General features: G+C 57.7%; 108 protein-coding genes, 1 tRNA gene and 2 pseudogenes (2 of these 111 cut by a window edge). 48 read left to right on the top strand and 63 right to left on the bottom strand.

The window, feature by feature from the left end:
- A protein-coding gene (locus HALTADL_RS08230) for a transposase (protein WP_015911568.1) crosses the window boundary here: on the bottom strand, positions 1-872 show its 5' portion. The gene continues 67 nt to the left of window position 1, outside the view; the window shows 872 of its 939 coding nt (coding positions 1-872); its start codon is at positions 870-872; the stop codon falls past the left edge of the window.
- A gap of 339 nt (positions 873-1,211) precedes the next feature.
- Between HALTADL_RS08230 and HALTADL_RS08225 the strand changes: the two genes are divergently transcribed.
- A complete protein-coding gene (locus HALTADL_RS08225) occupies positions 1,212-1,727 on the top strand; it encodes a hypothetical protein (RefSeq protein ID WP_089672671.1) in 516 nt (171 codons plus the stop codon).
- A 56-nt stretch (positions 1,728-1,783) separates the two neighbouring features.
- On the opposite strand, the gene HALTADL_RS08220 is transcribed toward HALTADL_RS08225, so the two are convergent.
- Positions 1,784-3,832, bottom strand: a complete 2,049-nt coding sequence (locus tag HALTADL_RS08220) for a glycoside hydrolase family 15 protein (protein ID WP_089672672.1) — start codon at positions 3,830-3,832, stop codon at positions 1,784-1,786.
- Between the two features lie 103 nt (positions 3,833-3,935).
- On the opposite strand from HALTADL_RS08220, the gene HALTADL_RS08215 reads away from it, so the two are divergent.
- Positions 3,936-6,122 (top strand): alpha-amylase family glycosyl hydrolase, encoded by a 2,187-nt coding sequence (locus HALTADL_RS08215; protein WP_089672673.1) that lies wholly within the window; start codon positions 3,936-3,938, stop codon positions 6,120-6,122.
- A gap of 63 nt (positions 6,123-6,185) precedes the next feature.
- A complete protein-coding gene (locus HALTADL_RS08210; protein WP_089672674.1) occupies positions 6,186-7,232 on the top strand; it encodes a TrmB family transcriptional regulator in 1,047 nt (348 codons plus the stop codon).
- Between the two features lie 3 nt (positions 7,233-7,235).
- Here HALTADL_RS08210 and HALTADL_RS08205 read toward each other — a convergent pair whose 3' ends face one another.
- Together HALTADL_RS08205 and HALTADL_RS17335 are read right to left on the bottom strand one after the other, a co-directional pair.
- Entirely contained in the window at positions 7,236-8,075 is an 840-nt protein-coding gene (locus HALTADL_RS08205) for an HpcH/HpaI aldolase/citrate lyase family protein (RefSeq protein ID WP_089672675.1), read from the bottom strand.
- 72 nt (positions 8,076-8,147) lie between these two features.
- Positions 8,148-8,309 (bottom strand): hypothetical protein, encoded by a 162-nt coding sequence (locus HALTADL_RS17335; RefSeq protein ID WP_162551700.1) that lies wholly within the window; start codon positions 8,307-8,309, stop codon positions 8,148-8,150.
- 190 nt (positions 8,310-8,499) lie between these two features.
- Here HALTADL_RS17335 and HALTADL_RS08200 point away from each other — a divergent pair, with 190 nt between their 5' ends.
- On the top strand, positions 8,500-9,597 hold the full coding sequence (locus HALTADL_RS08200; RefSeq protein WP_089672676.1) for a sulfite exporter TauE/SafE family protein: 1,098 nt from the start codon (positions 8,500-8,502) through the stop codon (positions 9,595-9,597).
- 22 nt (positions 9,598-9,619) lie between these two features.
- Here HALTADL_RS08200 and HALTADL_RS08195 read toward each other — a convergent pair whose 3' ends face one another.
- The 4 genes from HALTADL_RS08195 to HALTADL_RS08180 form a co-directional block, all read right to left on the bottom strand.
- On the bottom strand, positions 9,620-9,904 hold the full coding sequence (locus HALTADL_RS08195) for a hypothetical protein (RefSeq protein WP_089672677.1): 285 nt from the start codon (positions 9,902-9,904) through the stop codon (positions 9,620-9,622).
- A 67-nt stretch (positions 9,905-9,971) separates the two neighbouring features.
- Complete coding sequence (locus HALTADL_RS08190) at positions 9,972-11,000, bottom strand: LLM class flavin-dependent oxidoreductase (protein WP_089672678.1); 1,029 nt, start codon at positions 10,998-11,000, stop codon at positions 9,972-9,974.
- 251 nt (positions 11,001-11,251) lie between these two features.
- Complete coding sequence (locus tag HALTADL_RS08185; protein ID WP_089672679.1) at positions 11,252-11,785, bottom strand: type 1 glutamine amidotransferase domain-containing protein; 534 nt, start codon at positions 11,783-11,785, stop codon at positions 11,252-11,254.
- A gap of 360 nt (positions 11,786-12,145) precedes the next feature.
- Complete coding sequence (locus tag HALTADL_RS08180) at positions 12,146-13,876, bottom strand: transposase (protein WP_089672680.1); 1,731 nt, start codon at positions 13,874-13,876, stop codon at positions 12,146-12,148.
- Between the two features lie 343 nt (positions 13,877-14,219).
- Between HALTADL_RS08180 and HALTADL_RS17330 the strand changes: the two genes are divergently transcribed.
- Positions 14,220-14,765 carry a hypothetical protein gene (locus HALTADL_RS17330; RefSeq protein WP_143054144.1) on the top strand — a complete coding sequence of 182 codons (546 nt, stop codon included), beginning with the start codon at positions 14,220-14,222 and terminating at the stop codon, positions 14,763-14,765.
- Positions 14,766-14,800: 35 nt separating this feature from the next.
- Here the strand turns inward: HALTADL_RS17330 and HALTADL_RS08170 are convergent, their stop codons facing one another.
- Positions 14,801-15,448 (bottom strand): 3'-5' exonuclease family protein, encoded by a 648-nt coding sequence (locus tag HALTADL_RS08170; protein ID WP_089672682.1) that lies wholly within the window; start codon positions 15,446-15,448, stop codon positions 14,801-14,803.
- Between the two features lie 199 nt (positions 15,449-15,647).
- On the opposite strand from HALTADL_RS08170, the gene HALTADL_RS08165 reads away from it, so the two are divergent.
- A complete protein-coding gene (locus HALTADL_RS08165; protein WP_089672683.1) occupies positions 15,648-16,136 on the top strand; it encodes a Fic family protein in 489 nt (162 codons plus the stop codon).
- A 116-nt stretch (positions 16,137-16,252) separates the two neighbouring features.
- Here the strand turns inward: HALTADL_RS08165 and HALTADL_RS08160 are convergent, their stop codons facing one another.
- The 6 genes from HALTADL_RS08160 to HALTADL_RS08140 all read right to left on the bottom strand — a co-directional run bounded on the left by HALTADL_RS08160 (position 16,253) and on the right by HALTADL_RS08140 (position 24,466).
- Positions 16,253-16,945: a DUF6338 family protein gene (locus HALTADL_RS08160; protein ID WP_089672684.1), complete on the bottom strand. Its 693-nt coding sequence runs from the start codon at positions 16,943-16,945 to the stop codon at positions 16,253-16,255.
- A gap of 9 nt (positions 16,946-16,954) precedes the next feature.
- Positions 16,955-17,242: a hypothetical protein gene (locus HALTADL_RS17325; RefSeq protein ID WP_143054145.1), complete on the bottom strand. Its 288-nt coding sequence runs from the start codon at positions 17,240-17,242 to the stop codon at positions 16,955-16,957.
- Positions 17,243-17,425: 183 nt separating this feature from the next.
- Positions 17,426-18,430, bottom strand: coding sequence for a Cdc6/Cdc18 family protein (locus tag HALTADL_RS08155; protein WP_089672685.1), 1,005 nt, complete (start codon positions 18,428-18,430; stop codon positions 17,426-17,428).
- Positions 18,431-18,592: 162 nt separating this feature from the next.
- Positions 18,593-22,486 carry an Eco57I restriction-modification methylase domain-containing protein gene (locus tag HALTADL_RS08150; RefSeq protein ID WP_089672686.1) on the bottom strand — a complete coding sequence of 1,298 codons (3,894 nt, stop codon included), beginning with the start codon at positions 22,484-22,486 and terminating at the stop codon, positions 18,593-18,595.
- Between the two features lie 186 nt (positions 22,487-22,672).
- Entirely contained in the window at positions 22,673-23,407 is a 735-nt protein-coding gene (locus tag HALTADL_RS08145; RefSeq protein ID WP_089672687.1) for a hypothetical protein, read from the bottom strand.
- A 144-nt stretch (positions 23,408-23,551) separates the two neighbouring features.
- Positions 23,552-24,466: a serine/threonine-protein kinase RIO2 gene (locus tag HALTADL_RS08140; protein ID WP_089672688.1), complete on the bottom strand. Its 915-nt coding sequence runs from the start codon at positions 24,464-24,466 to the stop codon at positions 23,552-23,554.
- Between the two features lie 157 nt (positions 24,467-24,623).
- Between HALTADL_RS08140 and HALTADL_RS17730 the strand changes: the two genes are divergently transcribed.
- Together HALTADL_RS17730 and corA are read left to right on the top strand one after the other, a co-directional pair.
- Positions 24,624-24,785, top strand: coding sequence for a hypothetical protein (locus HALTADL_RS17730; RefSeq protein ID WP_177171924.1), 162 nt, complete (start codon positions 24,624-24,626; stop codon positions 24,783-24,785).
- On the top strand, positions 24,782-25,768 hold the full coding sequence (gene corA, locus HALTADL_RS08135; RefSeq protein WP_177171925.1) for a magnesium/cobalt transporter CorA: 987 nt from the start codon (positions 24,782-24,784) through the stop codon (positions 25,766-25,768). Before HALTADL_RS17730 ends, corA begins: the two co-directional genes overlap by 4 nt.
- Here corA and HALTADL_RS08130 read toward each other — a convergent pair.
- On the bottom strand, positions 25,765-27,222 hold the full coding sequence (locus HALTADL_RS08130; protein ID WP_089672689.1) for an HPP family protein: 1,458 nt from the start codon (positions 27,220-27,222) through the stop codon (positions 25,765-25,767). The genes corA and HALTADL_RS08130 overlap by 4 nt on opposite strands.
- Before the next feature lie 121 nt (positions 27,223-27,343).
- Between HALTADL_RS08130 and HALTADL_RS08125 the strand changes: the two genes are divergently transcribed.
- Positions 27,344-28,147: an endonuclease III domain-containing protein gene (locus HALTADL_RS08125; protein WP_089672690.1), complete on the top strand. Its 804-nt coding sequence runs from the start codon at positions 27,344-27,346 to the stop codon at positions 28,145-28,147.
- Here the strand turns inward: HALTADL_RS08125 and HALTADL_RS08120 are convergent.
- The 6 genes from HALTADL_RS08120 to HALTADL_RS08095 all read right to left on the bottom strand — a co-directional run bounded on the left by HALTADL_RS08120 (position 28,144) and on the right by HALTADL_RS08095 (position 32,901).
- Positions 28,144-28,623 (bottom strand): DUF7332 family protein, encoded by a 480-nt coding sequence (locus tag HALTADL_RS08120; protein ID WP_089672691.1) that lies wholly within the window; start codon positions 28,621-28,623, stop codon positions 28,144-28,146. The two genes, HALTADL_RS08125 and HALTADL_RS08120, sit on opposite strands and share 4 nt — an antisense overlap.
- 52 nt (positions 28,624-28,675) lie before the next feature.
- A complete protein-coding gene (locus tag HALTADL_RS08115) occupies positions 28,676-29,041 on the bottom strand; it encodes a methylglyoxal synthase (RefSeq protein ID WP_089672692.1) in 366 nt (121 codons plus the stop codon).
- 62 nt (positions 29,042-29,103) lie between these two features.
- On the bottom strand, positions 29,104-30,192 hold the full coding sequence (locus tag HALTADL_RS08110; protein WP_089672693.1) for an aldo/keto reductase: 1,089 nt from the start codon (positions 30,190-30,192) through the stop codon (positions 29,104-29,106).
- A 42-nt stretch (positions 30,193-30,234) separates the two neighbouring features.
- Complete coding sequence (locus HALTADL_RS08105; protein WP_089672694.1) at positions 30,235-31,416, bottom strand: DHH family phosphoesterase; 1,182 nt, start codon at positions 31,414-31,416, stop codon at positions 30,235-30,237.
- Positions 31,417-31,566: 150 nt separating this feature from the next.
- Complete coding sequence (locus HALTADL_RS08100) at positions 31,567-32,472, bottom strand: NAD-dependent epimerase/dehydratase family protein (RefSeq protein ID WP_089672695.1); 906 nt, start codon at positions 32,470-32,472, stop codon at positions 31,567-31,569.
- Positions 32,473-32,901, bottom strand: coding sequence for a DUF5791 family protein (locus HALTADL_RS08095; RefSeq protein WP_089672696.1), 429 nt, complete (start codon positions 32,899-32,901; stop codon positions 32,473-32,475).
- A gap of 103 nt (positions 32,902-33,004) precedes the next feature.
- Between HALTADL_RS08095 and HALTADL_RS08090 the strand changes: the two genes are divergently transcribed.
- Positions 33,005-34,096 (top strand): tubulin/FtsZ family protein, encoded by a 1,092-nt coding sequence (locus tag HALTADL_RS08090; RefSeq protein WP_089672697.1) that lies wholly within the window; start codon positions 33,005-33,007, stop codon positions 34,094-34,096.
- Positions 34,097-34,107: 11 nt separating this feature from the next.
- Here the strand turns inward: HALTADL_RS08090 and HALTADL_RS08085 are convergent, their stop codons facing one another.
- Positions 34,108-35,454: an alkaline phosphatase family protein gene (locus HALTADL_RS08085; protein WP_089672698.1), complete on the bottom strand. Its 1,347-nt coding sequence runs from the start codon at positions 35,452-35,454 to the stop codon at positions 34,108-34,110.
- Between the two features lie 236 nt (positions 35,455-35,690).
- Between HALTADL_RS08085 and HALTADL_RS08080 the strand changes: the two genes are divergently transcribed.
- On the top strand, positions 35,691-36,128 hold the full coding sequence (locus HALTADL_RS08080) for a DUF5788 family protein (protein WP_089672699.1): 438 nt from the start codon (positions 35,691-35,693) through the stop codon (positions 36,126-36,128).
- Positions 36,129-36,139: 11 nt separating this feature from the next.
- Here HALTADL_RS08080 and HALTADL_RS08075 read toward each other — a convergent pair whose 3' ends face one another.
- Positions 36,140-37,147: a zinc ribbon domain-containing protein gene (locus HALTADL_RS08075; RefSeq protein WP_162551699.1), complete on the bottom strand. Its 1,008-nt coding sequence runs from the start codon at positions 37,145-37,147 to the stop codon at positions 36,140-36,142.
- Positions 37,148-37,303: 156 nt separating this feature from the next.
- Positions 37,304-38,293 (bottom strand): zinc ribbon domain-containing protein, encoded by a 990-nt coding sequence (locus HALTADL_RS08070; RefSeq protein ID WP_089672701.1) that lies wholly within the window; start codon positions 38,291-38,293, stop codon positions 37,304-37,306.
- A 98-nt stretch (positions 38,294-38,391) separates the two neighbouring features.
- Here HALTADL_RS08070 and polX point away from each other — a divergent pair, with 98 nt between their 5' ends.
- The gene (gene polX, locus HALTADL_RS08065; protein WP_089672702.1) at positions 38,392-40,161 is read left to right on the top strand and encodes a DNA polymerase/3'-5' exonuclease PolX; all 1,770 of its coding nucleotides are present in this window, start codon (positions 38,392-38,394) and stop codon (positions 40,159-40,161) included.
- Positions 40,162-40,253: 92 nt separating this feature from the next.
- Here the strand turns inward: polX and HALTADL_RS08060 are convergent, their stop codons facing one another.
- Positions 40,254-41,177 carry a DUF7139 domain-containing protein gene (locus HALTADL_RS08060; protein WP_089672703.1) on the bottom strand — a complete coding sequence of 308 codons (924 nt, stop codon included), beginning with the start codon at positions 41,175-41,177 and terminating at the stop codon, positions 40,254-40,256.
- A gap of 170 nt (positions 41,178-41,347) precedes the next feature.
- Between HALTADL_RS08060 and HALTADL_RS08055 the strand changes: the two genes are divergently transcribed.
- The 5 genes from HALTADL_RS08055 (at position 41,348) to HALTADL_RS08035 (ending at position 43,784) form a co-directional block, all read left to right on the top strand.
- Positions 41,348-41,632 carry a DUF5789 family protein gene (locus HALTADL_RS08055; protein ID WP_089672704.1) on the top strand — a complete coding sequence of 95 codons (285 nt, stop codon included), beginning with the start codon at positions 41,348-41,350 and terminating at the stop codon, positions 41,630-41,632.
- Between the two features lie 40 nt (positions 41,633-41,672).
- A complete protein-coding gene (locus HALTADL_RS08050) occupies positions 41,673-42,128 on the top strand; it encodes a DUF302 domain-containing protein (protein ID WP_089672705.1) in 456 nt (151 codons plus the stop codon).
- A 258-nt stretch (positions 42,129-42,386) separates the two neighbouring features.
- Complete coding sequence (locus HALTADL_RS08045) at positions 42,387-43,109, top strand: DUF4397 domain-containing protein (RefSeq protein WP_089672706.1); 723 nt, start codon at positions 42,387-42,389, stop codon at positions 43,107-43,109.
- Positions 43,110-43,168: 59 nt separating this feature from the next.
- Positions 43,169-43,447: a winged helix-turn-helix domain-containing protein gene (locus HALTADL_RS08040; protein WP_089672707.1), complete on the top strand. Its 279-nt coding sequence runs from the start codon at positions 43,169-43,171 to the stop codon at positions 43,445-43,447.
- 31 nt (positions 43,448-43,478) lie between these two features.
- Positions 43,479-43,784: a hypothetical protein gene (locus HALTADL_RS08035; protein ID WP_089672708.1), complete on the top strand. Its 306-nt coding sequence runs from the start codon at positions 43,479-43,481 to the stop codon at positions 43,782-43,784.
- Between the two features lie 2 nt (positions 43,785-43,786).
- Here the strand turns inward: HALTADL_RS08035 and nreA are convergent, their stop codons facing one another.
- Both nreA and HALTADL_RS08025 read right to left on the bottom strand, forming a co-directional pair.
- Complete coding sequence (gene nreA / locus HALTADL_RS08030; RefSeq protein ID WP_089672709.1) at positions 43,787-45,046, bottom strand: DNA repair protein NreA; 1,260 nt, start codon at positions 45,044-45,046, stop codon at positions 43,787-43,789.
- Between the two features lie 42 nt (positions 45,047-45,088).
- The gene (locus tag HALTADL_RS08025; RefSeq protein ID WP_089672710.1) at positions 45,089-46,045 is read right to left on the bottom strand and encodes a transcription initiation factor IIB; all 957 of its coding nucleotides are present in this window, start codon (positions 46,043-46,045) and stop codon (positions 45,089-45,091) included.
- Between the two features lie 103 nt (positions 46,046-46,148).
- Here HALTADL_RS08025 and rnhA point away from each other — a divergent pair, with 103 nt between their 5' ends.
- Both rnhA and HALTADL_RS08015 read left to right on the top strand, forming a co-directional pair.
- The gene (gene rnhA, locus HALTADL_RS08020) at positions 46,149-46,739 is read left to right on the top strand and encodes a ribonuclease HI (RefSeq protein ID WP_089672711.1); all 591 of its coding nucleotides are present in this window, start codon (positions 46,149-46,151) and stop codon (positions 46,737-46,739) included.
- Entirely contained in the window at positions 46,732-47,289 is a 558-nt protein-coding gene (locus HALTADL_RS08015; RefSeq protein ID WP_089672712.1) for a DUF7108 family protein, read from the top strand. The genes rnhA and HALTADL_RS08015 overlap by 8 nt, the downstream gene beginning before the upstream one ends.
- A 4-nt stretch (positions 47,290-47,293) precedes the next feature.
- Here the strand turns inward: HALTADL_RS08015 and HALTADL_RS08010 are convergent, their stop codons facing one another.
- Positions 47,294-47,653, bottom strand: coding sequence for a PadR family transcriptional regulator (locus HALTADL_RS08010; RefSeq protein ID WP_089672713.1), 360 nt, complete (start codon positions 47,651-47,653; stop codon positions 47,294-47,296).
- A 326-nt stretch (positions 47,654-47,979) separates the two neighbouring features.
- Between HALTADL_RS08010 and HALTADL_RS08005 the strand changes: the two genes are divergently transcribed.
- From HALTADL_RS08005 to HALTADL_RS07990, 4 genes are all read left to right on the top strand, one after another.
- On the top strand, positions 47,980-48,510 hold the full coding sequence (locus HALTADL_RS08005) for an inorganic diphosphatase (protein WP_089672714.1): 531 nt from the start codon (positions 47,980-47,982) through the stop codon (positions 48,508-48,510).
- Between the two features lie 305 nt (positions 48,511-48,815).
- Entirely contained in the window at positions 48,816-49,715 is a 900-nt protein-coding gene (locus HALTADL_RS08000) for a rhomboid family intramembrane serine protease (protein WP_089672715.1), read from the top strand.
- 3 nt (positions 49,716-49,718) lie between these two features.
- Entirely contained in the window at positions 49,719-50,540 is an 822-nt protein-coding gene (locus tag HALTADL_RS07995) for an endonuclease V (protein ID WP_089672716.1), read from the top strand.
- Positions 50,541-50,604: 64 nt separating this feature from the next.
- Positions 50,605-51,429, top strand: a complete 825-nt coding sequence (locus HALTADL_RS07990; protein WP_089672717.1) for an SDR family oxidoreductase — start codon at positions 50,605-50,607, stop codon at positions 51,427-51,429.
- A gap of 11 nt (positions 51,430-51,440) precedes the next feature.
- Here HALTADL_RS07990 and HALTADL_RS07985 read toward each other — a convergent pair whose 3' ends face one another.
- Both HALTADL_RS07985 and HALTADL_RS07980 read right to left on the bottom strand, forming a co-directional pair.
- Complete coding sequence (locus HALTADL_RS07985; RefSeq protein WP_089672718.1) at positions 51,441-52,610, bottom strand: ArsA family ATPase; 1,170 nt, start codon at positions 52,608-52,610, stop codon at positions 51,441-51,443.
- A 64-nt stretch (positions 52,611-52,674) separates the two neighbouring features.
- Positions 52,675-53,778, bottom strand: a complete 1,104-nt coding sequence (locus HALTADL_RS07980) for a pyridoxal phosphate-dependent aminotransferase (RefSeq protein WP_089672719.1) — start codon at positions 53,776-53,778, stop codon at positions 52,675-52,677.
- 110 nt (positions 53,779-53,888) lie between these two features.
- Here HALTADL_RS07980 and HALTADL_RS07975 point away from each other — a divergent pair, with 110 nt between their 5' ends.
- Positions 53,889-54,380, top strand: coding sequence for a metal-dependent hydrolase (locus HALTADL_RS07975; protein WP_089672720.1), 492 nt, complete (start codon positions 53,889-53,891; stop codon positions 54,378-54,380).
- Positions 54,381-54,416: 36 nt separating this feature from the next.
- Here the strand turns inward: HALTADL_RS07975 and meaB are convergent, their stop codons facing one another.
- From meaB to HALTADL_RS07935, 8 genes are all read right to left on the bottom strand, one after another.
- Positions 54,417-55,502 (bottom strand): methylmalonyl Co-A mutase-associated GTPase MeaB, encoded by a 1,086-nt coding sequence (meaB, locus tag HALTADL_RS07970; RefSeq protein ID WP_089672721.1) that lies wholly within the window; start codon positions 55,500-55,502, stop codon positions 54,417-54,419.
- Between the two features lie 2 nt (positions 55,503-55,504).
- The gene (locus tag HALTADL_RS07965; protein ID WP_089672722.1) at positions 55,505-55,924 is read right to left on the bottom strand and encodes a cobalamin B12-binding domain-containing protein; all 420 of its coding nucleotides are present in this window, start codon (positions 55,922-55,924) and stop codon (positions 55,505-55,507) included.
- A gap of 46 nt (positions 55,925-55,970) precedes the next feature.
- Positions 55,971-56,663, bottom strand: a complete 693-nt coding sequence (locus HALTADL_RS07960; RefSeq protein WP_089672723.1) for a CAP domain-containing protein — start codon at positions 56,661-56,663, stop codon at positions 55,971-55,973.
- A 328-nt stretch (positions 56,664-56,991) separates the two neighbouring features.
- Positions 56,992-57,186 (bottom strand): cold-shock protein, encoded by a 195-nt coding sequence (locus HALTADL_RS07955; protein ID WP_089672724.1) that lies wholly within the window; start codon positions 57,184-57,186, stop codon positions 56,992-56,994.
- A gap of 123 nt (positions 57,187-57,309) precedes the next feature.
- The gene (locus HALTADL_RS07950) at positions 57,310-57,552 is read right to left on the bottom strand and encodes an amphi-Trp domain-containing protein (protein ID WP_089672725.1); all 243 of its coding nucleotides are present in this window, start codon (positions 57,550-57,552) and stop codon (positions 57,310-57,312) included.
- An 89-nt stretch (positions 57,553-57,641) separates the two neighbouring features.
- On the bottom strand, positions 57,642-58,655 hold the full coding sequence (locus tag HALTADL_RS07945) for an amidohydrolase family protein (protein ID WP_089672744.1): 1,014 nt from the start codon (positions 58,653-58,655) through the stop codon (positions 57,642-57,644).
- Between the two features lie 51 nt (positions 58,656-58,706).
- A complete protein-coding gene (locus tag HALTADL_RS07940) occupies positions 58,707-59,930 on the bottom strand; it encodes an HD domain-containing protein (RefSeq protein ID WP_089672726.1) in 1,224 nt (407 codons plus the stop codon).
- A gap of 52 nt (positions 59,931-59,982) precedes the next feature.
- Complete coding sequence (locus HALTADL_RS07935) at positions 59,983-61,785, bottom strand: acetyl-CoA carboxylase biotin carboxylase subunit (protein WP_089672727.1); 1,803 nt, start codon at positions 61,783-61,785, stop codon at positions 59,983-59,985.
- A 156-nt stretch (positions 61,786-61,941) separates the two neighbouring features.
- On the opposite strand from HALTADL_RS07935, the gene HALTADL_RS07930 reads away from it, so the two are divergent.
- Entirely contained in the window at positions 61,942-62,154 is a 213-nt protein-coding gene (locus tag HALTADL_RS07930; protein ID WP_089672728.1) for a hypothetical protein, read from the top strand.
- Between the two features lie 2 nt (positions 62,155-62,156).
- On the opposite strand, the gene HALTADL_RS07925 is transcribed toward HALTADL_RS07930, so the two are convergent.
- Entirely contained in the window at positions 62,157-63,014 is an 858-nt protein-coding gene (locus HALTADL_RS07925) for a methyl-accepting chemotaxis protein (protein ID WP_089672729.1), read from the bottom strand.
- A 178-nt stretch (positions 63,015-63,192) separates the two neighbouring features.
- Here HALTADL_RS07925 and HALTADL_RS07920 point away from each other — a divergent pair, with 178 nt between their 5' ends.
- A complete protein-coding gene (locus tag HALTADL_RS07920) occupies positions 63,193-63,459 on the top strand; it encodes a glutaredoxin family protein (RefSeq protein ID WP_089672730.1) in 267 nt (88 codons plus the stop codon).
- Positions 63,456-63,815 (top strand): DsrE family protein, encoded by a 360-nt coding sequence (locus HALTADL_RS07915; RefSeq protein WP_089672731.1) that lies wholly within the window; start codon positions 63,456-63,458, stop codon positions 63,813-63,815. The genes HALTADL_RS07920 and HALTADL_RS07915 overlap by 4 nt, the downstream gene beginning before the upstream one ends.
- A 7-nt stretch (positions 63,816-63,822) precedes the next feature.
- On the opposite strand, the gene HALTADL_RS07910 is transcribed toward HALTADL_RS07915, so the two are convergent.
- From HALTADL_RS07910 to HALTADL_RS07900, 3 genes are all read right to left on the bottom strand, one after another.
- The gene (locus HALTADL_RS07910) at positions 63,823-64,161 is read right to left on the bottom strand and encodes an acc operon protein (protein WP_245708414.1); all 339 of its coding nucleotides are present in this window, start codon (positions 64,159-64,161) and stop codon (positions 63,823-63,825) included.
- A gap of 2 nt (positions 64,162-64,163) precedes the next feature.
- On the bottom strand, positions 64,164-65,708 hold the full coding sequence (locus HALTADL_RS07905; RefSeq protein WP_089672746.1) for an acyl-CoA carboxylase subunit beta: 1,545 nt from the start codon (positions 65,706-65,708) through the stop codon (positions 64,164-64,166).
- Between the two features lie 147 nt (positions 65,709-65,855).
- Positions 65,856-67,661, bottom strand: coding sequence for a hybrid sensor histidine kinase/response regulator (locus HALTADL_RS07900; RefSeq protein ID WP_089672732.1), 1,806 nt, complete (start codon positions 67,659-67,661; stop codon positions 65,856-65,858).
- 169 nt (positions 67,662-67,830) lie between these two features.
- Here HALTADL_RS07900 and HALTADL_RS07895 point away from each other — a divergent pair, with 169 nt between their 5' ends.
- A complete protein-coding gene (locus HALTADL_RS07895; RefSeq protein WP_089672733.1) occupies positions 67,831-69,156 on the top strand; it encodes a sodium-dependent transporter in 1,326 nt (441 codons plus the stop codon).
- Between the two features lie 22 nt (positions 69,157-69,178).
- Here HALTADL_RS07895 and HALTADL_RS07890 read toward each other — a convergent pair whose 3' ends face one another.
- From HALTADL_RS07890 to HALTADL_RS07865, 6 genes are all read right to left on the bottom strand, one after another.
- Positions 69,179-69,883, bottom strand: coding sequence for an SDR family oxidoreductase (locus HALTADL_RS07890; protein ID WP_089672747.1), 705 nt, complete (start codon positions 69,881-69,883; stop codon positions 69,179-69,181).
- A 60-nt stretch (positions 69,884-69,943) separates the two neighbouring features.
- Entirely contained in the window at positions 69,944-70,924 is a 981-nt protein-coding gene (locus tag HALTADL_RS07885; RefSeq protein WP_089672734.1) for an NADPH:quinone reductase, read from the bottom strand.
- Positions 70,925-70,972: 48 nt separating this feature from the next.
- Entirely contained in the window at positions 70,973-72,004 is a 1,032-nt protein-coding gene (locus HALTADL_RS07880) for a M48 family metalloprotease (RefSeq protein WP_089672735.1), read from the bottom strand.
- Positions 72,005-72,046: 42 nt separating this feature from the next.
- Complete coding sequence (locus tag HALTADL_RS07875; RefSeq protein WP_089672736.1) at positions 72,047-72,493, bottom strand: pyridoxamine 5'-phosphate oxidase family protein; 447 nt, start codon at positions 72,491-72,493, stop codon at positions 72,047-72,049.
- Between the two features lie 71 nt (positions 72,494-72,564).
- The gene (thrS, locus tag HALTADL_RS07870; protein WP_089672737.1) at positions 72,565-74,496 is read right to left on the bottom strand and encodes a threonine--tRNA ligase; all 1,932 of its coding nucleotides are present in this window, start codon (positions 74,494-74,496) and stop codon (positions 72,565-72,567) included.
- 104 nt (positions 74,497-74,600) lie between these two features.
- A complete protein-coding gene (locus HALTADL_RS07865) occupies positions 74,601-75,662 on the bottom strand; it encodes a LolA family protein (protein WP_089672738.1) in 1,062 nt (353 codons plus the stop codon).
- Positions 75,663-75,787: 125 nt separating this feature from the next.
- Between HALTADL_RS07865 and HALTADL_RS07860 the strand changes: the two genes are divergently transcribed.
- The 5 genes from HALTADL_RS07860 to HALTADL_RS07840 all read left to right on the top strand — a co-directional run bounded on the left by HALTADL_RS07860 (position 75,788) and on the right by HALTADL_RS07840 (position 80,743).
- Positions 75,788-76,519 carry an ABC transporter ATP-binding protein gene (locus HALTADL_RS07860; protein ID WP_089672739.1) on the top strand — a complete coding sequence of 244 codons (732 nt, stop codon included), beginning with the start codon at positions 75,788-75,790 and terminating at the stop codon, positions 76,517-76,519.
- Positions 76,519-77,754, top strand: a complete 1,236-nt coding sequence (locus HALTADL_RS07855; RefSeq protein ID WP_089672740.1) for an ABC transporter permease — start codon at positions 76,519-76,521, stop codon at positions 77,752-77,754. Before HALTADL_RS07860 ends, HALTADL_RS07855 begins: the two co-directional genes overlap by 1 nt.
- A 99-nt stretch (positions 77,755-77,853) precedes the next feature.
- The gene (locus HALTADL_RS07850) at positions 77,854-78,069 is read left to right on the top strand and encodes a zinc ribbon domain-containing protein (protein WP_218143669.1); all 216 of its coding nucleotides are present in this window, start codon (positions 77,854-77,856) and stop codon (positions 78,067-78,069) included.
- A gap of 3 nt (positions 78,070-78,072) precedes the next feature.
- Positions 78,073-78,273, top strand: a complete 201-nt coding sequence (locus HALTADL_RS07845) for a hypothetical protein (RefSeq protein ID WP_089672741.1) — start codon at positions 78,073-78,075, stop codon at positions 78,271-78,273.
- A gap of 130 nt (positions 78,274-78,403) precedes the next feature.
- The gene (locus tag HALTADL_RS07840; RefSeq protein WP_089672742.1) at positions 78,404-80,743 is read left to right on the top strand and encodes a DEAD/DEAH box helicase; all 2,340 of its coding nucleotides are present in this window, start codon (positions 78,404-78,406) and stop codon (positions 80,741-80,743) included.
- A 162-nt stretch (positions 80,744-80,905) separates the two neighbouring features.
- On the opposite strand, the gene HALTADL_RS07835 is transcribed toward HALTADL_RS07840, so the two are convergent.
- Entirely contained in the window at positions 80,906-81,844 is a 939-nt protein-coding gene (locus HALTADL_RS07835; RefSeq protein ID WP_015911568.1) for a transposase, read from the bottom strand.
- A 160-nt stretch (positions 81,845-82,004) separates the two neighbouring features.
- Between HALTADL_RS07835 and HALTADL_RS07830 the strand changes: the two genes are divergently transcribed.
- The 5 genes from HALTADL_RS07830 to HALTADL_RS07810 all read left to right on the top strand — a co-directional run bounded on the left by HALTADL_RS07830 (position 82,005) and on the right by HALTADL_RS07810 (position 87,092).
- Positions 82,005-82,799: a DUF429 domain-containing protein gene (locus HALTADL_RS07830; protein WP_089673852.1), complete on the top strand. Its 795-nt coding sequence runs from the start codon at positions 82,005-82,007 to the stop codon at positions 82,797-82,799.
- 552 nt (positions 82,800-83,351) lie between these two features.
- Positions 83,352-83,720 (top strand): UPF0175 family protein, encoded by a 369-nt coding sequence (locus tag HALTADL_RS07825; protein ID WP_089673851.1) that lies wholly within the window; start codon positions 83,352-83,354, stop codon positions 83,718-83,720.
- Entirely contained in the window at positions 83,717-84,223 is a 507-nt protein-coding gene (locus HALTADL_RS07820; protein ID WP_089673850.1) for a twitching motility protein PilT, read from the top strand. Before HALTADL_RS07825 ends, HALTADL_RS07820 begins: the two co-directional genes overlap by 4 nt.
- 232 nt (positions 84,224-84,455) lie before the next feature.
- Positions 84,456-85,700, top strand: a complete 1,245-nt coding sequence (locus tag HALTADL_RS07815; RefSeq protein WP_245708526.1) for a tyrosine-type recombinase/integrase — start codon at positions 84,456-84,458, stop codon at positions 85,698-85,700.
- 246 nt (positions 85,701-85,946) lie between these two features.
- Complete coding sequence (locus tag HALTADL_RS07810; protein WP_089673849.1) at positions 85,947-87,092, top strand: Fic family protein; 1,146 nt, start codon at positions 85,947-85,949, stop codon at positions 87,090-87,092.
- Positions 87,093-87,095: 3 nt separating this feature from the next.
- On the opposite strand, the gene HALTADL_RS07805 is transcribed toward HALTADL_RS07810, so the two are convergent.
- Both HALTADL_RS07805 and HALTADL_RS07800 read right to left on the bottom strand, forming a co-directional pair.
- Positions 87,096-88,064 carry a hypothetical protein gene (locus HALTADL_RS07805; protein WP_089673848.1) on the bottom strand — a complete coding sequence of 323 codons (969 nt, stop codon included), beginning with the start codon at positions 88,062-88,064 and terminating at the stop codon, positions 87,096-87,098.
- Positions 88,065-88,204: 140 nt separating this feature from the next.
- A complete protein-coding gene (locus HALTADL_RS07800; RefSeq protein WP_177171971.1) occupies positions 88,205-88,546 on the bottom strand; it encodes a hypothetical protein in 342 nt (113 codons plus the stop codon).
- Positions 88,547-88,639: 93 nt separating this feature from the next.
- Between HALTADL_RS07800 and HALTADL_RS07795 the strand changes: the two genes are divergently transcribed.
- From HALTADL_RS07795 to HALTADL_RS07780, 4 genes are all read left to right on the top strand, one after another.
- On the top strand, positions 88,640-88,954 hold the full coding sequence (locus HALTADL_RS07795) for a hypothetical protein (protein ID WP_089673847.1): 315 nt from the start codon (positions 88,640-88,642) through the stop codon (positions 88,952-88,954).
- Between the two features lie 257 nt (positions 88,955-89,211).
- A complete protein-coding gene (locus HALTADL_RS07790; protein ID WP_143054200.1) occupies positions 89,212-89,691 on the top strand; it encodes a hypothetical protein in 480 nt (159 codons plus the stop codon).
- A 335-nt stretch (positions 89,692-90,026) separates the two neighbouring features.
- Positions 90,027-90,101: transfer RNA gene (locus HALTADL_RS07785), tRNA-Ile, on the top strand.
- Positions 90,102-90,268: 167 nt separating this feature from the next.
- Positions 90,269-91,153: an IS1595-like element ISHli7 family transposase gene (locus tag HALTADL_RS07780; RefSeq protein WP_076611317.1), complete on the top strand. Its 885-nt coding sequence runs from the start codon at positions 90,269-90,271 to the stop codon at positions 91,151-91,153.
- 583 nt (positions 91,154-91,736) lie between these two features.
- Here HALTADL_RS07780 and HALTADL_RS17320 read toward each other — a convergent pair.
- Positions 91,737-92,477: a hypothetical protein gene (locus HALTADL_RS17320; protein ID WP_162551698.1), complete on the bottom strand. Its 741-nt coding sequence runs from the start codon at positions 92,475-92,477 to the stop codon at positions 91,737-91,739.
- 434 nt (positions 92,478-92,911) lie between these two features.
- A complete protein-coding gene (locus HALTADL_RS07770; RefSeq protein ID WP_143054199.1) occupies positions 92,912-93,166 on the bottom strand; it encodes an FHA domain-containing protein in 255 nt (84 codons plus the stop codon).
- A gap of 171 nt (positions 93,167-93,337) precedes the next feature.
- Between HALTADL_RS07770 and HALTADL_RS07765 the strand changes: the two genes are divergently transcribed.
- Complete coding sequence (locus HALTADL_RS07765) at positions 93,338-93,577, top strand: winged helix-turn-helix domain-containing protein (RefSeq protein WP_089673843.1); 240 nt, start codon at positions 93,338-93,340, stop codon at positions 93,575-93,577.
- Positions 93,578-94,670: 1,093 nt separating this feature from the next.
- On the opposite strand, the gene HALTADL_RS07760 is transcribed toward HALTADL_RS07765, so the two are convergent.
- The 5 genes from HALTADL_RS07760 to HALTADL_RS17310 all read right to left on the bottom strand — a co-directional run bounded on the left by HALTADL_RS07760 (position 94,671) and on the right by HALTADL_RS17310 (position 102,830).
- Complete coding sequence (locus HALTADL_RS07760) at positions 94,671-95,201, bottom strand: hypothetical protein (protein ID WP_089673842.1); 531 nt, start codon at positions 95,199-95,201, stop codon at positions 94,671-94,673.
- Positions 95,202-96,517: 1,316 nt separating this feature from the next.
- Complete coding sequence (locus HALTADL_RS17315) at positions 96,518-96,772, bottom strand: hypothetical protein (protein ID WP_143054197.1); 255 nt, start codon at positions 96,770-96,772, stop codon at positions 96,518-96,520.
- 919 nt (positions 96,773-97,691) lie between these two features.
- Positions 97,692-99,029 carry an ISH6-like element ISHla10 family transposase gene (locus tag HALTADL_RS07755; protein ID WP_100190881.1) on the bottom strand — a complete coding sequence of 446 codons (1,338 nt, stop codon included), beginning with the start codon at positions 99,027-99,029 and terminating at the stop codon, positions 97,692-97,694.
- A 98-nt stretch (positions 99,030-99,127) separates the two neighbouring features.
- A complete protein-coding gene (locus HALTADL_RS07750; protein ID WP_162551697.1) occupies positions 99,128-102,550 on the bottom strand; it encodes a hypothetical protein in 3,423 nt (1,140 codons plus the stop codon).
- Positions 102,450-102,830, bottom strand: coding sequence for a hypothetical protein (locus HALTADL_RS17310; RefSeq protein ID WP_162551696.1), 381 nt, complete (start codon positions 102,828-102,830; stop codon positions 102,450-102,452). The genes HALTADL_RS07750 and HALTADL_RS17310 overlap by 101 nt, the downstream gene beginning before the upstream one ends.
- Positions 102,831-103,608: 778 nt before the next feature.
- Here HALTADL_RS17310 and HALTADL_RS07740 point away from each other — a divergent pair.
- Entirely contained in the window at positions 103,609-104,310 is a 702-nt protein-coding gene (locus HALTADL_RS07740) for a hypothetical protein (protein WP_089673630.1), read from the top strand.
- A gap of 23 nt (positions 104,311-104,333) precedes the next feature.
- Positions 104,334-104,768 carry a dual specificity protein phosphatase family protein gene (locus HALTADL_RS07735; RefSeq protein WP_089673631.1) on the top strand — a complete coding sequence of 145 codons (435 nt, stop codon included), beginning with the start codon at positions 104,334-104,336 and terminating at the stop codon, positions 104,766-104,768.
- A 17-nt stretch (positions 104,769-104,785) separates the two neighbouring features.
- On the opposite strand, the gene HALTADL_RS07730 is transcribed toward HALTADL_RS07735, so the two are convergent.
- Positions 104,786-105,763 (bottom strand): IS1595-like element ISHli6 family transposase, encoded by a 978-nt coding sequence (locus HALTADL_RS07730; protein WP_076612019.1) that lies wholly within the window; start codon positions 105,761-105,763, stop codon positions 104,786-104,788.
- Between the two features lie 491 nt (positions 105,764-106,254).
- Between HALTADL_RS07730 and tnpA the strand changes: the two are divergent.
- Positions 106,255-106,690: pseudogene (gene tnpA, locus HALTADL_RS07725) on the top strand (IS200/IS605 family transposase).
- A complete protein-coding gene (locus HALTADL_RS07720; RefSeq protein ID WP_218143709.1) occupies positions 106,687-107,835 on the top strand; it encodes an RNA-guided endonuclease InsQ/TnpB family protein in 1,149 nt (382 codons plus the stop codon). Before tnpA ends, HALTADL_RS07720 begins: the two are co-directional and overlap by 4 nt.
- A gap of 94 nt (positions 107,836-107,929) precedes the next feature.
- Here HALTADL_RS07720 and HALTADL_RS07715 read toward each other — a convergent pair whose 3' ends face one another.
- Positions 107,930-109,255 carry a Cdc6/Cdc18 family protein gene (locus HALTADL_RS07715; RefSeq protein WP_177171959.1) on the bottom strand — a complete coding sequence of 442 codons (1,326 nt, stop codon included), beginning with the start codon at positions 109,253-109,255 and terminating at the stop codon, positions 107,930-107,932.
- A gap of 1,681 nt (positions 109,256-110,936) precedes the next feature.
- Positions 110,937-111,934 (bottom strand): annotated as a pseudogene (locus HALTADL_RS07710) (hypothetical protein).
- Positions 111,935-112,453: 519 nt separating this feature from the next.
- Between HALTADL_RS07710 and HALTADL_RS07705 the strand changes: the two are divergent.
- Positions 112,454-112,891: a TRAM domain-containing protein gene (locus HALTADL_RS07705; protein ID WP_089673632.1), complete on the top strand. Its 438-nt coding sequence runs from the start codon at positions 112,454-112,456 to the stop codon at positions 112,889-112,891.
- A gap of 914 nt (positions 112,892-113,805) precedes the next feature.
- Here the strand turns inward: HALTADL_RS07705 and HALTADL_RS07700 are convergent.
- Positions 113,806-114,281, bottom strand: partial view of a sensor histidine kinase gene (locus HALTADL_RS07700; RefSeq protein ID WP_089673633.1) — the 3' end only. Its footprint extends 547 nt past the window's final position; only the last 476 of its 1,023 coding nucleotides appear in the window; the start codon falls outside the window, past its right edge; it ends in the stop codon at positions 113,806-113,808.

Genomic DNA, 114,281 nt, shown 5'->3' with positions numbered 1-114,281 from the left:
CGAAGGCACAGCGCGAGGAACACTTGTGCTCGTGCGTGGACGCGGCCTCGGGCGCGAACGTGCCCGAGGCCGCAGTCCTTGACGGCGTCGTTGGTTCGTTCGACTCCACTCCGGCGGTTGTACGTCTCGTCTAGCGTCGATTGCTTCAGCTGAACGTCCTCGCTGTGTTCGTCGATGCGGGCTTCGACCCTGTACTCGATGTCTTTCGGATCGTCGGTGTTTCGTGCGTTGTACGGAGCGACTGGCACGACCCCTGCGGCCAGCAGGTGGTCGTGCCAGCCGAGCGTGTCGTAGGCGCTGTCTCCAAGCATCCAGATCGGTTTCTCGACGGCGAGCGCGTCACACGTGACGCGCATCGCCGTCTCCTCTGGCGCTTGCTTGCTCTCGGTGAACTCCGCGGCAATCGGGATCTTTTGCCCGGTCGAGACGATCGTACAGCCGTAGCCGTGGTAGTACTCTTCGGCGGTTGGATCGTAGCCTTTCGACGCGTCTTGGTCGGCGGGCATCGTCCTCACGTCGGTGGAATCGATGGAGTAGGTCAAGTCGAGCAGGCCGCGGCAGGCGGCCTGCTCGACGAGGCGGTCGAAGACCTCGTCGACGACGTGTTCGAGGTCGGTGAGGAAGCGATCGACCGCGTCTCTCGACGGCGGTCGATCGAAGCCACAGCTGAGCCAGACGACCGTGTTCTGGAGTTCTCGCGTGACTGGACGGATGCCGTAGACGTTCTTGTAGTAGCAGTGCAGGAACGCTCGGAAGAGTGCTGGTGGGTGATGATCTCGTGTTCGCCCCCGGCGAGCGGGGGCGAACACATCGAATTCTTCGAGAAAGTCGAACTCAAGATGCTCGAACAACGCGAGCGTCTCGGTCGCCATTACATTGAAGAACTCGTCGATAGAAGTCTCCTCTTGCAGGATGCTGGCGCTCGTAGACACAGTTCCAACATCCTGCGTCTTCGTGTGTGACGCTTTCTATGACACCCTCTCCCAGCACCGCAGTACTTAATTTGGGCAGCAGAAGCTACGACTCCACCTCCGCAGACCTCCCAAGTATACGTTGCCGAATCGATCAATCTCAGTAACGAATCGGATCGAAATCAGTTCGTCGACCGACACAGTACCGACATTACGCTCGTCGATACGATACTTAAGCCACGGTACCACGAGGATGAGTATCGCTCGCCCAGCACCACTCGTGACGTGCTGAGGTCGGCAATGAAGAACGGCTCTGCCACCGTTCCGGATGACAACGTCCGTGCAGATCTTCAGGAGATCACTGATAAAAACGAGTTCATTCAAAACAGTGCTGCCAGCACAGTGTACTATCGTCTCACTGTCGCGGAGAACGGTTCGACTATCCGTTCGGAGTCCGTATCGCTCGACTCAGTTGCTACCACAATCTCTGAGCAGTCTCCTCACTATGAGAACCTCTCGACCGGCGAACAACGAACTGTCGATGCCGTGCTGGACAACTCCACAGGAGACGCCAGTGGGTATCGTCCACAGGTGAACGACCCATTCGTCAATCAGTTCCAGACCGCAATCTGGAAAGGTGACACGCTCTATAGCATCTATATAGACTCCTATGTCGATGGCTTCGGACCCTCCTTTGGTGGCTTCCTCCTTGGCCTCGGCGTCGCAGCAATCGGTGTTATCCTGATACTGACCGGCGGCAGGCTCTATATTGTCGACCCAAAACGGATTTCATGGGACCCTGATTCCGACGAATAAAGCCGTTCGACGCTGACTGCGGCTGTTTATTACTACGAATACGGAGCTGACCGCCTTCAGTCAGCGGCGATCTTGTGCGCCGCATACAGCACGCCGCGTTCGTCCATCAACGCAACCGTCGCCAGTCGGAGCGCATGCGGCCAGCCAAGTGGCGTCGCGCTGTCGGGCTCGCCGGTGTCGAAGAACTGCTCGGGCAGGTAGCTGGTGTCCTCACACAGCACGCCACCGGGCAGCACAAGCTCAAGCAGTTCACGCGCTCGCGCGGCGGCCTCGACCGCCCGCTCGTCGTCGTGATCGGCCAGCAGCGCGCCCAACTGGGCGGCGGCGTTCGCACCCCAGCCAGTCGACACGGTCCAGATCTTCTCATGATCCTGATGGGCCTGTCGCCAGGCGTCACCCTCGTTGCGGAAGAGGCCTGCAATCTCGCTCTCCTCGGGGTCGTGCCACAGCGCCTTGATGATCGTGTGGGTGTGGGAATCCAGCTGGTCGAGTCGGTAGTCGTCGACCGTTTCGATCTTTTCGTAGGCCCGATGGGCACCGACCAGCGCGAGGGTGGCCGAATCTGCCCGGCGGTCCAGTCCGCCGCCGCCGTGTTCGCGCAGGGCAAAGATGCCACGGTCATCTACCCAGAGGTGGTTGATCGCTTCGTAGACGCGATTGGCCTGCTCGTGGGCGTGGTCGGCGACCGCGAGATCGGTTGCGGCCAGCGCGCTGTAGGCTTCGAGGAAGGTTGCGGTCGTGTGGGTAAACCGCCCGATGGAATCCTCCCACGCGTTCTGACAGACCATCGGTCGACCGTCGTGTTCTAAGGTCCCATCGAGACTCTTGAGCGCGGCTTCGAGGGTGTCGACGACCTGTGCTTCGAGGTCAGCGTCCTCGATACCGGCGGCGTAGAAGTTCGCCAAGAAGGCGATGACGCTGCCGGTCTGGTCGGCCTGATAATCGTTGTCATTTCCGGCTTCGAGTTTGGCGTTAGCCCATCCCGGCGCAAGGGCACCGTTGTGGGGCCACACGCGATGCGGCCAGCTGCCGTCATCCCGCTGGGTCTCGCAGTAGGCCCGCGCACTGCGGGCGTGCCAGTGGCTGAGCCCGAGATCGAAGTGCTGGTCGGATTCGAGCACGAACCGCGAGATTTCTGCGTCGTCGCGGAACCAGGTGTAGCCGTAGCCGCCGGAGTACCGATAGTAGGGGTCGAAGTTCGGCCCGGCGATCCGGAGTCCCGTCTGTCCGGTCAACAGCGACAGCACGCGAACGTCGGCGCTGACCGACTCTCGCAGCGTCTCGGAGTGGTCCTCGCGTGCGGCCGTCGGGAGTGCTGCGTCGGCGGCGGCCTCGACGGCCTCGATACTGTTGAACTCCTCGCGGAGGTCCGCAAGCTGGTCGAGTGCCGCCTCACGCTCGGTTTCGGTTCGATCCGTGAGCAGTGTGACCAGTGTCGTCGACTCCCCGTACAGCGGGAGCGAACAGATCAGATCACCGCTGAGTCGGTCCTCGGAGTAGCGGTGGTCGCTGGCCGGTCGCGGGTACTCCGTCGGCTCCTCGTCGATCAGGTCCTCGAAGGCGACCGGGATCTGGCCCCGAACGTCGGTAAACCCGGTCGTAGAGCTGACGAAATCGTGTTCCCGCTGGTGGTAGACCTCGATCACGTCTTCGTGGTGAAGTTGGCCGACTTGACTGTCTTGGCCCTCTGGCGCCAGCGAGAGGTAAGCGATCATCTCTGTATGGCTCTCTCCCGTCTCGATCTCGTCGACGTCGAACCGGGTGATGTGGGCATCACCCGTGGTGAGATCAAGCTGTGTGACCGGTCCGAACGGTGTCCGGTGTATTGTTTCGACGAGTGTCGTCGCCTCGTGATACGATTGGGTCGTCTCCATCTCGTCGAACCAGAACGGTGTCCCGTCGACACGAAGCCCGAACCGCGACCGCTCGATACCAGTAAGCCCGGAGAGTGGATAGCCGAAGTCCCGCAGACTGCCCCCGTCGACGTGAATGAGTCGACGGCCGTTGCCGGAGAAACGACCAGTAATTGTCCGTCGTTCTCCCGGAAAACGGGTTTTATCCCCCGATGACGCTTTAAAATCATCGAGTGCGTCACGTAGTTGCACACCTATCTACCTGTCCTCCGTTGTCTTAATTCTTGGTGTATTTTTCTTTCACACGTTTTTTCCAACGACAACAGTCAAGACGGTTGGCCTCCGGGTGGGAGGTATGGACGCGCCAGGTCCGCCACGGTTCGTGTCGGTCGGCGACAGTGTCGAACTCGCCCCACGGTCGCCCGACCCCGACGCCGACTACAGGTGGACACTGCTCGATGCCCCCGCCGACAGTAGCATCACGGTCGACGATGGACCTGTAGTCGAGTTCGAACCTAACGCCCCGGGCCACTACCAACTCGAACTCGAAACGCCAGACGAAACCCACCTCCAGACAGTGCGAGCCTACCCGAGCGAACGCCACACCACCCGCCTCGAACTCCCGTTCGGTGACCTCCCGGAGTCAGTCACCGAGGTCGACTCGATGTCGGTGGTCGGTCCCTTCAACAAGCAGGTCGCTGGCCGAACACGACCGACACGCGAAGACGACCGGTTCGTCGTCGACCTCGACCTCCTGCCGGGCACGCACAGCTATGGCTTCTGTGTGAACGATGATTTCACACAACAGGTCCACGGCTCGGTGACAGTGCCGGGACCGGGTCGCCCCCGCTGTCGACTCGATGCTGAGATTCAGGACGAGACGCTTGTCGTCACTGCAACTGCCACCGCAGCCCCCGATACGGAAAACAGCGACGACGACCTCGCTGTCGACTTCGTCGTCGACGACCGCGACTGGCTGCCCGACTCGGTGGTCGAAGTCGACGACCGAACGCTCCGGGTACCGGTCGAATCAGTCCCCGAAACGCTCCGCATACACGCTGTCGCGGTCGGCGAGCGTCGGTCGGTTTCGGATACGCTCACGGTTCACCACACTGATGACGCCCTCTCCATCGAGCGACCAAACGATCCGCCAGCGTGGGCCGAGTCGCCGACCGTCTACGAAATCTTCGTTCGCTCGTTTACTGGCGAGACGCTACCGACCACGTTCGAAGAGATCGAACGCCGAGTCGAGTATCTCAACTCGCTGGCCGTCGACGTGCTGTGGCTCACCCCGGTGCTCGCAAGCCCGACCGACCACGGCTACCACATCACCGACTACTTCGAGACCGCCGACGATCTGGGGAGCCGCGAGGCCTTCGAGTCCCTTGTCGACACATGCCACGAGGCCGGAATCAGGGTCGTCTTCGATCTCGTCATCAACCACACCTCGCGGGACCACTCGGTGTACCAACTCCACGCTGGCGGCGTCGACCGCTACGACGACTATTATAAGCGCGTCCCCAAATCGTGGGACGGGACGGGCGTCGACTGGGCGGGCGACGACGCCCCGGAGTTCTACTTCAACTGGCAGCGGATTCCGAACCTCAACTACGGATCGCTCGCGGTTCGGCGGTGGATGCTCGATGTCGTCGACGAGTGGGCCGACGTGGTCGACGGGTTCCGCTGTGACGTGGCGTGGGGCGTCCCCCACAGTTTCTGGAAGGAGGTCCGCGAGCGCGTGCCCGACGACTTCCTCCTCCTCGATGAGACGATTCCACGGGACCCCCACTACCACGAGGCGGAGTTTCACATGCATTACGACACCGCGCTCTACGGCACGCTCCGCGAGATCGGCCACGGCGAGGCACCGGCGACGAAGATCTTTCAGGCACTGAACGACGCCGTCTGGCAGGGGTTCCCCGAGTCGGCGGTCCATCTCCGCTACATCGAAAACCACGACGAGGAGCGGTATCTCGACGAGTGCAGCCAGCGCGCACTTCGGGCGGCAGTCGCGGCCACATTCACGCTCCCCGGCGCACCGATGATCTACTACGGCCAAGAGCGTGGGATGACCGAGCAGCGTGGCCCGATGAAATGGCACGACGGCGACGCCGAGTTGACCGATTTCCACCGGTCGCTGTCGACGCTCCGCCGCGAGTATCCCGTCCTCAAACACGGCGCTGTCGAACCACTGTCGGTTACTGTCGCCGACAGTCGAGAGGAGGTTACTGACGACGAGACAGTCGACAGCGATCCTGTGGCTGATGACGAGGGCAGTTCCGACAGCGAACCCGACGCCGACGTGGACGCTGCTGAGCAAGTCGTCGCCTTCGCCCGCGATGACGGCACGGATCGATTGCTTGTCGTCTGCAACTTTGCCGACGAACCACAGGCGGTCAGCCTCCCCGAGCCCGTCAGCGAGACTGATCTTCGGACAACTCAGCCGCTTAAAAAACGCTATCCAAAGGCGTCGACCGACACCGAGGGTGAGCGCGATACCTCCCTTCTCGTCGACGATGTCGTGATCTGCCGGGCACGCTAATGGTGGACTGTCGTCGGCCGATTCCGTCCCCCGTTTTAAGTATCTCCCCTGAGCAGTGACAGTATGGACGACGCTACGCTTCGGGCCAATCTGCGTCGGTTCGGCCTCTCCGAAAAGGAGGTCGACACCTACCTCACGCTGTTGGAATACGGCGAAGCAACGGCCAGCACCATCGCCGACGTCGCGGGCGTCTCGAAACGGTACGTCTACAGCGTCAGTGAAACCCTTGCGGATCGCGGCTTTGTCGAGGTTACCGACCACGTCGTTCCGACGACAATCCACGCGTTGCCCCCCGAGACGGTGATCGACGAACTCGTGCGAGATGCCAAGTCGATGCAGCCAGCCCTCGAAGCCCGCTACACCCGTACCGAACCCTCCGCTGACCATTTCGAAATCGTCAAAAGCCGCGTCACGGTCCTGAAACGAATCCGGGCGTTTATCGACGACGCCGACGAGGAACTCACGCTTTCGATTCCGCTTGCTGTTATCGATGAGGTCGACGATGCTCTGCAGGCGGCCAGAGACCGCGGCGTGCTGGTCGTCCTGCTGGTTTCAGGCACTGTCGAACTCCCCCCGGAGTTGACTCACCTCGCCAGTGTCACCCGTGTCTGGAGCGAAACGATGCCCGCGATGTTGACCGTCGACCGGCGGGTCGGCGTTATCGCCCCCATCGAGATGGTAGCGAGTGCCCACAGCGATACCCAGGCGATTGTCTTCGCCCAGGAACATCTCGGGCCGGTCGTCGTCGCCTCCTTTTTCGGCAACTACTGGCCAGTCGGCCGCGAGGCGGCGGTCACCGATCCGGTCGAACTCCCGGTGACCGCCGAGAACTTCTGGCACATCATCTTTCAGGCGACCCTCTGGCTCCGGGCCGACGCCGACCTCCGAGCCACCATCGAGGGCCGCACCACCGCCGACAACGAGCGCGTCGACATCGATTGCCGGATCGTCGACGTCACCCAAGGCCTGATCGAGCCAACCAACAACTCGTTTCCGGTCGAACACAGTCTGACAGTCGAAGCCGACGGCCAGACCTACACCGTCGGCGGCTACGGCGCGTTCCTCGAAGATATTGAGGCCGACCGCGTCACGCTCGAACTCGACACCTGAGGATTACTGGTCGCCAACATCCTCAGCCGCAGCCGCGAGGTCGACGATCCGTTCGGCCTGTCTGCGTTGGGGTGAATCGATCATCTCGCCGTCGACCGAAATGACGCCCTGTCCCTGCTCGTCGACCGCTTCGAGCACACGCCGCGCCCACGCCAGTTCCTCGTCGGTGGGTCGAAACGCCTCGTTGATGATCTCGACCTGCCGGGGATGCATCGCCATTTTGCCGTCGTACCCCAGTCGACGGGCCTGTTCGGTTTCGGCCCGGAGTCCCGCTTCGTCGCTGATCTCCGGATAATGCGTGTCGATGGCGTCGACGCGGTGGGCCCGTGCCGCGAGGACGACCTGCTGGCGGGCGTAGGCTACTTCGCTCCCCTCGTCGGTTCGGGTCGCACCGATGTCTGCGGCCAGATCCTCGGCACCGAAAATCAGCCCGTCACTTCGGTCGACCGCTGCAATCTCGCCTGCTGCGAGCACGCCCGCGGCTGTTTCGATCAGTGCGACAACCGGGCAGTCGATATCGTACTCCGCACAGAGCTGACTTACGGTCGCTATCTCGTCCGGACCCGACACCTTCGGAAGCATGAGGCTGTCCGGGGTGGGTGCGTCCGCAAGCGCGGCGAGATCAGTCGCTCCACCAGCGCCGACTGGATTCACTCGGACACAGATCTCGCTTGTGGTGTCGACACCGAGTGCGTCGACGACCGCTGTTCTGGCCTGCTGTTTCCGATCCGGCGCAACACCGTCCTCCAGATCGAAAACGATCATATCCGCAGCCGAGGCGGCGGCGGTGTCGAGTTTGTCGGGTTGATCGCCCGGTGAAAACAGCACGCTTCGGCGAGCCATACCCCTGCTACGGGTGGTTGTGAGTTAATACCACGGTCGACGGCAGTCGGAGCCGAATAAAAAGAGGCTACCTCAGCGTTGGCGGCCAGTTCGGGCCTCGACTTGCTGTTTGATGTACAGCCGCGACCACGTGTCGAAATACCGCTTCAGACGGCCGCCGAGGCCTGCGTACTCGTCATCGAGCGTCCTCCGCTCGGACTGTGCGTCGCCGAGATTTCTGTTGTCGACGCTCATCGTGGTAGTATATACCATTGCGTATGTAATAAATATTAGGATCAGTTACGACGTTTCTCTCGTCTCCACAGCTGTGTCTGGCCAACTGGACTTGTTTTTTCGGATTCACTATTTCATAATGATTCTTGCCTTTGTTTTTCACAAACGGAAATATTTATTATCGAACTCCGAAAAAGGGGGCTACAATTCAATGAGTTCGCTTTCGTGGTCCGGTCGACTCCAGCGGACGTTCTTGGACTATCAACACGTGTTCGTTTTTCTGGCACCCATTCTGTTCATTGTGGGCGTATACTTCGGCGCGCCGACTCCAGCGGATGCGGACGCTGGCTACTGGCTGAAGTTCTGGTGGCTGTTCCCGTTTTTCCTGCTCGGGGCAACCATCGTCAATACCGTGGGGATCAGTGGTTCGGCGCTGTTCGTCCCGTATCTGATCTTCATCTTCCCGCTGTTGGCCTTCGAGCTTGACCCGGCAACAATCGTCAAGATCGGCCTTATCAGCGAGTCGTTCGGGTTGTCGAGTTCGTCGCTGGCGTTCATCCAGCATGGACTGGTCGACCGTCGACTGGCAGCCACGCTCGTCGGTGGTTCGATCCCGTTCGTCGTGGGTGGGGCACTGCTTTCGTTTGTTATTCCCGAGCCGATCTTCCAGCTCCTGCTCGCCATTGCGCTGCTTGCCTCCGCGGCGCTCCTGTTTAAAATCGATCTCAGCCACGACGAACCGGCCGACAGCGACTCCGAAGCCAGCGGCGGTGTCGCCGTCGAAGCCGATGGCGGTCCCGACCTTCCCGACGACAGCGCCAAACCCGGCGCGGCGGGTGTCTCGACCGACGACGATGGCGTCGTCACGCGTGTCGACCGCACCGGAAACACCTACTCCTACACTCGTGGTGGCTATCTCGAACGATTCGGGAACTACAGCATCGGTGGGGTGTTTCAGGGACTGGCTGGCTTCGGTATCGGTGAGCTGGGGATTATTTCGATGCTCCGGACCTCGGTTCCAGTTCGGATCGCTATCGGAACGAACCATATCGTCGTCGCCACCACCGCGATCCTAGCTTCGTTGGTTCACGTTTTCGGCGGGGGACTTGTCGGCGGCCACACGATGGATCTGGCGTCGACGCCGTGGAACATGGTCGTCTGGACCGTCCCCGCAGCCGCAACTGGCGGTCAGATCGCCCCCTTCGTCGCCAACGCTCTCGACACTGGGACGATCAAACACGCTGTCGGGATTCTGTTCGCAATCATCGCCACCGCGCTGTTCCTGATGGCCGGTAGCGGTCTCATCTGATCGTCGACCCTGCGAGCGTTTTTCAGATTACGTCACTCGATTCGTGAACTTCTCGCATCCGCTGGGCTTCGGTCGCGTACTGCTCCTGTTGGTCGACGTCGTCGACCGTTCCAAGATTTCCGGGGTCGACCGCGACGGCTGCCGTGGTGTCTCGAACATCGCCGAACGAGGTGAGTGCCCGCTCTTTGCGGTAGTACCGGTCGCCTTCGGGCGTCGCGTACGTGAGAATGATTAGGTTCTGCTCGTCGTCGGAGTAGGTTCGCTCGACCAGCCAGACACGAACACTGTCGACGGCATCGTCTCCCATACCACGAGTTACCACGCCATCCGGAAATGATTGCTGGTGGTGCTGAGCGCGGCTGGCGTTGATTCCGTTAGCGGGCTGTGAGTCCGACGCCCTCCGCCAAGAGTTCGTGTGAGCGGAGCGCATCGTCGTGGTCGGCGATGACATGCTGTATCATTACTTCGTCGACACCCACACGGTCTGTGAGTTGTTCGAGCAGGCCAGCGAGCGTTTCCGGACTCCCGGAGATCGCTCGCGGCCACTCGTCAGCATCGAGCGTTGCCGGCGTCGGCTCGGGGACCGAACCGAGTTCGTCGATACTCTCGTCGACCGACGGCACGGTGCCGACGACTCCCCGTTGCATCCGCTTGAACGAGGCCTCGGCCGAGGCGCGAAGCCGCGCCGCCTTCTGATCGGTCTCCGCACAGACTGCATTGACCGCGATCATCCCCTGTGGCTCGTCGATTTTTCCCGGCTGTTGTGACGGCTGGAATTTGTCGTGGTACTCCTCGAAGGCTCGCGTGGCGAACTGAGGTCGAATGAACGCCGCAAAACAGTAGGGCACACCGAGTTCGGCCGCAAGCGCTGCGCTCGATGGACTCGATCCGAGCGTCCACGGCCTCGGTCGCTCCGCGCCCGAGCGTGGAACCGTTACCTCGCTGTAGGGGTGTTCATCCGGATAGCTATCGTAGAGGTGGTTGATGACCGCTGTGATCTTCTCGGCGTGGTCCTTGTCGGGGTTCTCAACGCGTCGGTCGGTGCCAAGCGCACGGTCGACGGCCGGTGAGCCGTTGGCTCGACCCAGTCCGGCGTCGATGCGGCCCGGTGCGAGTCCATCCAACGTCCCGAACTGTTCTGCGACTTTAAATGGGCTGTAGTGATTGAGCAGGACGGCCCCCGATCCGAGCCGGATCGACTCAGTTTCGGCAGCGAGGTGACCGAGCAGCACCTCGGGAGTCGTTCCAGCGAGGGAACGAGCCATCCCATGGTGTTCGGCAACCCAGAACCGCGTGTATCCGAGGCGTTCGGCCTGCTGTGCAGCCGCGACCGTGTTCGAATAGGCGTCGGTCGCAGTTCCTTTGTCGGGAACCGGAGAGAGATCAACAACTGAGAGTTCCATAGCTCATCTCAACGATTGTCAGGGATAACTGTTGGTCCGACGTGAGTACTCAGCGACTTTCCTCAACGAATACCACTGTTCACACTCTTGGGTCTTCGTCTCCTCGCAGACGAGAGTAGCCACAACCCCGGAAGATGGGTTTGTTGTATACTTCTCAGCAATTAAAATCGGGTCGAATAGAATGCAGTAGATGAGAGTTAGCTTCAGCGGGTGTGTTGAATTCTGGGCCCAGAGTCGGCAGCGACGGGTTCCTAGGCGTCGTTCTCGGCCAGCGCATCCACCAGGACGCGGCAGTAATCGGGGATGTCCTTGACGACGCGTCCCCAGACGATGTTGCCGTCGCGGAACGCCGGTTCGTCGACCCAATTCGCCCCGGCGTTGACAAGGTCGTCTTTGATACCGAGCGACCCCGTCGCATCCGAGCCCTCGACGATGCCGGCTGAAATGCCGACCAGCCCGGCGTGACAGATCAGCCCGATGATCTTGTCGTCCTCATAGACGTCCCGGACGAGGTCGAGCACCGACTGGTCGCGGCGAATCTTGTCGGGCGTCCAACCGCCGGGGACCAAGACCGCGTCGACCGCCGCCGGGTCGACCGCCTCGGCTGTGAGTTCGCTCTCGGCGGTGAGCCCGCCGCTCTTGCCCGTATACTCCACGCCGGCTTCGGTGCCGACGACATCGATCTGTGCCCCTTCTTCTTCCATGCGCATGTAGACGGCCCAGAACTCTAAGTCCTCGAATCCCGGTCCGACCAACATGGCGATTCGTTTGTCTTCCAGTTTCATGTTGAATCACCGTTGGGAGATGCCCAGACGTTCCGGACGTGCGTCGTCGACGTCACCGTCCGGCCAATACCCAACCGTACATCGGTAGACAACTTATTTCGGGATAATGTTTTGGTCGTGTTACAAGGTAGTGTTCAGATAAGCTGGAACCAGACAATCGGTAGATGGGGGGTGCTACTAACGACATTGGGTAGATGTTCAGATATAATATATACTTATAGCCATGAAAATAAGTAACCGAAAAAAATACAGCGATCTACTCGGAATTAGGTTAGCTAACCGATAAATGAGACCGAAAAATCGGGTTACTGCACAGTGTTGCGACTACCAGTTATGCGACCCCGAAGAAGCGAATCTACGTTAATCTATCTCTCTGAGGAACTCGCCGATAGCCCTCACGAATGTCTTAACGCCCACTACCGGTGGTGATCGGATCGGTTGCTCCCGTGCTATTTTGATCAGATAGTCCGTCAGCCGCCACAGGTTGTAGAGCAACGCGGCCAACACGAAATTCGTGAATCGAACCCGGTAGTCCATCGAGGACGTTTTCGGCAGGAACTCTTCTATGGACTTGTACTGGTTTTCGATCTCCCACCGTCGACTGTAGTTGTTGCAGATCGGCGCGATTTCTTCTGTTCCTACGTCGTCTCGGTTAGTCGTGAATACAGCGTATTTGCCATCTGCATCATCGCTCGTGCTTGGAACATAGAGATATTCAGCTGTGTGGTGGACCTCACCGTTGTACCCGACCGGGACGTTGTGTTTGACAGCTGCATCGGCGTCCGGATGCTCTTTGATGTCCTTGATCGTATCCAGATCGTCCTGGTACTTCGGGACCGGAGCAGTGTAGATGATATCTCGGTTCTCGATAGCCGCGTAGACTCCCTTACTGTGGAATCCGCGATCTAAGTACACTTCATCGAGATCTACGTACCGTTCGGCCTTGGCTAACAGTCGCTCTACGATATCGGCTTTCGAGTACGAGGGTGCGTCGTCGTCTTCCCACTTCGAGTTCTCTTTTACTGGTTCAACGCCCAGAATGATCGGTGCTAAATCCCCAGCAAGAGTGATGGTGGCGTACTTGTATCCTCGCTTGTAGTCGTTGTCTTTCTTGTACCCGCTGACCATCCGAGGAAAATCAGGCCGAGTGATTCCTTCGTCCTTGTTTTCCCACGGCGAGATGGACACTTCTTCGTGAGTGATGTCGATTGCGGCGGTCTTTTTGCGGTCGTTGAACGGTCCTGCCCCCTGAATTGACGAAATGATATTGTCGACAGCACCATCGAATGATTCCATCAGTTCGTCTCTGATCGCATTAACCTCCGGCATATTGTCGTTTTGCAGGAGGTCATCGATCGTCAGTTGTGCGTCCTCGTCGCTGGGGGTAGCAAACTGCTTAATCACACGCAGGATCGTCGAGCCGTGGGCTGTCTGGTCGTCGTTAGTCAACCAGCCGTACTCTCCTTCAGAATTGGCACTCCCACGGTAAGCGCAGGCACGTGCGAACATTTCAAGGATTTCTTCATCCTCATAGGTTCTGTTGATTGCCCGTCCACTCTCGAACTCTGGAAAAGCGTGATGGCGAGCGAGCTTGATCGTCTTGGTCGTTTTCTGTCTGTGTGCTTCCCCCTCTGTCTGTTCGTCTTCGTCCTCCTTCGAGGGGTCTGTAGCAACGAGAGATTCAGCGATCACGTCGTTCTCGACAGCGACCTGTGCGATCCCCTTTGCAGCGGCCTTGATTATCTCCTGTGTCCCTTCACTGAACTGCCGCCACGCATGGTTGATCGTTCCCTGTTTTGGTGCGTTATCGAGTTTCCGAATATCGAACCCACAGGTTTTGACCAGGGACGGGCGTGAATTGAGACGATCGGCGAGTTCGTTTTGTGATAGTCCTTTCACCCGCTGATAAAGGAACGCCCGAACAAGCGACTCAGTCTCGAATGTGACCTTGTTTTGATTGCGAGTGTCAGTCAAGTCACCGACCGGGATACTGAGCTGACCAATAACATCCCATAGATGGGGCTCACGCTCACAGAGTGTTTCTGCATGTACGACAATGGCCTCCGCAATTGCAGGATCATCTCTTTGCATAAGATTCCTCCGTGAAAATTCCAGCTAATCTCGCTGTACCGCGTAAATATAGCTGAAAGAAATGAACGCGATAGCCTGTGCTACCACAGGCCTGTTCTCCAGTGTGTCTGTCGTCAAATCTCATATAGGTGGTAACTGCAGAATTTTACTTTGGTTTGGAGTGTTATTTTGAGGGTGTTACTTCCGAATTTCCGAATTATCCTACGAGGAGAGGCGACAAAAGCAGGCTAGCGCGCGAAAAATCGGATATTAAGCAAATTGGTGAATCTGTCTGGATTAAAAATTGATTTGATTCAAAAATAGCTCTATACTATATCACCGATTGTCCATCAAGAAGTTACTAATGAGTACTGCAGACATCAACGACTTTTTACAACGAAAAGGGTCTGTAGAAATTATCGTTGAAATTGGATCTGGAAGTTCAACATTCCAGAATATCAAAAAATCGGTACTAGTGAGCTCCTCTACTATTTCTAATCGCTTGAAGGATGGCGTCGAAATAGAATTATTTGATGTAACACACCGACCGACAGAATACGGAACACAAAAACGATACGAACTAACACCTATCGGAAATCGTGTTTTTGAATGGATTCAAGAAATCGACATGGATTCGGCGGTTCGAGAACTCCAACGTGTTCAACGCAAGCGAGACAGCAAACTAGACCGGTTACTTGATTTTGTTAGAAGAGATATGTCGCTTCACGATACAGAGAACATTTGGGGTGATTTTCCTTCTGACGATGGAGTTGAAAATTCGTTTGAAGAACCGATCGATGAAATAGAGCCTGAGCAATTGGAAGAGAAGCGGAGAAAAAAACGGAGAGAGAAGCTGGAAAATGATCTTGTAGGAGAGATGAATCTTGATGAAGACACCGATGAAAAATGAGAGTGACTAATTCGACCACTTTGCAAAAAAAGTGCCTACCGGCCCGGTGGATTGAGGTTCTTCATCTTGAAATCTGACCGTGGGACATACGATTCTGCAAGAACTGCAAGCTCACGGGTCCGTTGGATATCTGCAAGATTGTGCAGTAGCAGTGATTCCCACTCAGCTCCTTCGAATGCGTCGACAGCTGCCTTACTATCGTCGAAGGGATCGCACGACTCATCTTGGACCAGCTCGTCGTAGACGCCGACGAGATCGTTCTTATCGTTCGTATCGAACCGGTCGACGAACTCGAAGACATCTGCGTAGGCCAGATTCGGAAACGGCCAGTCGATGTCGTGTGAGATACACGCAGTTCGGACAAATGGGAGATCGAATCCACCGTTCCACGTCTCACCGTTGTAAGCTGTCAAGTAGTGTTTGTCGTCATCAAGTCGGTTGTGAGATACAGTAGTCAAGATTTCCAGCAGACCTTCCTCTTCTCTTGTGACTATTACCTCAATACTACCAACTGACTCCTCAAGCAGTGTTTGTTCCAGGTGGGAGCTGTTCGCCTCTCGGCCTGCTGTGTTCAAGATGATGACCTCACCGAGTTCGTGAGCGATGCCAGCTACAGTAATGACTGCTTCCTCTCCAAGCCCGCTTGTTTCAATGTCGAAGGCTACTGGGTCAAGATTTCCCATATGGGGCTGTTACGGAGGTTACATATGATGATTGGAGGGTAGTTTCCGAAACTCGAATATTTACCAAATAGACCCAAGCAAGGGTATCCAGTTTACATCACAATGTATCTGTGCAAGACTGTGACCAAGTGTCAATTACGAAAGGATCGACGTATCGGTGCTACCAAACTTCTAATTGGGACGAAGCCGCTGTACGTATATGGTTGATCTACGAGAATATTTCAGAGAATCCAACGCGATCGAGGATGTCCACGAGGAAACAGCCATCGATGCAACCTTCGAAGCTTGGGAAGCGATCAAAGATGAAGATCCGATCACTCACGACGTGATCAAAACGGGTCACGAATACATCCTACAAGATCGACAACCAGATATCGCAGGCCAGTACCGCGATATTCAGGTCTATATCGGTGAGTCGACTCCACCCCCGCCGGTAGTCGTCGAATCTGAGATGGAGAAATTACTCTCGTGGGAACCTCAGAATCCAATAGAGGCCATTGAGTGGCATATAGCTTTTGAGCAGATTCATCCTTTCGCTGATGGCAACGGACGGATTGGAAGACTTCTCTATCTCCGTCATTCGCAGATGTTAGAAATTGAGCCAATTATGTGGCGTGCAGAAGACCGAGCAGGCTATTACGATTTGTTCCAGACAGATGTGAACTTAGATGAGAAATCGAACATATGATAGACCACAACCGCCATTCCATTCGAGTAATTCAGCCCATCTCCCACAACCGAGAAGGATTAACCTGTCTGACCACAGCAGGTCAGTTAGATATCTTTATTTCATATTAAAAATTATTAATTCGGCATTGAATGCGTCTCGTCATGAATTTCCTCTTCGTCATTCTCTTCCTCTAGCTGACGTTCTGAGGGAGTTAACACAGATATTTGTTGAATATCGCCGCCCATTATAAGCTCAACATCTGCATTGGAATCGACCAATTCTCCGGTGTCGCTGAATTCCCACGTAGCATTCTTAATCGCTATTTGTTTTTCTTTTCCATCATCACTGTACTGCCATAGCTCACCAGCGACAAGGTCATTATCAGATGTAAGCACCTGAACGTGTGTGGCATTATCGAGCGTCCCCTCCCAGGGTTCATGGAAATTTCGTCTTCGGTCAGGAGACACGCGATTCCACACCCATTCTCTACAAGTCCGGTGAACATCACGCGCAAGCAGATACGCTCCCACAAGACCGACAATAATTGAAAATAACATCAGAGACAGAACAAGTCCCGGACGGAATTGAGGGGTGAAAAACAAATTACTCACATCTGTTGGTTCTGTGAATGTTTGACCAGTCAATTGGACTATCCAAAGAAAGAGCGTTACAACAAATAGACTTGATGCCAGACTGATGATTATCAGCCTCCATTTTGAGATTTCAGTTCTCAGAACACCAAGCGTGACAGCTACATGGGTGGCGATGAAGCCAGGAACGACAACAATCAGTGCTAATAGTAGATTTTCTAACGAAGTACCGAGCATCGTCGACTGTTATTCGCTTTGGTCAGAATCGGAACGTGAAGATCGAGTAGATGAACGGCGCACGCCAAAAATACCTATGCGCCCGCCGGAGTCGCCGTCTGCGGTTTTCCCCTTTTGATCGACATCCTCAACTGTGTGGCCTTTTTCAACGGTCTGACCATCTGTGACAGTTTTGGAATTTTGGCTAAGTGTCTTGCCGAACTCACCGTCGACGATTTTTGAGTTGGTGCGATTCGTCTTTCCTAGTGTCTCGCTTTCTCGACCGGACTTCTCCGACGAAGTATCATCATTCGACATTTACGGATAGAGGTAATTTCTGCCCCCTATTAAGTCTAGGCCAACCGGAGTGAAAGTGATTGTCTAAAGACTGTCAGACAGGTGTTTATAACACGTCAATCAAGGCTTTACACAACCTCTAAGTCCTGCACTACATGACAGAATTTCGTTGCGTATTGTAATCCTCTGAAATGGGAGTGGGAATCACGAGTATGATGCATAAGTCCGAGCTTTCGTGTTTCCCTTGGCGAATATCAGATTATACTGCTCAAGTTTCGAGAGGTGATTCCGCATCGTCCGACGGGTCTTCGGATCGTCGACAGCCTCACAGTAGGCATCGTAGAGATCTCCTGCCCCGATCTCTCCGGCTTCGGTGATCGTGTCGTAGAGAACCTGCTGATGGTCGGTGAGTTTGTCAGTGGTCTTCTGCCTGATTTCCGATTTCGCTTCCGGAACCACTTGCTCGATCACGTCGAGGGTAATACTATCGTCGCCGTTCTGTTGTGCCACCCGTGCAGCGTTCCGGAAAATGCTGATGGCAACCCGTGCATCGCCTGCTGCATAGTCGGCAATCGTCTCTAGCCGTTGGGTGTCGATAGCATCGGGTTCAAGCCCCCACCGTGCGCGATCTTCCAAGATCGTCACCAGCTCCGAGATATTGTACTGGCCGAATCGAATCCGTGGACACGCCCCCAGACGACTGTTCAGCCTGTCATCGAGTGTGCTGAATACGTCCTCCTCTCGGTTAGCGATCAGAACCATTGTGATGTGTGGTATCCGGTAGAGGTCGTATAGCAGGCTCTTGTCCTGTAGCTGGTCGACTTCATCGAGAATCACGACGTAGGGCGGGCCGTCGTACTCTCTGAGGCGTTCCAAGAGCTCGTCTTTTGGCGTCGACTGCCGGTGAATATCGAACGTGCTGTCGATGCCATCGAGAAGCCTGTAGAGCGTTTTGAATCGCGTGTGATCCTCCCAGCAGTTCACATACTGGTAGTTGAGGCCGACAACGTTCTCTCGCAGCTGTTCGATGGTGAACTGAGCGATACAGGTCTTTCCAGCTCCCGAGGGGCCGTAGAGGAGGGAGTTTGTGGCTCGTTCACCGTCGACGATTGGGCGCAGGGTATCCGACAGGTGGCTCACCTCTGCTGATCTGTGCTTTACGTCGTTGGGGACAAATTCGGGCTGCAACACCCGTGCGTCCGTAATCATGGATTCTGATATGTTCTTCTGACACATAAACGGAAGTGGGTAGTTTCCGAATCTTCCGAAAACAAGTAATTCGGTTATCGTCCATAGAAGCAGTCGACAGGGACAACAGGTTAGAAACAACCTATAACGTGGTGAGTATGTTCGGTGAGCGGGCAGATGTCGCTATTGCGTCGACTCTTGGACTGGTTCGGCCTCTTGGTCGGCCAACTGCTCGTATTTTTCAAGCACCATTTGGAAGTAGTCTTCGTCCATGAGTCGGGGGTTCTGCACCCGGTGGAAATCACTCAATACGAACGCCGTCTGTTCGTGATCTAATCCGTACGCATGAAACGCCGCTGCGTCCATCTCGGCCTGTACTTCTCGACGCTTGCTTACATCAATGACAGGCTCAATCCCATCCAGCCGCTCTCGCATCTCTGCAAATTCGTCATCGTAGCAGTTGAGCTGGGCGGCTCGAGTCCAAATGTACTCAAACCACTCGTCACCCTCGGTAAGCCGGGGGACCTGTGACTCTTTGAACTTATACATGACAATATTACTATCGACCTTCGTTCTCATTAGGAAATCAAATGGTATTGAATTCAACAGACCAACGGCAGCAAACAGTTCTTCATCAGTGAATATGGCATCATAGGCGGAGTGTAGCGGGTAGTCAGTGAGATCGCCTTTTTCGGGATTGACCTCGAATTTTTGAATAGTGTTGATCGCATGATGGCAAACATTATTTGGAGGGATAACTGCTGCAATCATTGTCCGTTCATCAGTAGAACGAGCAATATTCCGTATGACAATACGGTAGTCGGAACAATCTAACAGCACGTCTTCGGGGCATAGCTCTTTACCTCGGTGATCATCCAACAGATCGTTTACGAATGATACCTGTGATCCGGTCCCATCAAACGCATTATACAGACCTCGTTTCAGCTTAGGTAGTGTTTTTTCACGGATTCGACGCTTTGCACTCTTCTTTGGGTCGACATCTTCGTCAACACTCCAAAACTCTGGAGAGTCAATATCGAACAGGCTGCTATTATGTGCGAATTGGTAGATGTTACTACCACCCAATACAGGATAGTCGCCTTCTTGTTCAGATTCTACGAACCTATCAGTATCATTTGCTCGATCAAGTTCTCTATACGGTGTAGTGTACCAACCACCTGCCTGATGATCTGAGAGTGGTGGATGTTGTAGAATAGTGTTCAGTACATCCGCTTCTTGTTGTGATTCAACATATGGAAAAATCCGAGCTTCTGGAGAATAATCAGAAAGTACCTTACGAGGAATCTGTAGAGCAGATTCATTTATATCATTGAGTATGTCAATATCTCTCTGTTTGAATATCCCCGAAAGCTGTTCTGTGCGTCCTTGGTTCTCAAAGACTAACACCCCAAAATTGTACCGGTTGTCTATTGCTGGGAAGATACCGTTGTTCTCGAATGTAACCAACGTCTGAATCGATGCCTCATCAAGTAGTTTCATCCGCAAATCCTTCGTTGATGACCCGTTGAATATCGCTCCAGGTAGCACTTGAGATACCATTGCATCCTCTCGTGCGATGTTGAATACTCGTTCTAAGAACAACGCAGAAAGATCATTGTCGCTGGCCTGCGTTCGGCCCGCTACAGTTGGTCGCTGTAGTTTATAGACTCCAGAATGGTTGAAGTACGCAGCCAGTATTTCGATGTCACGCTGATATTCTTCCCATCCTTCTCTAATTTCTTCATCCTCCAGTAGCTCTTCCTGTCGCTTGTCCTTCTTTTTCGGCATATAGGTCCGGAATCTCTCGTCGTAACGAGTGAAATAGTCGTCCCGAACCGGTGTTATTTGATCCCACGGTGGATTGCCCACGATCACATCGAACCCCCCGTCAGCGTACACTTCGGCGTACTCAAGCACCCAGTGGAATGGATCGAATGATTCGACCTTTTCGGACGTTATATCCTCAACACCAGCAGCTACGAACTCGTCTTTCACGTCGTCGACCAGCTCGTCTCTCGCTTCTTGGAGTAGCTGATTGGCTTCCTTGCGATGTTCTTCGGCCTGATCGCTCGTAATCGCCTCTTCGTAGGCCGAAATCTCGTCAATAATGTTCTCGTAACGGGTTCTGACCGTATCCTCGTTGAAGCTATCGAGCGTGTAGCCGTCGCCGTCCTCGGTCGTCTCGGGGAAGCCGGTGTATCCGATCAGGCTGTTGCCCTGCCGGAGATTGAACGCGATATTCGGCAGTGCCAACTCCTCTTGATCCATCGTCTCCAGGTCGTCTTCCTCCAATTCAGCAATCACTGATAGCCAACATCTGAGCTTGGCGATCTCGACAGCCGGGCCGACAATGTCGACGCCGTAGATGTTGTTCTGGACCGTCTTCTTCTTGAGCTTCTGTTCGTGTGGGTAGGTGTCGTTCTGTGCCCACAACGCCCGTCGAACGCCGACGATCTCCTCTAACACTGAGGTCAAGAAGTGCCCACTCCCACACGCCGGGTCGACTACCCGGAAGTCGTTGACCTCATCGAGTAGCTGGCCGATCAGGTCTAACGATGCCGGAACCGACTCAATCAACTCGTAGACGGTATCGTAGTTCTCTAACTCGGCTTCGGGCCACCCGCGTTCCTCGATTAACACTCGTTTGAGCCGGTCGAATAGAGCTGGCCGAACCGTTCGCTCTGCACTGAACCGAGTAATCTCCTTGGGCGTATAGTATGCTCCGAGTTCCTTGTTTTGGTCGGCGTTGTCGGCCGTAATGTAGTTGATAGTCTTCTCGAAGACGTTGCCCAGCACGCTCGGATCGAGGTCGGTAAGTGAGCCGTCCGTAGAGAAACTGTAGCTCTCAAGCAACTCAAGAATGGATTTGAGAACGCTGTCCCGAACGTCGAAATCCGACTCTTCGAACGCCTCGCGGTCGCCGCTCCCGTCGTGCTGGATCGACGGCCGGAACAGTCCACCATTCAGGTACGGAATATCAGCGAACAGGTCAATATCCTGTATTTGCGGTGAGCGTTTATCCGGACGCTCGTTCAGCACATCGTAGAACAATGACTGGATGAACGACTCGTAGAGCGAATCCGTGTAAAGGCCGTCCTCGTAGGTATCAAGGATGCTCTGTAAGAGGTCCGGGCGAACGATACCCTTGTCTTCCAGGAATTTGATGAAGATAAGCCGGTTCATCATCTCCACTGAGAACAGCCGCGTGTCGTCGGCGGTCGCCCCCTCCGGTGCGATCACGCCGTCGTGGGTGAGTGAGCGGGGTGTCTCCTCGGACTCGTTGACAATCCCGAAGACGTACCGAATGTAGTCGTCGTAAAACTCGTCGGTGATCTCCTCTTGCTTCTGCTTGATTACCTGGCGGGCCTCGCCCGCGATCGACCGGAAGTTGGTAAACTCGAAAGTCCGAACTAGCGTGTCGACTCGTTCAAGATCCGCCTCAAAGACAGCCTCTTCCAGTGGTTCGCGTGGTCCGACTTGATTCTCGAACAGGGCGACAAACACCGGCTGTAGATCCACCTCCTCGATGACGTTGTGGGTGTAGGAATCGGGATCGTAGCGAATGAACGTCCACCGAAGCCCGTCCGTGGCGAAGCCGAAATCGGATTCAAACTCTCGTTGGCTCAACCAGCTGCGAACCTGCCCTTCGCCATGTTCTCGGGATTTGAGATCTTTGTTGATCGGCTCGGCCTCAATCAACAGCCGAGTAGAATCAATATCGTCGTAGTCTCGTAGTGAGATCGTGTAGTCGGCCACTTCCGTCCTACCCCCGGAAAGGCCACCGGCCTCGGTATCGTAGCGATACCCAAGTTCGTCCAACAACGGCTCGATGACGGCGTTCTGAGTAAACGGTTCAGGCTGTAGGCCGTCACGGGTCATGCTACCTTTCAGAACGTAAGAGCCGCCACCACCGCTCCGTAGCATCCGTTCTAGCGTCTCGTCATCTATCTGTTCGCGGAGGTTAGATATCGTCGCGTCGACGGCCTGTAGAAGATCCGCCCGCGATTGGACGTCGACAGTCGTCTCGAATGCCTGCTCGACAAATTCGGTGGCTGAGGTGGCTGATTGAGGGGGCATATATGTGGTGAGTGTTCGGTAACTACTCTACGGAAACCCGCGTTTGCTGATAAGTTCTTGGATAGACCTAACACAGACCGTGAAAAATCATAGTACGTGAGTGGTTACGCTGGTCGACTCGGCTGTCTGTAGGATACGGTGTCGACCCGAAATGCGAGAATTATTCCCTAATTCGGATTAGAACGATTATTTCTGGACCGCTCGAATCTGATCAAACAGCTTCCAAATATATCTACCAAGTTTGGTTGACCAATCTGGATTCAGCGGGGTAGGATTGATTACATCTATTCCTTCATGAGATACCAACCGCTCACCCACGCCCCAGTGATGACCTTCTCCTAATACAATACAAGCGGAGTCCACATCATCGGTATGAGATTGTATTGTACCCGCCATTGCGTCCTCTCGCCGAGAGTTCACAAAATACAGCATTATTATGAACAACACGAGGGTAGTCATGAGGAGTACCAGAGTGGAAATATAGATCGTGCCTAAAAGCGAATAGTATCTTGACGCGAATAGTGGGACTGCAACGAGTGGACCCCAGTTGAGGAATGCCCACCGCAACGGGTTCTCGTAGATAGGGAGTGCAGGATGTACTAGGTCGATCTCTTGAATCTCTGCCCCATGTTCGTTTTTAATCCGTTGCATGATGTCCTTATCACGCCCTTTCGATCCTCCACTGACTATTGAGAGAATTAACCCACCAATAGGGTAAGCTACAAGCACCAGAAACGCGGCTCCAAGTGAGATCAATGGCGCTCGTGGAAACAGGTGAGTGATTACCCGTATTTGTCCAGTTCGTGTTGCTTCGCCAGCTTCACCGAAGACAACATCTGGTGATTCAAGATGTTGGTTGATAGCGTCAACACGCCCGCTAACCTCGTCAATATGCGTTCCAGAGGAGATGAATACCTCCATTTATCGGATAAAATATTGAGCTAAAATAAAATTGTACCGACAGTCCAGATTCTATATCATAAGAAATCTGGTGGTTAGTAGAAATCCATCTCCCGAACTTCTGTGGAACAGTACTAGATGCTGTTTGATATCGCGCTCTGTAGTTTATGGCTCTGCATACGACCGGATCGATTCTAGTTCGTCGTCGACAATATCATCCGCGAGCACGCCCAAATCGACTGATTCGGGGGTTTCCGAGGGATATTTTCGTCGGAAGTAGCCGTAGATGTTTTTCAAGTCTCGGGCCAGCAGCTCGTCACTGTTCTCGTGGTCGGTTGGGACTGCTTGCGGCCAGTCGAAAATCGTAATCCCGTCTTCGTCGACAAAGACGTTGTACTCGCTCATATCGGCATGTACGTAGCCCTCATGGTAGGCTCCAGTCATCTCTTCGAGAACCAAATCCAGCACGCCGACGACCTGTTGGGATTCGAGTCGCGCACGCGAGAGCTCTGCGCCGTCGAGTTTCTCCATCACGATGGCGTGGCGGTTCTGGTCGACTGGCCGGGGGACCGACACATCGGGATACAGGCTTTCGAGGGCTTCATACTCCTTTTCGGCAGCTTTTCGGGCGGTGTAGAGCCATGAGACGTGGTTGCGGTCCGAAGTGTACTCCCGTTCGCGGTCGACCGCCCGGAAGTTCGTATACCCCTCACGGTGATATTTCAGCGCCAGCGGCTGGAATGACATCGCCTCGTAGACGTCGCTTTCCTTACCGACACCCAAGGGTGAGCCGACGCCTTCGATGGTATCGCGCTCCGAAAAACTCCGGAGGGCAAGCACGTCGTACCCCTCAAAGGTGAGCTGGTAGCCCTCGTATTGGATCGTTTTCCGCTGGATCAACTCGTGTTTCATACAGCGGTCGAGCCGGTAGTCGACTTCCTCGCTCGTCAGGCTCGAATACTTCGGCAGTTGCTCACGTTGGACCCACTCCGAAAAGCGCATCCCCTGCTCGATCCCCGACAAGAGATAGAAATCCGCGGGTTCGAGCTCCCGAAAGAACGACGCGACGTTCTGAACCATACCTAGGGGAGGCTATCACGGCCTAAAAGCCCGACGAGTCGACTAACCTCGCGTCAATAAATGAGATAGTGCTATACAGAATCGAATGGTTTGAGATACGATTCCGTCCTCCACTGTCGACCCGTATCTTCTTCTAAATCGCGCTGAACGTACAGGTATGGAGTGGCGTACAGCGACCGGCGTTGGCCTGTTTGTCGTCGGAATTGTGGGGTATACCGCCGGTGTATCTCTTCCGTATCCCGGCCGAGAGTTTTCGCTGACGGCGGTCATGGTCGGTATCGCTATCGCAGCGATTGCACAGTCCGGGGAGACCATATGAACCTCCAAGCGATGGTGTACACGGATAGTGGCGCCGAGCAGTACGACGATCTCGAGGCGGCGCTCTCGGCACCCGGCGAAACGTGGGTCCACGCCGAGGGCACCGAGTCGACCGAACTGGACCTGTTGAGCGAGCGGTTCGACATTCACAAACTGGCTATCGAGGACGTGCTCGTAGACAGCACTCGCCCGAAGACCGAGGAGTACGAAACCCACACGTTCGTCCTCATGAAGACCGTCCGGCTGAGTCAACGCGACGAGGTCGACTTCCACAAGGAGGTCCAGACCCAGTCGGTCGGCTTCTTTATCGGCGAGGACTGGCTGGTGACGATGGCAGCCACCGACATCGATGACGTCGATCCTGCAGCCGATCAGTGGCTCAAAAACGGCCGCCGGATCGCCGACCGCGGGACCGATTTCCTGGCCTACCGAATTCTGGATACCATCGTCGACGACTACTTCGCCATCCTCGATGAGATCGAAGACGACATCGAGGCGGTCGAAGAACGCGTCCTTGATGAACCAGATCCCCAGATTCTCGAAGATTTAAACGACGTCCGACGGGATCTACTGGCATTCCGCAAGGTCGCCTGGCCCGCCCGCGAGTCGATCTCCTATCTCTCTCGTGGGGATATCCCGCAGGTCGCCGACGACAACGAGAAATATTTCCGGGATGTGTACGATCACCTCGTGCAGGTCGTCGACCTCATCGAGACCTACCGGGATCTGTCGGGCGGCTCCCGGGATATCTATCTGAATGCAGTCTCCCAATCGACCAACGACGTGATGAAGACACTGACTGTCGTAGCGACGATCTTCATCCCGCTGACGTTCGTCGTCGGCGTCTACGGCATGAACTTCGCCGGCACGCCGTTGGCGATGCCCGAACTGTCTTGGACCTACAGCTATCCTGCGGTCATGCTCGGAATGGGGATTCTCGCCGTGCTAATGTTGGCTCATTTCCGCGGCCAAGACTGGATCTAACGTCCGCGGTGGACGATAGCGAGATCGCAGTCGACGGTGTGAATTTTCTCGAAGGTGGGCGTCGAAAAGAACCGTGAGGCGACACTCCGCCTGTTGCTTGCGCCGACAATCACCAGATCGTAATGTGAGGCGTTGGCTTGGAGGAACTCTTCGACCGGCCCGTAGCCGATCCGGGTTTCGATGGGTTTGGCAAACGATTCGACGAGGTTGTCGAGCATCGTTTCGGCGTTCCGGCGTTCGGTGGCGTTCGAGATACAGCTACAGGCCGCGATGCGTCCGGTCGACACGAGGCGATGGGCGAAATTCAACATCGTGTTTGCCTGCTCGCCCGGTCCGCGAACCATCACGAGGATGCGGTGCCACGTGGTTCGTCCACTTGCGGGCCGGAAGACGACGGTGTCGGTCGGCCCGTTGAGAAGCGTTCTGACAAACCGGCTGGGTGTTCCCTCGTCGGCCTCGTAGGGGCTGACGATCAGATCACAGTTTTCGGCCGCGGAGGTTTCGAGAATTGTATCCCCAGCCGAGCCGTCTTCGGCGACGACCACGAACTCACAGGGGACGTCGACGGTAGATTCGACCAGTTCTTGGAGCGCTTCGAGTCGCTGGCGAGCTGTCTCGGTGATTTGGACTTCCGCCGTGCGAGTGACGTCCTCCTCGGAGACGGGTTCGGTCGTCGTAGCCTCAACTTCAGCTTCGACCTTCTGTTCGGTTTCGGCAATCGTTTCGGTGCTCACCGTCTGCATCAACACAATCTTGCCGGCCTCGTGGGCCGCGGCGAGTCGCGCGGCGAAAAGCACTAACGACTCGGAGGCGTCGCTCCGTATCGGCACGAGGATCTGGTCGTCGCCGTGGGTCGACTGAAACAGATACTGCGCACGCTCCTCGTAGAACTGTCGACGCCACACGAGGAACACGCCGGCGACGATGAGACTCGAAACGACGATTCCACCGACATAGGCCAGTTGGTTCGAGCCGGTGACGAGGACGAGCAGTGCCGAGGAGTACGCCGAGGGCTCTTCGAGCGAGAACGCCCACGTCACGACCCCGGTCAGAAAGATGCCGAGGGCGGCGGCCCCGGCGTTGACTCGGAGGTCGCCGAGCGGCACGGCAGTCCAGTACTCGCCGGTGAAATTGAGGACGAGCCAGCCGCAGATCGCCCCCGCTGAGATGCCGCCGACGAATCGTCGTGGCGAGGCGTACCGGCCGCCCGGATTCGAAAATAGCGTGTAAGCCCCCGCAGCCAGCGGTGGATACACTAAAAACGACACGACCGGAGAGGCGTTCGCCAGCCACGTCACGCCGCCGACGAGCAGCGGGACGATCACGAGCGCCGAGAGATGAAGGAGGTTTTCGGGGTCCTCTAACCAGTGGCGGAACGCTCGTATCTCTCGCCGCTCAAACCGACGGAGTCGACGCTGTGTCGACTGATACCAGTATACGAGCAGCTCCAACATGAGATGGGTATAGTCGACGCTCAATCATGGCTCTTTGGTCCGACATCCCGCGGGACGATGCAGAATTGATGGCTGGGGATGCCGCACAACCGTTTTAGCTTCTGTCGCCGTGAGCAGAGATATGCCTGAGGAACCGGTCGACAACATCAGCGGCGGCGCCAGTGGCGGCGGCCAGTCGACGCAGTTCGATCCCGCAACTGCTGGGACGCGGGCCGAAGCAGTGGTCGACAGGCTGGGCGAACGCTACTGGCAGAAAGCCTACGGCGGCCAAGCCGCCTTCGAGTGTCTGGTCCGGACGATCTTGAGCCAAAATACCAGCGACACAGCGAGCCAACCCGCCCACGACGAACTGATGGCACGGTATGGGGGCGAGTCGGTGGATCTGGTCGACGCGCTGGCCGACGCCGAGCAGTCGACGCTTGCCGAGACGATCAGTGGAGCCGGACTCTACAACCAGAAATCCGAAGTCATGATCGATGCGGCGATAGAAATCCAAGCCGAGTTCGGGAGCGCGGCCGAGTTCGATTCGTTCGTCAAAGACGAGTCACCGTCGGTCGTCCGGACGCGACTGCTCGATATTCGTGGCGTGGGTCCGAAAACCGCCGACTGCGTGTTGTTGTTCGCTGGGGGTCGTGGGGGTGTGTTTCCGGTCGACACCCACGTCCACCGGATCGCCCGCCGGATGGGGCTGGATCCCCCTAATGCCGACCACGAGGCCGTCCGGGCGGCTCTCGAAGCAAACGTCCCGGCGGAAAAATGCGGCTTCGGCCATACGGCGATGATCCAGTTCGGCCGGGAGTACTGTACGGCCCGCAAGCCCGCCTGTCTCGACGGGCCGGAGGCCTGTCCGCTGGTCGACCAGTGTGATCAAGTAGGTATTGATGAAATCAACGAAACCGCAGTCGACCCTGTCGACACCAGTTAAGCGAACTCACAGGAGGCGTTTCCGACGGGGCCATCGATTGGCGTCTCGGTATCGTCGTAGCTGACGTCACTACCGAACATTGGCAGCTCGAACTGGTAATCGTAGGCTATCGAAAACGGCCCGAAGGGGTCGTTGAGGAACCCGCTGAGGCTCTCGAAGCCGTCGAAGATGACGCCGGTTTTGAGTTCGATGATCGGCGGGCCACCAGTCGACCCCGAGAGTTCGACCCCCAGTGCGCCCGGGCCGCCGAGGTTCGTCAACAGCGAGAGATGAATCACCATCCGAATTTCGGGCCCCTGCGTGCCGATTGTGAACTCGTAGCCATCATCCACGAAACAGCGGTCGACGGTGCCCGAATCGGTCCCAGTGGTCGACGAGCCTGTAGTGGTCTCCTGTGCGCCGACAGCCGCGGTGAGCGGCATCGTCAAGAGGAGAAAACAGCAGACGACCGCAACGACTGCTGACCGCGGGAACATACCCGTATATTCACGCCACACCGCATAAACACCACGGTGAACTGACTGGTCGTTAGTTGAAGATCTGGCTCACGAGTAGCTCCGCCGAGGCCAAATTCGTCGCCAGCGGAATGTCGTGGACGTCACAGAGCCGAAGCAGTGCCGAAATATCCGGCTCGTGTGGCTGTGCGGTCAGCGGGTCCCGAAGAAAAATCACGCCATCGCAGTCGTCTTCGGCGATCTCGCTGCCGATCTGCATATCGCCACCCAGCGGCCCGGACTCCTTGCGCTCGATATCGAGATCGGTTACTTCCATCAGTCGCTTCCCGGTCGTCCCGGTCGCCATCAGATCAGCCTCCGACAGCGCCGATTCGTGGTCGCTCGCAAACGCCATGAGCTCGTCTTTCTTCTTGTCGTGAGCAATCAGTGCAAGTCGCATTCGTCATCCCATCGAGACTGGGGGCGCTTAATTCTCCCGTTGCCGACAGTCTCTACCCTCGACTATTCGAAGACGGCATCGAACGCCGCGGCTCCCAGCGGGTCGAACGTTCCGGCGGCGACGTTTTCGGCGACGTGGTCGACAGAGCGCATGCCGACCAGCGAGGTGGTGACGCCGGGGGCGCTCCGGGCGAAGTTGATCGCTCGCTGGGCGACCGTATCGCCCGACAGTTCGGCCTCAACCGCCGGTGGCAGCGCGACCGACAGATCGCCCTGACCAATGCTCGCGCTGGTGACCACGGAGAGCCCGGCGTCGTGGGCGTATTCGAGCGTACTGACCAGCCCCTCGTCGGTTGGCTGTGCGTCGACCGTGAAAGCGTCGGCCATGTCGACGTTGAACGGCAGTTGGATCGCCTGCAGCCCATGCTCCGCAGCGCCAACGCGGTCGGCGGCGGCTGCAGCGCGGTCGAGTACCTCCGGCAGTGAGAGATACTGCTGGTGGGATTGGGGCACCCGAAACGCCTGCCACGTCGCCAGCCCGTAGACGCCGATATCACCCGCCGCACGGCGGCGTTCCAACAGTTCGAACGCTTCGTCGAGTTGATCGTAGACGGTTTCGGGGTCGACATCCAACAGCTGTGTCTCCGGATTATGGAGGTAATAACAATCAATGGTTTCGACACCCAGATTCGACAGCGACTGGTCGACCATCGCATCGATGAAGTTCGGGTCCAGCGAGTGGCTGCCCCGAACCAGCGTGTCGGAGTCGACGATCCCCGGCTCGACGAACTGCTCGCGGATATACTGGCCGGGATCGCTGGGTCGCTCGCCATCGAACGGGAGGAAGCCACCTTTCGTTGCGACGACAATCGCATCGCGGTCGATATCGGTCGACTCCAGAACCTCGCCAACGACGCGCTCGCTGCGCTGACAGCGGTAGTTGACCGCGGTATCGATATGGTTGATGCCGTTTTCGAGTGCGGTTTCGATGGCCGCACGGTACTGGTCGTCGACGGTGTCGGTCGGCTCTCCCAGATAGGTACCAATGCCGACCGAGGAACAGACGCCGGGCGGAAACCGGCGGAAGAAGGTGCGGCCAAAGCTGTCGCCGAACCGGTCACGGTAGCCCCACGTTCCGTCTGCGGTTGCCATACCAGTGGTAGCCCGTCTGTCGAAATAAACGCAGGGTTCGCCTTAGACGTCGCCGGACATCGAGGAAAACAGTCGCTCGACCAGCGCCTCACGCGGGACGGTCTCGGAGCCGATGGGCTCGCCGCCGTCGGACAACTGCGGTTGGGGAGCGATCTGTCCGCCACCCATGCGTGCGTGGCCGCCCGCACTGGCGTTCGAGATTCCCTCGGTCACGCTTTCGAGCACCCGGCCCATGTGGACCCGGTCGTCCCGCGAGCGACCCGAGAGGTGGATCGTGCCGTCCTTTTCACCGGCAATAACGACCGCGGTTACCCCTTCCAGTCGAATGATCTCGTCGGCGGCCTGCGGGATCGCATCCGCGTTCGAGACCGGGCCGACATCACAGACCGCAAACGAACCCTTGATGCGTCGACCCGCGATGGCGCGGGCTTTGATTTCGAGTACTTCGGCGTCGACCTCCGGATTCGCAATTCGGTCGAGTTGGTTCTGGTCGACGCCCGGATACAGATAGGAGGCGGCCTCGAAATCCACGGCCGCCGCCCCAACGGTCAGGTTCTTGGTATCCGAGAGAATGCCATACAAGAGTCCGGTTGCGGCGGTCGACGGCAGGACGTACTTGCTGCCGGTTTCGCTGGCGTGTTGCTCAGCGGGCACCGGCACAGCACCGATTTCTTCGAAATACTCCGCGACGATGCTCGAACAGGAGCCGTAGTCGGTTCGCACGTCGGTAAACAGTTCACCGGTTCCCTCGCCGGGGTGGTGGTCGACCACTGCCAGCGGCAGGATTCCCTCGGCCCCGCTGAACCCGCGTGGCGTGTTGTGGTCGACCAAGATCACGGCCTCCGCGGCGAGGTCGGTGACGTGATCGATACGCTCTAATTCCAGTTCGAGTACGGTCCGAAACGCCCGATTCTCCTGATGTCTAATCTGTCCGGAGTACTGAATCGTTACCTCGGTGTCGAGCTGGTCGGCGAGAGCGGCGACAGCCGTTGCCGAGGCCATCGCATCGGGGTCGGGGTTCGGATGCATCAACACTGTGACTGCATCCTGATCCGCAAGGAGCTGCTTAAACCGTTCACCGTTCGACTGGCGGAGCCATCGGTAGACGATTGCAGCCAGTCCCACCGCTCCGGCGATGGCAACGATTGCAACGAACAGCTCGGTTTGTGTCCCCACGAGATCCTCGATCACCGTGAAGATCCCGCCGACAGCTACCTGCCCCATATGTCCACTGTCTGCATCATTCAATATGAAGGTTGGCAGCGTTTCCGACCGCTAAGCAAGGACATAATCAACACCTAGTGTTTCGAGTACTGGTAGACAGCGCCTACAGCAGGACTGCATCGACGACCGCCTTCTGTCGGTAAGCTGTTCCTACTCAATGTTCTCGCTTCGGTAGGCGTCGACTGCCGCGCGGTACCCCTCGCGGAACGTCGGGTAACGGAGATCATACCCGAGTTCACGGAGATACCCGTTTGAACAACGCTTGCTTGTGAGAATTCGTCGACGTGCGGCTTCGGAGAGCTCGTCGTCGGTAAGTCGCTGTTGTTTGGTCTCTTTTGGGGGATTGCCGACGCCACACTCGTTCGCCAGCCAGTCGGCAAACGTCCATTTGTCGGCTGGCTCGTCGTCGGTCACCAGCACGACCCCATCTCGCGCGCGGTCGGCAATCAGTAGATAGCCAACCGCCCCGGCAGCATCCTCGCGGTGGACCATATTTAAGTATCCTTCTGTGACTGGACCCTCAAGATAGCGTTCGAGTCGGTAGCGGTTTGGTCCATAGAGTCCGGAAAACCGGGCGACGGTGCCGTCGATCCCGTACTCCGCGCTTCGCTCGCGGGCGATCCGTTCGGCTTCGACGAGCACTCGGGTCTTCTCGGTTGTCGGATCGAGGGGCGTCGACTCGTCGACGAACTCGCCGTCGTGGTCGCCGTAGACGCCGGTGCTCGACGTGTAGACGAGTCGATCCGGCGGTGATTCGCGCTCGCCGTAGCTCTCGATGACGCTGTCGAGTGCCTCAACGTAGATTCGCTGGGCGGCCTCGGCATCCCGGCCACCGGAGGAGGCCGCGAACACGACCCACTCGGCGTCGGGGAGGTTTGAGACAGCCTCTGGATCGGTGAGATCGGCCTGATGGGCCTCGAAACCGGCGTCTTCGATAGCCGCACAGCCCGACTCAGAGCGCCGAACGCCGACGACGTCGTAGCCCGCCGCGGTGAGTTGGCGGCCGAGTTCGATCCCGATGTAGCCACAGCCCAGAATGGCGACGCGGTCGACCATCTAGCGCTCCCAGCCGTCGATCACTGACTGGATCGCGGCCAGCTGTGAAAGCGTCATCTCGGTCCGCCCCTCGATTGCCTGCTGGACCTCTTGGGCGGTGAGATCCACGTCGATGTTCGCCGCAATCGTGTCGACATCCAGTACTGAGGTCGTCATCCCCAGCAGCAAGTGATCCCGGAGTTCGAGGACGATGGCCTCTGCGTCCGGCGTTTCGTCGTCGACCGCGAGAATCGCGGCGGCCTCTGTCGCTGTGAGTGTCGGTGAGCTGCCCTCGGCGAGGGCCGCGATGCGGTCGGTCTCGATCTCGCTTTCGTCGACAACCGTCTCGGTTCCAACTGTCGTGATCACTGATCGGAGTCTGTCCTCATAGGCGGTTTGCAGCGCGGATGCCGATGGATTCGATAGCTCATCGGCGACGGTATGTAACATACCGGTAGTTACTGAGCCTGCAGGAAAACGATTGTCACTTCCATGCTGGCAAGTCGATGACGTGGGGGCAACATTGAAGCGGGCTGATCAATCATTTTTGGATATGAAAACTGTCCTCGTTGGTGTTGGGCAAGCCGGTGGAAAGCTCACCACAGCGTTGGCCTCCTTCGACGAACAGATGGGGTTCAACGCAGTTCGGGATGCCCTCGCAGTCAACACGGCCTCCGCAGACTTCCAGTCGATCCCCCTTGAGACGCTGCTGATCGGCCAAGATCAGGTCAACGGCCACGGTGTCGGCGGCGACAACGAACTCGGTGCGAAGATCATGCAGGACGACCTCCACCAGGTCATGTCCGCACTCAGCAGCCGGATCTCAGCCGAGACGGAGGCGATTTTCGTCGTAAGCGGGCTTGGCGGCGGCACCGGCTCCGGTGGCGCACCCGTGTTGGCCAGTCGACTCACCGAGGTGTACGACATTCCGGTGTACGGTCTCGGCGTCCTCCCTGGCTCGAACGAAGGGTCGCTCTACCAGATCAACGCCGGGCGGTCGCTCAAAACGCTCGCCCGTGAGGCCGACGCGCTCCTGTTGATCGACAATGATGCCTGGAAGGACTCCGGCGAGAGCATGTCTGAAGGGTATGCTGCGATTAACAAAAACATCGCTAGACGGGTTGGCATCCTGTTAGGTGCCGGTGAATCGCCCGAGTGCGTCGCAGAGAGTGTGGTCGACTCCAGCGAGATCATCAACACGCTCCGGTCGGGCGGTATCGCCTCGCTGGGCTATGCTAGCACGCCGGCCGCCGAAGACGCCGCTGAAAACATCAACGTCATCACGAGCACGACCCGCAACGCGATGCTGACTGGCGGGAGTCTGCCGGGAGCGACGAAAGCCGATTCGGCGCTCGTGATCATCGCTGGCGAATCCGAGCGAATCTCCCGAAAGGGCGTCGAGAAGGCCCGCAAATGGGTCGAAACCGAAACCGAGAGCATGCAGGTTCGCGGTGGGGATTTCCCCATCGAGAGCAACCGGTTGGCCTCGCTGATTCTGTTGGGTGGTGTCGAACGCTCCGAACGTATCCAGCGGTTCATGACTCGCGCCGAGCAGGCTGCCACGGAGGCCGCGGAGGTCGAAAAAGAGGCCCCCGACGACCCGAAAGAAACGTTCCAGAACGACGACCTCGACGGTCTCTTTTAGGCTGCTGGCGGTTATTTCAGGAGGCTCGCACCGTCGAACTCGGTGCGGCCGTACTCGACGTCCATCAGATCGAGGATCGTCGGTGCGATGTCGAACAGATCGGCGTCCTCGATGGAGACGTCCGGATCGTCGACCAGCAGTGTCGCGTTGTCGAAGCTGTGCATCCCGTTTCGTGGGCCGAGTCCGAAGACGTCCTCGTAGCCTTTAAACCCGGATTTGAGATCGAAGCCGTGGTTCGGGATTGCCACGAGGTCGGGGGCGATATCGTCGTGATCGCCACGGAAGGCAACCTCCTTTTCGACGACACGTTCACAGACTTTCTTGCCGTCAGGCCCTTCGAGGGCTTCGAGTTCGGCTTTGAGCTCCGAGCGAACCTCGTCGTACTCGTCCTGTGGGACGCTTCCGCGTGGCTCGCGGTCTTCGAGGTTGATATAGAACCGACCGGGGATCAGCGAGTAGGCTTTGGTGTCGTCGGAGATGTCGCCGAGTTCGCTGTGGTCGTCGGCGGCGTAGGAGAGCCAGCCGTTCTCTTGGAGCCACGTGTTGCAGTGTACTTCGTGGTCGAGGCTGGTAAAGCCGTGATCCGAGGCGACGACGAGCGTTACATCGTCGGCCAGCTGGTCGCGAATCTGTCCGATGTAGTCGTCGAGCTGTTCGTAGAACTCGAAGAAGGCCTCTTGGTTCTCGCCGTCGCGTTCGTAATCCTTGAACAGGAAGTGGTTGACCCGGTCGGTGGTCATGAAGACGCCGAAGAACAGATCCCAGTCGTCGGCCTTGAGATACTTTTCGAACGTCTCGTACCGTTTGTCCATCGTCTTGTGGGCGTGGTCCATGAACTCGGATTTGTCCTCCTTGTGTCCGAGTTTGGCGTTCACGTCGATCAGGTAGCCGTTGGATTCGAGGTACTCTCGGAGTTCGTCAGGCTGGCTGGCTTTGTCGACGCCGGGCGAGAGAAAGCCCGAGACCATTCGCTGGACGTTACGCTGTGGGGGGAACGTCACGGGGACGTTGAAAACGCTGGCGTTGCGGCCCTCCTCGGTGACACGGTCCCAGATCCGGGTCGCCTGGACGTCCTGGCCCATCGGCACGTAGGTATCGTAGGAGCCGATATCCCGGTCTTGGAAGCCGTAGACGCCGGTTTCGCCGGGGTTGACACCCGTGGTGAGGGCCGGCCAACAGGCGCTCGACTCCGGCGGCACGATGCTGTCGATTGCCCCCGCAGAGCCCTCGCTGGCGAGGGCCGCGAAGTTCGGGAACCGATCTTTGTGTTCCGACAGGAGGGTAAACGGAACGCCATCAATACCGATAAAGGCGACGCGAGGTGCGTCGTCGCCGCGCAACCGATCAAACAGACCCATAGTTCTGATACTGGTGATTACCTTAAGAAGGTTCAGTTTCGGGGCGATTCACGACAGTATCTATGACGGACGCCCCAGCGACCCCACAACCGGTCGACCACATATCTGCCTTCACGAACTCGATCCGGTCGCAATCGACCGATTCGCTCACCAGTTTATAAGCAATCCCGGATTACATCTCTCCCGATGACTGCACAGTCGACACACCGAAGTAGAACCCGCCCCTCCGACTGCCTGTGAAGGAGTATCAACGCAAACAACTGCTCGAACGCGTGGGCCGGGACGGCTCGACGGTGGGTGTGCAGCTCCCCGAGGCCATCGATATTCAGGGCGAGGTGTTGGACCTCCAGAGCTTCGTGTTCGAGATCAAACGCCGAGAGACGGTGCCGCCGGGCGAACGCGAGCGCGTCGACCAAGCCAAACGCAACCTTCGCCGGGAGCGAACCGAACGCCTCGGGCAAATCGAAGACAACGAAGTGAGCTACGAGGAGGGCGAGGAACTGGCCGAATCGATTATCGGCATCGACCGCGCGCTCAACGCCCTCGAACAGTTGGAGCCGGTCGACCTCGAAGCCGAAGCCCAGCGCCAAGATGCGGCGGATCAGAAACGCTGGACGATGTTTCTCAAAAAGGCACTCGGTCATACGGATTCGAGCCGTCGGGGTGGGCGGTAGTCATATCGACGCTAGCTGGTTTCGCCAGCCATCTCAGCCATCTCAGCAGTCGACAGTCGCTCAGTCTCCCCATTGGCAGTCGACGATTCGCTGATCCCGACTTCGGCTCTCGCACAGTCGACACAGTAGTAGTTGTGGTTGATCTCGTGAGGAACCACCGGAATCCCCGCGACGACGGTTTCGTCGCGTCGACGCCGGTGGAGACCACCGGTGATGTCGTCGCCGCAGACGACACAGGACTCCTCGCACTCCTCGTAGGGGTCGATGATGCGTTGATCGACCGTTTTGAGTCGACCGAACTTCGTGAGGCGATGGCGGTTGCGGAGCCGGCGTTTTGCCGGCGGAAAGAACACGATTCCACCGAGGATCAACCACAGAGCGGTGACTCCACCCAGAAGGCTCCCGGCACTGAGTGCGAGCACGGACAGAAATAGCCCGGTGAACAGCAGGCTACTCCCAATCAGATACGAGAATGCCTTTGAGAAGCCCGAGTCGACCACCGGCTCACGGCCCTCGGATCGGTCCGTTTCCGACGAGTCGGACGGCCACTGGTTGTCGACCGAGAGGTACCGCGTTTCGGCGCACATCATGTAGTGGTACCAGCCGTAGAGGATGTTGCCAACACCGTACGTTGTCAACAGCAACAGGGCATGGAGCAGAAGCGAGCCGATGTTCCGGTCGACGAGCGTGACACGGTCGCCGTAGTCGGCGTCGAGTTCCCAGCCAGCTTTGACGTGATTTCTGACGCGCTGACGGAACTCTTCATGTGTTTTTTGGCTGTGAGCACTGCCGGACTGATCGGTCTCGCCACCTGAATCTGACCGTGGGTGACCACACTGCGAACAGAACTCGTCGTCGGAATCGAAGGCTTCGCCACAGCCCGGACAGAAGGCCGCCCGCGAGGGATGGCTGACAGTCACTCCACACTGTGGGCAGAAGTTGGCCGCAGGGTCGACGGTCGCCCCACAGCTGTGACAGTAGGGTGACTCCGACTCGGAGGTGGTCGTCGTCTCGGGCACTATATGTGATTGTAGCTGTCGAATATTCAAAACTTCGGTCCCACGGGTTGATTGGTATTGTTGATCGTGAGTCAGCCGACAGCAACTACTTCAAAAGGATTGGGCCACGAGGATTCGAACAGTCGGAACCAGCGATAGCGCCAGTATTCTCTACCGTCACTCCATTTCAGCCGTCGACACCGTTTCGGCTTCCGCATCATTAGGCGGCATCTCGCCTCCCGCGTTCCCGCCGAAGAGATCCTGCGTTGCACACTGCTCACAGTAGTAGTTGTGATCCAGCCCGTGGGTCACGAGCGGGACGCCCGCAAGCACGGTCTCGTCGCGCCGTCGACGGAGCAACCCGCTTCGGCCTCGTTTGCCACAGATGATACAGGGGTCGTCATATCCCTCAGTTGGATGGACGACACGGTGGTCGACGCTCTTGAGGCGGCCGAACTTTGTAAGGCCGTGTCGACGGCCGAGTCGGCGTCTGACCGGCGGCAAGATACTGAGCCCACCGAGAGCAAACAGGACCCCGAGCACACCAAGCATGGGAGCCGGTGTGCCGACAGCACCGACGAACAGGAACCAGACGGCGAAGAACCCGACGAGCCCGCCCGCGAGATACGACAGCACTGCGTTCGCGGTGTCGCTACCGGTGGCCGTGGTGTCGCTTGCCGAGCCGGCTCCGGGCGGTCGCGGCTGTCGACCGTCACCGACCGAGAGATACCGTCGCTCGGCACGTTTGGCGTAATGGTACCAGCCGTACAGGAGGTTACCGACGCCACTGGTCGTAAACAGCAGGAGGACGTGAAGCGGAATTGAACCGATGTCCCGGTCGACGAGCGTGACGTGGTCGCCGCCATCGTCTTTGAGTTCCCAGCCGGCTTCCAGATGGGCAGTGACGCGTTGCCGGAAGGCGGCCTTCGTTTCGGTGGTTTCGGCCGAGTGGCTCTTGCTTTCGGTCGACTGGCCACTGTCCTCGCCTCGTGGGTGACCGCAGTGCGAACAGAACTCGTCGTCGCTGTCGAAGGCCTCACCACAGTCCGGGCAGAACGCCGCCAGCGAGGCCCCGGTCGCCGTCCCACACTGTGGACAGAAGTTCGCTGTCGGGTCGACGGTCGCCCCACAGTCGTGGCAGTCCTGTGGTCCCGGGGGTGTGGTCATGGAAGTCGACTAGCAAGTGTCGGTGACGAGTATTCAAATTTTGGTCAGTCGACACGACCCGGAGCTAAGTAGCCGGCTCGCAAACGAACGGACAACAGATGAGCTACAACGACGAGATCGCCCGGTTGCTCTACGAGTTCGCCGACAGACTCGAAGCCGACGGCGTCGAGTACAAGCCCAACGCCTACCGGCGAGCGGCCGAAAACATCGCCGACCACCCCGAGCCAATCGACCAATTGGCCATGAGTGGCCAAGCGGAAGTCGAGAAGATCGACCGCGTGGGCGATGCCATCGCCTCGAAAGTCGTCGAATATTTCGAAACCGGCGAGATCGCCGAACTCAGTGAGCTACGAGAGTCGATGCCCGTCGACATGGCCGCGCTCACGAGCGTCGAAGGGGTCGGCCCGAAAACGGTCGGTACCCTCTATGAGGCCCTCGATATCACCGATCTCGACGAACTGGAGACCGCCGCCGAGGCAGGCGAGATTCAGGAAATCAAGGGATTTGGCGCGAAAACCGAACAAAACATTCTCGACAACATTCCGTTTGCCCGCCAGAGCCAACAGCGCGAACGCCTCGGCGACGCGCGACCGATTGCCGACCGACTGCTTGACTACCTAGACTCTGTCGACGCAATCGAGCGTGTCGAAGTCGCGGGATCCATCCGGCGCTGGAAGGACACCATTGGCGATGTAGATGTGCTCACCGCCAGCGAGGACAGTCAGGCGGTCGTCGACGCGTTCACCGAGTGGGAGGCAGCCGACGACATCATCGAGGCCGGCTCGCACAAATCCAGCTTGCGGGCCGACGACGTGCGCGTCGACCTCCGGGTGGTCGTCCCAGAGGAGTTCGGCGCGGCCCTGCAGTATTTCACCGGCAGCAAGGACCACAACGTTCGGCTCCGGAACGTCGCCATCGATCAGGAGCGTAAACTCAACGAGTACGGCGTGTTCGACGTCTCGGGCCTCGATAGCAATCCCGAAGAGTCGACCGACGAGGATGCCCGCCGCGAGGGGATCCGACTGGGTGGCGAAACCGAAGCCGAAATGTACGAGGCACTCGGCTTGCCGTGGATTCCGCCGGAGCTCCGGGAGGATACCGGCGAGATTCAAGCGGCCACCGAGGGAGAACTCCCCGACCTCCTCGAACAGGCAGCGATTCGTGGCGACCTCCACACCCACTCGGAGTGGTCCGACGGTCGCTACACGATCCGGGAGATGGCCGAAGCCGCCGCCAACCGTGGCTACGCGTTCCATGCAGTCACCGACCACGCCGCGGGCGCGGGCATCATCGAATCAATCGGCCTCACTGACGAGGACCTCCGCGAGCAGGCCGACGAAATCGCGGTGGTACGAGACGAGGTCGACATCGATCTGCTCCATGGCGTCGAGACGAACATCGAAGCCGATGGCTCGCTCAGTACGTCGACCGATCTACTGGCCGATCTCGATGTCGTGGTCGCCTCACCGCACAGCGCGCTGGATCAGGACACCGAGACCGCGACCGAGCGGATCTGCAAGGCGATTCGGGAGCCGACGGTCGACATCATCGGCCACCCCACCGGCCGGATGATCAACAGCCGCGAAGGGCTGCCGCTTGATGTCACCACCGTCGCGGAGTGTGCAGCCGAACACGGAACCGCACTGGAGGTCAACGCCAACCCGTTGCGCTTGGATTTCCACGGCGAGGCCGTCCGCGCAGTCGTCGAAGCCGGTGGAACGATTGCGATCAACACTGATGCCCACGGGCCGGGAGCCTTCGACAACGTCAGATATGGAGTCCAGACCGCCAGACGCGGCTGGGCAGAAGCAGACGACGTGATCAATACGTGGGACAGCGACCGACTGCGGTCATTTATAAGTGAGTGATCGCTCATCGCTCACCCAACAACACTATTTTATAAGTAGCTAGTTCCTAATCCGACGGTAACCGGTGATTGTTTATAAGTAGGCGATCCCGGTCAGCGCGACTGCCAATCGTCGCAGGCATCCATATCGTCCATCAGTTCGTCGTGATGGGCGCAGTAGGGGCGGATTCCGGAATCGGTGCGGACGTATTTAAATTGGACACAGCTCCCACAGTAGCGGTCGACCGAGGATTCGGTCGGCGTCTCGCCGGCTGACTGGCTTGGCGAGCCCGGACCGATATGGTCGACGCCGGTGGCATCGGGTTGGGTACCGCTGGCTGTCTGACTGCTGTCGAGCGGCGAACTGATCGAATTGGCTGTCGCACCACCGTCGCTGGTCGGCGTGTCGACTGCTTGGTGTTGTGGGCCCGAATTGGTCTGGGTGTCGACCTCGCCGTCGGGTGTCGAACCGAAGAAGCCGATGCCGCCGAGGCCACCACCGTTTGCCTCTTGGACCTCGACAGTCTTGGTCTCGCCTTGTCGGGTGACCTCCATCGTGACGGTGCCGCCGGGGTTGTTGCGGATTTTGAAGTTAGCAATGCCGACAAGCAGACAGCCGATTGTCGTCAGCGTGCCGATGGTGTAGATGCCGGCGGTCGGGAGCGTGAGATCGATGCCGGGGTTCGCACAGGTCGTCCCGATCCACTGGCAGGGGTAGGCATGTGAAAAGATGGCGACGCCGAACAGCGACAGCGAGGCCCCGATGAGCGCGGCCGACCGGGTTCGTCGACTGGCCGGGAGGATGGTAAACACACCGAGGATGACTGCCGGGAGGCCGATCCCGCCGAGGATGCCGCCGAGCCACCGCGTTTCACCGAGCGAGTAGCCCTGCGACGTCAACAGCCCGGAGCCCGCGATAACGATTCCCGCCAGCAGCAGTACCGCGCCCGCGAGAAAGAGGCCAACGCCCAGATAGAGCCGGTGCCGCCCCTGCTGCGAGGCGACACTCCCTTCGTAGGCCTCCGATAGATCGGTCATGTTGCCGGCTATGTATCGCGGATACAAAACAGTATGTCAGACAGTCGCCGTACGAGATGTATTTGCTTGATATATCGGACTATCTGTCTTGTATCTCGTCTGTATAATCGGTCCTCTGGGCGGGTCGCAGATATCGAAAGCATTAGGCAGACCGCAACGAACTATGAGCCATGTCAGACGACGAGGAAGCCGACTCGGAACCCACGGTCCCGCTCGGCGACGATCGGGCCGTCGAGGGTGCGCCAATCGCTCGCGTCGCCGCCCGACTCACGTGGCCCCAGACACACAGCGATATCGTCGAGAAGGTCGGCGACACCGAAATTCGAACGCCAGATGGCCCGGAGACCGTTGAGGCGGTCCTCGAATCGGTCGAAACCACCTACTTCGACCGTCGACAGACGTTCGTCAATGCCGTCTTCGACGTCATCGGTCGCGAACCGGTCGCCACCGAGTAGTCCCACGTTCCTTTTTGACTCCCGCCCCGTAGGGAGTGGTATGTCACTGCCATTTGATCCCGCAACGGTCGACCCCGAGGATTTCGGCGAGCAACAGGCAACCCTCGAAATGGATCACGAGGAGGCCATCCAGTACGTGCGGGCGGTCTGCGAGGAGGCTGGCTTCGGCTTCCCCGCGGAGTTTTCGCCCTCGAAGATGCTCAACGAGAAGGTCGACGCCGACCGCGAGCCCTACTACGTGTTGGGGGCCTGCAACCCGAAGATGGCCGACCGAGCCCTCGACGCTACCGGCGGCAAGATCGGCGCGCTGTTTCCCTGTAATATGGTGATCTGGCAGGCTGAACCGGGCGTCCAGCGTGTCTACCACGTCAGTATCATGAAAATTGCGCGATTGCTCGGGATGTCGACCGATGACGAGGAACTCGATGATATTATTGACGAGACCGGAAAGATGGTCGAAACCGTCTTCGAACAGCTGGAAAACAAACCAGCCTAACCCAGTCTGATCGCTTTCTTTTCGAATACGACGGCGCGTAGCTACTTCTCAATTGGAATCATGCTGTCGGTTTCGGGTCGAATTTGGGAGAGAGTTCGGTCGAACAGGGGCCTGATCCGGGCGCGACCCCCGAGAGACTCCGGAAATAGTTCATGAGGCCGCTCACCGTCGGTAGAGACGCACATGTCAAACCAAAAGTGACGAACGGTACTGAAGTCGGTTGGTGGCGTAGCTGTAGTTGGTTCCCTTGCTGGGTGTATGGGTGGCGGAGCCGATTCGGGGTCGACCGACGATTCCAGCGACGAGGAGATGGATGGATCGGATGACGAGATGAACGAATCCGAGGACGAGATGGACGGCTCCGAAGGGGAAATGGACGCCAGTCTCCGGGTCGCCCATCTTTCGCCCGACGCGCCGAACGTCGACGTCTATCTCGACGGCGATGCGGTGCTCGAAGACGTCCCCTACCGGACGGTCAGCGACTATCTCGAACTCACCGCAGGCACGTACGATGTCATGATCACCGCCGCAGGCGACATTGAGACGGTCGTCTTCGACGAGGCACTCGAAGTCCCAGCCGGTGAGTTTACCGTGGCGGCAGTCGGCGAACTCACCGACGAGAATCAGCCGTTCGCGGTCGAGGTCTACGAGGACGACGTCTCGGACCCGGGTGACAACGCCCGGATCAGGTTGGTCCACGCCGCGCCCGACGCGCCGAACGTCGACGTGACTGCGGGTGGCGATGCCCTCTTCACCGATGTTCCATTCGGGGCGGCCGGAGCCGTCGAGGTACCCCCGGGCGAGTACGAACTCGAAGTCCGGCCTGCGACCGAGAACAACGATGGCGATGTCGTCGCCACCTTCGATGTCGCACCTGAGGCCGGCGTGGTCTACTCCGGCTTCGCAGTCGGCTATCTTGCTCCGGACGACGCCCCGGCCGACGAGCCATTCGACCTCGATCTCGTCGTCGACGCCGAGTAATCAATCGAGGAGTACAGCGTAACGACATATTTAGGCGCGTCCCACACCACCGTGCTTGCATGGAGGCCGTCCTGTGGTACGTGTTGACCGGTACCCGGGGAGGTCCGAACCGCGTCCGCATCCTGCGGGCGGTCGACGAACGGCCGCGGAACGCGAACCAACTTGCCGAGACACTGGAGCTCGATTACTCGACGATCCGTCATCACTTGGATGTCCTCCAGAAACACGGGATACTCAAGAAAACGGGCGACAACTACGGCGCGGTCTACTCTCCGACAGAGGGGGCCGAACGGAACTGGGACCTCATCGAGGAGATCGCGGAGGAACTACCACTATGACAGGGACGATGCACACGGGGGGCCGAGGCGGATGATCGACTGGATAGCTATCGCACGCGTCAGCGTCTTGTTGAACGTGCTCATGCTGTTCGTACTGACAGCTATCTGGTTCCGGAACTACCGGACGTTCAGATCGAAACACGCCATCGGACTGGCGGTCTTCGGAGCCGTGCTGCTCGCCCAGAACGGCCTGACGCTGTACTTTTACGTGCTTCATCCGGTGCTCGCCTCGTGGTTTGCGACCGATATGCCACCTCAGGCGTGGACCGCGAACATCGTGCTCCACGTCTTTCAGACGGTCGCCCTCGGGTTCCTGCTGTGGGTTACATGGGACTGATTTTATAAGAACGCGTCCAGCCCGGACTGTCGACCCGCCACCAGCGTCGACTGCCGCCGAAGGTCGGCCATCGACACCGGGAGCAGTGAGACGATTTCGGCTACCGCTTCGTCGAACGTCTCGCTGTCGCCGTGTTCGCCGTCGAAGGCGTGGCGAATCGCCTCCCGGACCTGCCAGACACCAACTGGTCCCCAGTAGTCGTCGGAGACGTGCCGCAAGACGAGTACTTTGGCCTGTCGACCCACCTGATCCAGATGTTCGAGCACCGCCAGCCGAGCGGCGTAGTAGGCTCCCGCTGTCTGGTCGACGTACTGTGTTCGCCCTGAGGCTCCTTCGTAGTCGCTGGCTAACCACATCCCACCCTCTGGATCGGGATTCCAAACACTCCCGGGCGCTTTGAGTTCGACCAGTTCAAACTCCCACTGGCCGGGGGCGAGAATGATCCAGAAACTGTTGCCCAAATATTCGTTATGCCAGACCTGAACGCTGTCGACGCTGGTCGCAGTCGACTGTTTTCCGTGGAGATACTGGCCGATGGTGTCGTCGACTGCGGTGATCGACCACCGCGTGGGGACGAGTCGACGGTTTGCCTGCTGGCCGAGTGCGCCCGCCGAAAGAATGGTGTTGATCTCGTAGACATCGAACCCCCGATTGTAGAGGTAGTTCATCGCGCCGGTCGCCGCCCAGTCGTCGTCTTCGAGCGTCTTTTTCACTGGGCGCGGGACGTGGGGGTTCTCGGTCAGCGTGGCATCTTTCGCAGGGGCGCGTGGACCGGTCGGCGTCGACACGTCGCCCGGCGACAATCCCAGATCGAGTTCCGGCCCACCGTTGAGGCCGACTTCGATACCAACCGGCCGGTCGGCAATCGCAACTTCGCGCTGGACGCCGAGAAAGCCGTCCCATGCGTCGTGAACGTTCGTCTCGACCGGCGTCGACTGGCTGGCATTTAGAAGAGAGGTTCGCCGCTCGAACACGTCGCTGATCGAGACGCCCTCATCGTACCAGTCGCCACTGGTGGCGAACTGGTCGGCGTCGGCCTCCTGACCGACCGGCGACAGCAGGCCGGTCGAGACCTCTGGGTAGCCTGCGCGACCGACGAAGATCGACGGTGAAACGCTGCCGAACTCGTTGTTGTCGGCGATTTCGGCGAACTGATCGTCGACTACGAGTCGGTCGAGGATCTCGTAGGATTTCTCGCTGGCGAGGCGTCGACGCTCGGCGCGGTCGTTAGCCTCGTACTCGATGAACTCCGAGAGCCGCATTCAGTAGCAGGGAGGAATCCAGAGGGCTTCAACCTTGGCTCGTCAGGAGAGACCCATCGCTTCGATCTGTTCTTGATACCGGTTCCGAATCGTCACTTCGGTCACTTGGGCAACGTCGGCAACCTCGCGTTGGGTCTTCTTCTGGTTGCAGAGCAGCGAGGCTGCGTAGATCGCGGCCGCTGCAAAGCCGGTCGGCGACTTCCCCGAGAGCAGGCCCTGCTCGGCGGTCGTGTCGATGATCTCTTTGGCTTTCGCTTGGACTTCCTCGCTGAGATCCAACTGTGAGCTAAATCGGGGGACGTACCGTTTGGGGTCGACCGGCCGCATTTCGAGGCCGAGTTCCTGGGAAATGTAGCGGTAGGTCCGGCCGATCTCCTTGCGCTCGACACGGGAGACCTCCGCGATCTCTTCGAGGCTTCGCGGGATGCCTTCCTTCCGACAGGCCGCATACAGCGCGGCCGTCGACACGCCCTCGATGGAGCGCCCGCGAATCAGGTCCTCGTTGAGTGCCTGCCGGTAGATGACCGACGAGACCTCTCGTACCGACCGCGGGACACCCAGTGCGCTGGCCATCCGGTCGGTCTCGCTGAGCGCGAACTGGAGGTTGCGCTCGCCGGCGTCCTTGGTCCGGATGCGCTCCTGCCATTTCCGGAGTCGGTGCATCTGACTCCGCTTTTCCGAGGACAGCGACCGTCCGTAGGCATCTTGATTTTTCCAGTCGATGGTGGTCGTCAACCCCTTGTCGTGCATCGTTTTGGTCGTGGGGGCACCGACCCGGGATTTGTCCTGTCGTTCCGAATGGGTGAACGCCCGCCACTCGGGACCGCGGTCGATCTGATCGTCTTCGAGTATGAGCCCTGTCTCTTCGTGAATGAGTTCGCCATCCGACGTTCGGACGACGTCTTCGGGGTCGACGTCATCCAGATCGATTTCCTCGGATGTGTCGCCCTTGTTGTGCTGTGTCTGACTGTCTGCACGCTGGCGGGTTGACCGTGTCATCCCTTTACATAGTAATCTGTGTCCTCATTGTAAAGTTACAGGGTACCAGCAGTCGACGCCGGAGGAACGAACCACCTTTCATCGTTGCTGACCGAGCGACTGTATGCCAACAGTCGACTGTGATCCCGATCTCGCCGCCGACCGCCTCCAGGAGGCAGGCGTCGACATCGGGTCGGGAAACACCCCTCATGAGGAGTGGCGTGCCGAACGCGACGGCGCGGTTGCGGTCGCCTACGACGACAAAGTCGTCGTTCAGGGTTCCGACCCGAGTTCGATTACCATGCTGCTCGAAGAGGGCGGCGGCCGCGCACACGTCTACTTCGATGGGGCCTGCCGCGGAAATCCCGGTCCGGCGTCGGTCGGCTGGGTGATCGTCACCAGCGACGGGATCGCCGCCGAAGGCAACGCACGAATCGGTGAAACCACGAACAACGACGCCGAGTACCAGGCGCTGATTCGCGCACTCGAAGCCGCCCGCGACTACGGGATCAGCGAGGTCGACCTTCGGGGCGACTCACAGCTAACCGTCAAACAGGTTCGCGGCGAGTGGGATGCCAACGAGCCGACGCTTCGGGAGCGCCGAGTTCGGGTTCGGGAACTACTGACCGGGTTCGACCGCTGGTCGTTGGAGCACGTCCCGAGAGAAATAAACAGCCACGCCGACGAACTGGCAAACGAGGCACTAGATGAGTGAGTTACCAGCCGACACTGTCGAGGACGCAGAGCGACTGACCAAACTAGCCCGGCAGGTGGGCAACAGCGATGAAGCCGATGCCTACCGCCAGCGGCGCGAGGAGGCCCTCGCTGCCCACGCCTATACGGCGCGTGTCCGTGAGGAAGACGAAACGCTCGTGTTGTATCCCGACGAGTGGCTCGACGACGGCACAGTCGTCCTCGACCGCATCGAGGACACCGACCGTGCGGTCGAAATCCCACTCGGGGACGCCCACGACGAGGGAACGTTCGAGGAGATCGAAGCCCACAACGACGCCCTCGTCGAGGCGGTCGCCGAGGAGTACGACCCGGAGCATGCCGAAAACGTGCGAGCGTTTGCGGATTTCATGGGAAACCACTATCTGGCCCGTGTCGACAGCGCGACCGACGAACAAATTGAAGAGTTCACTACTGAGTACTACGAGCGTAACGCGTGGCCCGATAAAAAGCAGCAGGAGGTCGTCGAGACCTCCCTCGAACATGTCTTTGCTGTCTCCGAAGCCGACTGCCCAAGTCCGGCGTCAGAGTGACCGGTTATTTGAGGGCGTCGACCAGGTCGTAGATGTCCTGTGCGCGGTCGTGGTCGGTGACGAACTTCGAAAGCTTCCATTCGAACTGGCCGAGGATGGCTTTGTACCCCAGTTCGGTGAGTTCGTACTGGTTGGTCCGCTTGTCGAGTTCGCTTTTCTCGACGAGATCCATCTCGACGAGGTCATCGAGGTTGGGGTAAAGCCGACCGTGGTTGACTTCCGTCCCGTAGTAGTCTTCGAGCTCGCGCTTGATGGCGAGTCCGTATCGTGGCTCCTCCGAGAGGATCACGAGGATGTTCTGCTGGAACGCGGTCAGGTCGCGTGCCAGATCTAATTCGTCGCTAACTGATTGTGCCTCTGACATAGTTGGCTAAATGTCATCATGCTATTTAAAACTTCGGTACTCAGACCTCGATTTCTGCATTTGTCATCAGAGATCGGCGTATTACCGGCTTAAACACCCTATTATCATGGCGACTGAGCGCAGTTGCACGGTTTGAGCGCTCCAATAAATGATAAACTTATTAACTATTTTCCGACTAAATTGCTTAATTATCAAATAAACAAACGATATGTTGACTGTTTAGAGGTGGTCGGTCTCCCAGTCGACTGAAGTATGTGTGAGGATGACACGACAGTCGACTGGGTCCCGAAAGGACTTTTTGCTGGGTCTCGGAACCGGTATACGTAATGACGAACCTTTGGAAAACGCTCGAAACGGGACCTGATGCGCCCGAGACGATTCACGCTGTCGTCGAATGTCTGAAAGGCGACCGGAACAAATACGAGTACGACAAGGATATTCCAGCAGTCGTGCTGGATCGCGTGCTCCACTCGAACGTTCACTACCCCTCTGACTACGGCTTCATCCCGCGAACGTGGTACGACGACGACGACCCACTCGACGTGCTCGTGTTGGTCAAAGACCAGACGTTCCCCGGCTGTGTGGTCGAAGCCCGCCCTGTCGCGCTGATGAAGATGGACGACAGCGGCGAGCAGGACGACAAAGTCATCGCCGTCCCGACTGAGGACCCACGCTACGACCACATCGAAGATCTCGCCGATCTCCCCCAGCAGAAGCAAGACGAGATCACCGAGTTCTTCAGCACCTACAAGAACCTCGAAGACGGCAAAGAGGCCGAAATCCTTGGCTGGGAAGACAAACAGGCCGCAGTTGACGCCATCGAGCACAGCCAAGAGCTCTACGACGAGAAGTTCTAACAGTCGACACAACCTGCTGTTTTCGTTGTTGTTCTCCTCATCTACAGCCACGGATGTGTCTCACGCATACTGACACCACGCGGAATACGGTATGCGCATGGGTAATTATTTGGGCTGACAGCCCGAAACGGTGAGTGTGATGGCAGCATCCCAACCGAGTTTCGGAATACAGCATCTCACTGTTGTCCCGACGAACTTCGACCCCGAGGACGACGAGAGCGAGACTGCCACAGCCGACAGCGAGTGAGTCGCCTAGGCACACGAGAGCCAAACTCCTTTGATCCCGCCGCCGTTAGGTACTGCTAATGGCGAAATGCGATGCGTGTGGCGCGGATGAGAACATGCCCTATCAGTGTCGGCGCTGTGGCCAGACGTTCTGTGCGGCCCATCGGCTCCCCGAGAACCACGACTGTCCGGGGCTCGACGACTGGGACGATCCCAGCGGCGTCTTCGACAGTGGGTTCGACGATTCCGTCGAATCCGGCGGCCGAACGTCGAAAGCACGAGGAATGGTCGACAAGCTAACCGGCACCGGAGGGCCACTGAGCTACTTCCGTGGCAACATGGCCTATACGCTGTTGGGGCTGATGTGGATCACATTCCTCCTGCAGTTGATCGTCAACGTACTGTTCGGTCCCGCTGTCTTCACAGCGGTGTTCACGCTGTCGCCAGCCCACCCCGAGTATCTCTGGACGTGGATCACCTCGATTTTCTCCCACGGTGGGCTCTACCACCTTGCAGCAAACAGTATTGCCCTGTTTTTCTTCGGGCCGATTGTCGAGCGCTACACCGGCTCGAAGAAATTCCTCTTGCTGTTTCTCGGTGCAGGGATGGCCGCTGGACTCGGCCATGTCGGTGTCGCACTCCTCACCGGAGACTACACGCCAGTTCTCGGAGCCAGTGGTGCCGTCTTTGCCATTCTGGGCGTGCTGACGATCCTCAACCCCGATATGAAGGTACTGCTGTTTTTCGTCCTCCCGATCCCGCTCTATATATTGACATTCGGGTTTGCGGCCATTTCGGTGCTGTTCCTCATCGACCCGTCGGCCGCCGGGACCGTCGGCATGGGGGACGTCGCCCACTTCGCCCATCTCGTCGGCCTCGTGATCGGCCTCTGGTACGGCCGAAAGCTCAAGGGAGAGGTTCGCGTTCCGAACCAACTCCAGTTCGGCGGCCGCGGCGGTGGCGGCCGTCGACGGTTCTAATCGATGCACCCGGTTCGACCCGATCTCGTCCCCGATCCGACGCTTTCCCGGTCTACGATGGAGGAGCTCCAGCGGGAGATCGCGGCCGAAGCCGAGTTTACTGATCGATTGTCGTTTGATCCGGCCACGGTTACCCAGTCGACAGAGTCCCTCACGTCGACAGACTCTACGCAGTCGACGCTGACCTCGGCTGAGAACCCGGCACCGACCGCCAATCAAGAGTCACCCATCATCGCTGGCGTCGACCAAGCATTTGTCGACGATACCGCGATCAGCGCTATCGTTGCACTCCGAGACGGCGACATAATCGAACGGACTCACGCGGTCACCGAGCTTTCGGTCCCGTATATACCCGGCTTACTCTCGTTTCGGGAGGGCGAAGCGATTGTTGAGGCCTTCGCCACGCTCGACTGTGAGCCGGATCTCGCCTGTTTCGACGGCAGCGGGCGGATTCACTACCGACAGGCTGGGCTGGCAACCCACATGGGTGTCGTCTTCGACATTCCGGCTATTGGCATCGCAAAGAGCCTGCTGTGTGGTGAGCCGTGGGAGTCAGTAGAGAACAGACCGGAGGGGTGGCGCACCCCAATCGAAGCGACGGGTCGCGTCGACTGCCCAGCCGGCACAATCATCGGCTACGCCTACCAGTCGAGACAGTACGAATCAGGGAGTCGCCATATCAATCCCCTCTACGTCAGTCCCGGCCACCGAGTGAGCGCCGAGACAACGGTCGACCTCGTGGCCGCCCTCGGCGGCGGCTACAAACTCCCCGAGCCGACGCGGTTGGCCGACAGCTACGCTGACGAGGTCAAATCGGATCGTTAGTATCGGGTCACTGTTCAGTCGACAAAAGGCGTATAATTAACATCCACGGGGCAGAAGCACGCATGTGCAACCGAAGACGGTACTCATTACTGGCTGTTCGTCCGGTATCGGGCGGGCCACCGCTCTCGCCTTCAACGAGGAGGGGTGGACGGTGTATGCGACCGCGCGTGACCCGGCCGATATCGAGGCGCTCGAAGACACTGGCTGTAAAACTGACCGACTGGATGTCACCAGCCAAGACGACGTCGACCGCGTGGTCGACCGCATCCTCGACGAGGAGGGCGTCATCACCTGTCTGGTCAACAACGCTGGCTTCGGCCAGTTCGGCCCGGTCGAAGATATCCCAGTCGAACAGGTCGAAAAACAGTACGAAGTCAACGTCTACGGTCCGCATCGACTCATTCGTGCCGTGTTACCCCATATGCGCCGCGAGGAGTCGGGGACGATCATCAACATCTCCTCTGTCGCGGGCCGCGTCTCGTTCCCCGGCGGCGGCACCTACTGTGGCTCGAAGTTCGCCCTCGAAGCGATGTCCGATGCGCTCCGCGCAGAAGTAGAGCAGTTCGGGATCGATGTCGTCCTGATCGAACCGGGACCGGTCCAGACCAACTTTTCGGACCGGGCCGGAGATGAAGTCGACGCCGCCGAGCGCAGCGAAGCCTACGACGACTTCTACGGCATGTTCGATGACACCGAAGCCATCGGCGGCGACGGTCCCGGTGCGGTCTCACCGCAACGAGTGGCCGAAGACATCGTCAACGCCGCAAGCGCGACCAAACCCGTTCCTCGCGTTCCGGTTGGCACTGTCGCCCGTGTCAGTGTCCTCGCGCGATTCATTCCGGACACAGTCCGTGACAAACTCTGGTCGCTCGTCCGCAAAGTAACGTAGCCGCCACCTACTTACGCCAAACAGGCTGCCACGACACGGAGTGCGGCCTCGCCGCGAACCTCGTCGGCCAGCAGTGGGACACGCTTGACATCGCGGTTGCGGAACAGATCAGTCGACTGCTGGAGGGCGTTTTGCTGGACTTGCCACCGTCGCTGGCAGAACTCACAGTCGTCAAGATTCGGAGTCACGATCCACTCGGGGTCGACCTCGCGGTCAGTGATGTCGGCGAGGTTCTCCATCACCCGGTTGACGACGAGCGTCTGGACCGGTATCTCGAAGGATGCGAGTTGGTCGACCAGTCGCTCGGATTCGACGACGCTCATCTCTTCGGGAATCATCACCACTCGGAAATCGGTTTGGTTTGGATCACGAAGCACGCCCCGGAGTCGTTCAATCCGGTCTTGCAGCTGTTCGAGATCAGCCGAGGGGTCAGGGTCGTCGCTGCCGCCGCCGAACATGCCTTTGAGTCCGTCGAACATCCCCTGCATTCGCTGGCGCATCTTCATGACCTTCCCCACCATCGAATCCATAATCTCTGGTAGTTCGAGCAGCCGCAAGGTGTGGCCCGTCGGCGCGGTGTCGACGATCACGCGGTCGAACCGTGGGTCGTCGAGATATTCGAGGAGTTGACGCATCGCCACCGCCTCGTCCGCACCGGGCATCGAGCCACCCATTCCCATCATTCCGGCCATGCCGCCCATTCCCTCGTCACCGTCTTCGCCCCCGCCAAGCATATCGCCCATCGGGCCGAGCTGGTCGCCCATCTCGCCCATCCCGCCGAGTGGGTCTTCTTCGGTGCCGAACATCCCCTCGCCCATCGCGTCGTCGGGATCGATTTCGGCAGCCCACAGCGGTAGGTCTTCCCTAATTCGGGTTGGTGTCGGCGGAATCCGCGTTTCGAGGGTGTCCGACAGCGAGTGGGCCGGATCAGTCGACACGACAAGCGTCGACGCGCCACCGGCGGCGCTCGACAGCGCTGTCGCGGCGGCCATCGTCGTTTTGCCGACGCCACCTTTGCCGCCGTACAGAACGTACTCGGGAGCCTCAATGCCAGCCGGGAGATCAGTCTCCGTCGCGGTCACCTCGACTGGCTGTGGTCCCTCGTCCGCCTCCATTGGCCCGGTGTCGACGCTCTCGTCTTCCGCCACTTTGTCGACAGGCTCGACATCGATATCACTCATACGCGGGGAGAGACCACCGGGACTTGTGTAGCCGTCGGTCGACTGCGACCAACTACCACACCACTCACTCGGCGAAGTACTCTGCCAACCGCTCGGCGGCCTCGGTCGCACGGGGTGTTACGAGCGCGAATCTGAGCCAGTCGTTTCGGGCGGTTCCGAACGTAGAGCCCGGCATTCCCGCCACGCCCGCCTCATCGATCAGCGTCTTTACGTTCTCCATCGTCCCGGGGAAGCCGTCGAACCGCGCCAACACGTAGAATGCACCATCCGGGGTCGTATACTCCGCGCCCGCCCTATCGAGGGCCTCGGTAAACGAGTCGACGCGATCAGTCAGTCGGTCGCGGGCCGCCGCGTAGTAGTCGGGGCCTGTCTCGCGGTAGGCGTTGTATACCGCCTGCTGGGCGGGTCTGCTGGTCGTCACATTGACTAACATGTGGCGGGTTTTGGCTGGCTCGATGAGATCCTGTGGGAAGATGGCGTATCCCACACGGAAGCCAGTGATCGCCATCGATTTCGAGACGCCGCTGGTGACGATCACGTTGTCGGCATCCAATGTGAGTGCGCTCTTGAAGGAGCCAGCAAAGTCGAAATGATCGTACACCTCGTCGACGACCACCAGCGCATCGTGATCGGCGGCGGTCTCGACGACTGCTCTGATCGAGTCGATGTCGTACACTGCACCGGTGGGATTGTTGGGCGTGTTGAGCACGATCAACCCTGTTTCTGGACCGATTGCCTCACACGTCGACTCGACATCGAGGGTTCCATTGCGGGCCGCGTCGACCAGTTGAGTTTCGCCGCCGAGCATCGAAACTTTGCCCGGATAGTAGGGGTAGACGGGGTCGATGAGGACGCAGTCCTCGCCTGCGTCTCGTTCGAGTGCGCGGGCCATTCCGAGATAGTTGGCCTCGCCGGTGCCGTTGGTGACGATCACGCGGGCCGGGTCGACGTTGCGCCGGGCGGCGATCTCCTCGCGCAAGGGTTTGAGACCGTCACTCGGTGGATACTGGAACTCGCTGGCGTCGCTTTCGGCGTACTCACTGAGCCCATCACGGATCGCTTCGGGTGGCTCCCAGTCGGGGTTGCCACTCACCATATCGATCACGTCCCGGTCGGCGGCCGCCGCATACTGCATCACGTGGAAGAACTGCGGCGTCTCGTAGTTCATACTCTCCCCTTTGAGGCCGAAACCCTCTTTCTTTCGCCATTGTTGTGACGTCGTAGCAGAGCGTCATCGGAAACATACAGGTAGCTCGGCAGATACTCACCGAATAGAGAATGAACAAACGAGGGCACGTGCTGAACGCGGTGTTGTTGAGTATCGGGCTGGGTGCGGTACTCCAGCCGACGTGGGATATCGCGACCGCCGAGATGATCCTGAAGCTATCGGTGCCAGTCACACTCGGGGCGCTAATGCCTGACGTCGACACTGCCTTCGGTAAACACCGAAAAACGTTCCACAACCTGCCGATGTTGGCGATCTTCCTCGCGTGGCCGATCTACTTCGGCAATCTCCAGTACGTCTGGATCGGCGTTGCGACCCACTACATCCTTGATGTCGTCGGGAGCACCCGTGGAATCGCGCTGTGGTATCCACTTCTGAGCCAAGAGTACAACCTCCCGGTCGGTATTCCGGTCTCCAGTAGCAGATCCGATCTCGTGACGGTGCTCGTTACTGGATTAGAAATCGGGGCGTTCGCCGGGATTTTGTACTATGTCTGGCCAGCCGCGACGGAGTACAGTACCCAAGTTGCTGCAATTATCCCCTAACCGAGTTAGGTTCATCCTGAAACCCGTAGTCACCGCCTACTTTTCAGTCTCAGTCACAGTCTCCTCGTTCACCGCTTCCTCGACAGCTGTTTCAACGGGGTCGACGAGTTGTGCGACGACACTGTATGGATCGGTTTCCCGCCGGACAACCGATGCCGCCAGCGGTTCGACCCCGCCCTGTGAGTCGAGAATTTGTTCAGTAATCTCACCGAGATCGGCTCGGAGGAGGCGTTTGATCTCGGTTTCAGCCCGCTGTTGGCGTCGACTCCCGCCCTCGCCGGAGTCGGCAAGATACTGTCGGTGGTCAGCGAGCGTTGTTCGGAGTTCGTCGACACCCTCGCCGGTGGTGGCGACTGTTTCGATTACTGGCGGGGTCCAGCTTTCGTCGTCAGTAGACGCCGGTTCGGCCTCCTCGCTCGGCTCCGGATCAGCATGGTGACCAGTAGAGAGCCCCGCGGTCGGCGAGCTATCCATATGAATCATCGTTTCGAGATCCGCCACTGTTCCGGCAGCCTCGTCCTTGTCGGCCTTATTGACGACGAATAGGTCTCCGATTTCGAGGATGCCCGCCTTCAAAAGCTGAACGTCGTCGCCGGAGCCGGGTTGGACGACGACGACGACCGTCTCGGCGGTTTCGACGATGTCGACCTCGTTTTGGCCCGCGCCGACGGTTTCGACGATGATTCGATCCTTGCCGAAGGCGTCGAGTGCTTTGACCGCGTCGGCGGTCGCCATCGAGAGCCCACCGAGTCGACCGCGGGCGCTCATCGAGCGGATGAAGACGTCCATATCGCCCGCGGTCGAACTCATCCGAATCCGGTCGCCGAGTACTGAGCCCCCAGTGTACGGCGAGGAGGGGTCGACCGCGATGATGCCGACCGTCTTGCCCCGGTCGCGGTACTGTTTGGTGAGCGTGTCGACCAGCGTCGACTTGCCGGTGCCGGGGCTCCCGGTGATGCCGACCACGGAGGCAGTGCCGGTTTCGTCGTGGATTGCTGCGAGGAGGTTGCGATAGCCCGGCGTCCGGTTTTCGATCTTGGTGATGACTCGTGCGAGGGCGCTGTGGTCGCCGTTGAGGAGTGCCTCGTACAGTTGGGCGTCCTCGTCGCTGAGGTCGTGCATTGTCACTCCGCCGGAGCCGCGTGTTTACGGACGAATTCGACGGTTTCGGCCGTCGAGGTGCCCGGCCCAAAGATTTCGGCGACGCCGAGTTCCTTGAGCTCGGTCTTGTCGTCCTCGGGGATGATGCCGCCGACCAAAATCAGGGTATCCTCGAAGGCGTCGTAGGATTTCAGCCCCTCGATGACTTTCGGGACCAGCGTGTTGTGGGCCCCCGAGAGGATCGAGATGCCGAGGACGTCGACGTCCTCTTGGACGGCGGCCTGAACGATCTCCTCGGGTGCTCGGTGGAGTCCCGAGTAGATGACCTCGAAGCCGGCATCCCGGAACGCACGGGCGATGACATGTGCCCCCCGGTCGTGGCCATCGAGCCCGACCTTTGCGACGAGACACCGGGTCGACCGCTGTGTCTGATCCGCGCTCATAAACGTCCTTTGTGCGTGGTGGATTTCATTGTACCGGACAACATACTTAAAAGAGGCCGCCCCCCGATCCTGCACAGAAGTTGTGGGTCGCATATACTTTGTTGTCGTCAGTGATCAGCACGCCGACACCGCCTTCGGCAAACGACTCTCGGAGGATGTTCTCGCGGTGGCCCGGCGACGCCATCCACTGGTTGACTAAATGGGTTGCCAGCTCCGATTCGTTTTCGGCGACGATCCGCTGGCCGTCGACTGAGACCGGTCTATCGATCCACGACTGAGCAACGTTTTCGCCGCCAGCCGAACAACCCGCCGCCGAGAGTCGATCTTTGGGGGTTATGCCGTCGGGACTCTCGTGGCCCACGTAGCCGTCGGCGATCATATCTGCGCTGTGGTTGCGAGCAACGCGCCGGAGGTCGGCGTCAGCCTCTAGGGGGTCAAGCCCCTCGGCAGTGCGTTCGTCGTTGACTTTCTGGTGTATCAGTCGTTCGACCGCCTGCTCGTCGGCTACTGTCGCGTTCTGTGTGACCGTTTGGTTGTCGAGGTCGACCGGGCTCTCCGAGCCGAGATTACTGATCGCCTCGATAGAGGGCGTCAGAAACGGTACCTCTTCGTCCGATAAATCCTCTGCTAACGGCCCGTACCCGGCAAAGCCGCCGGTCGCAACGAGGCCGATGATGACGAGGTAGAACAGCATCATCCGAGCGACGATGCGAAGCAGGACGTCGAACACGCGGATCATTGGTCAGATACCCGATTTTGCAGCAGTGTCTCAATCATTGGAGGGCAGTGCTCCCAGTTCCATCACTGAGAGCATGATACCACTTGTTGGTCGGCTGGCCCTATTATTCTAATTCAGCTGATATGAGCCGTCGTCGACAGCGACAGTCGGTTTCGTCGGTACTGTTGCTGCTCTGTCGATGCGGCGGCATCGCTGTCGATGCAGTAGCATCGCTGTCGACGGGGAGATCGTGGTCGATGCAGTAGCACCGCTCACAATCGGAAAAATCCGCAGAACGGATTGCGTCGATACCGCGACGCGTCGTTATCGCACAGTGGTCGACCCAGCCTTAAAGGCGGGTGACGTTGGCCGCTCGTGGACCCTTCGGGGACTGCTCAATGTCGAACTCGACGTCCTGACCTTCCTCGAGGTCCGGGCCGCCAACGTCTTCCATGTGGAAGAAGACGTCGTCGTCAGCATCGTCAGTTTCGATAAATCCGTAGCCGCCTGTGTCGTTGAAGAAATCAACGGTTCCTTGCGCCATTGCAACTGAACCGTCGCGCCCGATATTCTTAAAGCCACCGTAAACGACTTCATCATTCATTATCAGCCATACGCAACTGCCCGTCTGGAGCCTCGAAACGGTCTTTTTCGCCCGAATCGGGAGCTACCGCTTCCAGGCCAGTTCGAGTTCGATCTTCTCGTAGTCCCCGCGTAGTCGCGATGATCGCTCGACGACGTCGACCGACAGCCCAACCGCATCCTCCGGCGGTGAGAGGTCGACGGTCTTGTTGCCGACCGGAATACTGATCGACTCCTCGCCGTTGCCGAAGGCGTCTGCAAGCGTTTGCAGGTAGTCTTCGACCTCTTCTCGGGAGCGTTGCTCGTCGGCTGTTGTCCGCTGAGCCATACTATATGGTAAAGAACCAACTCATAAAACAATTCTGACATTTTTGGTGACAGTCTGCGTTCGTCGACTATCTGTGTGCTGTCGGTTTTTCAGAGGTGAACGCGCTTGATATCAGCCTGCCCCGCGCGTCGGACGACTGCCCGGACGATGTCTTTGGCATAACAGAGGTTGTCGGAGTCGCCATCGAGAACGAGCAGTTTGGCGTCCCGGCCCTCCTCAATGACTCCGCAGTTCAGCCCGGCGATTTTCGCGCCGTTTAGGGTTGCCATCCGCAAAATCGTTTCTGTTGAGAGATCCGTGAGTTTCGAGAGGAACTCCATCTCGCGGAACATCGACGGGCTGTTCATCATGACGTTGTCGGTGCCGAGTGCGACGGTGGTCCGCTCGGTCAGTTGGCGAACCGGCGGCACACCGACGTTCGTCACGAGGTTCGACCGTGGACAGACGACCGCCGGAATCTCGCCGTCCTCGATCCGGTCGAGATGGGGCTCCTCGGCATGGACCAAGTGCACCAGAAAATCGGGATCGAGATCTAAGGCGGGATGAATGTCATCGGGGTCTCGCTCGCCCGCGTGAATTCCAAACAGTTTCCCGGCCTGTCGGGTCGCGTCGCGGAGCTGATCAAAGTCGTTGTCCCGTGGGCCGGAGGCTCCAAAGCCGTCGCCTGCCTCCATTGCAGCCGCTGTTTCCCGACCGAGAATCACGGGGTCGATCCGTCGACCCGCCAGTGCGTCGCGGAGCATAGCGACACCGTCGACGCCGCCCTCGCGGAACTCGATGAAGGCGGCTGTCCCCGTCTCCTCCATCAGTTTCAGTGACCGCGCCATCGCGTCGACCGTCGTCTCGCGGTCGGTCTCTCGGAGCAGTTGGTGTTTGAGTCCGTCCGGCGGCGCGACCAAGTCGTCCAACGAGAGCCCGCCGCCAGCCTCCTTGGCAATCGAGTCGCCGATATGGGTGTGGGCGTTGACGAACGCCGGCACGATAATGTCGGTCGAGTCGGTGTCTGTCTCCTCGATGGCCTGAATCTCGCCGTCGTCGACCACCACGCGCCCCTCGCGTGGCTCGAACTCCGGACCCACAAGAATGGTCCCTTCCACGTTCATACTGGTGGCTTCGAGTGGGGCGGCTTGAAAGCCCCGAACCGTCACGAGTCTCTACTCAAAGTCATCAAGTGTTGCGTGCAGTCCGCGACGCGTCTCCCGAATGAGTCCATCCGGGAGTTCGAGGCCGAGTTCTTCGGCCGCCAGTCGACCCACCCGATCAGTTGCCTCCCGTCGGGTGTAGACGCCGAGCCGCCACTGTCCCTGCTGGGCGGTCCGTAAGGCACTGACTAACGGCGACTGATCGCCGAGATTTCTGATCTCGCCGCCGACGATCACGCGACTCGTCGACTCCCGCATCGTCGGCTCGTCCGGCACTTCGACAATTACGTCGGTGGCTGGAATATCCGCCCGGTTGGCGATGGTCGACTCTAGGTCCCGAATCTCCTCGTGGTCGGCCTCCAGCAGCGAGTCCGGCACATGCTGTAGCTCGGCCCAGATGGCCTTTTTAAGTAGGCGTCGGCTACTGTATCGGTCGGCGAAGCTTTGGGTTTCGGGCGTGTTTCGCAGCGCAACCAGCAGATCGTGGTCGTCCATCCGTCGGAGTTGGTGGGCGTCAATTGCGGTTTCGTTGAGGAGCCGTTCGCTCGCCCGCCGCAGCATGGCCTTGCTGATCCGGGCGACCGGGTGCATGTAGACGGTCGGATTCATCAGGGCGCGAGCCAGCAGCAGACTCTCGGCAGTTTGGACGTTCCCTTCGTCCAAGACGAGTTCGCCGTCGACGAACGTCAACGCTCGAATCAGTCGCTCGGTGTCGATAGTCCCGTAGGGGACGCCGGTGTGGTGGGCGTCCCGCACGAGGTAGTCCATGCGGTCGACATCGAGTTCGCCCGAAACGAGCTGGCCGAACTGCCCATCTCCGGCCACGAGGCCCGCGATATGCGCGGGGTCGAGATCGTGGTCTCGGAGGATGCCACCGACCTCCCCCTCTGCGAGGAGTTCGTCGACGTCGTCGTGGTATTTGCCCGTGTATCGGTGGGTGAGTTCCTCAATGTTGTGGCTGAACGGACCGTGGCCGACGTCGTGGAGCAGCGCCGCCGCCCGGACGCGCTCGGCCTGTCGACCTTCGATGCCGATCTCGCCCAGTGCGCGGTTGGCGAGATGGTAGACGCCGAGACTGTGTTCGAACCGCGTGTGGTTGGCCGAGGGATAGACGAGTTGGACGGTCCCTAACTGTTTGATGTGGCGGAGCCGCTGGACCGTCGGGGTGTCCAAGAGGGCCTCGGCGACGCCCTCGATCTCGATGTGGTCGTGGACGCTGTCCTTGATCGTGGCCATAGCAGAGATTTTGCGGCCAGCCTGAAAAACAGTTGCTGCGAGTCGGAACTGACTATTCGAGGACGACGAGTACGTCGCCCATGTCGACACTATCTCCTTCGCCAACCATAATCTGAGTCACAGTGCCGCCACGTTCGGTGACCACGTCGTTTTCCATCTTCATCGCCTCCAAAACGCAGACCACGTCGTCAGGGGAGACCTCGTCGCCCTCTTCGACGTCGACCGAGAGGATCGTTCCCTGCATCTCGGCGGTGACTGTGTCGCCACCCTCGACACTGACACTCTCCTCTTCGTCCTCGGTTTGGGCCTGCGGCGGTCGGGCCATCCCACTGTTCCCGCCGGGGTTGCCCGACTCGACAGTGATCGGTGGCGCGCCCTGCTCTTCGAGCGAGACTTCGAATCGCTTGCCGTTGACCTCGACGGTGAAGTCGCGCTCGGTCGGCTCCTCGTCTTCCTCGCCGGTTTCGCTCCCATCGTTCATCGGCCCCCACTGGGAGACCGCCTCCTCGATTCGGCTGTGGTCGAGGACCTCGTCGAGATAGTTCGTGGTGTGCTCGCCGTTCGAAAAGGCCTCGTCGGTCAGCATGAGTCGGTGGAACGGGATGATCGTGTGGAACCCCTCGATCTCGAACTCCGAGAGGGCCCGCTCGGAGCGGGTGAGACACTCCTCTCGGTCACCCGCCGAAATGATGAGTTTGGCGATCATCGAATCGTAGTCGCCGCCGATCTCGTCGCCCTGCCGAATCGCGTCATCGATCCGGACCCCGATGCCGCCTGCCGGATCGTAGGTTTCGAGCGTGCCGGATGCGGGCTCGAAGTTCTTGGCTGGGTTTTCGGCGTTGATCCGGAACTCCATAGCGTGGCCCTCGATGTCGACATCCGCCTGTTCAAACGCCAACTCCTCGTCGGCGGCGATCCGGAGCTGCCATTTGACGATGTCGATTCCCGTGATCTGTTCGGTGACGGTGTGTTCGACCTGAATCCGGGTGTTGACCTCCATGAAAAAGAACTCGCCGTCTTCGACGAGGAACTCCACCGTACCGGCGTTGGTGTAGTTGGCGGCGTCGACGCCCCGTTTGGCGGCCTCGCCGATCTGCTCGCGGAGGTCGTCGGTGAGGATCGATGAGGGTGCCTCTTCGATCACTTTCTGGTGGCGGCGCTGGAGCGAGCAGTCCCGCTCGCCGAGATGCCGGACGTTGCCGTGGTGGTCGGCGATAATTTGGACCTCGATGTGGTGGGGGGCTTCGAGATACTTCTCGACGTAGACCGAATCGTTATCGAAGTAGGCCTCGCCCTCGCGTTGGGCGGTTTCGAACTGTTCTTCGACCTCATCCTCGCTGTGGACGACCTTCAGGCCGCGGCCGCCGCCGCCACCCTCCGCTTTGATCGCAACGGGGTAGCCGTACTCTTCGGCGACATCGGTGATTTCGTCGACGGAGGTGACTGGCTCGGTCGTGCCGGGGACCACCGGCACATCTGCCTCTTGCATGAGCGAGCGAGCCTTGGTTTTCTCGCCGAGCGATTCCATCGCTTGGGCATCCGGGCCGATCCACGTGAAGCCGCGGTCGTCGACTTTGGCCGCGAACTCGGCGTTTTCGGCCAGAAAGCCGTAGCCGGGGTGAATGGCGTCTGCCCCGGCCTTTTCGGCGGCGTCGAGTACGGCCTCGTGATCGAGATAGGAGTCGGCGGCGCGTGCGGGACCGATGTTGTAGGCCTCGTCGGCATACCGGACGTGGCCACCGTGCTTGTCGGCCTCGCTGTAGACGGCCACCGTCCGTACTCCGAGTTCCTCGCAGGCGCGCATCACGCGAACCGCGATCTCACCGCGGTTGGCGACCAGAACCTTGCTGAACATCTTGTCCGTCTATTTGCTCATCGGCCACCTCATTCTATCGGTCGACCCTGTCGGAAACCGGCCAGTTAGTCACGGATACTGATAGCTACTGGCCCGACTGCTGTCAACCGTCCCGCAAATCGGAACAGTCAGATACACCGACTCAATGTCCCTGATATGAACCTCACAGGCAAGCAGATACAGTGGACCGCAATCGTCGCCGGAGCGACGCTCTATTTCTTTTTGGGCGCGCTCACAGAAATCGCGCTGCCGATCCAGTTCGGCGCGTTCGTCGGCGTCGCCGTCATCGCCCCGGCAATCGTGACGCGGTCGGTATCACTCCAACAGCCACCGGTCGACGATGGGGCTGACGACGAGTACCGGTTTTAAAATCAGTCGACCTGATTGCGGAGTGCTTCGATTCGTTGGACCTGCGAACTCACCGAATCCGTGATTTCGCTGGCCGCGGTGTCGATCTCGTCGGCATTGGTTGCGGTCTGGTCGACCATCGAGGCGACCGTCGTCGCGCTTTTGGCCTGCTCGTCGGTGGCGGCAGCGACCTCGTCGACGCCTGCGGTGACCTCACCCACGGCGTCGGTGATCTCGTCGAGACTCGATTTGGCGGTGTTGGCCCGCTCCATCCCGGTTTCGACCTCGTCGACGCTGGTTTCGAGGCTCTCGACAGCCTGTTCGGCGTCGCTGGTGATGCGTTCGACCGTGCTGTCGATATCGGTCGCCTGATCGCGGGACTCTTGGGCCAGCGATTTGATCTCGTCGGCGACGACCGCGAACCCGGCGCCCGCCTCGCCGACTCTGGCGGCCTCGATTGAGGCGTTGAGCGCCAGCAGGTTGGTCTGGTCGGCGATTTCGTCGATCATGTCGGCCAGTTCGGTGATCTCCTCGACGCCTTGGCGGATGGTTCGGAGTTCCTGCATGGCTTCCTCGGTTGAGGACTGGATCTCCTCCATCGCCTCGACCACGGCTTCGGTGGCGTCTTCGCCCTCGCGGGCGCGGTCGTCGGCCTGCTCGGCGGCGATAGCGACCTCCTCGGAGGAGGAGGCGATCTCCTCGACGGCGGCGCTGAGATCGGCGACCTCCGCCGACACCTCGCGCATCCCGTTTGACTGCTCGTGTGCCCGGTCGGCAATCGTATCGATCCCGTCGGCGATCTGCGCCGAGGTCTCGTACAGCGAATCGAGTGAGTCGGCTACCTCACTCGAATCCTCAGTCGCCCCGTCGTTCAGTGACATACGCTTCCTCGGGGAGGGAGCATCATATAACGTCCGGGTGGATTATCAGCCCTGATACTCTACGGTGGTTCTTCGTCGACTGTTCGAAAGCGATGGGGCGAAATCTAGAACGAATTCCCATTCTATTCGGACACATATTGAAAACAGAATATATTGGAGGACAATAACCCACTCGTGTATGCCAACCCTCACACTGTACGACCGCCCGGATTGTCCGTACTCGAAACGTGTCCGCCGCGTGCTTGACGTGTTGTCAATCGAGTATGAGGAGGTCATCGTTCCCGAGGCGAGAGCCGACCGCGAGGAACTCGACTCACTGACCGGCCAGCGTGGTGTTCCGGTGTTGGTTGACAACGATCATCCCAACGGCTGGGTCGCAGACAGCGGCGACATCTCGTCGTATCTCAAGAACAACTACGACACGACCGCAGCCACCCAGCAATGACCGGCCGACAGGAGACCGTCGTCCATATCACGACCGACGAGGCCAGCGGCTGGGAGATGGCCCTCCGAAACCTCCAGAACCTCGTCAGGGATCGCTCGGTGTCGACGCCGCCCGAGGAGATGTCGGTTGTCGTCAACGGCCCCGCCGTTCGGTTCCTGTTGGCTGGCTCGCCGGATGCGTTCAAGATCACGAAAATGGCGGAGGCAGGCGTCACAATCAGCGTCTGTTCGAACTCGCTGACCCGGTTCGATTACGACCCCGAGGAGATTGCCGAGGGAGCGACGGTGGTCCAATCCGGCATCGCCGAAGTCGTCCGCGCCCAGCAACAGGGTCACCACTACCTGAAACTACCGTAAACAGTATTTAAAAGCGGTCGGCGCGACTCGCCGCGGTCCAGCCGTCTTTCGGCGTGTTGCTCGGCGGTCGGTTGGCCGACTCGCCGATGGCTTCGAGTCGACCGGCAAACGCCCAACTCCGTCGACTCTCGCCGTCGTCGTCTTCGGCGGTTGCTGCCGCGGCCGCGGCGGCTACCTGTTGATCTCGCAGGTGGGCCGCAATGGCGACCGCGATGGCCGCAGCCTCGCTGTCGTCGGCGTTGGCCAGCCCCTCAATGTCGGCCGGTGAGACTCTCACGGTCTCCTCGACGGCCGCCTCGCTGTCGGCATCGGCTGGCTCGTCGACGAACGCGGAATCGGTGGCCATCGTTAGATCGGGATGTTGCCGTGTTTCTTCGAGGGTTTCTCCTCGCGCTTCGACAGCAGCATATCGAGGTCGTCGATCAGCCGCTGGCGTGTCTCTCCGGGTTCGATGACATCGTCAATAAATCCTCGGTCGGCCGCGGTGTACGGATTGGCGAACTCCTCGCGGTACTCGTCGATCAGCTCCTGTCTGCGAGCCTCGGGATCGTCGGCCTCCTCCAACTCCCGCCGGTAGAGAATGTTGACCGCACCTTTTGGCCCCATCACTGCGATTTCGGCGGTCGGCCACGCATAGTTCACGTCGCCGCCGATGTGTTTCGAGGCCATCACACAGTAGGCCCCACCGTAGGCTTTGCGCGTGATAACGGTCAGCAGTGGAACCGTTGCCTCGGAGTAGGCATACAGCAGTTTCGCGCCGTGGCGAATGATCCCGCCGTGTTCCTGATCGGTGCCGGGCATGAAGCCGGGGACGTCTTCGAGGGTGAGGATTGGAATATTAAAGGCATCACAGAACCGGACGAACCGTGCACCTTTCTCCGAGGCTTCGATATCGAGCGTGCCAGCATTCACGCGGGGTTGGTTGGCGACGATGCCGACCGAGTGGCCGTCAAGCCGCCCAAATCCGACGACGATATTTTTCGCAAAGCTCTCGTGGACCTCGAAAAACGAGCCTTCGTCGACGAGTTCGTCGATTACCTTGATCGCGTCGTAGGGCTTTCTGGGGGCCTTGGGAACGATGTTCGCCAGTTCGTCGGTTCGGCGGTCGGGGTCGTCCCATGGGTCGACTCGCGGTGGGTCCTCGACGTTGTTCTGTGGGAGATACGAAAGGAGGAGAGCGATCTCATCGAGGGCTTCCTTCTCGTCGTCGACCGCGAAATGGGCCGCCCCCGACGTGGAGGCGTGGGTTACTGCCCCGCCGAGTTCGTCGAAACTCACCTGTTCGCCGGTGACGGTCTCGACGACGTCCGGCCCGGTGATGAACATGTGGCTCGTGTCTTTGACCATGAACACGAAGTCAGTGATCGCCGGCGAGTAAACGGCACCGCCTGCACAGGGGCCCATAATCCCCGAGATCTGTGGGATGACGCCGCTGGCGTCGGTGTTTCGCTGGAAGATTTCGCCGAAGCCAGCCAGCGAGCCAACGCCCTCCTGAATGCGTGCACCAGCCGAATCGTTGAGCCCGATAAGCGGTGCGCCGACCTCCATAGCCCGATCCATGACCTTACAGATCTTTTCTGCAAAGACCTCGCCCAGCGAGCCGCCGAAGACGGTAAAATCGTGGGCAAACACGAACACAGTGCGCCCGTTGACTTCGCCGTAGCCGGTAACGACGCCATCGGTCGCGATCTGTTGTTCTTCCATCCCGAACGTATGGTTCCGGTGGGTCCGGAACTGGTCGAACTCGTGGAAGGTGCCCTCGTCGAGGAAGTAGTCGATCCGCTCGCGGGCGGTCATCTTCCCCTTGTCGTGTTGTTTGGCGATACGGTCTTCGCCGCCACCTTTTGCGGCAGCCTCTCGCTTTGCGCGAAGCTCTTCGATCCGGTCGTCCATCGTCATTGCGGACCACCACCAATCATTGGTTCTAAACGACTACCAGCGGCATCAAAAGGGTTCCGCAACGACAGACTGACCGGTTGGGACGCCTACTGATTCGGTTCGGTGATTGTTGACCCGTCAACAAGTCAGGAATGAGCCATCTCAGGCCGCCGTCAGACGCACCGTCACACACAGCCCGCCGGTATCGGATTCGGCCAGCGAGATCTGCCCACCGTAGCTTTCGGCGATCTCGCTGACGAGATACAGCCCGAGTCCGGTCCCGGCGGAGTCGCCTTTTGAAACTCCCTGTTCGAGCAGCGTGTCGACCGTCTCAGTCGGAACGCCGTCACCGTTGTCGACAACCGTGACGACGTAGGCATCGGCCTCCTGTCGACAGCTGATCTCGATCCGGTCGGCATTCGAATGTGTGAGTGCGTTGTCGACGAGGTTGCCGAACAGCGCTTCGAGCAGTGGGCCACCGAGGACCGACCCCTCATAGCTCTCGTAGGTGAGGTCGACGCCCTCCGTGTCGGCCTGTGGCCCGTAGCTGTCAACGACCGTCGAGAGCACGTCATCGAGATCCCACGGCTCGGGTTCTTCGGTGGTCAGTTTGCTCAGCATGCTGAGTTCTTCGATCAACACCATTCCATCTGCCAACACCCGTGTCGCCGTCGAGAGGTAGCCGAATGCCTCCGCCGAACAGTCCTCGTCGGTGATCAACTGGAGGTAGCCATCGGCGGTGTGGATCTTGTTTTTGACGTCGTGGCGCAACAGCGAGTGGAGGAACGTTTCGCGTTCTTCCATCCGCTTGCGTCGGGTGATATCCTTCGAGATGACGACCACACCGATGCTGTCGCCGGTTTCGGGATCGGTGACTGGGCTGTAGGTTCGATAGGACCACCTGTCTTCGGTCTCGAAGGCGTACTCCTCGGTTTTCGGGTCGCCACTGTTGGAGACTTCCTGCAGAATACTGATGATGCGACCGGCGTCGGGTTCGGCGTGCACGTCGACGTACTTTCGGCCAGCGATTTCGGCCTCGGCGGCGCGGTCGATCTTCCCATCGGCAGCCAGTCTGGTGAGATGTTCCGTGTTGGCGAACACGTACTCGCCGTCAGTGTTGAGCATGTAAATCGAGTCGTCGGAAGCCTCGACTGCGGTGGCGTACTCCTGGAGTTTGGCCTTCCGGTCGCGGGAGGCGGTGATATCGAGGATCATCGACATCACTTCGGTGACGCCGCTGTCGGTGTTCTGGAGCGGCGTATTGTACCAGTGACAGACGACCCGCTGGCCGCCTTTGGTGACGTTTTCGACGACCTGCTCGGTCGACACGCCGTCCGAAAACAGCGGTCGGGACAGCGAGTCGAGGGTTTCGGCCTCTCTGGGTGGGATCACGAGTTCTTCGAGCTGTGTGCCGCGTGCCTCTCGGCCCGACCAGCCGAACAGCCCTTCGGCCCGCTCGTTCCAGTCGACGACCTGTCCGTCCTGATTCCAGATCACGAACGCCAGCGGCGCGTTCTCGTAGACGCCGGCATACTTCTCTCTGTTCTCCTGAAGGCTGGTTTTGGCGTTGGCGTGTTCGATCTCTTGGACGATTGCGTCGGCCAACACGGTATACTGGGCGGTGGGATCGCCTCCTTTCTGGAGATAGCGATCTGCACCCAGATTCAGCGCCTCGCTTGCGACCTCCTCTCTGCCTTCCCCGGTAAATATGATAAATGGGAGCTCTCGACCCTGCTCATCGCGGATCCGTTCGAGGAGTTCCAACCCCGTCATCCCCGGCATCTGATAGTCCGAAATAACTGCGTCGTACCTAGTGGTCTCGATCCGCTCGGCGGCAGCCGCCGGATCGGTCACCGTCTCGACAACTAATCGCTCGTCTTCCTGCGTGAGGAACTGTTCGGAAAGCGATAATAACTGCGGGTCGTCGTCGACGTGTAAGACCAAAAACTCATCAAGAGAACGACCCATTGCTTATCAGTATGATAAGCTGTGATATATGTAAACGTTACTGATTTTCGTGATATAATAGATACAATACCCGAGATCGGAGACAATTTGTAATAGTGATAATTACGCATTTAAGAAATGTATCTCCGGTATTAAACACGTTTATATAACGGTAAAACTGCCTGTTTGTATGAGTGTCCGTGAAACGTGGGCTACACGCATCGGGTTCATTCTCGCGGCAACCGGCAGCGCAGTCGGGCTTGGGAACATTTGGCGTTTCCCGTTTCTGACAGGTGAATCCGGCGGGGCAGCGTTCCTCGTCGTCTATCTGTTGCTTGTCGTGGCTGTGGGGATCCCGATACTACTTGTCGAGTTTGTTATCGGTCGACGGTCGAAACGGAATCCGATTGGGGCCTTCGACCAGCTGGGTCACGCCAACTGGAAGTTCGCCGGTGCGGTCGGCGCGCTTGCCGGCTTCATCATTCTGTCGTACTACAGCGTCGTTGGTGGCTGGGTTATCCAGTATCTGCTTGCGAGTTTCACCGGCGGCTACGGTGCTGAGGCCGAGGCGTTCTTCCTGAGTACCGCCTCGGGGCCGACAACCGTGCTGTTCCATGCGGTGTTTATGACTGTCGTCGCTGGGATCGTCGCCCTCGGCGTCCGCAACGGGATCGAAAAAGCCGCCACGGTGATGGTTCCGAGCGTTATCGTCCTCCTCGTTGGACTGGCGATCTACGGTTCGACGCTTAGTGGGGCAAGTGCGGCCTACCAGTACTACCTGTATCCGGATATGTCGACGCTGCTTGGTGACGCTCTCTCGGTGCTTCCGGCAGCGGCCGGACAGGCGTTTTTCACCCTCTCGCTCGGGATGGGTGTGATGATCACCTACTCCTCCTATCTCGACGAGGACCGCAACTTGCTGCGTGATACTGGATTCATTGTCGTTATCGATACGGGAATTGCGATCCTCGCTGGGCTGGTCGTCTTCCCGTTCCTCTTCACGCAGGGTGTGACGCCGGGCGAAGGTGGGGCCGGGGCGATCTTTATCAGCCTCGCGGGCGCGTTCAGCCAACTCCCTGCCGGTGAGCTAATCGGCGGTGTGTTCTTCTTCATGTTGCTGCTGGCAGCGCTTTCGAGTGCGTTCAGCATCTTCGAGGTCGTCGTCTCCTTTATTATCGATACGTTCGATGTCGACCGCGTGCCCGCATCCATCGGGCTCGCCGTGATCATTTTCGCGCTCGGAATCCCGACCGCGCTCGACCTAACGTATCTCGACACTTACGACAAGTTCGCCAACAATATCCTCCTGATCCTCGGTGGGCTGTTGCTCTCGCTGTTCGTCGGCTGGGTCTACGCGGCCGAGTCCCGCGAGGAACTCGACAAGGGCCGGAGTTCCGGTCGCTTCGGGTCGGTGTGGCTGAACACGGTTCGGTTCGTCGTGCCGCCGGTCCTGCTCGTGACGCTCGGGCTTGCGGTCGTTGAGTACTACGAGTTCATCCAGTCGACGTTCTTCTAACGCCGTCGTTCGGAGCCGATTTTCACGCCTCGCCGTAGACGGGGACCGCCGCGCCGCTTGTAACTTCGGCGGCATCCGAACAGAGGAACTGCATGACGCGGGCGACCTGCGACGGGTCGACCCACTCCTCGCTCGGCGTCATCATCTCGCGATTCATCGGTGTATCCAGCACGCTCGGCATGACGCAGTTGGCTCGTACTGTGCCCAGATTCTCCTCGGCGATTGTCTCGGTCATGATTTTCACGCTGGCCTTGGTCGACCGATAGATGCCGTCACCCTCGCCGCCTTCGAGTCCGGAGCGTGCCGAGACGCTGACAATCGAGCCCTCCGTTTCCTGTAGTTCGGGCAGCGCGTGTTTGGAGGCCAGAAACATCGTTTTGAGGTTGACGTCGAACAGCATATCGAACTGACTCACGTCGGTGTCTTCGATTGGATCGCCGCCGCGCCACGTGCCCGCGATATTTAAGAGAAAGTCGATCCGGTCGTGGTCGTCGACGACCTGTTCCATCGTCGCTTCGACTGCGTCTTCGTCGGTGAAGTCGGCCTGATAAAAGCTGACGCCCTCCTGCGGTTCGAGGAGTGAATCCTCGCTGTTGATGTCGACGATATCGCAGGCGGCGACGGTGGCTCCGGAGTCGACGAACGCTTCGACGACGGCGCTTCCGAGTGCACCACAGCTCCCAGTGACGACGGCTACGTGGTCTGTGAAATCAAAGTCGACTGTCATATGAAGGGAGTCGACGGCCCGGTTCATAAATCAGTGGGACGACCCGATGCAGTCGTCCAGTTAGGGCGTAATAACGAGTTTTCCGAGGAAGCTGTCTTCGAGTACTGCCCGCTGGGCCTCGCCTGCCTCGTCGAGATCGTAGGTCTCGGCTACTGTTATCTCAAGCTCGCCTGACTCCATCAGTGATGCCAGTTTCGAGAGCCCGGGGCGGAAATCCGGCGTGTTGAACATGCTCATCAGCGTCAGATTAAGATCTTTTCCACGGGCGGCCGACGACTGGCTGAAGCCGACGTTTTGGTCTTTTTCGCCGATTCCGACCACGCGACAGCCAGTGGCCCCAACAGTGGCGTCGAACTGGAGATACTCGTGCATCCGGTGGTCGAGGATCACGTCGACACCCTCGGTCTGCCCGGACACGTTATCGGCGGCCTCGACGACCGCCTCCGCGAGATCATCCCGACTGTAGTCGAGGACAACATCCGCGCCCAGTTCACGGAGTTGGTCGTGGTACTGTGGGCTGGCGGTCGTGATCACCTGTGCGCCGGCAGCCGCGGCGATCTGGACTGCGGCGTGGCCGACGCCGCCGGAACCGCCGTGGATTAGACACCGGTCGCCAACCTGTAGCTCGGCGTGGTCGACCAGCGCTCGCCACGCAGTCAGTGCGGCGACGCCTGCCCCACCTGCGGCGACCGTGTCGACGCCCTCCGGCAGCGCGACGAGTCGATCAGTCGGCACGGCGGCGTACTCGGCGTAGCCGCCGTAATGCTGGCTCCCAATGCCGGTGCCGTAGACTGGGTCGCCCTCGCTGAACCCCTCGACGTTCTCGCCGACCCCGACGACTTCGCCCGCGACGTCAATGCCGGGGATCATCGGCAGTGTGAACGGTTCGTAGGATCCTTCCCGGAAGTAGGTGTCGACGGGGTTGACACCCGCGCCGTGGACTTCGACCAGCACCTCGTCGTCGCCCGGCTTGTGGCGGTCGATCTCGTCTACTTGGAGCTTTTCGGTCCCACCGTGGTCGTGAAAGCGAACGGCGCGCATAGCGGGAGGAGGGAGGCAACGGGCAAAAAACACCGTGTCAGTGGTTTCTCAGGTTTCGTTTTGTGAGGCCATCGACCTGAGGCGGTCGACACGAGTTTCGGTTGTCGGATGGGTTCTGAACGGACTGCTGAGTTCCGAGTCGTCTCTCGGTGGCAATATATCGAGCGCACCCGCAGAGCGCTTGAACTCTCGGAGGTCTTCGGTTGGTCGACCACGCCCTCCATCGAGCGTTTCGAGTGCGCTGGCGAGGCTACTCGGCGAGCCAGTGAGTTCGGCGGCTCCCCTGTCGGCTGCGAGTTCGCGGCCACGGGAAAATAGGGCTACTCCGAGGAGACAACACCACAACTGAACGGTTGTCACGGCCGTGACGACGACCCACGTGAGGAGTTGTCCGAGATAGACTAAGATGACCGTCCCGTAGGTATGGATCGCCTGGAACTTCGGTCGCTCGTCGCTGCCGACGTGTTCGGCGAGCAGGAGTGGGACGAGCAGGAGGCCCATTAGTCGACCGTCGCCGTTGGCCAGATGGCTGATCTCGTGGGCCAACACGGCCTCGATCTCGTCGTCGGTGAGCTCACGGACTAACCCGCGTGTGATGACGATTGTGCCGTCGGATCGGCCGCCGAGGGCGTAGGATTCGGGTCGCATGCGGGTGACGATCCGAACTGTCGGTTCCGGAATCCCGGCCTGTTGGGCCAGCCTGCGGGCTATCGAGGCGATTTTGGGATGCCGGTCGACCGCCAGTTGGCCGGTCGTGCCGAGTTCGGTCTTAAATTCCTGAATCTCGGCTCTAACCGGCGTGAGATAGAGCGTCGGGAGCAGTGCCAACCCGATCAGGACGGCCCCTCCCAGCAGTGTCGACATCGAGAACTGGCCCACAAACCCGCTGACTGCGGTGTTGCTGACGGGGAGGGCAGACAGCGAGACGAAATAGGCGGCCACAATGACACCACCGACGATCATCCCGCCGGCGACCCCGGCGGCCACGAGGATGATCGACACCGAGACGACTGCGATAGCTCCGAGTGCGGCCACCATCCGGAGCCCCAACGAGACGCGTGCGCGGGTCCCGACTACCATGGCTCAGCGTTCGGGTGGCTGACAGATAGGCGTTGCTATGGATTACTCGGTGTCGACTTCCTTCCGACCCGAGACGGCATCGGGAATCAGCCGAAACGTCTGGAAGGGGATCTCCGAGGGCGGGCGCTCGAAGACGTCGACGGTCGGAATGTCGACGGCCCACAGGCCCTGGAGGGCCGTTGATTCGTAGGGGGCATCGGTGACCCGTTCCAGTTGTCCAGTCGCGACGACGCTCCGCCAGCCCGCCTCGGTTTCGCGGTGGACGACAAACGAGACGGGGTTGTCGACGAGGCTGGTTTTTCGACTATTTTCGGGCACCGAGAGCCGAAAGTAGATGCTGTCGGCGTCGGCGAAGTAGCCGTAGGAGACGGGGATCGAAACCGGTGGCTCGTCGCCCTCGGTGGCGAACGACAGTACTCCGGTGCCGCCGTCCCCGAGCAACTCGTCACGCTCGTCGTCGCTCAGTTGGATCCAGCGAAGCCCCTGCATACGCGGCTGTTTGGGACCACCGTACAAAATCGCTCACAGCCGTCTGAAAACCAGAGTGTCAGCAGATCGGATTAGTCAAGGAACGACGGCTCTTCGAGCTTTTCGTCGCGTTCGTCGACCAACTGGTCGAGGAACTCCTCGGGGTCGACGTCCTGCTGTTCGCGCTCTTTGCGGTCCCGAACCGAGACGGTGCCAGCCTCGACCTCGTCGTCACCGACGATCAGCATGTAGGGGACGCGGTCGGTCTGGGCCTCCCGAATCTTGCGGCCGAGGGTCCAGGATCGATCCTCGATGTCGACGCGGAAATCCTCGTCTTCGAGGTCGTTTTTGAGCCGGTGGGCATACCCCAGTTCGTCGTCGCTGATCGGCAGGATGCGGACCTGTTCGGGCGCGAGCCAGAGTGGGAACTTGCCGTTGAAGTGCTCGATGAGCACCATGAAGAAGCGCTCGAAGCTGCCGTAGAGCGCGCGGTGGATCATTACTGGCCGATGGTCCTCGTTGTCCGCGCCGGTGTAGGTGAGGTCGAACCGCTCGGGCATGTTGAAGTCGAGTTGGACCGTCGGGCCGTCCCATTTGCGGCCCAGCGCGTCAGTGAACGCGAAGTCGATTTTCGGGCCGTAGAACGCACCGTCGCCGGCTTCGAGGTCGTAGTCCATCTTGGAGTTTTCGAGGACGGTTTCGAGTTGCTCCTCGGCTTGCTCCCAGATTTCGTCGCTGCCAACCGATTTCTCGGGGCGGGTGGCGAGGGCGACTTCGTAGTCGAGGTCGAACGTTTCCAGTACCTCGTTGATCATCTCCATGATGTCGTTGACCTCCGATTGGATCTGTTCTGGGCGGGCGAAGATGTGGCCGTCGTCAATCGTGAACGCCCACACACGCGAGAGGCCGGAGAGTTCGCCGCGCTGTTCTTTTCTGTAGACTTTGCCGTTCTCGGCGTAGCGGACGGGGAAGTCGCGGTAGCTCCACGACGACTGATTGAAAATGGTCGCGTGGCCGGGGCAGTTCATCGGCTTGAGGCCGTACTCCTCGTCGTTGACGTCGAGGAGGAACATGTCGTCGACGTAGTTGTCGTAGTGGCCCGATTTCTTCCAGAGTTCGGTGCGGAAGAGGTGGGGCGTCTCGACGTAGTCGTAGCCGTACTCCTTGTTCATCGCCTTGCCGAACTCTTCGAGTTCGTTGAGAATCGCCTTCCCGTTGGGGTGGTACAGCGGGAGGCCCGGCCCCGTCACGGTGGGGATCGAAAAGAGATCGAGTTCTTGGCCGAGTTTGCGGTGGTCGCGCTCTTTGGCCTCCTCGCGCATGTTGAGGAACTCTTCGAGTTGGGACTCCTTCTCGAAGGCCGTGCCGTGGACCCGCGTCAGGGTGTCGTTTTCCTCGTCGCCGCGCCAGTACGACGAGGATATGTTGAGGAGTTTGAACGCGCCGATCTGACCGGTCGACTCGACGTGCGGGCCTTTACAGAGGTCCTCGAACTCGGCCTGCTCGTAAAAGGAGATTTCCTCATCGTCGGCGGCTTCGCGCTGGAGGATGTCGAGTTTGTAGGAATTCTCACCTTCGTATTTGGCGACCGCCTCGTCGCGGCTGTAGGTGGTGCGCTCGATGTCGTAGTCCTCGTCGACGATGGTCTGCATTTCGTCTTCGATTTCTCGGAGGTCGTCCTCGTCGAGGTCGACGCTCGTGATGTCGTAGTAGAACCCCTCGTCGGTCCACGGGCCGATGGTAAGTTGGGCGTCGTCGTGGAGTCGCAGCAGGGCTTGGGCGAAGACGTGGGCCGCCGAGTGCCGGAGTACATCGCGGTATTCGTCGCTCTGGTCGGTGACGATCTCGATGCGGTCCCCATCCGAGACGGGGGTGAGTTTGTCGACCAACTCGCCTTCGATCTTGCCGGCGACGGTGTCTTTGCCGAGTCCCGGTCCGATTTCAAAGGCGACGTCCTGCAACGTAGAGCCCTCCGGAACGCTGAGTTCCGTGCCGTCCGGAAGGATGACAGCGATTTCGCTCATATAGTGCGGAAACCGATACCCGGGCATAAGTGTTGTTGGATGCGGCTCGGTGTGGGTGGTGTCGACTGGATTCTAAGCTACGTTGAAATCAGAGGTGGAAGCCTCTACCGAATCGCTTCGGCCACCGCCACAGCATCGTCGACACTGCCATCCACAACAACGCCGGTCGTCACATCCTCGTCAGTCCAGAACACGACCGTCCGATCATCCCGGTCGACGGCGGTCGCATCTTCGCCATCCACGGTCACACGCTCTCCGTCGTCAACCTCGCTGAGACGGTCTTCCGCGCCGGTCGCGGTGATGACCTGCACCTCGCCGTCGTCGGTCTCATACTCCTGAATCACGGCCTCACCATCGGCGCTGGTGAAGTGGGTGGCCTCCTCGAACTCGCCGTCATCGTAACTCGGGATTGGGAGGTCGGTCGACGCCTCCAGATCCTCGAAGCTCTCGTAGGTTTCGCTGGACGTCACCGAAACCCGGTCTTCGGGCGGCTCGAAGGTGCTGTCGTGGACGCTGACGTCGAACTCAGTTTCGGTGATCTCTGCGGTCACTTCCTTTGAGTCGTCGCTGGCGGTCACCTGCAGCACCCGCGAGTCCTCGGTCGACACCCAGAGCGTCGTCTCCATGTTGTGGTGGTCCTCGGTTGCCTCCTCGGTCGGCGTCAGTTCGACGACGTAGGCCTCTTCGCCGTCGATCTCGGTGGTGTCGACGAGTTCCGCGTCAACGGTCTCGCCCACCGGATCAGTCATCATCCCGTGGTGGTCCCCGTTCTCGTGATACTCGTGGTGGTCTCCCTCGGCTGGGATCTCTCTGGCGTAGGAGTTGTCCTCACCGACGAACCAGCCGACCGAGCCGTTAGAGCCGGCCTCGAAGCTCTCGCCGTCGTCGGTCTCGCCTGCGATTCTGAACTTGTCAGGCTCCTTGGTTGCGAAGTCGACGGTCGCCGCTTTCGTCTCGCTGTCGTTGGTCACGGTGATCTCTGCGGTTCCGGTCACCGTTTCGGCCTCGTCGTATCGCTGTTCGACATCCTCGATGATCTCATCGCCCGAGGGCTGTTGGAGCTCCGCGGCTGCCGGAACCCCGACTGCCACGCCAGCGACCACCAGCCCGATTGCAACGACTGCTGCGAGGACTGCCGCGCCGCGATTTGAGCCGGATAGTCTCATTATCGCACATATGGGTTTGCCGCGTAAGTACATTTCTCTCAGTATACTGAATCAGTCGTTGACAGACGATTCAAGCCACAGCGGGGCGGCGAACGTTCATACGCTGGGCCCCCGAAGCAGGCCCTGTGAGTGAGAGTTCAGGAGTCCCGGGGAGTGAAGCCGACGATCCAACCGTCGTCGTCGACACCGTCACCAAGGAGTACACAATCGGCAACACCGTCACCGCTCTGGACAACGTGAGCCTCAGCCTCTCTCGCGGCTCCTACACCGCGATCATGGGACCCAGTGGCTCCGGCAAAAGCACCTTGCTCAATCTCGTTGGCGGCCTCGACACCCCCTCGGCCGGTCGGGTCACGGTCGACGGCCACGAGGTGTCGGCCGAAAGCGAGGCCGAACGCGCCGCCATCCGAGGCACCGAAATCGGCTTCGTCTTCCAGACGTTCAATCTCATGCCACGCCTTACGGCAGTCGAAAACGTTGCCCTTCCACTGGTCTTCGATGGCTGGAGCCGCGAGGAGCGCCGCCAGCGAGCCCGCGACCTCCTCTCGGACGTCGGCCTCGGCGACCGCCTCGACCACGTCCCCTCGGAACTCAGCGGCGGCCAGCGCCAGCGCGTCGCCATCGCCCGTGCACTCGCACCCGACCCGGCACTCATTCTCGCCGACGAACCGACAGGGAACGTCGACACCGATACCGGAGCAAACATTCTCGACATCTTCGATGAGCTCCACGAGGCGGGCAACACCATTCTCGTTGTGACCCACGAACGCCACGTCGCCGAACGCGCCGACCGAATCGTCCACGTCGAAGACGGCCATATTCGATCTATTGAGGAACTCACGGAGGCGGTCGACTGATGGACAGTCGCGAATCACTCCGCATCGCCATTCGCTCGATTCGAGCCCACAAACTCCGGTCGGCGCTGACGGTGCTCGGGGTCGTCATCGGTATCGCCTCGGTGATCACCTTCGCCACCTTCGGGGCCAGCGTTCAGGCCGAGATCGTCGGCGACATCGGCGACAGCAGCGCAGGAAATATTTACATCTTCGGTACTCCGGAGGGCGACGAGGGCTTCGACCGAACCTTCCAACCCGTCTTCACCGAATCCGACGTCGACCGAATCCGAGCAATCGAGGGCGTCGACGCGGTGCTCCCACGCGGGATCATCCAAGTCGGCTCAGTGAGACAGGGCAACCAGACCCTCGCCAGACAGCAGGTAACGGCAACAACCCCCGCCAGTATCACCCCCGACTCCATCGTTTCAGGTCGAACGTTCACATCCGGCGAGGAGGAGGTCGTCGTCAACGAACGCATGGCCGAGGCCTTCTCGGAGAACCTGACTGCGGGGTCGACGCTGACGATGGTCATGCCCAATGGCGAGGAACGCGAAGTCACCGTCACCGGCGTCGTCAGTGGGACTCGCGGCGAACTCCCGATCAGCGACTTCGCCCGCCAGCCGCGGGTCTATGCCCCTATCGACCCCTTTTATAACTCCGTTGTCGAGAGCCCGAGCGCTGGCGTCCGACAGCGAGCCTATCCACAGGTGACCGTTGTGAGTGATCCTCGGCAAATTCCGGCAACGAAGGCGGCGATAGAAGGGTATCTGTCGACGGACTCCGACGCTCGCCAGCTATCGGCTGCCGACACCGAGTTGGTCGCCCGGTCGGGGAGCGATTTCGTCGACGAGATCAGCGACGTGATCGAGCGCATCACCCGTTTCGTCACCGGAATCGGCGTCATCTCGCTCGTCGTCGGAGCCATCGGCATCGCCAACGTGATGTTGGTCAGTGTCACCGAACGCACACGAGAGATAGGGATCATGAAGGCCGTCGGAGCCAGAAACCGTGACGTGATGGGCGTGTTCATCATCGAGGCCGCGTTGCTCGGCACGCTCGGCTCCCTGTTGGGCGTCCCGCTGGGACTCGTCGTCGGCTTCGGGGCGACTCGGTACGCCGATGTGGGCTTCTCGCTTGCGCCGTCTTGGATGGCGCTGGCGGTCATCGTTGGCATCGTCGTCGGCGTCGTCGCCGGACTCTACCCCGCGTGGCGCGCCGCCCGCGTCGACCCAATCGACGCACTCCGGCACGAGTGACGCTCCGCGGTTTCGTCACAAACCCACCGTCGGTTGCTCCCTGTTGCGGTGACTGTTCATGGCAAAAGTAATACCTTTATTGACACAATATATCGATACATGCCCTTCGACGATATGGACGACAGTGGGTGTCCGAAATGTGACCATACCGAGGCGGAAGTCGACAAGATCTCGACGACCGGCAGCGGGCTGAGCAAACTATTCGATATCCAGAACCGCGGCTTCAAGACGGTGTCGTGTACCAACTGCGGGTATACCGAGCTCTACAAGTCCGACGCCGGGTCGAGCAACCTGATAGACGTCTTCTTTGGGTAACCCGTGATTGACCTCGCGATCATCCTCCTGATCGCCGTCGGTGGCCCCCTGCTGATCTGGTGGGGAATTCGTTCGGAGACCAACGACACCCCGGTTACGGATCGGCGGTCCGCCGAGCAAGCAGTACGCGCCGACACGAGCACTGAGCGAGATGCACAGCGAGAGACACGGGCCGAGCATGATCCCGACGAGACGCGACTGTAGGAACGGATCAGCAGGACAGTGGTCAACTGAGATTCGTCGCTCCTGTACGTGGTGTCCGTTCGGTTCGAGTGTCGACGTCCACCCACAAGCGCACCACAATCGGTATGACTCTTGACTCCCCAAAACCGGTGTGAACGAATTGGTCGACTGGCTCCGTACGCGCCCCTTCTACGACGGCCAGATCGCCGCCCATCGCACCCTTCCGGCTCGCGAAGCGACCACCACCGACATCCCGCTTGAGGGTCGACTCGAATCCGCGCTCGTCGACCGTGGCATCGACTCACTGTACCGACATCAGGCCGACGCCATCGAAGCCATCCGCGACGGCGACAACACCGTCATCGCCACCGAAACCGCCAGCGGCAAGAGCCTCGCCTACACCGTCCCGGCCTTCGAGCGGGCGATGGACCACGGCGGCCGCACCCTTTATATAGGTCCTCAGAATGCCCTTATTGCCGATCAGGACGAATCGCTCTCGGATCTGGCTCATGGCCTCGGGTTCGGCAGTCGTGTCTCGGTCGACCAGTACACTGGCCGCCTTTCAAAAACAGAAAAACGGGACGTCCGAGACCGGATGCCCACCGTTCTGCTGTCGAACCCGGATATGCTCCACTACGCGCTGTTGCCGTATGCCAATCGCCTCTGGGACTGGTTTTTCTCGTCGCTGGAACTCGTCGTTATCGACGAGGTCCACAGCTACCGCGGCGTGTTCGGCACCCAAGTCAGCCTCGTCCTCCGTCGACTCAATCGCATCTGTGAACGCTACGATGCCGACCCACAGTTCGTCTGCTGTTCGGCGACGATTGGGAATCCCGTAGAGCACGCCGCCCGAATTACCGGCCGCGAGGCCGACAGCTACCGGCTCATTGACGAGGATACCAGTGGACGCGGCCCCCGCCACTGGCTGCTGTGGAATCCACCCGAGTACGGCGACGGCTGGCAGGACCGCGGTTCGGGTCGACGCAAATCGAGCCACACGGAATCCAAACAGCTGTTTGTCGACCTCGTCTCGCGTGGCTACCAAACCCTCGCCTTTACGCGCGCTCGGCAGGCGGCCGAACAGTACGCCACCGAGAGCAGCGAGGAACTCCGGAATCGGGGCGAGTACGACCTCGCTGGAAAGATCCGAGCTTATCAGGCCGCCCTGAAACACGACCTGCGCCGAGAGATCGAGGCTGATCTGCAGTCCGGTGATCTGCGTGGCATCTGGAGCACCAACGCGCTGGAATTGGGCGTCGATGTCGGCGGCCTCGATGCCGTCATTCTCGATGGCTACCCCGGCACTCGAATGTCGGCCAGCCAGCAGGCCGGACGCGCAGGTCGGGGGACCGATCCCGCCTTAGTCGCCTTCGTCGGCGGCGAGGATCAACTCGACCAGTACTTCATGCGTCATCCCACCGAGTTCTTCGAGACCGAGCCCGAACGGGCGGTCTCCGATCCCGAGAACCGAGAGCTACTCCCCCAGCATATCGCCAGTGCGGCCGCCGAAAACTGGCTCTCAGTTAAGGACGAAACCCACTTCGGCGAGGCGTTTCCGGAAATCGTCACCGAGTTGGAGGCCGAGGGGTTGCTCGAACGTCGACAAACCGCTGACGGACTTCGGTGGACCTACAGCGGTGATGGCAGCCCCCAACACGAGATGAGTTTGCGGACCGTGGGTGATCGGGAGGTCGACCTCCTCGATGGTCGTACGAACGACGTGATCGCCACGCTCGGCTTCGATGACGCTCTGCGAGATGCTCACCGTGGGGCGATCTACCATCAGCAGGGCCAGACCTATGAGGTGAGCAAGTTGGATCTGGACCGCGACGTGGCCGAACTCCAGTCGACGTGGGCCGACTACTACACGCAGGTTCTCTCCGATAAGTCGATTGTCGTCAACGAGGATCTCATGGAGAAACCGTTGCCATACGACGAGACATCCGAGGAGACGGCGACGGTCCACTACGCCGATGTCACCGTCACCGAGCAGATCACCGGCTTCCAGCGCAAGGACCGGAAAACGGGTGACGTAATCGGCGAGGGAATGTTGGATCTTCCGGAGTCGACGCTCCGAACCAAAGCGCTGTACTTCACTGTCCCGCCAGCAGTCGAGGCCGACCTCAGAGCCGACCACACCGACGACGAGTTCAATGGAGCCATTCACGCCGCCGAACACGGGATGATCTCGCTATTTCCCCTCCTGCTCCTCTGTGACCGGGGGGACATCGGCGGGATTTCGACACCCTACCACACTCATACTGACCGGTCGACAGTGTTCATCTACGACGGCTACCCCGGCGGCGTCGGACTCACCGAGGCCGGATTCGATCTGGTCGACGAACTCATGGGTCGGACGGCCGGACTTATTGGGGACTGCGACTGCGAGGGTGGCTGTCCGGCCTGCGTCCAATCTCCGCAGTGTGGCAACGGCAACGAACCGCTGACGAAAGCTCCAGCAGTTCGGCTGCTCGAAACGCTGAGTCAGTAAGTGACTATTCTTAAAACAGGCAGAATATTTATTAATAGTCAAATAATCTATGGTAGATATAAGCGCGAAACTTATCACACTGTTTTCGTATTATCTATTTGATAGAGAAGCATGTCTGAGTGTTCGATTTGCGCTACTAAAGAGGGTGTCATAGAATAGTTCTCATAGCGTGATGACGGTGCTTCCTGGATTGTCTCCGCGTTCGTCGTTGGTGATCGCAATAACGAGACGAAGGCACAGCGCGAGGAACACTTGTGCTCGTGCGTGGACGCGGCCTCGGGCGCGAACGTGCCCGAGGCCGCAGTCCTTGACGGCGTCGTTGGTTCGTTCGACTCCACTCCGGCGGTTGTACGTCTCGTCTAGCGTCGATTGCTTCAGCTGAACGTCCTCGCTGTGTTCGTCGATGCGGGCTTCGACCCTGTACTCGATGTCTTTCGGATCGTCGGTGTTTCGTGCGTTGTACGGAGCGACTGGCACGACCCCTGCGGCCAGCAGGTGGTCGTGCCAGCCGAGCGTGTCGTAGGCGCTGTCTCCAAGCATCCAGATCGGTTTCTCGACGGCGAGCGCGTCACACGTGACGCGCATCGCCGTCTCCTCTGGCGCTTGCTTGCTCTCGGTGAACTCCGCGGCAATCGGGATCTTTTGCCCGGTCGAGACGATCGTACAGCCGTAGCCGTGGTAGTACTCTTCGGCGGTTGGATCGTAGCCTTTCGACGCGTCTTGGTCGGCGGGCATCGTCCTCACGTCGGTGGAATCGATGGAGTAGGTCAAGTCGAGCAGGCCGCGGCAGGCGGCCTGCTCGACGAGGCGGTCGAAGACCTCGTCGACGACGTGTTCGAGGTCGGTGAGGAAGCGATCGACCGCGTCTCTCGACGGCGGTCGATCGAAGCCACAGCTGAGCCAGACGACCGTGTTCTGGAGTTCTCGCGTGACTGGACGGATGCCGTAGACGTTCTTGTAGTAGCAGTGCAGGAACGCTCGGAAGAGTGCTGGTGGGTGATGATCTCGTGTTCGCCCCCGGCGAGCGGGGGCGAACACATCGAATTCTTCGAGAAAGTCGAACTCAAGATGCTCGAACAACGCGAGCGTCTCGGTCGCCATTACATTGAAGAACTCGTCGATAGAAGTCTCCTCTTGCAGGATGCTGGCGCTCGTAGACACAGTTCCAACATCCTGCGTCTTCGTGTGTGACGCTTTCTATGACACCCTCAATACTGTACTCTAATACTACAAGTCGATAGAGCGTAATTAGTAATATAGTATGAATTCTGAGTTTGTTGGTGTTGATTGGTCGTCGGGGGCGTGGGTGGCTGTTGCATACAGTGATGGCAGAGATGATCCGGAAGGGTTTGTGTCTGAGGAGATTTCGGAGGTATGGGAAGAGTTCGGTGAGTCGGCGAGTCGGATTGTGGTTGATGTCCCGATTGGGTTGTGTGAACCCTCTGATTCGGGCCGTTGTGCGTGTGTGGCAGATGGTGATGGGGAATTATCGCGTGAGTGTGATAATCTCGGTCGGAGTGTGATTGGACAGCGGTATCGGTCGGTGTTTACGGCTCCGTGTCGTGAGGCTGCACGCCTTGCTGCTGATGGAGCCGAACACTCTGAGGTGAGTGATGTGAATCGGTCAGTGACTGGGAAGGGGTTGACTCAACAGGCTGCGAATATTTCTGCAGGGATTGTCGACGTTGAGGATTTATTGTTGGGTGCTGGGGCTTCGGAGCGGTTCGTTGAGGGGCATCCCGAGGTGTGTTTCCGTGCGTTCAACGGTGAATCCTTATGTTACAGTAAGAAGACGGCGCTGGGTGTTGATGAACGCTTGTCGGCGCTTGAAGCGGTACCTGAGTACAGTGACGGTGATTGGCGGAAGGTTGTACAACAGCTCAATGGGACCGGGTTCACAATTGGGATGGATGACGTGTTGGATGCGTTTGCGTTGGCACTGACTGCGTGTGCATCTGATGAGGAGTATCGTCGGTTACCGGAGAGTCCACCTGAGGATGCGAAGGGACTTCCAATGCAGATGGTGTACCGAAGCAAGATGCCGTTGATTGAGTAAAATTGTTGCTGGAGAGGTTTGCAAATCTCATTACACGTCTAAGGTGGTAGTGGTCCAGTTCCCAACAGACTCCTACTTCACTCGATTTAGGCGCTATCAGTAGTATTTTGTTTTAAACGGCGTTTGCTACGAGAGATTGGTCAAATCAAGGAATATCGTACCGGTCACAAAACACTGATCCACCCTTGACGGTCAGAAGCCATGCAACACGATCTGTCGGGTCCTTGTTTGGACTCATTCGCTCAACTGCGCCCGTGTACATAACAGGGACACCACAACAGGTTTTCCGAGCCCCATCGTGGTGATGGCCTGACGCAACGAAGTCAAACGAGCCATCGAATCGCTGTTGAATCTGTTTGAGGTCGACGCTATCTTTCTTCGGGCCAGAGAGTTGTTCAAGTGTTTGATGGAGGAGTAGGATAGATACAGGTTCATCAACCGAGGTGGGGAACGTAACTTGGCTCCACGGGAGATTGCCTTCGGTGTGATGATTGCATACGGGATTCTGACGTAGTTCATAAATAGTATGAAGGCGTAGTGAGGGATAGAACAATGGCACGGATCACCGGCTCCTATCCAGACGACCTTGACCTTCTAATCGAAGGTTCCGTTGAGGCAGGGGTGTTTGGTGGCAAGAGCGATGCATTACGCGAGTTCGTCCGTACGTATTTCGAAGACCACGAAAACGAGCGTATTGCAGCTGCGGTCGCCCTCTACAAACGCGAGCAGATCACGCTCGGTGATGCAGCAAGACTCGCTGATGTCGACCGCTGGACGATGCGTGATATCCTCCGTGAGCACGGCGTTGAACTCCGCCTCGGACTCGTTGACGAAGACGACGCAGCGTACGAGGTAGAGGCGGCGAGTGAACTCGAATTCGATGATAAGGACTCGGCCGACGAGAAATCGGATGCGAAATGACAGCTGACGATATTCCAGCGAATCCAAGCGTTCTGAACACGACTGTCCTCTCAAATTTTGCGTACATAGACCAGCTGTGGGTGGTTGCAGGACTCTCTGGAATCTGTGCAGTTCCAGTCGTTCGCAAGGAACTCGAACATGGCGTTGACGATCATCCGTATCTTCAGTCGGCACTCGATGTACTCGTCGACGAGATTCCAGTTGCGACGATTTCGGACACTGTCGCAAACAGAGAAGCCATTGTTGGTGGGCATCTCGATCCTGGGGAAGCACAGGCTTTCGCCCTCGCCGACGCGCACGACGGTCGACTACTGACAGACGACGGAGATGCCCGGTCGTTTGCGAAAGACCAAGGTGTGACCGTTGTCGGGTCGGTCGGCGTTATGTTGGCTGCAATCGATGCTGGAAAGATCGACGAAGCGACTGCTGACGAGTGGCTGTCGACGTGGATCGATGAAATCGGCTACTACGTCCCGTATCGAACGATTTCTGAGTACCGGTAATTAGCTTGCTCGGAGTTCAAAATCGACCTTCCGTATACAGCAGAATATTTCACATTTCTATAGCAGCATATGATTTATACAATTTTTCCAGATATCAACCCATTTAGTTACTTAGCGTGTTGTCTCTACCAGACAAGTAGCTAACCAGAAGTATTAGATAATCGTAAGATAAACGCTACTCCACGAAAATGAGCGATATCAAATCACCCCGAAACACAGCGAGGGCCTTCCCGTGACCGAATCTCAGTATCAGTGGGCGCGTAAGTCACTCAGTGAGTTGGTCGACTTCTACTACACCAAGATCCGACCGGCGATGCAAGAAGACGATTACAACCCAAAACACGGTCGACCGAGCTACGAGTGGCTAGCTGCCAACGGCTTCTCCGGACTGTCCTACACGCTCCGAGAGCACCACGATCTCACGGTCAAAGAGTTCTTCGTCGACGAGGTCGGTCTTGACGACGAGAATCCAGGAGGGAACAACGAGGAATCAGGCTACGATTGGGGAGTTAGAAGCGACGAGACTATCGAAGCAATCCAGACGTATCTCTCGACACAGCGTAACCGTGGGGAGCTCGCACCGTCGACAGTGGTGAGTCGACGCTCTCGACTGGCGGAGTATGCTCGAATCTACGAGCAGCTGCATGGCCCACACAATCTCACCCGAAACCTTGATCATATCGACGAGCGGCCAGCTGAAAATGACCGCTGTATGGAGGTTTTCGATATCCTCAAAGACCGCCTGTCGACCGATCAGTCTCGGCTCAAGTACCTCGGCGATGTCCAGCAGTTCTACGATCACCAAGTACGGTTCGAGGGCGCGAAATACAATCCACTCGACGGAGCCAACGATCAATTCCGCTGGGAGATCGATACACCCGACAACAAGACCGTCGACGCCGACGGGATGCGGGCGATCTACGAGGCCGCCGACTCTATTGACTCTCAACTCCTCGTGTTGGCTCTTGGAGCCTGGGGGCTCCGACCCAACGAGGTTGCATCGCTCTCTATCGATCAGTTCGTGCTCACCGACGACGAGGACAATCGAATCATCTTCGAGCAGCGCAAGAACGGTCCTGGAGAGGTTGCGCTGCTGTTCGGCGTCGACGTGCTCAACCAGCGGATTGTTGATCTCGATGGCCCGAATTGGGATGGCTATCTCTTCCCATCCAGTCGCTCGTCGTCAGGGCATATCGCACCGCAAACAGTCAACCAACGGTTCAAGCGGCTTGTTGAGGACGCAGGAGTCACTGTCGAGGCGAAGACACCGACCGCCAAGATGAGCCGGCGCTTCTGGTACACCACCTACAACGAGGCTGTCAAGCAGATGATGGAAGGTCTCGAAGGAATCGCTGCCGATCAAGGCTCGTCGAGTACGGAAGTCGTTTCTCAGAACTACCTCTCAGAAGCCGAGAAGCGACGCTATCGACGAGACTCCATGCGTGAGGAACTGAGTGACGTCTTCGATCATATCTGACCCATTCGCTGAGTGAAGACACACCAGATTGCAAGTGAAAGAACTGCGGACAAGGTGGTGTCTCAAAAATGCAAATGCGATCCCAGTATACTCTTTTATATATTGATTGCATCTACTACCTGTGCTGGTGTTCTCAAGTATACTATTCGCACCTTAGTTTACACAGCAGGCCCGAGACCACCCCTACGTATACCCAATATATAAACAGCTATACCAACAGGGGCTCTTAGTGATAACGACAACAAAATGCCTACCAAAGAGCTTCCCGAGGATGCACCAGGGAAATATGTCCCGTATCATCCGGAGCCGTACTATTCACCCGAACCTCTCCCGATAGAGCCAAAACTCGAACTCCCCGAACAGACGCGTGATCTGGTCGCCGATGCAGCGTATCAAATCGGCCGTGTTGACGGTATCAGCTCGACAGTCGACTTCTCTGCAGTTCTTTACACCTCTCTCATTCGGATTGAAGCTGTCGAATCAGCGCGGATCGAAGGCGCAAATGTTGCCTACCAAGATGTCGAAGCCTATCACACAAGACACCCCGAAGGCCAGACTGACCCCAAAATCGAGAAAGACCTGAAAGAGGCTCTCAACTACGAGACCGCGCTTACGCATGGGCTCAACAAAATCGAAAGCAGAGAATCACTAACACTCTCACTACTCAAAAACCTCCATTCGATCTTGCTTGAGGACGTCCGCAATGAAGGTGATGTCGTGGGAGGTTTCCGCGACCATATGGTTCATCTCGCGAGTCCACAGCCAGGAAAGCGTCCGTTTGTCCCACCCGCTCCCGAGGGACTCAATGGACTCATGACCTCATTTGAATCATACATTCAGATGGGTGGACAGTATCACCCACTTGTCGACGCCGCCATCATCCACTACTTTTTCGAGACAGTTCACCCGTTTTCAGATGGCAACGGCCGACTCGGTCGACTACTTATTATCCTCTATTTGGCCAGCGAAGGGTACCTCGAAAGCCCGTATATCTACCCGAGTGCATACTTCAATCGTCACAAAATCGAGTACGTCGAACGAATGCGTGCAGTGAGTGAAACTGGCGCATGGGACGAGTGGATCACATTCTTCGTCGAGGGACTTCGAACTCAAGCCGAGACATCGTACAACCGGACTCATCGACTCCGAGATCTCCAAGCCCACTACGACAAAGAGTACTCGGGTAGCACGAATACAGATAAGTTCGCTCGACAGCTACTCCAGTATCCGTATTTCACACCACTAGACCTCGTAGACTATCTCGATGTTTCACGCCGGACCGCCTACAAAATCGTCGAAGACCTCGAGTCGGATGGCATTATCGAGGAAGTGACCGGCAAAGAACGGGGTAAGGAGTACAAAGCTGTCGAAGTGTTCGACATTCTGAATTGAACACTACGGTTCACGTTTCTCAGTTGTCTCCTCAGAATCACCAGTCCACGCTGCAAGTTCCGGGAAACACGACGCACAGAACTCGACAACGTTCCCTCGCTCGATGACGTCAGCAGTAGTTTGCCGTACCTCATCAAGCATCTCCCGGAGTTCACTGTCTTCCTCTCCCCACGACGGAGAGAAGTCGCGTTCATACTCGCACGGTGGTGTGTCCGCTCTATGAACGACCGACGGCTTCGTGTTCCCTGTCTCCGAATAACGGTGTTCATGTTGTACTTGCGTCTCTAGGGCCTCGTCTCCGACCCGATCACGAACCGCTGAGAGCTCTGTTGGCTGTATCGGTCTGAGCTCGGACACGTGTGTCATGAAAGGCTCTGTCTCCATCGCCTCCTCAAACGACGTGTACGAAGCCTGTCGAAGCGGCATATACGAAACACGAAGCCGCCCGGCAGCCGAACCGACGTGTGCACGAACCGCGCGCGCCCGGTACAACAACGACGTGTATGATTCATGCACTGAGTCGATCTTCCACTCTGAGTCCAAGTCGTGACGAGTCGATAATGCGAACACGATTCCTTCAACACCTTGTTCACAGAGAATTCCGTCACCGCTTCGTTCTTTCTCGATTCGACGGTCCGTCGCGTACGCTGGGAAACACTCGACACACGGATCGATACCGCGTTCAAGCGCTTCTCGGTGTGTGAGAAACAAATGATGAGAGTCCCCGGCATCGGCCTTCGAATCACTGTTGGGCTCTACGGAAACCCCTGCTGAAGTCACAACCTCGGTACCCGTAACTGCCGGTGGCTCCCCGTCAGCAATCTTCTTGGCATCGTGAAACCCGTGGAAAGTGTCGAGATCAGGTTGTCCGTCTTCCCCGAATTTGAACCACCATTCCACCGCGACCGGCGCGTCAAGCGACGGTGTTCCCTCATTCAGCGGCGGGAGCTCCGCCGGATCCGGCTCAGTCATACCAGATGGTTCGCCTGTAGGCTCATAAGTCGACGACTGGATGCTGTCAGACTATATTTAAAAGCCAAACATAGATGATGTGTTCGGGATGAACCTACAGGTGATGACTTCACAGATGATCGCTTAGAGTGTAAGTACCCCTACTTTGTGCCAACGTTGTTGAGCGCACTATTCAACTCAAAAAGTTCTCGGACGACATTGCTGTCCGCAACTCGGTACCGACGCGGAGACGTGTTCTGAACTTCCTCTATAAGTTCGACCTCGAGTAGGAGATCAGTATAGTTCCCGACGGTCTGGCGAGTAACACCGGCGTGATCTGCGAGTTCGGTTTTGTTGAATTCACGGTTCGGTGGGAGATCAAGCAAGGCATCTACCAGAATTGGAATGGCATCGTGCTGTGTGAGGTAGAGCCACCCGCTTGGATGGTCCATACGGAGTTGCTTTTTTTCTCCGCGGTCAGCTACGTGTTCGATACTGCTCATACTGTGAGACAACACCCGTGTGTGCATAAGTATTTCCACCACTGTTAACCACCATTAACAGCATTTATATCAAAGTGGGTTTATCCATCGGTTATGGAGAAACCGTCGGTGAAGTGTGCCCTCCTGGCGACGATGATTGCGAAACATAAGTGGGGTACGCCAATCACAGAGGAGGCTCTCCTCAGTCTCTCAGCTATTGGAGACGACTACCCTACGGCAAGTGAAGTCTACGCCAACCTCCGAAGCGAACCTTACATCACCCACCGTGGAAACCGTGGTATTGAACTCAATAAGAGCAATTTCGACGACCTTGCTGATGTTCTCTATTACGAGTGTCGATGGGAGGCTTGGGAGATCAAGAGTCGATTGAAACACTACGAGGGCATCGATAATCATGACTGGGCCTGAACACTCTATCTCGATCTTTCTCACCATCGTCACTCCATGTCTATCTCCTCTATGGGCGGAGCCAAATTATAGCTCGATAGCATCATAGGAACTCCATCAGCCGGGTAATCACTTCCTGTTCAAAGGTCTCGGCTTCCCACGGAAGTACTTTGTATTCATTCCGTGAGAGCCAGGTTCCAGGAACTACTTTTGTTCCGCTCAGTTCGTAGTAACGATGCTCCAGAGAGTATTTGTTCGGCCGTAAATAATCAGTCAGTGTGAGTTCTAATATCTTTCTGGCACGAACCTTGCCAGCAGATTTTGATGCGACGGTCCGCTCAACTGTCGACGTAGATGACTATCCAGATTGTCCTGAACCGATCGCTGGAATGGAGACAGTGCAATTCTTCGGGGCTCCAGAAAGCAGAGATGATACCTTTGAGAAGATGACTACTGGCGATCTCGTGCTCTTCCATCAGGATGGTGAGTACGTTGGCACTGGCTGGATCGGAACCACCTTCGAGGACGAACAGCAATGGGCGAGTACAACGTTATGGGACAGTACGTCTGCACCCCTCATTTACACCGTCGATGACTTTACGCCGGTAGCGGTTCCAACATCGGCAGTACATCGCATTTTCGAGTATTCAGACGGGTATTCGCCGCCAAATTTGATGCGAGTAGCTACAAATAGAGTTGCCAACAGCCCGAAAGCTATCAAACACGCATTGGAGCAATACACCGCGAAACACGGGTAAACCCAGCTTCATCAATACTAACCGTTTCGAGAAGCGTCGACACCGATTGGTCACCGCCCCTCGGTTGAAGTATTGTTCGCCACACTCGAAACAACCGGAGTCAGTGACCGACCGGAGTGTTTCCGGATCCACGCTGTCGGATGGTCTCTGTGTTTTGAGCCTCGGGAATTGCTCACCAACCGGCACATCCATCGGAATCGAACGGTCGGCTTCTCACCGGTGGATGTAGCCTTGCTGTGGTTTTGAAAGAGGCTGGTGATGGCACCTTCCAGTTGTATTGCTGGAGTAGGTGTCTCGACACACTCATATGAGACTGGCCGGTATCTCGATTTAACGGGCCCTTAGCTTAGTCTGGTTAGAGCGCCGAGCTCATAACTCGGTGGTCGTTGGTTCGAATCCGACAGGGCCCATTTCTTCGACAAAAATTCGCGTCCCGAAGTGAATTACCTCCTCAAGATGCGCATAACATATAGGGATTAGCGATTACGCTCTTGGGTAGAGGATTGTTGGTCAGGGCTTAGCAGTAGCTGAAAGTCACAGCGGGCAAGGGTGACACGTTCGTGTCACCCGACAAACGATGTTTCCAATCAAGACGTTTGTCTCGGAGCGTCGAGCCGCGAACCTGCTACGACAGGTTCGCTGGCGTGACGGCGTCTATTGCCCACGCTGCCGTGCCGAATCTGTGATTCGGTACGGCGGCTATCGAGTGTTCCAGCGATACCAGTGTAAAAATTGCGACCGTACGTTCAACGATCAGACAGCCACAGTCTTTGAACACTCAGCGGTTGCTCTCAAAAAATGGTTCCTCGCGGTCTACACCTACATCCGCTTCAACACGAGTTTTAGACAGCTCGACGTGGAAATTGACGTTTCCTACAAGACGATCTATCGGCGCATCCAGCGCTTCCTGCGGGCGCTGGATGCGCCTCTGCCACACCTCGAAGGTCCTGTTGAGATCGACGAGCTGTACGTGAAAGCCGGACTCAAAGGCCGCGAGCGCGACCAGCCGTCGCGCTCGCGTGGCCTGTCGACACGCGGGCGTGGAACATATGAAAAGGACAAGCCACCTGTGTTTATTTTGGCTGATCGCGGCACCGGTGAGCGGTACGTGATCCCAGCGAAAGCCGCCGATGAATCGACGATCCGACTCCTGCTGGCTGACCGCCACCAGGAGTCGCTGACTGTCTATACCGACGGCTTTCGGGCGTATGAACCGCTTGAGGAGGACGACGAATTCACTCGTGAATACGTCGTCCACGGCGATGGCGAGTACGTTGATGGAGATGTCCACGTCAATACCTGCGAGAGCCACGGATCGCTGGTGCGATCCTGGCTCTCGCCCCATCGAGGTATCTCCAAAGACAAACTCACGCCGTACCTCAGAGCGTTTCAGCTTCGCCGTGAAGTCTTCCGAAAACCGGGAAAGGAGGCATTAGAAACAATTCTTGAAACTGTGCTCTAACTCACCAACAATCTACGCCACAAGAGCGAGCGATTAAATTCAGGATCAGCTTCTGCCACTCGATTTCTCCTCGCACGGTTTCCTACGACGGAACTCTGCAAATGAATGCTAATACCTATAGCGAGTTCGCCGATTCGACGAAACTTGAAATTGCTGTGGGGCCACTGGTGTTTTCGGAGCTGTTCTTCGAGGTTTCGTTGATGGAGATCAGTCGGAGTAACAACCAAATGATGCGGCGTTAATGAACGACCGGTCTCGTCCCAGAGGTGGCTGAGATCTCCAACATGGATCTCAAATGGGAGTGTATCACTTGACAGAGATTGGGTTTTGGCGTGAGATTGCATACTGTGTATATACGTCGATTAAAACTAATTGGCGTATACCTACAATATTTATAGACAATCACTCAATCATACCGAGAAATATGCCAACTATTTTGATCAGTCCCCCTGCTAAAGCTAGTTTATTTTAATGATGCGGTGACACACATAACAGAGAGTCATGAGATTGTTATGATATTGGCTTCTACAGCCGAGAGACCAGCATTGACTCTCTGAACGGACGAATATGGTGGGCGGCGAGATCACTCAAACTCTAAATCTTGGATATTCTGGAATAGTGACTCGACTAATCCATTTGTCTGAGGATCCTCCGACGATTGTCCATGCTCTCGTTTGGAGATTTTAGCAAGATTAAGCCGATGAATAATCGGATGGAGTTCTTCAGGATAGTCTGCAGCCGTAATCAAGTACTCCCGGTTGCTCCCATCAGGCTGTGGCTGCATAGGGTCGATCACCTCAAATTCTTCCGGCGGGTCATTATTATCACTCGCCGAATCCGTCACTGGTGAGGTCTCTTCGGGGTCTGTCTCGTCTGTGTCGACGTCGTCGGTGGTGGCGGGCTCTCCGTCTGCATCTTCACCGGTCGGCTCTTCTACGGAAAGATTATCGAGAGATTGTTGGCTCTCTCCGTCGCCGGTGCTCTCTTCTGCGGACTTGTGTGTGATTTCCTCGCTATTCTTGCGTGGTCTCCCTTGTCCAGTATACAGACCAATCGGGAAATCATAAGCTTGGGCCCGGTATTTATACAAATACGCAGTTCGAGCGTTGATATCAACGATTTTAGCGACAGTTTCCCGATCACAGCCTCGCTTTATCGCCAATTCAACGATCTTGTCTACAGTCCGTTGGACGATTTCTTGGACCTCATCTGGGACCCGTCGTTGGGAGATGTCGATCTGATGGGGGAGTCCCCACTGTCCGGTCTCTGCATCTTGATCAATGAGTTGTGTCTCTTGGGTATCGATCTCTGTATCAATTCCCATAATTCGATACAGTCGCTCTTTGACTGCCTGTTGTGTTTGATCCGGGCTCACTCGGTCAGCGATTTCGGCGATCGTTAGTGGACCGTTTTGTGTGAGAAGATGTATGATTTCGATATCGGTCTCGATCAGTTTGGCTTTGGCTTCGTCGCTGATATCGACTGCTGGTGTCTCGTCGCTTGGTCTGTTATGATGCCAGTTGTGACAGTGTCGACAGAGCGTAATCAGATTTGGGAGATCATGGACCCTACACTCAGTCGGGTTGTACGTTTTGTGATGGACCTCCACGGGGATGATCCCGCCAGCATCTGGACCTTTTGTTCCGCAGAGTTGGCAGGTATGTTCGTCTCGTGAGAGTGCCTTATTTCGTCGAGTGGGCGGAATCTCATCACGGTCGGGGGTCTGCTCTCCATCTGGTGTGTCAGCTGCGTCTGACATTAGGCATCACCCTCTTGATAAAGTGGAGTCGACTTTTTGAGATAGGTACCGTTCAACTGGGTTTCAGTGTGAGATTTTTTCTGTTCAGCGGAGCTGTGGACGTGACAGATCACGTTTTTGTTTTCCGAGACGAGGATGTTGCGAGCGTGTTGCTCGATGGTACTGTCTGCAAGTGCTTCGTGCTCAGCGTTGCCGACCATCGCTACTAGCGACTGACCGTCAGCAATTTCAAGATTCGATTGTAATTGTCTCATGGGTTTGGTTATGAAAGCCCAGCCTACGTGTCTCCAACACGTGGGCATTTGACTGAAATGCCCTAGTGGCCGGTGCTTCCTACCATATGCTATGTAGCATAAGGTTATAAACGTTATTCCTATGGCAAAGCGGCAAAAGGCTCAAATTAAAACCATGTGTCTCTGTACCTGATGGATGAAGATCGGCATCGAAATGAGGATGGCCAATACGAACCAGCATATAGCGATGAAGATATATTAAGTGCTGTTAGGAAGCATGAACCAGCAGCAACTCAAGAGATTGCTAACGAATTTGATATAGCCAGGCAGAGTGCCGACTATCGCCTGAGAAAGTTAGTCAAACAGGGAACAGTCAATAAAAAGAAAGTGGGGAACTCGTTGGTTTGGTCAATAGCAGACGATTTTGAGTAAGTCTTTGCGACCCCTGTGTCGTGACCGAGCAAAACCGTAGCGCAGGTCACCCCGAGTGAAGACAATATAATGAGATGTTCCTGGGCGAGGGACGCGCGCGGATCAGTCTTGACAGATGGGGGGAGTTTGATTTCGGAATCGACCGGTTTCCCGGGTCTCATGTCCATCCGAGACGGGCCCTGAGGAAGAAAAAGCGGCCCGAGAGACACGGCAAATCCCCATCCCGAAAGCCGAGGCCGCGCTGGGCGACAACAACCACCGGCGGGGTGGCGACCTGTCGAGCGGGGCCCAACCCCCAACTCCTGTCGTGGAGCTCGAACCCAGGGGTCGCGTCGTCGGCCCGATTTCTGCTGCTGGCGGGGTGGGACTGAAAGGGGCCAGCCCGCTCGCGTTTACGTGGTCGGGTGAGACGACCCCTATCTGCGAGGCAAACTCAGGCAAACTCGGCGGTCAGATATGTCGCTCAGCGACCGCGAGCGGGCTGGGGGCTTTCAAGGCGGTCACTCCCACGTCGACGGCGTCGACATCAGTAGTTCTGTGGGCAGTGGGGGTGGCATGACGACGACCCCCCTCTTCACACACAGCGAACTGTTCAGGGCGTGGGGCCAACGAAGATCGACGAGTCGCAGTCATCACACAGCGCCGATCCTGAATGGCGGCTCACGCGGTTCGTCGTCGGGTCGCCACAGTTCGTACAGGTATTGGGCATGGCAGGCTTCACCCCAAGACAAAGGGCCCGCGTCGACCGCCTCACCAAACACAGTAGGCTGGGATCGCGCCCGCCTACGGCAGGCACGATGGAACCTTGCAGGCAAGGGCCTACCTGCGAGAGACAAGCATACCGCCGAACCCACGGCTCGGGCGGTTTCCTGGAGGCCAAGGGCATCTGTACCGACCCGGTGTCGGTGGCGCGCGATTGGAGGTGGGCGCGCGCCACCGGTGTCGGGTCGGTTTCCCTGCGGGCGATCATCCGCGCGCGATCTCGACGCGCGCGGACGTAGCCGTCGTCGGCGGCGAGGTCGACGCCGAGCGTCGAGGATTCGCCAACGGGCCGTCGACGTGGGGCCGGACCCCCTATCGTCGTCGGACCTAGCTATCGGTTGTGGGCACAGTGACCACACCGGCGCTGTTCGACATCGCTAACATGAACACGGTCGCCGTGGGGTGTCCGGCGGGTGATCGGCGTCACCTGTACCTCGATGGCGTAGTGGCCACAGTTCGGACAGGCGTTGTCCGAGTCGTTGACGTGAGCATCACCGAGGGCCTTCGTCTTGCTGGCGGCGTTGGCGTGCCGACAGTTTGCTTGTCGCCGCTCCTTCGCGCGCGTCCCGTTCGGGGTTCCTCGTCGGGCGACGTACGCCTCGTTGGCCTCACAGTGTGAACAGTGGTCACCGTGGGGGTCGGTCTCGATCACGTCGCCGGTCTCCGTGATGAGGACTCTGAGGGAGGTGTTGGTGGCGGTCATGTCGATACTGAACACCGCACGCACGTCTTCGCCGTCAACAGCCGCGTCCACGTGGTGATTCAGCCGCCTGAAGTCATCATCGCGCATGAAGGCTTTGATCACGTCGTCGGTCTTGGTTGCGGGCTGTGCCTCGGTCGCGGTCATGGTCTCTGGAGCCATATCTGACACAAAGCAGCCCCCACATACGTTCGTTCAGTCAGCTCCGCTGACCGACGAGCACGCCACGGCGCGCAGGAGCCATCGGGGCCGCGATCACACCGCGCGCTCGGCAGGAGGGGAGAGCGCGCGGTGTCAGATCGCGCCGATGGTGGGCGACGATATGTGGGGGCTGCGACTGTCAGATATGGCTCCAGGAGTCGACACAGAATCGGGGAGAAATCGGCGGTCCAACAGGTGGGGGTCGGCCCCCAACAACAGCACTGACCAGTATATACGAAACTCGACAAAACCTACCTTCGAGTCGGGGCGACCCCGCCCGCCGTTTCTGTGGTCGGGGGTGGAGCCTGACCGAGACACCTACCGACCTACCACCGAGCGTATGTGTCGGGCGGCGGAGTTCGACGCCGCCGAAACCAATCCTGACCGGCGAGCGTTACACTTCGCACACGGGGTCTCCGAGTAGAGTAGGTGGCCGCCGAAACAGCGTCGTCGGTCGGGGCGTCTCGCCGGGCACAACCACCCCTGAATCAAAGTGAGGTTGGCGGTGATCCACCGAGTCATTTCGGCGGTCAGTCGGGAGTCGAAACAGCGCCGAATCCCACCCGGTCGGGCAGGCTGAATCCACGCGTTCGATGGACACTGAGGGGGTCCCAATCTTAGGTCTTCTGCGGTCCTTAGAACCCCGCTACCCCACCGCCCTTGTATCACAAATTAGAGACAAACACAACCGCCCCACTGACACTGCTGGCCCAGCTGAGAGCAGCCAAAACCTATCAGGTAGCGTAAACACCACTACGACTAGTTCCACCACTGTTGTCGTCGGTAGTTCCACCAACCCGACTGAGAACAGTAGCCCCCACAGTCCAACCCCCACACCCAACAAGCCACACCTGAGAGTAATGAGGATTCATGAATCGAAGGGTGTGTCTCGCCATACTGATTGTCCCTATGGCACCACTGGGAACAGCCCCATCGTAGGAGCCACGAACCCCACTGTGCCACCCACACGATCACGCCCCAAATGGCTGTATCACAATCCTGAGAAAAATAGCCGAGAAGGTGGCCCCACAGCGCAGTCACACACTACCACCAACTATGGCTCGAACCACGGCGACCTCCCCACACTAACGCCCAGCATTGAGTGGTCGGCCATCGAGACGAGACTGCAGGTGCGATACAACAGCCACCGAATCACCTGTTGTCCCAACGGGCCACAACTAGGTTGCCTCCCCACTGAGCCAACACCCGAACCACTGCGAACACCCTGTCTCGAAATCCTGATAGGTCGAGACAGTTCGGTGGTCCGACCCACCAAGCTAAGCAACCAGCCGCCGGAGCCGATCCGTGTTGTCGGCCCACTGCTGGACACCCACAATCGGCGTCCATTCGAGTCGCCACTTGGGCCTCGAACCACACCCAACTGCAGGGGTCATTGCAGTCGTCAGTGAGCCGGTGGTCAGCCACTCATTCGAGTGGTCGGTTGGTGGCCTCACCACCGCTGGTGAGTGGTCCTGTCGGTGGGCCCAGTTGCCACCACATTCCGGTCGATCCGTCTGCTGACCAGTTCCCAAACTCGGCGGCGTTCTAGTCGTCGGGACACCAGTCCTATCAGGATACGTATGTAGCCGTCGCTGTCATCGACGGCCATCTGTGTCGGGCCCCATCGGTTCGACACCACCCCTCGGTGCCGCTGTGACAGACACCTCGGTTCCGGTGCAGTTGCCTTGCAATCCATTCACACTGAGGGGGGCCAACTACCCCTATTCTCAGGTGGGTAGTTGGGGGTCCAACCGCCACCCACTCAGGGTCGGTGGCCAACCTCCATCTGGGCAGGTGCCTCTGTATCACAATCCAAACAAATTGTAGTTAGGCCGATGTGGCCCTCTAGAACTCTCCGTCAGGCTTGACCCCCCTTTACTCTAGACGTTAGCCGGATTTTGAGGGGGATGGTGACACCCTCTTCAAAATCGATGAAATCGGCATACAGCAAGGGTGTCACCATCCCCTTACATGATGACACCCCGACGCCGTATGCCAGTTTCACAGTTTTCCACAAGCATAAGAATTTTTATAGAAAAGACGATTCTGGGCAGGGATGGTGACACCCCCACGCAGTACTGCGATTTTGGACAGATATGGTGCTTTGCTGTAAAGATAAGGTGTCACCATCCCCCTAAAGATGGTGACACCCCTACGTTGTACTGCGGTTTTAGGTAGATAGGGGTGTTATTTTATCTTCTTGGTGTCACCATCCCCCTAAAGATGGTGACACCTTCACGCCGTACTGCGTTTATTATATAAAATTAAATCTCATTAAAATCAGTAGCGGGACGAAATACCGATATGATTCAGGAGTGAATACAGAAGTTGATGGTAGAATTTAGCTTAGAAGAATGGGGATTAAGACACCGAGAGAAAGAATTGTAGATGGGAGATTAGAATATGATGTCCAACGAGTTGATTAAATTGTTGGTCGTGTTGCAAAGCGGTCTAGACTTTGCCGCTGGTACTCTCAATTGAGAGGTCACAGTTGATTGCTGTTTTGGTCGAACGTTGGAGCAGTTCGTCGAGGAACGCTTGGTAGTACTCGGGGTCGGCGTACTTCACCAACCGAAGTTGGAGTATCGCTTCCAATCCCTCTGCTGTCCAGCGCATCCACTGGTTCTTGCACCGCTTGCTGACCTCGCCCATCAGTCGTTCGACGGGGTTCGAGGTCCACGGAACCTCGAACCCCTCGACAGCGTGCTCGGCGAACGTCACAATCGACGGCAGCCACCGCCGAAGATACCCTGCAGCCTTTGCTGACCCGAACTGCTCCAGTTGCCACGCTGTCTTCTCTAATCGCTCTCTCGTTCGCGCGATCCGCGAGCGGATCGCCGCGAACTCCTCCGCTGGACGATGCTTCGCCACAGAGTTCTTCAGATGGAACACCTCGTCGATCACCTCCGAAACGATCTCCTTCCGACGGTCCAAGGAGAAGACGCCATCGTCCCAGAGGGTGTTACCCAGCGTTCGGCCGACGTGGACGAGATCGAGCTGGTGGTCACGGTTTTCGTCGGTAAAGGCTGTGACGATGCCGCTATCAGCGTCACTGACGACCGTCGCGTCGTCAGTGACTGCGCCGATATCATCGAGTTCGGCGGCAGTTTCGTCCCAGTCAGCGTTGACCGACAGATCCAGCAGGGAGCGTGACTCTTCGGCGGTGTCTTCGCCGAGCGTTGCTTGGACGGAGTGGGACGAGCGGTCGTCGTCTTGGCTGTGGCACTTTGTCCCGTCAGGAATGACGGCGTCAGCGTCTGTGCCAGCGACACAGTCTGGAAGGAACTGTTTGAGCTTGTGGCCGTATTTCTTGGCACGGCGGTTGATGGTGGTCGGCGACGGCATCGAGACGAAGCTGTCGCCGTGATTGGCAGCGTCTCGATAGCTGAGCGAGGTAGCGAGATCGACGCTTTTGGCGGCGATGTCCTGCTGATAGCGGTTCTGCCCGTCGAAGTCGAGAAAGTCTTCGACGGGCCGGAAGTAGCTGGATTCGTCTGGGGAAGCGGCTGTATCTTCGACGTAGTGGAGAGAGAACTCGTGTTCTCCGGCAGTTGTGACAGCTGTGCGGGTGTCGGTGCCGGCGCGTTGGAAGCGCTGGTCACCGTTGCCATGTGCGTGTTTCTCACCACAGAGCGCCTCGACGCTGGCGGCGTCGAGGCTCTCGACCAGCGATTCGAGAAGGACTGCTTCGAGGTTCTGGTCAGTGACGGCCTCGGCAAGCGTGGCGAGCGGTAGCGTTTTGTCGTCGTCGATACTCAGTTCGAACCGCACGTCGATTGTGGCGTGCATGGGGTACCTCGGTTTGGACACCAGAGGCAACCCCGCCTTCACGGGAGTCAGTTACTACTGAACTCTAGAGGACTTTGCGACACGACCAAATTGTTTAGCTATTCTATTTCCATATCAACCAAGTCATATCCCTCATCTGATAGTCTAATTCCAGCAAACCCTTTCTTCCGCTCACCGCGCACAGTGTATCTGCTATGCGTTAGTTCAAATTCATTTTCGAGGATATCTTTGAAGTTCCCTATCCGATGATTTTCCCACACATCTTCGCTTACTTCATTGAGCTCGATATCGTTTATTTTAGCCCATGTGTTGAATGCATCGTATAGAGTTCTTTTGTGCTCTTTCAGCTCTTTTGACCCACTACCATCTGTGTTCGTGAACTCCTCGACGAACTGCAGCACTGCCTCCCGATCTACGTCGACATCGTCGTTGTCGTCGTCGGGCTCGGTGGGACCATTGTATGTCCGGAACTTTTCATGTGGGTCGTCTGTCCCCATCTGATCCATGACTTCATGGAAGTTCGTACCCCCTTCGACCTCGACGGAATCCTCACGCTCGTCGGGAATATCACGGTTGGCATTGCGGCGCTCTTTGAGCTCGTCGACATCCTCGTCGGAGTCGTCTTCGACTGGGATCTCGGTTCCGTCACTGTCGGTTCCAGCTGGCTCGTCGGTCGCTGTTGTGTCGCCCTGCGTTGTCTCCGTTTTCTGAGAGGTCGCCGGACTCTCATCCGCCGAGTCGTCCCCGCCCGGCTGGTCGCTGGCCGAGGTGTTGTCGTCGTCATCAGCGAGGTACTGTTCGACTGCGGGATCGGTCTCACCCTCACCGGTCGTAGCCCCACTGTCAGTCGACGTCGAATCAGTATCGGAAGTCGACGCAGCCTGACTGTCTTGTGGGCTATCATTGGATTGCTTAGTCGATCCATCGTTATCTGCTGACGTGTCTGTTGTATCAGATTCCGTATGCCTGTCACCGTAGGGGTCCCACTGGATATCGATAGCGTAGTCGGCCTCGATATGATCACAAACCTGATACAGTCGCTCTTTGGTGAGCGCATCGAACTCACCGTACTCGCCGTCGATGGTTTCGATGCCATCACCATCGGTGGCCAGATCGTGTTTGCGAGCGTACGCAAGCAGGGCTTTGTTCGGGGGTGCATCATCGACGATTCCTTGTTCTCTGAGGGAGGCCCAATAGACGAACTGCTCCCAATCCGAGAGCTGTCCTTCAGGGTCTTCTGGGAAGCGTTCACCCTCCCGAACAAGCACCCCCGTACTGGGTGTGTAGGTCACCTTGCGTTTGTGGCAGTAGGCCTTCTCGGGAGAGATCACGACGAAGTAATCTCTCGACTCTCCGATATGTCCGAACGGACTGACGCCTCGGTAGCCTTCGTCCAGGCCGAACACGTCACGCCACGTCAGGTCCCACATATCAGCATCCGTAGATGAACCGCCTTCCATGCTCGGGAGATCCGAGTCGAATCCACTGCCTGTCGTATCGAGATATGGAGCCTCGACCGACTCGCTCAACGCGGTGTGGTTGGGGGTGATCGTCGGGAGGTAATTCAACACTGTCTGTCTGAGTGGGACCGTCTGTGAGGTGGTGGTGTCGTCGGCCTCGCTGTCGACAGTGAGCCCACCGACTGCTGGTGTGTCGACATACCGTTGGGGATCTGCGTATGCAAGGTCCCCATCCAAGGCAAGGTTGGTCACCCAGTCGGTCGTCGGGGTGAGTCTGTCGACGTGGTCGCTGGCCCACATCGCTGGTGGGGCGACCGTCGCTAGCCCATCCGAGAGGTAATCATCGAGATCGTATTTGATCTCGCCAAACCGTGGCAACTCAATGAGGTAGGTCTCGAAGGCGCGGTCGGGAGTTGCATACCCACAGGCTTCGGGGTGGACCCGGTGGCTCTCGCGGTCGGCTACGGCGCTTGGTGTAGCTTCGCCTTCGACGGTGTGAATTTGATCCGCTGTCTCCGTTTCCTCCGACTGGTCGGTGTCTGTACCGTCTTGGGACTGACTTCGCTCAGCGCCGCGTCTGCGCGCTTCCTCGTCAAGTTCGAGGGCGGTTTTCAGTGCGCCGTTGAATCCGGGGCCTTTCTGGTTGACCGTAATCGCTCGGTCGGCGTTGTCGTCTTCCAGGGAGTCAATCTCAACTGGTTCCCGTTTGTCTGCGTCTTCCTCGGGGTCGTAGTTAGCGGCGTACTCCGGGGTGAACCGCTCTGGGACTGAGGTAGTCGGTGGGTCGGCATCCTGAATGATGAAGACCTGTGGCACGTCATTCGAGACGATTAGATCACGCAGGATGGGGTAGTGTTCGTCTTTGAATTGGACAGTCACCGGCGAGATACACGGGATGTCGTGTTCGTGGGCGGTGATTGCATCGGCAATCCCCTCGGTAATGACCAGTGGTTTGCCTTCCTCGATGGTCTCGGTGCCGTAGATCGGCTCTTCGATGTGGGCCTCTTTGGGCTTGAGGTATTTTGTCGGGCGGTGGAAGTCCGATTGTTTGTCCTGTTCCATGTCGGTGTCTATCGACCGACTGATCAGGAACACGGGCTCACCATCGGCGTCGAAATACGGGATGATGTAACGGGCCTGCATGAACGGCAACAGCCCACCGTCGCCAATATCGTTGAACAGGCCGGTCGCAAACAACTCCTTGATCGAGAAGCCTTCATCCAGGAGGTGTTCGCGCAGCGAGTCGGTATCGCGTGGGGCCCAGCCGAGTTTCTTCGATTCGATTGTCTCGGGACTCCACCCACGGTTGTCCCGTGTCTGGTAGTTGTACAGGACCATGGATTCGCTGTCGTCGGCGTCGGTAGCGTCTTCGTCGGGAGTAATTACTGAGTCATTACTCTGGTCGCCGTCTTCGTCGGGAGTAATTACTGAGTCATTACTCTGGTCGCCGTCTTCGTCAGAAGTAATTACTGAGTCATTACTCGCAGTCGTTGCATCGATCTCCCGACTCGCAGCTGGCGAGATTTCGTATTCGGCCCGTCCATCCTCGGCAGTGAGGTTCTGTTTGATTAGGTCAGCCCGCTCGTTGAACTCGACGGCGGTGCTGGTGTCGGCGTCGTATTCCGGATCGCGGAAGTATTCCCGTGGCGTTTCGGGTTTGCGGTAGGCGGCGTTGGGGTTGTCGCGGTTCCACTCTCTGTTTTCAGGGATCTCGGCGTCAAGCTGTTGGTGGAAGAATTCGATAGCCGCTGCCATTGCCGCCTTGATCCGGTGTTCTTCGGGTGGGTCGACGGCGAGTTCGGCTTCGAGTTCCGAGTAGTCTTCATCAAGATAGTCCTGTTTGGTCTTGGTGGGAGTCGTGTCTGTCTCGGTCTCTTCCCCCGTCTCTGATTCAGTCTCCGTCGACTCGTCGGTGGGTGTTGCGGTGTCGTCTTCGTCGGCGTCGGCGTCTTGATCGTCGCTAGTTGCTGTGGTCTCGGCAGTCCCGTCTGTGTTGGCCGCTGTCTGCGGTTCGTCTGTGTCGGTGGTAGGATGTATCGGCTTCGGCGTCCGATTGCTCACCAGCCGATTCTGCGGCGTCTGTGTCAGCGGCAGTCTGTGCGGGGGCTTCGTCTGACGTGTTCGAGGTGTCGGCCCCATCACTTCCATTTTCACTCTCAGCACTTTCCCCACCTTCCTCACCCGTGGTTGCTGGGCTGTCGTCTGCAGTCTCGGTGTCGATTGATTGCTCACCGTCTCCGTTGTCGCCTCCATCATCGTCATCGTCGTTGTCGTCGGTGGTTTCACCGCCGAGTTTCCGGGTGATCTCTGGGCCCTCGTCTGTGGCGGGGTCGTTGATCACATACTGGCCGTCTGACTCAAACGCCGGAGAGTAGATCTCGCCTCGTGAGACTGCATCCTGGAGTATCTCTTCGGCTTTGCCGAGTGGCTTCGGGTCTGCTGAATAAGATTATCTCATGTATGGTGGTTGCGACTTTGTATGGCTTCGAACGCCTGAGTATATTATTTTTATTTGTTAATATTGCAGTTGTAATATAAATAAGACCATGAAGAATACGATACTAGAGATAATTACGACGCGTCGAAACCAACCAACACGGAAGCACCAGTATTGCTCTCGATCCGACGGATCAGGATACTGGCACCTCATCTATGAGTGGGTAGACGGTTCGTGGCAGATCGTAAGCCGCGACCCACTCGACGAGATCGAGATCGACATCTCCAACTCGCGTAGTGATTGCACACCAACCCCACTCGTTGAGTGTCCTGTGTGTGGTCGGACTGGACTTCCCGAACGGATCGCCCAGCACAACTGTACACCAAGGTCGACACAGTAAGCTAGGAGTCAAAGATACAACCAATATAAACACACCAAGCCATTACCAACAAAAATATATGGTTACGGGTGTTGTATAACTAGTACTAGTTGTTATTCACGCATCTCCGCTCGCTCTCGTAGGCTGTTTTCGGTGCTATCATAGAGTATAAATTGGCTATCGACTCATCTGGTGAGTTCCTCAGTCGACCGCCCGACGCGGCGATCAGTGGTGAGAGGAACAGCAAGACAGCAGAAGAGTGAGATTGAGAACTAAGATAGAGCACCTCGCACCTCCAAACAGATGGACGACCAGTTCCGAACACGCTCGTGTTTCGTCGGAATCGGCGCCACCGGTGCCGAGCGCATCGGTGACGGCATCGAACGTCGTGACGCAAGTGCCACGATGGTTCCGGACGAAGTTCCGGACCCAGCCGACGCCGTCGTCGACTGCACGGGGTCGGTCACCGACGACCAGTTTTCGGAGTTCGACGTCGTCGTCACAACGGGGAGCGCGGCGGTAGACGATGCCGTCGACACTGTAGTTCGTGTTGGTGATGCGTGTGCTAGCGATGCCGTCACGATAGCCGTCGTCAACGGTGACCCAACGGCGACCGATCTGGCCCGTCTCGAAGGTGCCTTCGGGACCGTTGTTCCACTCGAACAAGAGGGGAAGATTAGAGAACACGCAACGGACGTATTCACACTGTTTTCCCAGCCGATGATGCTACACGCAGACTACGCTCATATCAACTCGAACCTGCGAGAAGCCGGCGTCATAACGTTGTCCCGGGCAGTCCGCACTCGTGAAGAACTTGCTGCACTCGTCGACGACTGTGGTGGTCCCGAAGAGGTGGTACTGGGGTATGTCGAGGCTGGCTCCGAATTCACGCTAGCGGACGCAGAAACGCTCGAAGCCCAGTTCGAGACTCCGGAAATCGTCACCGGCCAGACGACATTCGACGACCCATCCAAGTGCCGATTGACACTGCTACGGAGGATGTGATACATGGACCGGGTTGCTGAGTCGTGTTTGTCGGCACCATCGAAGACGCTGATAGAGGGGCATTCCTAGAGAATCACGGCATCGAGACCGTCGTTTCCCTGACCCACAGCCCTCCTGACACCGGGTTTCCAGAGACAGTGTCAGTGAGGCAGGTCCCGCTTACCGACGGTCCACAAAACGATCGATCACAGTTTGAGACGGCCGTCGACACACTGGTCTCGGCGCTTGAATCCGGCGAGACAGTGCTAGTCCATTGTTCTCGTGGTGCCTCCCGGAGCCCCTCGGTTGCGGCCACTGCTCTCGTAATCGTACAAGACACCAGTATTGAGCAAGTATTCGAACAGGCCGCAGACCATCGCAAGGCGTGTGATCCCCACGAGGCACTAGTCCGGCAGGCAGTGGCCGCCGGCAGGCAGTGGCCGTCTACCAGGAGTGGTAGAAATTGTTGGCTCAATTAGAGCGCAACAGGTCGCTCTTATGTAGAGCTGTGGAATCCCCCAATAGCAAGGCAGTCGACGAGGAATTCGAACGATGCGCCGACGAGATTCACTGAGCGGACGATGCCGAAGGTGTGAGCGGCCTGCTCCAAGCCGTGCTTGGAGAGGCCGCGAAACTTCCGGAGCCACGGCTTGACAAGCGAAAATAAGCACTCCACTTGGTTGATGTGGATTCCTTCTGACGAGACGTACGTCTCGTCGTGAATCACGATCTTGTGGTCGTGTTCCATCCGACGATATGCTTGGAGACCGTCTGTCCAGACCTCTCCCAGCGGCTGGGAGAGGTCGGCAGTTTCCTCTATTACAGGCTCTAAATCGGTGTCATAGTCGATACCAAGTTTCCCCTGAATCACTCGGAGCGCGTCGCGGCAGGCCGCGACGAGCGTCAGTTGATCGCCGTGACGACCTTTCCAGCGTGATCGTCCAGTCCGGGACGACCCGCCGCGATGACGGCTGTCTCGCGGCGGGTCTTGGCCTTTGAATCCGGAACAGACCTTTCCAGACTCGTCGATCTGCGTTGGTCCAGAGATCGCGTGCTGGAACTGACTCCAGACGAGGGGGAAGCCCCGGTGAACCGCGGCTTCAACCTCTCGAATCGCATAGAAGACCGTCTTGTACGCACGATCTAGTATGACCTCGATATCCGAGATATTCAGCAAGGTATCCGCATAGAGCATGAACGCGAGAAGCACCTCTCCGCAGGAGAGGTGTTTCTCGTGAAACGGTGTACCGTAGGTATAGACGGGCTTAAACGGACAATTGCGACAGCAGACTCGGTCAGATGATTCCCAAGTGTAGAGGCTTGGGTTGCCGCACCGAGGGCAGGTTGTACTCTCCCAGAACTGCTTGAGTCGCCGCTCGATGGCCGCATCGAGCGGCTCCGTGTTGATTGTGATCACGCCCAGATCGACAAGCTGGCGAAGCATCCGGCCGAAGGCTGGATCTGAGGAGGACATACTCCCTCATTTGACACCGTAGACCGTAGCTATATGGACTTTCCACGTTTCTACATAAGAGCGCAACAGGTTAACCAACAAATCTATCTTATACTCGTTTTGTTGGTTAACACAAGGCGCTCTTATGTGAACCACCTCGCGGTCAAGCCCCGAGGCACTCGCCTTGCTTATCTGTAGACGTGGAAATGTTCAAAAAGTGGTTCGATACCCTCAAGAGATCACCAGCCGGCCAACATTCGACGTCCCATACAGGTACCAAGTGACGCTAGCACTGATTGTCAGAAAAAAATTTATGAAACGGTGGTGTGGCCCTCCGATTTAACTCTTGCAAGGCTAAGTCCCCGTCCTCAAGGAGCAACGCAGGGAGCGTAGCGACCGAGTAGCGCAGTAGGGCGGGGATACAGCCGACACGAAATTAGGCACCCCACGAAATCGCACACCCTAACCAAAGAATTACATGATTGTCACCCGATAGTGGAAGTGAACCCACAATGGAATACGACCTCGATACGGGAGCGCACTCAACGTACTCCCTGCACTACCACCTCGTCCTCGTCGTGAAATATCGACGCGAGGTGTTCACCGAAGAACTTCATGTTCACCGAAGAACTTCAAGGGTTCTTCCGCGAGGTCGTGAGCGGGTTCGCTGACAACTACGGCGTCGAAATCAAAAACCTCGAAGCCGACCGAGACCACGTTCACCTCCTGTTCAAAGCCACGCCCACAACCGACCTCACCAAATTCATCAACGTCCTCAAAGGCGCATCGGCTCGTCGCATCCGCAATGAGTACGGCGAGCAAATCGGGGACAAACTGTGGGGTGACTCGTTCTGGGCAGATTCGTACTGTCTCATCTCGACGGGACAGGTATCGCTGGACATGCTGAAAGAATACGTCGAGAACCAGCGGGAGCGTGACGACGAATGAAACAGACTGCCGAGAAAACGGTCGTGGCAAAAATCTTCACCAACGACCTAACGCAGTCGAAACTTGACGCCATCAACCACGAGTATGAGGCGTTCCAGCGATACATTCGTGGTGACGAGGAAGCAGATCTCTACTCGGCCACGAAACAATGCGCCGATGCCTACGTGGACACCGACAACCTGCGCGACGACCACGACTACCCGTGGTTCATCCGTAACGACGTGTTCGACGTTGGTGTTGACGTGGAACAGCACGATACCGACCTGACGGACTGGTGGCTGAAACTCCCCGTATCGCAGGTCTGGGGTGGCGTGAACGTCCCGATTCAACCGCACGACGAGATTCCAGACGAAGCCGACGTGAAGGACTCAAAAATTGTTCGGGTAAATGGGGACTACTACGCCCACCTGACGGTTCAGCAAGAGGTGGAAGTCAGCGAGGAGTACGGCGGTGTTATCGGCGTGGATTTCGGTGTTCGGTGGGTAGCAACGTCGGTGGCGTTGCCATCCCGCAACACCGAGTTCTACGGCAGAGAAATTCGCCGCATCCGCCGTCATCATCATGACCTTCGCACTCGCCTGCAAGAGAAAGGAGCCTACGGCACGCTCCAGTCGGTCAAGGTGAAGGAGTACCGTCAGGTGAACGACCGCCTCCACAAGATTTCACGCGCCATCGTGGAGGAAGCAAAAGAGTGTGACGCGCTTATCGTGGTCGGGGATCTCGAAGGTATCCAGAATCAAGACCTCGGCGCGGAGATGAATCGTCGGCTCCACTCGATGCCACATCATACGCTCAAGACCTACATCGAGTATAAGGCGATGTTCGCGGGTATCGCAGTGAAGTCCGTGAACGAGTATATGACGAGTCAGACGTGTTGGCGGTGTGGCGAGCAGGAAGCGACGACCCGCAAGGGACAGGGCCAACACCTGTGCCATGAGTGCGGGTTGGACGACAACGCGGACAAGAACGGTGCGACGAACATCGCAAAGAAAGGATTGGGTAAGGACATCGCGTGCCCACTATCCAGTCTCGGCGCAGTCTGTGAACCTGTGCTCGGACCGAGCGGTGCTGACCAAGCCTCTGCCACGGTATGCTTGCGAGCCGACTTGGAAGCCCCTGCCTCAACGAAGCGAACCGTTAGGTGAGCGAAGTAGGCAGGGGTAGTTCACTTGAAATTGCTGAAATGGTGGGGGGTGTTGAGGAGCCTAATATTGGTTCGAGACCCGCTCACCAACAAGACTAGGCGTTCGGTCGATCAGCACTGATGCGCTCAAAATCGATATCTGCGAATCGAGTCGTATCCTTGATAACTTCGACTGCGATCTCGGTATCAACTTGCAGCTGGTACTCCCATGCTGGCCCACCGATCGAACCTGCCGTCACCTTTTCTCCATCGGCGATTCCCTGCATATCGAGTTCACGGAGATGGTCTTTAAATCGGCGCTGACCGAGTTTGTCAGCATCAATTCGTGAGGCAACACTCTTGTACACACCGTAGATCGGTTTTGCTCGGACAGGAGCATCCCCAGAGAGTTCTAAAGCAGTGAGGGCGGCAAGGGCGAGATGGGCTTGTGTCGTCATTTCTCGCATTGCCTCGACGACGGCTTCCCGTTCTACAAGTGCTTGAGCTTCGCGAGCGTGATCCGCACTAACTCGATCATCACCGTGTTTATCTGCCAATTCACCAGCCTTACGAAGGTATTTGATGGCCTGTCGAGCATCTCCAGTATCCTGTGCCGAGAGCGCAGCGATGAGAGGAATTACGTCGTCGGTTAACACACTACTTCGGAACAAATACTCTCGTTCGGATTGATCAATTTTGACGACAGTTCCATTCAAATCTCCATCGGTGTCGGGTTCGTTGAGTGGGATAAGTTCGGTATCGCGAAACGCCTTCGCTGCGCGCCGGCGGAGAATCTGTTGGAGTTGTGTCGCATCATATGGTGAAAAAAGCACAGAATCATCGTACAGTGAACTCTTCACTTTCGGACTGAGATTATCTCGCCACTGGAGGTCATTACTGATACCGATGATACTGGGGTAGACGTGATCTTCAACGTAGTCCTGGGCTCGGGCTCGGGGAAGACTATAGAGAATCCTGTCGTCATCACCGAGGGTATCGATTTCGTCGAGGACGATGATAATCGTGCCACCAATATCGTTCATTGCCTCGAACATCATGTCCATCACTACATCTGTCGCGTAGCCTGTTGGACGACTGTTGCCGGTGAGTTCTTGGTAGATGCGCGAAGCGGTTTTATATGATGTCGAGAGGTCGTGAGATTCACAGGAGACATATGCTGTCGTAAGATCTAAGTGGTCAGATTCCTCCTCAGCGTGTGCCTGAAGTTCAGAGAGCTTTGCTTTCGCAGCAGCAGTTTTCCCTTGGCCAGCTTTCCCGTGGAGAAACACGTTATTAGCACCGACTCCTCGGGCGGCAGGAGCCAACGACATATGGAGATCCTCCATTTCGTCGGTTCGTTCTGGGAGATCGTTAGGGCGATATTCTTCACGAAGAACTTCTTCCTGTTGAAAGATAGGTGACATATCCGAGAACTCGGTCATACACAGAACCTCTAAGCAAGACATAATAAAACCCCCGTTGCAGGAATGTCCTAAATGTCTTTAATAGGTAGTTCGATGGGAAATAGACTGACCACACCCACACCACTGTTTCAGCAATTCTCGTGTGAAAAAGAGGAAGAAGGTAGATATGGGTTAGGTACACTATACAGAATGAATACACGTAGTTTAGGTTGTATAAAACCCGTTTTGGCTAGAGTAACAACAGCTACTATTATTATAATATAACGTTTTCGTCTAGTAGTAGTAAGTGTAATAGTAGAAGCCTTCTAATGTGATTTTACACTAAACTAGTTATCATATTTTGATCCGTTTATAAGCTAAACTACTTTCAGCATAACCTCTAGAATTTAACCTACTTTCTAACCTTCCCTCTAATCTAGGTGAATTGCTGAAACGGTGGTGGGGGTCTCGAACTTCTTGTCACGAAAGCGCGAACAGATAAATGTACGACAGTAAGTATCAGGAGCTGTAGACGCTTCGGTCGTCACTCATTCGATCGTTCGAGACTACCAAGCTAAGTGTGGGAGTGTCCGACTAAATTATGGAAAGTTTCGCGGCTTGACCCCGAGGCCATTCACAGAGAGAACCGGTTGAGTCCTCGTCACTTGACTCTAGACAGGTGTAATTGATCTTCCGAAGGAACTATGATCTGCTCCCAAAACGAGTATTGATCAGTTATCTTATTTTAAATGATTTTCATACTTTCTTTAATTTTTGGATGTTATTGTCTTTCTAGGCAAATAAATTGCTGAAACAGTGGTGGGTGTCTTGTGTTTCTGTCCGAGATCTTCCCCGTCGACGCCGTTGTTAAATTGCTGAAACAGTGGTGGGTGTGTCCTTCCAGATAATCGTCCGAGCTGTGAGAGCTATGTCAAAATTGAATCAACACCACCGGTTATCGGGACGCTTGAGGACTCCTAACAGAGTTTCGATGACTGGGATCTGTGTTGATTCAACAATAGAAATTAGTGGATCCAGACGAACATTAGAGTATGGGACGAAACAAACTCTTAATCCTTGTTAGCGTGGCGACAATCATTGGTACACTCTACATTCGAGAATCAGACACAAAAGAGGCTGAGAGCGCCGAATAAAAATCGCGAGTACCAGCCCTCATACGTCTATTTTGTTGTAATTGCCTCCAATCTATGGTTTTTGTGGTTGATCCTCTAGCGCTGATGGATCGACCGCCTCTGGGGTATCCCGCCGTCCCACCACCCTTTCACCGCTTCCGGGCTTTTCGACTCCGTAGAGATTTCACCCGTATCTGCACCTCGATTTAACAACTTGTTTTTGCTACTTGTGCTATTTTTCTCTTGAGAGTACTGCTTTTCACTAAATAAATTGGTATTCAATCTCTTATTTGTGTATAGTCTCTGTCTTTGTGAGATTCTATGCAAGATTTATATGGCAGTACTCTCGTAGATATGGTAATTAGTGTCAAGGGGATGTCGGTCTGAATTACGGCTATAGTGAGGGTCGACGCTGGCTCCAAAGAGCCATTGTCGCCCCATCGCAGTAGTTACATAGGGTAGTGCAAATTCTCATCACGCCTTACCCTTGTACCCGGCTTAGGCTCGGCCCTGCTGGACCCAAGCCGTTCCCATCACCGGCTTGTGGTCTGCTTTCTCATGTTCACCACTCCTTGCTGAGAGGGTTTTCAGTCGACTTCGCTGGCAGAGCTAAAACTGGTGAGTTCGTCGATACGAGCTTCGAGATCTTCGATTTCTCGTTGGAGTTCGTCGGTCTCCGGGCTCTCAGCAGCAGCCAGTTGATCTTTGAGGCCCTGGAGGCGGGATTCTTAACGCTCTTGATCGACATCGGCCTTGCGGACGTACTGGCTTTCGTCGATCTTGTAGAGGTCCGACTCCGAGAGGTCGGTGACTTCGAGTGCCTCGTCGACTTTGGAGGTGTCGACGCTGGTGACACGTTCGCGGTCGATACCTTGGTCTTCGAGAAGTTCGAGGACAGTTTGGTCGTCTTTGAGGGTTCGATTGCGTCGACTGGTGCGCTGAACAGAGCCATACTGACCATAGACAGGTTGATCATGGTGGAGGCGGTCGAGGAGAAGCGAGCGAACGTTCTGGCGGAGATCATCGGCATTGCGCTGAACATCCGAGCAGAGCGTATAGAGATTGACCAGCTCAGAGGTTTCCATCGTTTCGAGGTCGGTCGGAGCATAGCGTTCGAGGGCATCGATCAAGAGCAACGAATCCGAGTCAAGAGCAACGAATCCGAGTAGAGTGGGAGGTCGGGTTCCTTACGGGCGGGTTCATGATCTTGGCTTTCGACAGTGAGTGGAGCGTCGACAAGCGAGGAGGGAGTCGGAGTATCGGTGTTTTTCAGCACGCCCTCGCGTTGGTCAATCTCGAAGCGTGGATGTACAGAGAGGATGGTAGCGTAGGGTTCGGCGTCAGCTGGGAGACGATCAAGATCGAAGGCCTGTGGGGACTCAGAAATACGTTCATAGAGAGTCTCGAATTGGTCCCGTTTGAGTGGAATAGTAGTGTCTTGCTCACGGTAGGAGATGAGGAGTCGGTGTTCTTGGACGTCTTCGAGGCGGAATGGCTTTTCAGACAGTGGGGTATGGAAGGATGTATCGGGTGGCACCTCGTCTAGTTCGTCGAGAATCGTGTGCCAGGTGACGGAGAATGGCATATGAATACGTTAGCTTCGGGAGACAAAATGCTAGTGTCGACTGTATCCTGTTGTATTCTTGTGTAATGTTGCCAAACATTATTGTTTCTGGAGTGAATATTCCAAGTTGCGCTCTGTCTTGGAGGGCCAGAGCGTCAGCGGGGACCCACCTAACGATCAAGCCGTGACCTACACTCCGTCATTGTGTAGGTCTCACGGATTTTGTGGTGTATTTTGTGTGGTTCTCTCAGTGCTTGGACGACGTGGCGGATGACAGTAGCGTGAACAGTCATGTATCTTTATGTTGTGTTGCTGTCTCACAGTGTGATATGAGGGTACCACAGCTCAGCACTTTGTTTGGTGGTCGACGAGATCAGACCTACTCTGAGTGTCGGAGATGTGGGTCGACGGTGGAGTCGGGAACGACAGTCTGTCCAGTGTGTGAACAGCAGTCAGTAGCTGAATATGTTGTGAGTTAGGGATCGATTCTCTCGACAGCCTCAAGTTCCTTGTTATCGCAGTGCTTATTACGAACTCTCAATGGATATCTCCGAAGAACTCACCTGTCTGTTTACTGCTGAAGTCGAAGAACACGACCAATCGTACGTTCTTGAAGTACCTAAACAGGAAGTTGATGTCGGCTACGTCGACCCTGCTGAAGATTACCAAATTGCACTTGTCGGGACCGCTGAGAACCCCTCACAGTCGGCTCCTTCACAATCAAGCGATACCCACGATCAGCAACCGGAGACTGATCAGCCACCCGTAAGCAAAGGCGAAAATCGGGTTGTCGAGATCTCGGAGTTAGGAGATCAAGGAGATGGTCTTGCCCGCGTAGAGCGTGGTTTCGTCGTAATCGTTCCTGAGACCAAGAAAGGACAGCGGGTTCGGATTAAAATCGAAACGGTGCGAGAGACAGTTGCGTTTGCACACGTGCTCGAACATCTCGGTAGTGCCGACTCCATGGCTTCAAATTAGACTATATCACGTCGACTGAATTCTGCTAAAACTAAAAGACTACATCAGTAGCTAAGTGGCTGTTTGGAAAACTAGTTTCTTCGATAACAAATGTTTAGTATCATCTGAGAATCCTGTATGTAGTCTGTTCAAAAGTACTTATAATGTGCATGTTTCTCACATTTTCTGAATTAAACAGCGCGGTTCCACTTGATCCTAATATTTATTATATTGTATATTGACCATTATATATGTCTCGTGAAATCAACCGATTAGATACTGTGGACAGGAAACAGACTGCTGAACCGACAGTTGAAACAGGGACGTCCGAATCGGTTGAGTGGCGAGATATCTCCGTAGATACGGATAGAGCCACCGAAACTGCTACACAAAGCAGTTCTGTGGCTGATCGGATTCAGGTGCTTACGGGCGAACCACTCACCATCGAGACTGGGGACATAACAGCAACACTTGTTGGAGTTGCCCAAGTGCGGATTGACGACCTTGTCTACGCACACCAACGCAACGGGATTGTCAGTTCTACACGCACTTGTGCGTTGTTCGATGTTGAAAACACGAGTAATGCTCCCATTCACTGGATGAGCAGACAGACCAAATTCATCGGTAGCGATGGCTACACATACAGACAGGCCAATCTCTCACTCGATCCATCGCGGTTGGGTGCTGGCTGTTTCTCCAGACAGGTAGAGGTCGAACCAGGCTGTCGAGCCCGGATAATCACACCGGTTGAACAGTTGCCCCCGAGAGTCGACGTAAAGAAAGTTGTCCACACAATCTCACCCCGAGGACGGCTTGGCAACCAACGACTCGCATTCTCCCTCTAATCATTGGTTACCGCCGTTCAGAAGTGTTTTCTATATGACTGATCTGTCGCCGTCGACATGGTCGTCTAGCCTATACTCAATTGTACTCACCTAGCTACTTCGAGGAAGCCGAAGCCGAACGGCAGTCCCGAAGTCTTCAGGAATTTCGATCTCAAGGCTGCCACCGTAGCGTTCAGTGAGCCATTTGACGAGCCATAACCCTAGTCCGCTACCATGTTTTAATGGCGAGACGTCCATGCTTTCTGTGACGATTTGACGTTCGGTCTGCGGAATTCCGGGACCGTTGTCAGCGACGATCAATTCAATCATACCGTCGTCGACATTTGCAGAGATGATTGCTTTTGGTATCGCCGACGTGTTGTGTCGGATTGCATTATCTAGTAGGCTGTCGACGACGATCTGAAGTCGTTTGTCGGCCGCTACGGTAAGACCACGAGGACAGTCGACGGTAATATCGGCCTCTGAGAACCGTTCTCGGCAATCTTTCTCAACCGTTTCGATGACTGCATGAAGATCGATTGGTTCTACCGATGTGGGCTCGTCGAGGACTTTTCGGATCGTATTTG

This window comes from Halohasta litchfieldiae, from assembly GCF_002788215.1.
Lineage (GTDB): Archaea > Halobacteriota > Halobacteria > Halobacteriales > Haloferacaceae > Halohasta > Halohasta litchfieldiae.
Note: the sequence above shows the minus strand (reverse complement) of the source record. Positions and strands in the feature narration are given on the sequence as shown.

Bases quoted from the DNA above. Each gene is read 5' to 3' on its own strand.
- HALTADL_RS07830 (WP_089673852.1), top strand. From the start codon at position 82,005: ATGAATTCTGAGTTTGTTGGTGTTGATTGGTCGTCGGGGGCGTGGGTG.
- HALTADL_RS07820 (WP_089673850.1), top strand. From the start codon at position 83,717: ATGACAGCTGACGATATTCCAGCGAATCCAAGCGTTCTGAACACGACT.
- HALTADL_RS08225 (WP_089672671.1), top strand. From the start codon at position 1,212: ATGAAGAACGGCTCTGCCACCGTTCCGGATGACAACGTCCGTGCAGAT.
- HALTADL_RS08100 (WP_089672695.1), bottom strand. From the start codon at position 32,472: ATGGTCGACCGCGTCGCCATTCTGGGCTGTGGCTACATCGGGATCGAA.
- HALTADL_RS08215 (WP_089672673.1), top strand. From the start codon at position 3,936: ATGGACGCGCCAGGTCCGCCACGGTTCGTGTCGGTCGGCGACAGTGTC.
- HALTADL_RS08095 (WP_089672696.1), bottom strand. From the start codon at position 32,901: ATGTTACATACCGTCGCCGATGAGCTATCGAATCCATCGGCATCCGCG.
- HALTADL_RS17730 (WP_177171924.1), top strand. From the start codon at position 24,624: ATGGAGTGGCGTACAGCGACCGGCGTTGGCCTGTTTGTCGTCGGAATT.
- HALTADL_RS07715 (WP_177171959.1), bottom strand. From the start codon at position 109,255: ATGACCGAGTTCTCGGATATGTCACCTATCTTTCAACAGGAAGAAGTT.
- HALTADL_RS07885 (WP_089672734.1), bottom strand. From the start codon at position 70,924: ATGCGCGCCGTTCGCTTTCACGACCACGGTGGGACCGAAAAGCTCCAA.
- polX (WP_089672702.1), top strand. From the start codon at position 38,392: ATGAGCTACAACGACGAGATCGCCCGGTTGCTCTACGAGTTCGCCGAC.
- HALTADL_RS08055 (WP_089672704.1), top strand. From the start codon at position 41,348: ATGTCAGACGACGAGGAAGCCGACTCGGAACCCACGGTCCCGCTCGGC.
- HALTADL_RS07995 (WP_089672716.1), top strand. From the start codon at position 49,719: ATGCACCCGGTTCGACCCGATCTCGTCCCCGATCCGACGCTTTCCCGG.
- HALTADL_RS08015 (WP_089672712.1), top strand. From the start codon at position 46,732: ATGAGTGAGTTACCAGCCGACACTGTCGAGGACGCAGAGCGACTGACC.
- HALTADL_RS07940 (WP_089672726.1), bottom strand. From the start codon at position 59,930: ATGGCCACGATCAAGGACAGCGTCCACGACCACATCGAGATCGAGGGC.
- HALTADL_RS07925 (WP_089672729.1), bottom strand. From the start codon at position 63,014: ATGTCACTGAACGACGGGGCGACTGAGGATTCGAGTGAGGTAGCCGAC.
- HALTADL_RS08105 (WP_089672694.1), bottom strand. From the start codon at position 31,416: ATGGGGCAGGTAGCTGTCGGCGGGATCTTCACGGTGATCGAGGATCTC.
- HALTADL_RS08070 (WP_089672701.1), bottom strand. From the start codon at position 38,293: ATGACCACACCCCCGGGACCACAGGACTGCCACGACTGTGGGGCGACC.
- HALTADL_RS08085 (WP_089672698.1), bottom strand. From the start codon at position 35,454: ATGGGTCTGTTTGATCGGTTGCGCGGCGACGACGCACCTCGCGTCGCC.
- HALTADL_RS07975 (WP_089672720.1), top strand. From the start codon at position 53,889: ATGAACAAACGAGGGCACGTGCTGAACGCGGTGTTGTTGAGTATCGGG.
- HALTADL_RS08050 (WP_089672705.1), top strand. From the start codon at position 41,673: ATGTCACTGCCATTTGATCCCGCAACGGTCGACCCCGAGGATTTCGGC.
- HALTADL_RS08200 (WP_089672676.1), top strand. From the start codon at position 8,500: ATGAGTTCGCTTTCGTGGTCCGGTCGACTCCAGCGGACGTTCTTGGAC.
- HALTADL_RS07795 (WP_089673847.1), top strand. From the start codon at position 88,640: ATGGAGAAACCGTCGGTGAAGTGTGCCCTCCTGGCGACGATGATTGCG.
- meaB (WP_089672721.1), bottom strand. From the start codon at position 55,502: ATGCACGACCTCAGCGACGAGGACGCCCAACTGTACGAGGCACTCCTC.
- HALTADL_RS08040 (WP_089672707.1), top strand. From the start codon at position 43,169: ATGGAGGCCGTCCTGTGGTACGTGTTGACCGGTACCCGGGGAGGTCCG.
- HALTADL_RS17325 (WP_143054145.1), bottom strand. From the start codon at position 17,242: ATGTCGAATGATGATACTTCGTCGGAGAAGTCCGGTCGAGAAAGCGAG.
- HALTADL_RS07960 (WP_089672723.1), bottom strand. From the start codon at position 56,663: ATGATCCGCGTGTTCGACGTCCTGCTTCGCATCGTCGCTCGGATGATG.
- HALTADL_RS07740 (WP_089673630.1), top strand. From the start codon at position 103,609: ATGGACGACCAGTTCCGAACACGCTCGTGTTTCGTCGGAATCGGCGCC.
- HALTADL_RS08115 (WP_089672692.1), bottom strand. From the start codon at position 29,041: ATGCGACTTGCACTGATTGCTCACGACAAGAAGAAAGACGAGCTCATG.
- HALTADL_RS07765 (WP_089673843.1), top strand. From the start codon at position 93,338: ATGGATGAAGATCGGCATCGAAATGAGGATGGCCAATACGAACCAGCA.
- HALTADL_RS07810 (WP_089673849.1), top strand. From the start codon at position 85,947: ATGCCTACCAAAGAGCTTCCCGAGGATGCACCAGGGAAATATGTCCCG.
- HALTADL_RS08150 (WP_089672686.1), bottom strand. From the start codon at position 22,486: ATGCCCCCTCAATCAGCCACCTCAGCCACCGAATTTGTCGAGCAGGCA.
- HALTADL_RS07985 (WP_089672718.1), bottom strand. From the start codon at position 52,610: ATGAGTGATATCGATGTCGAGCCTGTCGACAAAGTGGCGGAAGACGAG.
- nreA (WP_089672709.1), bottom strand. From the start codon at position 45,046: ATGCGGCTCTCGGAGTTCATCGAGTACGAGGCTAACGACCGCGCCGAG.
- HALTADL_RS08045 (WP_089672706.1), top strand. From the start codon at position 42,387: ATGGGTGGCGGAGCCGATTCGGGGTCGACCGACGATTCCAGCGACGAG.
- HALTADL_RS07805 (WP_089673848.1), bottom strand. From the start codon at position 88,064: ATGACTGAGCCGGATCCGGCGGAGCTCCCGCCGCTGAATGAGGGAACA.
- HALTADL_RS17320 (WP_162551698.1), bottom strand. From the start codon at position 92,477: ATGGGAATTGATACAGAGATCGATACCCAAGAGACACAACTCATTGAT.
- HALTADL_RS07900 (WP_089672732.1), bottom strand. From the start codon at position 67,661: ATGGGTCGTTCTCTTGATGAGTTTTTGGTCTTACACGTCGACGACGAC.
- HALTADL_RS07945 (WP_089672744.1), bottom strand. From the start codon at position 58,655: ATGAACGTGGAAGGGACCATTCTTGTGGGTCCGGAGTTCGAGCCACGC.
- HALTADL_RS08185 (WP_089672679.1), bottom strand. From the start codon at position 11,785: ATGAAACTGGAAGACAAACGAATCGCCATGTTGGTCGGACCGGGATTC.
- HALTADL_RS08125 (WP_089672690.1), top strand. From the start codon at position 27,344: ATGCCTGAGGAACCGGTCGACAACATCAGCGGCGGCGCCAGTGGCGGC.
- HALTADL_RS08000 (WP_089672715.1), top strand. From the start codon at position 48,816: ATGGCGAAATGCGATGCGTGTGGCGCGGATGAGAACATGCCCTATCAG.
- HALTADL_RS07855 (WP_089672740.1), top strand. From the start codon at position 76,519: ATGGACAGTCGCGAATCACTCCGCATCGCCATTCGCTCGATTCGAGCC.
- HALTADL_RS08140 (WP_089672688.1), bottom strand. From the start codon at position 24,466: ATGGTTCAGAACGTCGCGTCGTTCTTTCGGGAGCTCGAACCCGCGGAT.
- HALTADL_RS07930 (WP_089672728.1), top strand. From the start codon at position 61,942: ATGAACCTCACAGGCAAGCAGATACAGTGGACCGCAATCGTCGCCGGA.
- HALTADL_RS07895 (WP_089672733.1), top strand. From the start codon at position 67,831: ATGAGTGTCCGTGAAACGTGGGCTACACGCATCGGGTTCATTCTCGCG.
- HALTADL_RS07865 (WP_089672738.1), bottom strand. From the start codon at position 75,662: ATGAGACTATCCGGCTCAAATCGCGGCGCGGCAGTCCTCGCAGCAGTC.
- HALTADL_RS08010 (WP_089672713.1), bottom strand. From the start codon at position 47,653: ATGTCAGAGGCACAATCAGTTAGCGACGAATTAGATCTGGCACGCGAC.
- HALTADL_RS08160 (WP_089672684.1), bottom strand. From the start codon at position 16,945: ATGCTCGGTACTTCGTTAGAAAATCTACTATTAGCACTGATTGTTGTC.
- HALTADL_RS07935 (WP_089672727.1), bottom strand. From the start codon at position 61,785: ATGTTCAGCAAGGTTCTGGTCGCCAACCGCGGTGAGATCGCGGTTCGC.
- HALTADL_RS07825 (WP_089673851.1), top strand. From the start codon at position 83,352: ATGGCACGGATCACCGGCTCCTATCCAGACGACCTTGACCTTCTAATC.
- HALTADL_RS08190 (WP_089672678.1), bottom strand. From the start codon at position 11,000: ATGGAACTCTCAGTTGTTGATCTCTCTCCGGTTCCCGACAAAGGAACT.
- thrS (WP_089672737.1), bottom strand. From the start codon at position 74,496: ATGAGCGAAATCGCTGTCATCCTTCCGGACGGCACGGAACTCAGCGTT.
- HALTADL_RS07915 (WP_089672731.1), top strand. From the start codon at position 63,456: ATGACCGGCCGACAGGAGACCGTCGTCCATATCACGACCGACGAGGCC.
- HALTADL_RS07965 (WP_089672722.1), bottom strand. From the start codon at position 55,924: ATGAGCGCGGATCAGACACAGCGGTCGACCCGGTGTCTCGTCGCAAAG.
- HALTADL_RS08195 (WP_089672677.1), bottom strand. From the start codon at position 9,904: ATGGGAGACGATGCCGTCGACAGTGTTCGTGTCTGGCTGGTCGAGCGA.
- HALTADL_RS07950 (WP_089672725.1), bottom strand. From the start codon at position 57,552: ATGGCTCAGCGGACAACAGCCGACGAGCAACGCTCCCGAGAAGAGGTC.
- HALTADL_RS07835 (WP_015911568.1), bottom strand. From the start codon at position 81,844: ATGGCGACCGAGACGCTCGCGTTGTTCGAGCATCTTGAGTTCGACTTT.
- rnhA (WP_089672711.1), top strand. From the start codon at position 46,149: ATGCCAACAGTCGACTGTGATCCCGATCTCGCCGCCGACCGCCTCCAG.
- HALTADL_RS17330 (WP_143054144.1), top strand. From the start codon at position 14,220: ATGAGTACTGCAGACATCAACGACTTTTTACAACGAAAAGGGTCTGTA.
- HALTADL_RS08155 (WP_089672685.1), bottom strand. From the start codon at position 18,430: ATGATTACGGACGCACGGGTGTTGCAGCCCGAATTTGTCCCCAACGAC.
- HALTADL_RS07730 (WP_076612019.1), bottom strand. From the start codon at position 105,763: ATGTCCTCCTCAGATCCAGCCTTCGGCCGGATGCTTCGCCAGCTTGTC.
- HALTADL_RS07910 (WP_245708414.1), bottom strand. From the start codon at position 64,161: ATGGCCACCGATTCCGCGTTCGTCGACGAGCCAGCCGATGCCGACAGC.
- HALTADL_RS07760 (WP_089673842.1), bottom strand. From the start codon at position 95,201: ATGGCTCCAGAGACCATGACCGCGACCGAGGCACAGCCCGCAACCAAG.
- HALTADL_RS07850 (WP_218143669.1), top strand. From the start codon at position 77,854: ATGCCCTTCGACGATATGGACGACAGTGGGTGTCCGAAATGTGACCAT.
- HALTADL_RS07770 (WP_143054199.1), bottom strand. From the start codon at position 93,166: ATGAGACAATTACAATCGAATCTTGAAATTGCTGACGGTCAGTCGCTA.
- HALTADL_RS08145 (WP_089672687.1), bottom strand. From the start codon at position 23,407: ATGGAGGTATTCATCTCCTCTGGAACGCATATTGACGAGGTTAGCGGG.
- HALTADL_RS08110 (WP_089672693.1), bottom strand. From the start codon at position 30,192: ATGGCAACCGCAGACGGAACGTGGGGCTACCGTGACCGGTTCGGCGAC.
- HALTADL_RS08035 (WP_089672708.1), top strand. From the start codon at position 43,479: ATGATCGACTGGATAGCTATCGCACGCGTCAGCGTCTTGTTGAACGTG.
- HALTADL_RS08170 (WP_089672682.1), bottom strand. From the start codon at position 15,448: ATGGGAAATCTTGACCCAGTAGCCTTCGACATTGAAACAAGCGGGCTT.
- HALTADL_RS08090 (WP_089672697.1), top strand. From the start codon at position 33,005: ATGAAAACTGTCCTCGTTGGTGTTGGGCAAGCCGGTGGAAAGCTCACC.
- HALTADL_RS08025 (WP_089672710.1), bottom strand. From the start codon at position 46,045: ATGACACGGTCAACCCGCCAGCGTGCAGACAGTCAGACACAGCACAAC.
- HALTADL_RS07955 (WP_089672724.1), bottom strand. From the start codon at position 57,186: ATGGCGCAAGGAACCGTTGATTTCTTCAACGACACAGGCGGCTACGGA.
- HALTADL_RS08165 (WP_089672683.1), top strand. From the start codon at position 15,648: ATGGTTGATCTACGAGAATATTTCAGAGAATCCAACGCGATCGAGGAT.
- HALTADL_RS08120 (WP_089672691.1), bottom strand. From the start codon at position 28,623: ATGTTCCCGCGGTCAGCAGTCGTTGCGGTCGTCTGCTGTTTTCTCCTC.
- HALTADL_RS07705 (WP_089673632.1), top strand. From the start codon at position 112,454: ATGGATATCTCCGAAGAACTCACCTGTCTGTTTACTGCTGAAGTCGAA.
- HALTADL_RS08205 (WP_089672675.1), bottom strand. From the start codon at position 8,075: ATGGCTCGCCGAAGCGTGCTGTTTTCACCGGGCGATCAACCCGACAAA.
- HALTADL_RS07880 (WP_089672735.1), bottom strand. From the start codon at position 72,004: ATGGTAGTCGGGACCCGCGCACGCGTCTCGTTGGGGCTCCGGATGGTG.
- HALTADL_RS17335 (WP_162551700.1), bottom strand. From the start codon at position 8,309: ATGAGCGTCGACAACAGAAATCTCGGCGACGCACAGTCCGAGCGGAGG.
- HALTADL_RS07905 (WP_089672746.1), bottom strand. From the start codon at position 65,708: ATGGACGACCGGATCGAAGAGCTTCGCGCAAAGCGAGAGGCTGCCGCA.
- HALTADL_RS08060 (WP_089672703.1), bottom strand. From the start codon at position 41,177: ATGACCGATCTATCGGAGGCCTACGAAGGGAGTGTCGCCTCGCAGCAG.
- HALTADL_RS07980 (WP_089672719.1), bottom strand. From the start codon at position 53,778: ATGAACTACGAGACGCCGCAGTTCTTCCACGTGATGCAGTATGCGGCG.
- HALTADL_RS07800 (WP_177171971.1), bottom strand. From the start codon at position 88,546: ATGAGCAGTATCGAACACGTAGCTGACCGCGGAGAAAAAAAGCAACTC.
- HALTADL_RS08005 (WP_089672714.1), top strand. From the start codon at position 47,980: ATGACGAACCTTTGGAAAACGCTCGAAACGGGACCTGATGCGCCCGAG.
- HALTADL_RS07890 (WP_089672747.1), bottom strand. From the start codon at position 69,883: ATGACAGTCGACTTTGATTTCACAGACCACGTAGCCGTCGTCACTGGG.
- corA (WP_177171925.1), top strand. From the start codon at position 24,782: ATGAACCTCCAAGCGATGGTGTACACGGATAGTGGCGCCGAGCAGTAC.
- HALTADL_RS07780 (WP_076611317.1), top strand. From the start codon at position 90,269: ATGTTTCCAATCAAGACGTTTGTCTCGGAGCGTCGAGCCGCGAACCTG.
- HALTADL_RS07755 (WP_100190881.1), bottom strand. From the start codon at position 99,029: ATGCACGCCACAATCGACGTGCGGTTCGAACTGAGTATCGACGACGAC.
- HALTADL_RS07920 (WP_089672730.1), top strand. From the start codon at position 63,193: ATGCCAACCCTCACACTGTACGACCGCCCGGATTGTCCGTACTCGAAA.
- HALTADL_RS07720 (WP_218143709.1), top strand. From the start codon at position 106,687: ATGAAACAGACTGCCGAGAAAACGGTCGTGGCAAAAATCTTCACCAAC.
- HALTADL_RS08210 (WP_089672674.1), top strand. From the start codon at position 6,186: ATGGACGACGCTACGCTTCGGGCCAATCTGCGTCGGTTCGGCCTCTCC.
- HALTADL_RS08130 (WP_089672689.1), bottom strand. From the start codon at position 27,222: ATGTTGGAGCTGCTCGTATACTGGTATCAGTCGACACAGCGTCGACTC.
- HALTADL_RS07875 (WP_089672736.1), bottom strand. From the start codon at position 72,493: ATGCAGGGGCTTCGCTGGATCCAACTGAGCGACGACGAGCGTGACGAG.
- HALTADL_RS08180 (WP_089672680.1), bottom strand. From the start codon at position 13,876: ATGCAAAGAGATGATCCTGCAATTGCGGAGGCCATTGTCGTACATGCA.